The organism is Streptomyces sp. NPDC015242 (assembly GCF_043079125.1).
GTDB lineage: Bacteria > Actinomycetota > Actinomycetes > Streptomycetales > Streptomycetaceae > Streptomyces.
The window spans coordinates 1238976-1334507 of record NZ_JBIBUF010000002.1 but is presented as its reverse complement, the minus strand read 5'-3'; the positions used below and the strand labels follow the sequence as shown (position 1 = coordinate 1334507).

The following is a 95532-nucleotide window of genomic DNA, read 5'->3' as shown; positions in this document are numbered from 1 at the left end:
AAACGCCCGGTTACATTCCGAACCCGGAAGCTAAGCCTTACAGCGCCGATGGTACTGCAGGGGGGACCCTGTGGGAGAGTAGGACGCCGCCGAACAATCATTGGGAAAACCCCCGTATCGAAAGATACGGGGGTTTTCTGCGTTTAGGGTCGACGTATGCGCTATGACCTCGTGATCTTCGACAACGACGGTGTGCTCGTCGACAGCGAGCCCATCTCCAACGGGCTCCTGGCCGCCTATCTGACCGAGCTCGGGCACCCGACCACCTACGAGGACTCCCTGCGCGACTACATGGGCGCCGCCATGCACCGCGTGCACGACCTGGTGGCCGAACGGACCGGGCAGCGGCTGCCGGCCGACTTCGACGACGTCTTCCACGCCCGGGTCTTCGCGGCCTTCGAGCAGGAGCTCAAGCCGGTTCCCGGTGTCGAGGAGGTGCTGCAGAAGCTGGTCGCCGACTCCGTGCCGTACTGCGTGGCGTCGTCCGGGAGCCATGAGCGGATCCGGGTGGGGCACCGGACGACGGGGCTCGACCGGTGGTTCGACGAGGGGCGGATCTTCAGCTCGCAGGACGTGGGCCGGGGGAAGCCGGCGCCGGATCTGTTCCTGTACGCGGCCGAGCGGATGGGGGTCGCTCCGGAGCGGTGTGCCGTCGTCGAGGACAGCCCACTGGGGGTGCAGGCGGCGATGGCGGCCGGGATGGACGTGTACGGGTTCACCGCCATGACGCCGGCGGAGCGGCTGGCCGGGGCCGAGCGGCTCTTCTCCGACATGGGAGAGCTGCCCGGCCTGCTCACGTGACACCGGCGGAAGCTGAACCGAATTCATCTTTGACCGGATCTACCCACCGGTAGGCCGGGGCCCTACGCTCGCCGCCATGACTGATGTGCTGCGGCGCGGCAGGGGCTCGCTGGCGTTCGGCTTCCTCGTGCAGGGAGTCGCCTTCGCTCTGCTCGTGACGCGGATTCCGGCCATCCAGGACCGGTACGGCGTCTCCGACGCGCTGCTGCCGGCGTTCCTGGCCGCCGTGCCCGTCCTCGCCGGGGTCGGCAGTGTGAGCACCGAGCGGCTGGTGAAGCGCGTCCCGCCGAGCCGGCTGCTGCGGTGGTCGCAGCCCGTCGTGCTGCTGGCGCTGCTCGGGGTCGGCGCCGGCGAGCGGCTGGGGGAGCTGGCGGTGGCGCTCGCCGCGTTCGGGCTCGCCGTCGGGATGCTCGACGCGTCGATGAACATGCTCGGCGTGAGCCTGCAGCGGTCGTACGGGCGCAGCATCATGCTCAGTTTCCACGCGGCCTACAGCCTCGGCGGGATCGTCGGGGCCTCGCTGGCGTGGGCCGGGGCGCACTGGGGGCTGGCGCTGTGGGTGTCGTATCTGCCGGTCGTGGCCGTGCTGCTGCCCGCGGTGCTGCTGGGGAGCCGCTGGTACGTCGACGACCGGAGCCCGGCGCCCGTGGAGGGGGACAAGGGCGGCGAGGGGCAGGTCGTCGTCTTCAGGTGGCTGCTGCCGCTGTGTCTGGTGATGACCGTCGCCTACATCGGGGACTCCACCGTTTCCAACTGGAGTGCCAAGTATCTGCAGGACGTGCTGGGCAGTTCGGAGCAGATGGCGACCGTGCCGTACAACGTGTACATGGTCACCACGCTGCTGGGGCGGGCGATCGGGGACTTCGGGGTGCGGCGGTTCGGGGCGGTGGCGGTGGTGCGGGGCGGGGCGCTGGTGGCCGCGGTGGGGTTCGCCGTGGTGGCCGGGGCGCCGGGGGCGTGGGTGGGGATGCTGGGGTTCACGCTGCTGGGCCTGGGGCTGTGCGTGCTGGTGCCGCAGACCTTCGCCGCGGCCGGGAGGCTGTTCCCGGGGGCTTCGGACGCGGCGGTGGCGCGGCTGAACATCTTCAACTACGTGGGGTTCCTGGTCGGTTCGCCGTTGGTGGGTGCGCTGGGCGATCTGTGGAGCTACCGCGGGGCCATGCTCGTGCCGATGGTGTTGGTGCTGGTGACGCTGGTGTACGCCCGGTCGTTCGCGCCTCGGCCGGACCGATACGGTGGCGGGCATGAGCGGCCGCGCACAGCTGATGTGGGACGAGGCAGTAACGGGCTATGACTTCGGCTCGGGGCATCCGATGGACCCGGTCCGGCTCGCCCTGACCCGGAGGCTGGTCGACGCCTTCGGGCTGGACCGGGAGGTGGAGGTGGTCGCCGCGAAGGCGGCCGGGGAGTCGACGCTGCGGCTCGTCCACCGGGAGGACTACATCGCGGCGGTGCGGGCGGCGTCGGCGGATCCGGGTGCGGCGGACCAGTCGTACGGGCTGGGGACGATGGACGATCCGGCGTTCGCGGGGATGCACGAGGTGTCGTCGCTGATCGCCGGGCAGTCGGTGGGGGCGGCGGAGGCCGTGTGGCGGGGTGAGGCGCTGCACGCGGTGAACTTCGCGGGCGGACTGCACCACGCGATGCCGGGCGGCGCGTCCGGGTTCTGCATCTACAACGACGCCTCGCTGGCCATCGCCCGGCTGCTGGAGCTGGGGGCGGAGCGGGTCGCGTACGTCGACGTCGACGTGCACCACGGGGACGGGGTGCAGGCGGCGTTCTGGGACGATCCGCGGGTGCTGACGATCTCGCTGCACGAGCACCCCCGGACGCTGTTCCCGCAGACCGGGTGGCCGGAGGAGACCGGCGCGGAGTCGGCTGAGGGCTCGGCGGTGAACGTGGCGCTGCCGGCCGGGACCGGGGACGCCGGGTGGCTGCGGGCGTTCCACGCGGTGGTGCCGGAGCTGATCGCCGACTTCCGGCCGCAGGTGCTCGTGACGCAGCACGGGGCGGACACGCACTTCGAGGACCCGCTGGCCCACCTGGCGGTGTCGCTGGACGCGCAGCGGGCGGTGCAGGTGGCCTGTCACGACCTGGCGCACGAGCACGCCGGCGGGCGCTGGGTGGCCCTGGGCGGGGGCGGCTACGCGGTGGTGGACGTCGTGCCGAGGTCGTGGACGCATCTGGTCGCGATCGCGGCGGGCAGGGACGTGGCGCCCGAGACGGTGATCCCCGAGAGCTGGCGGCAGGAAGTGTTCGCCCGGACGCGGCAGTTGGCGCCCGCGCGGATGACGGACGGCCGCTGGCCCGTGCGGTGGGCCGGCTGGGAGGAGGGCTACGACCCGGCCGACCGGCTGGACCAGGCGGTGCTGGCGACCCGGCGGGCGGTGTTCCCGCTGCGCGGCCTGCTGGCGTGAGCGGCCCGGTGCGGGACGGGCCTCGGGAGGGCTACGCCGACCGTGCGGTGTTCCGGCGTTCCGGGGACATGTGAGGGCCCGGTCGCGCACGATCGCCGTGTGCTGACCCCCGAAGCCCTTCGTGCACATCTGGTCGGCGCGCGCCTGGCCGGGGTCGTGGCGACCACGCGGGAGGCGAGTCTGCGCCGCTACCGTCTCTTCGCCGCCCGGGACCCGCGCGTGCTGCTCGGGATCGATCCGGAAGGCGCCTGGGACCAGCGGGACGTGGTCGCGTTGATGGCCGACCGGTGTGGCGTGCCGGCCGATCTCCGCCGGACGTCCGGCCAGGACGTGATCGACCCGGGCCGGACGGTGGCCGCGCTGGACGCCTTCGCGGACCGTCTCGCCGAGGCGGCCCGGCGGGGCACGCCCGTGCTGCTCGGTACCGGTCACCCGCACCGGCTGCTCGGTTTCTACGCCGCTCTGGCAGACGCGCTGTCGGCGGCGGGATGTGCCGTCCTCACCCCCGCGCAGGGTCGCTGTGTCGACATAACGACCCGGTTCGGTCTACGCACGTACAACCTCGCCTACGTACGAGGAGTCGCGCTGGTGCGGGCCCCCGGCGGGGAACGCCCCGGTTGTGAGCCCGGCGCACATACGCACTCACCCCTCCCGGTTCGTACCGTCCTGGCCGCCGCCGCAGAGGCGGGAGGGCCTCTGCCCGGGTTGGTCATCGGGGACCACGGCTGGGTCTGCGGGGCAGGTCAGCTGGGGTTCGAGGCCATCGGGCCGGCCGATGCGGACGACCCCGCGCCGTTCGTGGGGGAGGCCGAGGGGTCCGTGTCCGTCGCCGTTCCACTTGATGACGGCGTGCGGTCCGATTACTACCTGCCGCTTACCCGCTACGTACTCAATCGGGCGTGTCTGTCACAGTAGGCCGCCGATGGGTGCACCTCTTCCCCACTCGCATCACCCGCCCCTACATTGGGGAGTGAGCACGCAGCGACGAAGAGTCACCGGAAGGGGAAGCCGGTGGCCGTCGAGTGCGGAAGGTTCAGGTGTGTCATGGCTGCAGCTGGCGAGAGGCCTCTGAACGAGGTTCAGTTCCTTACCGTGGCGGAAGTCGCCTCGGTGATGCGAGTGTCGAAGATGACCGTGTACCGGCTGGTGCACAGCGGTCATCTGCCCGCGATCCGTGTGGGGCGGTCCTTCCGCGTCCCGGAGCAAGCGGTTCACGAGTACCTCCGCGAGAGTTACGTGGGGGTGGACACCGCCTGACGGCTGGGGCGGGGTGGTCCCTCACAGGGCACTCGGGATCACTCCGGCCCCCTCGATTACGACCTCAGCGCTCGGGCGGGTAGGCTAGCCCCTCGTAGGTCGTGTGGGCCCATGGCGCCCAAACAACCGAGTGATGAGAAGTGAGCGAGGGTAGTCGTGGGCTCTGTTATCAAGAAGCGGCGCAAGCGGATGGCTAAGAAGAAGCACCGCAAGCTGCTCAAGCGCACGCGCGTTCAGCGTCGCAACAAGAAGTAAGTTCGCGACGCGGACGCCGCGACAGCGTTGCTGTGGCCCCCCACCACCGGTGGGGGGCCACACGCATGTCCGCCCGGCGCCCTCGTACGTCCGGCTGGCTTCCGTCACTTCGCGCCTCGTGCGGTCCTCACAGGGCGGCACCGACCCGCTAAGTTGGCTGCACGGGGGAACGCGGCGGGACAAGAGGTTTTCTGGAAGGAAGGCGCTGATCTTGGGCAAGGTCGTGCTCGTCACCGGAGTGGCCCGCCAGCTGGGGGGCCGGTTCGTCCGGCGGATCCAGCGTGACCCCGAGGTGGACCGGGTCGTCGCCGTGGACGCGGTGCCGCCGGAGCACCACCTGGGGGGCGCGGACTTCGTCCAGGCCGACATCCGGCAGCCCGGCATCGCCCGGGTGCTCGCCGAGACCGGCGCCGACACGATCGTCCACCTCGACGTGACGGGCACGCCGCTGGGCAGCGGCAACCGGGCCTCCCTGAAGGAGACCAACGTCATCGGCACCATGCAGCTGCTCGGTGCCTGCCAGAAGTCCCCGGCCGTGCAGCGGCTGGTCGTGAAGTCCAGTACGAACGTCTACGGTTCGGCACCGCGGGATCCGGCCGTGTTCACCGAGACGACCCCGCCCAAGTCCCTGCCCAGCGGCGGCTTCGCCAAGGACACCGTCGAGGTGGAGGGCTATGTGCGGGGCTTCGCGCGCCGCCGGCCCGACGTGGCGGTCTGCGTGCTGCGGTTCGCCAACATCCTCGGCCCGGCCGCGGACACCCCGCTCGCCTCGTACTTCGGGCTGCCGGTGCTGCCGACGGTGTTCGGCTACGACCCGCGGCTGCAGTTCGTGCACGAGGACGACGTGATCGAGGTACTGCGTCTGGCCTCGCACGAGCCGCGGCGGGGCACCCTCAACAGCGGCACCTTCAACATCGCCGGCGACGGCGTGCTGCTGCTGTCCCAGTGCTCCCGGCGCCTCGGGCGTCCCACCGCGCCCCTGCCCCTCCCGGCGGTCACCTGGGCGGGCACGCTGGTGCGTACGCTGGGCATGTCGGACTTCTCGCCCGAGCAGATCCGGCTGCTCACCCACGGCAGGGTCGTGTCGACGGTCCAGATGCGCGAGACGCTGGGATTCCAGCCCAAGTACACCACCGCGGAGACATTCTCGGACTTCGCCCGCAGCCAGGGCCCCGGACTGCTTCCGCCGGAGGCCGTGGCGGCGGCCGTCGACCGGATCGCCGCCCTGCCCCTCGCGGGCGGTGGCCGGCCCCCGACGCAGAGCGCCAACTGAGGAGCGCATCAACGATGGCGGACGCCAAGGTCATTCCGTTCGACGACGACCGGTCCCGGGGGAGCGCCGCGCAGCGCCCCCAGCGGCGCCGGAGCGGGGGGAACCGCCGCGCGGGCGCGGAGTCCGCGCCGGTCCGGGAGGTGCAGCCCCTGCCCACCAGGGCCGCTGAGCAGGATGATGTTCCGGTGACGGCAGAGGAACAGCGGTCGCCGGGGCGGGTCCCGGACGGCGAGGACGGCCTGGAGAGGCGGATCGCGGGCGGCCTGTCCTTCCTGCGCCGCCGCCTCACCGGTGACTACGAGGTCGACGACTTCGGCTACGACGAGGAACTCACCGACCAGGTCCTGATGTCCCTGCTGCGCCCGGTGTACGAGAAGTACTTCCGGGTCGAGGTGAAGGGCGTCGAGAACATCCCCTCGGAGGGCGGCGCCCTGATCGTCGCCAACCACTCGGGGACGCTGCCGATGGACGGCCTGATGATGCAGGTCGCCGTGCACGACAACCACCCGGCGGGCCGGCACCTGCGGCTGCTCGCCGCGGACCTGGTGTTCATGCTGCCGGTGGTCAACGAGCTGGCCCGCAAGCTCGGTCACACCCTGGCGTGCGCCGAGGACGCCTCCCGGCTGCTGGAGCAGGGCGAGCTGGTCGGGGTGATGCCGGAGGGCTTCAAGGGCCTCGGCAAGCCGTTCTCGGACCGCTACAAGCTGCAGCGCTTCGGCCGCGGCGGTTTCGTCTCCACGGCCCTGCGCGCCGGGACGCCGATCATCCCCTGCTCGATCGTCGGGGCCGAGGAGATCTACCCGATGATCGGCAACGCCAAGACGGTGGCCCGGCTGCTGGGCTTCCCGTACTTCCCCCTCACGCCGACCTTCCCGTGGCTGGGCCCGCTCGGGGCGATCCCGCTGCCGACCAAGTGGACGATCCAGTTCGGCGAGCCGATCCCGACGGACGGCTATCCGCCGGAGGCGGCCGAGGACCCGATGCTGATGTTCAACCTGACCGACCAGGTCCGGGAGCAGATCCAGCACACGCTGTACAAGCTGCTGGTGCAGCGGCGTTCGGTGTTCTTCTGATCCCGCGCTCTTCCGATCCCGCGCGTACGACGACGAGGGCGCCCCTTGCCGGAAGGGGCGCCCTCGCTGTCATGCCGCCGTCAGTCGGCGTCCTCGCTGTCGATGCCCAGACCGGGCAGCAGGCCCGGCAGGAGCGGCGGGAGCGTCACATCCGGCTCGGGGGCGGGAGTGGTGCCGTCCGCTGACGGTGAGGTGCTGGACTCGGTGTCCTTCGGCGGGTCGAGCAGGCCGCCGGTGCTGCCGCCGAGCAGGCCGTCGTCGTCCTTGCCGGAGCCGGCCGAGCGGCTGGGGCTGCCGCTGCCGGTACGGCCTTCCTCGCTGTGGCGGCCGCCGCCGTCGCTGGGGCGCGTCGAGCGGTCGCTGCCGGAGGAACCGCTTGGCGCCGACTCGGAGGCGCCCTGCCGGCTGCCGTCGCCGCCGCCGGTGACCGGGGGCTCGGGCAGCAGGGACCGCAGCGGGGCGACGTCCTCCTCTATGGCGTCGAACACCGACGACACCTGGTCGCTGACGTCCCCGAGCTGGACGGGGAGTCTCTCGCGCAGTTCGCCCCAGGCCGCGCGGTGGGAGCGGGAGAACGCCGACAGGGCCTGGATGGGGCCGAGCGAGTCCGGGTCGCGCTGGTACGCCTCGCTCAGCAGCCGGTGGCCCTCGGAGGCGTCGTGCCGCATCCCGGACAGGGCGCGGCGGATCTCGCCGAGGGACTCGTGGTCCAGGGGGCCGCTGCGGCCGCGCTCCATCAGCCGGCGGGCTTCGCTGAGGCGCGTGGAGGCGTGGTCGAGGTAGACCCGGCCGCGCTCGTCCGCCCCGTCGGCGAGGCCGAGCTTGACGTCCTCGATGCCGCGCTTGAGGCCGTAGAGCGAGTCGCCGGGCAGGGCGTCCGAGCTGGCGGCGGAGACACCGCCGAAGGCGCTCGCGGCCACGCCGACGCTCAGTCCGCCCGCGGTGAGGCCCTTGGCGAGCCGGGACCGCGGCCGGAACTTCTTCAGGGAACTCGCGCGGTGGGCGCCGCGGGCGCGGGTGGAGCGCTGCTCGGGGACCGCGCGGTCCGTCGCCCCGCCTCCCGCGGTGCCCTCCTGGAGCATGGCCTCGAACGCGGCCACCAGCTGGGCCCGCTGGACGACCTTGATCTCAGGATCCAGCTCCGGCTTGGGCAGCGCGCCGAGACCGGAGGCGAGCGCCAGCAGGCGTGCCCCTTCGGTCGCTTCCGCGGCTGCCGGGGCCGGTGCCGAACCCTCGGACTGCTCGGCCGCCGTGCCCGGCTCGGACTGCTCCTCCAGGGCCTGGGCGAAGGCGTTCGCCCGCCGGTGCGCCGATACGTTCGCGATCACTGGCGGCACCTCCTCTCGTCATCACGGTCGACTCCCCAGGGGGTCCTGAGGGTTGCACGCCCTGACCACGACCACACGATCGGGTGATCGAACTCGGCCAGGGGGTGACCACAGGGAGCCTGCATCCCGCACAACGAGCGGCACGGCACTTGGGTTACGGACGCCGGAGGATCGGATGTCGAAGTCAACCGGCTTTTACGGAGGGTGAGTTGACGGTCGCCGTGCGTGCGGGGCGGTCAGCGGGCGTCTTCCGGGAGGAGCCGGGCGAGGGTACGGACGGCCCGGTACTGGAGGGTCTTGATGGCGCCCTCGTTCTTGCCCATCACGCGGGCGGTCTCCGCGACGGAGAGGCCCTGAAGGAAGCGGAGCGTCACGCACTCCTGCTGCTGTGGGTTGAGCCGGCGCACCGCGTCGAGCAGGGCGGCGTTGGACAGGGACTCCAGGACGGAGTCCTCGGGGGAGCGCTCGACCTCGTTGGCGTCGAGCATCTCGCCGGTGGTGACCTCCAGCCGGAAGCGGCTGGACTTGAAGTGGTCCGCGACGAGGTTGCGGGCGATGGTCACGAGCCAGGCGCCGAAGTCGCGGCCCTGCCAGGTGAACGTGCCGATGCGGCGCAGGGCGCGCAGAAAGGTCTCACTGGTGAGGTCCTCGGCGGTCGCCTTTCCTCCGACCCGGTAGTAGATGTACCGGTACACGGTGTCGCTGTACTGGTCGTAGAGGCGGCCGAAGGCGTCGGCCTCGCCGGCCTGGGCGCGCTCGACGAGGTCCATCATCCGGGCGCTGTCGCTGTCCGCCGCCGGGCGGCGGGCGGTGGCCGCCCCGGACGGGCGGCCTCGTCTGCCGACCGCGGCGCTGCCGTCGGCCAGTGCGTAGCACGGGCCGACGGGCGCGGCGGTGGCGAATGCGGGGACGGCGTACGCGGTGGGGACGAAGCCGCGCAACAGGTCGAGGACCGTTGCGCGCAGCGTAGCCAGGCCCGAGGCGTCAACCCCGACGTGTGGGTACACGGGACTCCCAGAGGCAGAGCTTCCATCACGTGCAGTGCGGGACCTTTCACCCGTCGTAGCGACGGAGGGGTACCGGTTTGCGTCTGAGGAGAATAACGCTTCGTGCAGGCCCTGCTACACCGAGTTGCTCAAATCATCGATTGCGTCGCTTCCCTAACCGAATGACGCCCGATCAAGTACCGGGGTATGAGCGATTGTTGATCGGAACGGTTCGGATCGGGGCGGAGTCCAGGGCGTGTTGTGGCCGTGTCCAGCCAAGAGGACTGGACACGGGGTTGTGGGGGTACGCCAGTTGGATTTACGGGGTTTGTCATCCCGTAAACGAAGGTGTCCCGCTTTGATCGGCCGTCAGCGGCGGCGGCGGTGCAGGGCGATGGCGGCGGCCGTGCCGCCCGCCACCGCGCCGACCCCCGCGGCGGCGGGGATGCCGACCTTCGCGGCCTTGCGGCCGGTGCGGTAGTCGCGCAGGCGCCAGTCCAGCTCGCGGGCGTGCTTGCGCAGCTTGGAGTCGGGGTTGATGGCGTAGGGGTGGCCGACCAGGGAGAGCATCGGGATGTCGTTGTGCGAGTCGCTGTAGGCGGCGCAGCGGCGCAGGTCGAGGCCCTCCGCGAGGGCGAGGGCGCGGACGGCCTCGGCCTTGGCGGGGCCGTGCAGCGGCTCGCCGACGAGTTTGCCGGTGTAGACGCCGTCGACGGACTCGGCGACGGTGCCCAGGGCGCCGGTCAGGCCGAGGCGGCGGGCGATGACCGTGGCGATCTCTACCGGGGCGGCCGTGACCAGCCACACCTTCTGCCCGGCGTCCAGGTGGGCCTGGGCGAGGGCGCGGGTGCCGGGCCAGATGCGCTCGGCCATGTACTCGTCGTAGATCTCCTCGCCGATCGACTGGAGTTCGGCGACGCGGTGGCCCTTGACGATGGACAGGGCCGACTCGCGGGCCTCCTGCATGTGCTCGGGGTCCTCGACGCCGGCCAGCCGGAACCACGCCTGCTGCCAGGCGAAGCGGGCGAGCTCGCGGGTCTCGAAGAACTTCCGTTTGTACAGGCCCCGGCCGAAGTGGAACAGGGCGGCGCCCTGCATGACGGTGTTGTCCAGGTCGAAGAAGGCGGCGGCCCGGTCGTCGCCGTGCACCGGGAACTGCGGTTCCTCGGTCGTGCCTGCGACTTCCTGGGAGGACTTGCGTGCTGCCTCCGCCGAGGCCTCGCCTGCCAAAACGCTCCGCGCCGTGGCGGAGCGCCTACGGGGGGTGAGCCATCCGAGAGCGGCCATGGCGTGAGCATAGCCAGTTTGTTCGGGGGTTCCGGAGTCGAGAGGTTTGGACCCTGTGAACTCTCGGCGAGCGTGCCGTTAAAGATGCCGTGCGGGACGGGCGCGTCCGGCGTGTCCGCTGGTCCCGCGAGGGTCTTCCCCTCGTTCGCGGGCGCGCGACAATGGCGGAATGAGCCCTCTCTTCCGTCGCAAGCCCCCTCGGGACCGGCTCGTCACGCTGATCCGCAAGCCCGGGTGTCATCTGTGTGATGACGCACAGGTCGTCGTGGAGAAGGTGTGCGGTGACCTCGGCGTCCCGTGGGAGCAGAAGGACATCACCGAGGACCCGGAACTGCACGACCGGTACTGGGAACAGATCCCCGTCGTGCTGGTGGACGGCGACCAGCACACGTTCTGGCGCGTGAACGAGGAGCGCCTGCGCAGGGCGCTGACCGACTGAGCCGGCCGGTGCACCGACTGACCGAGCAGTACAAAGTGGCCGGAACGTCGCTTAGGATCGATGGCGACTTGGTCTCGGGGGCGGGATTCACTGAGGAAGTGTGTGGTTTTGCCCCCAGAAGACAAGGAACGGTGGTGCCTGTGCGCCGGTTCCCCACACGTGCGCCGGGGGCGCGTGAGCCCGGTCACGTTGGGCGGGCAAATCGGACACCATCTTTGTGCACGCGTTCACAAAGACATAGCCTGCATTCGACGGGGCGGTCATGTAGGGACGTATGACCGCCTACAGCCCCGCTCTACCCGCAGGAGCACCGTGGCAACTGGCCGAACTCACCGACCGGCGACCCGCAGCCGAGGGATTCCCGAGGCCACCGTCGCCCGGCTTCCGCTGTACCTCCGCGCGCTGACCGCACTGTCGGAGCGCTCGGTGCCCACGGTCTCCTCCGAGGAGCTCGCGGCCGCGGCGGGGGTCAACTCCGCGAAGCTGCGCAAGGACTTCTCGTACCTCGGCTCGTACGGCACCAGGGGTGTCGGCTACGACGTCGAGTACCTCGTCTACCAGATCTCCCGCGAGCTGGGGCTCACCCAGGACTGGCCGGTCGTGATCGTCGGTATCGGCAACCTGGGCGCCGCCCTCGCCAACTACGGCGGGTTCGCCTCCCGCGGATTCCGGGTCGCCGCGCTGATCGACGCCGACCCGGCCATGGCCGGCAAGCCCGTCGCCGGGATCCCGGTGCAGCACTCCGACGACCTGGAGAAGATCATCCAGGACAACGGCGTGTCGATCGGTGTCATCGCCACCCCCGCCGGCGCCGCCCAGGCCGTCTGCGACCGGCTCGTGGCCGCCGGTGTCACCTCCATCCTGAACTTCGCGCCGACCGTGCTGTCCGTGCCCGACGGCGTCGACGTGCGCAAGGTCGACCTCTCCATCGAGCTGCAGATCCTCGCCTTCCACGAGCAGCGCAAGGCCGGCGAGGAGGCCGCCGCCTCCGACGGCGGTGTCCCGGCCGCCGCCGCTCGCAGCGAGTCCGCCGACCAGGGACCCGACGGGGACATGCCCGCCGTGATGCCGGCATGAGCCTCCTCGTCGTCGGACTCAGCCACCGCAGCGCCCCGGTCAGCGTCCTCGAGCGGGCCTCGCTCAGCGCGGACGCCCAGGTCAAGCTGCTCCAGGACACCGTCGCCGCCGAACCGGCGAGCGAGGCCGCGGTGCTCGCCACCTGCAACCGCATCGAGCTCTACGCCGACGTGGACAAGTTCCACGCCGGGGTCGCCGAGCTGTCCACGCTGCTCGCCCAGCACAGCGGGGTCGGCCTGGAGGAACTCACTCCCTATCTCTACGTGCACTACGAGGACCGGGCCGTCCACCACCTGTTCGCGGTGGCCTGCGGCCTGGACTCGATGGTCGTCGGCGAGGGGCAGATCCTCGGCCAGATCAAGGACTCCCTGGCCCGGGCGCAGGAGCTGCACTCCGCCGGCCGGCTGCTGAACGACCTGTTCCAGCAGGCCCTGCGCGTCGGCAAGCGCGCCCACTCCGAGACCGGCATCGACCGCGCCGGCCAGTCCCTGGTCACCTTCGGCCTGGAGCAGCTGGCCCGCGGCGGCGACGTCCAGGAGTGGGCCAAGGGCAAGAAGGCCCTGGTCATCGGGGCCGGGTCGATGTCCTCGCTGGCCGCGGCCACGCTCGCGCGGGCCGGGGTCGCCGAACTCGTCGTCGCCAACCGCACCTTCGACCGCGCCGAGCGGCTCGCGCAGATCCTGAGCGAGGGCGACGACACGGACGTGCTGGCCCGCGCGGTCCCGATGGAATCGGTGCCGGTCGAGCTGACACGTGCCGACGTCGCCGTCTCCTGCACCGGCGCGACGGGCCTGGTCCTCACCGCCGAGGCGGTCGCCCGGGCCGTCGAGGGCCGTGCGCCCGTACCGCCGGCCGGCGGCGACGGACCGGAGGCGCCGGGCGGAACCGGAGGCGCGGCCGGGCCGGGCACGCGTCCGGGCGCGCAGCCCGCGACCGGCCCCGGCGGCGACGAGGGCTGCCCGCTGGACCTCTCCGCGGTGCAGGGCACCGCCGGGTTCTCCGTGCTGGGCGAGGCCGCCGTGGCCGGGATGGCCGCCGCCGACCTGGAGCAGCACGCGGCGTGGGTCGACAACGGCACGGCCGGCGGCGGCCAGCGGGCCGCGGCCCCGGCGCGCCCCGGCACGCTCGACCCGGCCGCCGACACCGAGGCCATCGCCGCGCTCGCCGCGACCGTCGCCACCGTCGGGCGCATCCCCGAGCGGCGCCGGCCCGAGCCGGCCGAGGAGCCGCAGCGGCCCGAACCCGTGCTGTTCCTGCTGGACCTCGCCATGCCGCGCGACATCGACGCGGCCGCGCACCGGCTGGCCGGGGTGCGGCTGGTGGACATCGAGTCGCTCGCGGAGGCCTCCGCCGACGCTCCGATGGCTGCCGATGTGGACCAGGTCCGGCGTATCGTCTCCGACGAGGTCGCGGCCTTCGGGGCGGCCCTGCGGGCCGCGCACATCACGCCGACCGTGGTCGCCCTGCGCACCATGGCCGCCGATGTCGTGGCCAGCGAGATCGCCCGCCTGGACGGACGGCTGCCCGGCCTCGACGACAAGCACCGGGCGGAGATCACCCAGACCGTGCGGCGCGTGGTCGACAAGCTGCTGCACGCGCCGACCGTGCGGGTCAAGCAGCTCGCGGCCGAGCCCGGCGGCGCCGGGTACGCGGACGCGCTGCGCACCCTGTTCGACCTCGACCCCGAGACGGTGGCCGCCGTCTCCCGGGCCGAGGACAGCACCACCCAGAGAGACCGAGGCCCGGCATGACTGACAAGGCGCTGAGGCTCGGCACCCGGCGGAGCAAACTCGCCATGGCCCAGTCCGGGCAGGTGGCCGAGGCCGTGACCCGGGTGACCGGGCGGCCCGTGGAACTCGTCGAGATCACCACGTACGGCGACGTCTCGCGTGAGGCGCTCGCCCAGATCGGCGGCACCGGCGTGTTCGTCACCGCCCTGCGCGACGCGCTGCTCAGGGGCGAGGTCGACTTCGCCGTGCACTCGCTGAAGGACCTGCCGACCACGCAGCCCGACGAACTCGTCGTGGCCGCCGTGCCCGAGCGCGAGGACCCGCGCGACGTGATCGTCGCCCGGGACGCGCTGAAGCTCACCGACCTGCCCTCCGGGGCCCGCATCGGCACCGGTTCGCCGCGCCGCGCGGCCCAGCTCAACGCGTACGCGCGCAGCCACGGCCTGGACATAGCGACGGTCCCGATCCGCGGCAACGTCGACACCCGCATCGGGTTCGTGCGCAAGGGCGAGCTCGACGCCGTCGTGCTGGCCGCCGCCGGGCTGAACCGGATCGGCCGCGGCGACGAGGTGACCGACTTCCTGTCGGTCGACACGGTTTTGCCCGCCCCCGGCCAGGGGGCCCTGGCGATCGAGTGCACCGCGGCCGACGCGGACCTCGTCGCCGCGCTCGCCGAACTCGACGACCCGTTCACGCGGATCGCCGTGACGGCCGAGCGGTCACTGCTCGCCGCCCTGGAGGCCGGCTGCAGCGCCCCCGTGGGCGCGCTGGCCGACCTGCCCCCGCTCTCGGCTCCGCTGGAGCGCGGGGACCCCCAGGCCGACCTGCAGACTTTCAAGGAAATGCGCCTGCGCGGCGTCGTCGGGACCACCGACGGCACGCGCATGGTGCAGCTGTCCACCACCGGTCCCGTGCCCGAGACGCACGACGGGGCAACGGCGCTCGGTCGCGAACTCGCGGCCGAGATGCTCGCCCAGGGCGCGGCCGGTCTGATGGGGGAGCGAGCACAGTGAGCCCCACCGCCCTTTCCGCCGGTCCTGAACACGGGCACGTCACCTTCCTGGGTGCCGGACCCGGAGATCCGGGACTGCTGACTCTGCGCGCCGTCGAGGCACTGGCCAACGCGGACGTTCTCGTCGCCGAGCACGAAGTGCTCGACGTCGTACGTCAGCACGCCAGGCAGGGCGTCTCCGAGGTGCACACGGACGCGGATCCTTCCCAGGAACCGGCTCCGGGCACAGGAACGCCCCAGCTGACGGTAGTTGACGGCACGTCAACCACCGCGCCCGTCCCCGTGGTGCGGGATGCCGCACATCTTGTCATGGAGGCCGCGCGGGGCGGCAGGCGGGTCGTGCGTGCGGTGTCCGGTGACCCGGGCCTCGACACGTACGCGGCCGAGGAGATGCTGGCCTGCGCCGCCGCCGGGGTGCCCTTCGAGGTGGTCCCCGGGGTCGCGAGCGTCGTCGGCGTGCCCGCGTACGCCGGTGTGCCGCTGCGCGACGCGCAGGGCGCGGACGTGCGGTTCGTCGACGCGCGGACGGCCTCGGACCGGTGCTGGACGGAGGTGGGCGCCTCGGACGGCACGGTCGTCGTCTCCACGACGCTGGACTCCGTCGCGGCGGCGGCCGGCGAGCTCGTCTCCGCCGGGCGCAAGCCGGACACCCCGATGACGGTCACCGTCGCCGGGACGACCACCCGGCAGCGCACCTGGACCGCCACGCTCGGCACGATCGCGCAGACGCTGAAGCAGGCCAAGGTGCTGCCCTCGCCCGAGGGCGGCCGGCCGGTGATAGCCGTGGTCGGGGAGCGTTCCGCCGCCGCCCAGCGCGACCAGCTCGCGTGGTTCGAGTCCAAGCCGCTGTTCGGCTGGAAGGTGCTCGTGCCGCGGACCAAGGAGCAGGCGGTGTCGCTCTCCGACCAGCTGCGGTCGTACGGGGCCGTGCCGCACGAGGTGCCGACGATCGCCGTCGAGCCGCCGCGCACGCCCCAGCAGATGGAGCGCGCGGTCAAGGGCCTGGTCACCGGCCGCTACGAGTGGATCGCCTTCACCTCGGTGAACGCGGTCAAGGCCGTGCGGGAGAAGTTCGAGGAGTACGGGCTCGACGCACGCGCCTTCGCGGGCATCAAGGTCGCGGCCGTGGGCGAGCAGACCGCCAAGGCGCTGATCGCCTTCGGCGTGAAGCCGGACCTGGTGCCGAGCGGCGAGCAGTCGGCCGCCGGGCTGCTGGAGGACTGGCCGCCCTACGACCCGGTGTTCGACCCGATCGACCGGGTCTTCCTGCCGCGCGCCGACATCGCCACGGAGACGCTGGTCGCCGGGCTGATCGAGCTCGGCTGGGAGGTCGACGACGTCACGGCCTACCGGACCGTGCGGGCCTCGCCGCCGCCGGCGGAGACCCGCGAGGCGATCAAGGGCGGTGGCTTCGACGCCGTGCTGTTCACGTCGTCCTCCACCGTGCGGAACCTGGTCGGCATCGCCGGCAAGCCGCACAACGTCACGGTGATCGCCTGTATCGGCCCGGCCACGGCGAAGACCGCCGAGGAGCACGGGCTGCGGGTGGACGTCATGGCTCCGGAGCCGTCCGTGCTCAAGCTGGCCGAGGCGCTGGCCGACTTCGGCGCGAAGCGGCGGGCCGCGGCGCTGGAGGCCGGCGACCCGGTCACCCGGCCGAGCGAGCGGCGGCCGGGGGCGCGGCGGCGTCGGTCGACGACCTAGGCGCCTGCCCGGCCGGTGGCGGCCGGTGGTGTGGGCGGGCTGCTCGGTTGGTGGAGGCCGGTGGCCCGGGCCTATCCGCCCGGCTGGTGGCGGCCGGTGACCCGGCCGGACTGCCCGGCTGGTGGCTCGGTGACCCGGGTGGACCATCCGGCCGGTGGCTCGGTGCCCCGGGTGGACCATCCGGCCGGTGGCTCGGTGGCTCGGTGGCTCGGGCGGATCCGCCCGGGCGGGCTGCGGCTACGCGGGGGTCACCGCGTGGCCGTAGCGCAGCAGGTTGTCCGGGTCGTAGGTGGCCTTGTCGTGGCGCAGGCGTGTGTAGACCTCCGGGGTCCAGGCGCGGGCGATGTCCTGTTCGTCGCCGGGCGTGCCGTGGATGTTGACCATGGTGCGGCCGGTGCCGTACGGGGCCATCGCCGTGTAGAGGCGGCGCGTGGCCTGTTCGACGGCCTCGGCCACGGGCGGCGCCGGGATGATGCCGACCGACTCCATGAAGTACCGGGCGTCGCGGGCGCAGACGGCGTCCTCCACGGGGGCCGGGCGGGCGAGCGCGCCGCCCATGTGGCGCAGCGAGGCGACCAGCAGGGGATGGCCGGCGCCCGCCGAGGGGCCGATCTGCTCCAGGAACGCGGCCATGGCCTCGGGGGGCAGGTCGCGCAGGAGCATGCAGCACTCCCGGGCCGGCAGCGGGTCCTGCGGTTCCATGTGGATGCGGTCCAGGGCCGCGTAGTCCATCTCCTCCACCAGGTCGACGGCCACGGGGGCCGCTCGGCGCAGCGGGGCGATCAGTGCCTCGCCCTCGGCCGTGTCGCCCGGCCAGGCGATCGCCACCCGGGCCCAGAAACCGCCGCGCAGGGGCTCCGGGATCTGGGGGATGGGCGGCAGGCGGAGCACCGAGAACATGCTGCCCATCGCGTCCGGGACCGTGCGGGTCCAGTCCGACCAGGCGTGCAGCACGGCCTCCGCGTGTGCGGCGTCGTAGTGCAGGCCGCCGCCGTAGAGGCGGGCGAGCGGGAGCAGTTCGGTGACCAGTGAGGTGACCACCCCGACGTTGCCCTTGCCGCCGCGCAGCGCCCAGAACAGTTCCGGTTCGTGGTGGGCGTCCGCCTCGCGCAGGCGGCCGTCCGGGGTGACGACCTGGAACGAGCGGACCAGGTCGGCGGCGTAGCCGTAGGCCCGGCCGAGGACGGGCAGTCCGCCGCCGAGGGTGTAGCCGATCACGCCCGCGTCGGTGGAGGTGCCGCAGAGTCCGGCCAGGCCGTGCGGCGCGCAGGCCGCCATCACGTGGCTCCACTTGGCGCCCGCGGCGATCCTGGCGGTGCGGGTGGCCGGGTCGACCTGGACGTCCGTCATACGGGACGTGGTGATCAGCAGGCCCTGTGCGATGGGGAAGTTGGCGCCGTGGCCGGTGGCCTGGACGGCGACGGGGGTGTGGGTGGCGTGGGCCCAGCGCATCGCGGCGACGACGTCGTCGGTGCCGGTGGCTCCCACGACGACGTCCGGGGTGTGCAGGGAGGCCAGGTTGAAGCCGGTGACCTCGTCGGCGTAGGCGTCGTCGCCGGGGCGCAGGACGGGGCCGGAGATCTCCGAGAGGGCGAAGAGGTCGGGGGTGCGGTGGGGGGCGGTCATCGCGTCCTCCGTGGGGGCGGGTACGGAGGGACGGCGGCGGCGAGGGGGTGGCGGGCCGTCGGGGTCCTGTCCTTGTCTCCTTGCTGATTTCAGGATGGACCCCGGGGGTTGCGGGCGCATGGCGGGGCCGTGCGGGCCCGGCCGCCCCGCCGACAGTGCGTCGGCATCGGGGCTCCGGGGGCGGGCGTAGCGTAGAGGGCATGACGACGTACGGATCATTTCCCGGTGCGCGGCCGCGGCGGCTGCGGAGCAACCCCGTGATGCGTCGGATGGTCGCCGAGACCCGGCTGCACCCGGCCGATCTCATCCTTCCGGCCTTCGTGCGCGAGGGCGTCAGCGAACCGGTGCCGATCGGGGCCATGCCCGGGGTCGTGCAGCACACCCGGGACAGTCTGAAGAAGGCCGCCGCCGAGGCCGTCGCCGCGGGGATCTCCGGGATCATGCTCTTCGGTGTGCCGGAGGAGTCGAAGAAGGACGCGCTCGGGACGCCGGGTACCGACCCGGACGGCATCCTCCAGGTCGCCCTGCGGGACGTGCGCGCCGAGGTCGGCGACGACCTGCTCGTCATGTCCGACCTGTGCCTCGACGAGACGACCGACCACGGCCACTGCGGGGTGCTGGACGCGCAGGGGCGGGTCGACAACGACGCGACCCTGGAGCGGTACGCCGAGATGGCCCAGGTGCAGGCCGACGCCGGGGCCCATGTGGTCGGCCCCAGCGGCATGATGGACGGCCAGATCGGCGTCGTCCGGGACGCCCTGGACCAGATCGGGCGGGAGGACGTCGCCGTCCTCGCCTACACCGCGAAGTACGCCTCCGCCTTCTACGGGCCCTTCCGCGAGGCCGTCGGCTCCTCGCTCCAGGGGGACCGCAAGACCTACCAGCAGGACCCGGCCAACGCGCGCGAGTCCCTGCGCGAGCTCGCCCTCGACCTGGAGGAGGGCGCCGACATGGTGATGGTCAAGCCGGCCGGGCCCTACCTGGACATCCTCGCCCGGGTCGCGGACGCCGTGGACGTGCCCGTCGCCGCCTACCAGATCTCCGGCGAGTACTCGATGATCGAGGCCGCCGCCGAGAAGGGCTGGATCGACCGCGACCGGGCGATCCTGGAGACCCTGACCGGGATCCGGCGGGCCGGGGCGCGGAACATCCTCACCTACTGGGCCACCGAGGTGGCCCAGAAGCTGAGGGATCAGTAGGACGGCGGGCCGGGCTCAGTACGACAGGGCCTGGTCCATGTCGCGCAGCCAGTACGTGACCGTGAGCGTGCTGTCGTAGTACACGCCCTTGGCCGGCAGGGACGGGATGGCCGAGGGGCCGCCGCTGCTGTTGGGCGTGCCGCCCTGGAAGCCGACCGTGAGCTTGCGGCCGGTGGTGCCGGCCTCGCCGCTGCCGTCGGCCGCCGACAGCAGGACACCCGCGTAGCCGGACTCACCGGGGGCCAGGGTCGTCACCGCCTGCGGCTGGGAGTCCTCGATCGGGCTCGGGGCCCACTGCATCTCGTCGAAGCGCAGCACCGGGTAGTAGGTGAGGTCGCAGGTCTTCGAGCCGGTGTTCTTGACCGTGATCAGCATGTGGTTGAGCGGGCGGGGCACCTCCTGGGCCGTGACGGTGGTGTTGGAGCCGTTGCAGATGACGCGCGTCTCGCCGGCGGGCTTGCCGGCCGTCCCGGTGGCCTTCGCGGCCGGCGTGCCGGTGGTGCCCTTCGCGCCCTTCGCGCCCTGGGAGGTCTGCTGTGCGTTCCCGGTGACGGATGCGTTCGCGGTGTCCTTCGCGGTGCCCTTCGTGGGCTCCGCCGCGGGGCGGTCCCCGGCGGTGCTCGCACCGGGCGCGACCGACGCGCTCGCCGCGGCGCCCTCGTTCTGCGTGCCCGTGCCGTCCTCGCACGCCGTGAGGGCGAGGGCGGCCAGGAGGGCGACGGGGAGGGCGTGGTACTTGCGCATGGCTGGGTTCCTTTCGGACAAAGGCAGGTGGGATGTGGGCCCAGGCGGGTCGCTCGACCGGCGGGCCGGGAGCGGCGTGCTTGGATGACCAGAGCTTGTGGGGTGTTCCGTCCCGGCCGCCACATCCGGCGGGCGATCCGGGATGCTGGAACGCCCGCACAGCCTTTGACCAGGGGAAACGGCCGTTCCCTGGAACGGCGGAACGGGACACGGGGGCGGGAGGACAGGTGTCGGAGAGCACGGCTGCGGCCGATTTCGCGGCGCTGCTGGGGGAGTTGAAGGAGCGTTCCGGGCTGAGCTACGGGGTGCTCGCCAAGCGGCTGCACATGAGTACGTCGACGCTGCACCGGTACTGCAACGGGGACGCCGTACCGGCCGACTACGCGCCCGTGGAGCGGCTCGCCCGGCTGTGCAAGGCGTCGCCCCAGGAACTGGTGGAGCTGCACCGGCGGTGGGTGCTGGCGGATGCGGGGCGGGGGCGGAAGGCGGCGGCGGCTGCCGGCGTGCCCGGGTCCGGGACGGCTGCGGCGGCCGGGGCCGGAGTGCTTGAGGGCGCTGGGGCCGGGGCGGCCGAGGGCGCCGGGGGCGATGTGGTCGGGGGCGCGGGGCGAGCGGATGAGGGCGCCGGGCGGGCCGACGAGGCGTCCGGGGAGCGGCGTTCGGTGCCGGGGGTGTCCGCGGAGGGGGCTCCGGGACCGGCAGCGGGAGATGCTCCGCAGGGGGCGCAGGAAGATGAAGGGGACCGGAGGGCTCAGGGCGATCAGGAGGCTCAGGAGGATCCGGGAGCCGGGCCGAAGCCCGCGGAGGTGAGGGCCGGCAGGGTCGCCGCCGGGCGGCGTGCGCGCCGTCCGCGTCCCGCCGTCCTGGCCGGCGTCGCCGCGGCCGTCGTCCTGGGCGGGGTCGGTCTCGCCGTGGCCGTGCCGTCCGGGGGGACCGACGGCGACGGGCGGCGCGGACCGGCGGCCGTGTCGGAAGGGAGCGCGCGGCCGGACGGTTCCGCGGTGGGCTCCGTGCCGCCCTCGGGCCGTGTCTCCGCCCGTCCCGGCCCCGATGAGGGGAAGGGAACGCAAGGGAAGGGCGAAGGCCCGGGGAAGGGAACCGTCGCCGGGTCCTCCGGGTCCGCCGGTGCCACCGCCTCGGCCACCGGCGCCGCTCGCCCGGGCCGCGACACCGCACCCGCCACCGGACCGGCCCCGCTCACCGTGAACACCGAGCCGCACGCCTGGCTGGACCCCTGCTCGCAGCACTACCTGGTGAATCAGCCGCCGGACCGCGTGGTCCCGCCGCCGCTGGAGCAGGACGCGCCGGGCTGGGTGGCGGCGATGGACGCCGTGCCGTCCGGGCAGCAGATGCTGAAGGTCACCGTGCAGGGGACCGGTGACGAGACCGTGGTCCTCAAGGGGCTGACGGTCCGGATGGCGGGCAAGCGCGCGCCGCTCGCCTGGAACGACTACGCCATGGGCTATCCGGGCGTGGGCTGCGGCGGCGGAGTGCCGGAGCGGTTCTTCACCGTCGCCCTGGACGCGGTGCGGCCCGCCCTCGTGCCGGAGGCGGGCCAGGACGACTTCCCGTTCAAGGTGAGCGAGTCGGACCCGGAGGTCTACTACGTCCAGGCCGACGCCTCCGCCTACGACGTCAGCTGGTACCTGGAGCTGCGGTGGTCCAGCGGCAGCAGGCAGGGCACGCTGACCGTGGACGACAAGGGCCGGCCCTTCCGCACGAGCGGCAACAACGGGCGCCCGGCCTACGAGTTCCCGCTCGGCGGCCAGAAGTGGGTGAAGGCGGGGACGTCAGAGGCGTCCTGACGGCCCGTCGGATCCGGGTGGGCGGGCACCAACGCGTCGCCCGGGTCGTTGGGTTGTCGACCGATGAAGTGGTCGTCGAGGCGACCACCTAGTACCCAGGAGACGTCCATGTCCGGTGACGCCCTCAGCCAGGACCCCGCCGAGCTGCGGAGGAGGATCGACAGCAGCAAGGCACACCCCGCGCGGGTCTACGACGTCTTCCTCGGCGGCAAGGACCACTACCCGGCGGACCGGGACGCGGCCGCCGCGGCGCTGGCCGCCAACCCGCGCGGGTACCTCGACGTGCGGCACAACAGGGACTTCCTGCGCCGCGCGGTGACCTCGCTGGTGGAGCGGGACGGTGTCCGGCAGTTCCTCGACATCGGGACCGGGCTGCCGACCGCCGAGAACGTGCACCAGATCGCGCAGCGCGTCGCACCCGACTCGCGTGTCGTGTACGTCGACAACGACCCCGTCGTGCTCGCCCACGCGCGCGCCCTGCTGACCAGCGGGCCCGAGGGGCGCACGGACTACATCGACGCCGACCTGCGCGACCCGGGCCGCATCCTCGAACAGGCCGCGAAGACGCTGGACTTCGACCGGCCCGTCGCGCTCTGCCTGGTGGCCGTCCTGCACTTCGTGGCGGACGACGAGGCGTATCCGCTGGTGCGGGAGCTGCTCGACGCGCTGCCCGCCGGCAGCCGGCTGGTGCTCAGCCACCTCACGGAGGATCTCAACCCCGAGAACATCCGCGCCGTCCAGCGGACCTACACCGAGCGGGGGTTCACCTTCGTGCTGCGCTCCCGGGCCGAGGTCGAGCGGTTCTTCACGGACAACGGGCTGGAGATCGCCGACCCGGGCGTCGTCCCCGCCCACCGCTGGCGCCCCGACCACGCGGCCCCGGTCCCGGACCAGCCGGGGGAGTCCTTCCTCGCCGGGCTCGACGACATCGAGAAGGTGCGGTACCGCGACATCAACGACGTCACGGACGCGGACATCAACGTCTACGCGGCGCTGGGGAACAAGGGCTGAGGCCGTGCCCCGGTCGTCCCGCCGGTCGCTGTCCGGATCGCGGAAAAGTTCTTGTAGGGCGCAGGTATGTCTCTAGGCTGCGGGCACGTCGTCGCCGTAGTCGAAGGAGCCGTGTCATGACCGTCGCCGAGCCCGTTGCCGTCCGCAGCCCCGTGCCGTCGCTCGCCGCGCGGGCTCGGGCTGTCGGGGGTTCGCCCGTGCGGGACATCCTCGCTGTCACCGCGCGCCCCGAGGTGATCAACTTCGCGGGTGGGCTGCCGGCGCCCGAGCTGTTCGACGCCGAGGGCATCGCGGAGTCCTTCCGGGCGGTGCTGGCCGAACAGCCCGCGCGGGCGCTGCAGTACTCCACCACCGAGGGCGAGCCCACGCTGCGGGCCGCCCTCGCCGCCCGGGCCACCGCCCGCGGCCTGCCCACCGGGCCCGACGACCTGCTCGTCACCACCGGCTCCCAGCAGGCCCTGTCCCTGCTGGCCACGGCGCTGCTCGAACCCGGGGACACCGTCCTGGTCGAGGACCCCTGCTACCTGGCCGCGCTCCAGGCCTTCGGCTTCGCCGGGGCCCGCGTCGTGCCCGTGCCCGGCGACGAGCACGGCCTCGACCCGCGGGCGCTGGAGGAGCTGGTCGGGCGCGAGCGGCCGAAACTGCTCTACACCGTGCCCACCTTCCAGAACCCCACCGGCCGCACCCTGCCCGCCGAGCGGCGCGAGGCCGTGGCCGCCGTCGCCGCCCGGCACGGGCTGTGGATCGTCGAGGACGACCCCTACGGCGAGCTGCGCTACGAGGGCGCCCGCGTGCCCTGGATCGCCTCCCTGCCGGGTGCCGAGGACCGCACGGTGCTGCTCGGCAGCTTCTCCAAGGTCATGGCCCCCGGACTGCGGCTGGGCTGGCTGCGCGCGCCCGGGGAGCTGCGGCGTGCCTGCGCCGTCGCCAAGCAGGCCGCCGACCTGCACACCCCGACCGTCAACCAGCTCGCCGCCGCCCGGTACCTCGCCGACCACGACCTCGACGCGCACGTCGCACGCGTCGCCGGCGTCTACCGCGCCCGCCGCGACGCCATGCTCGCCGGGCTGGCCGGGGCGCTGCCCGAGGGCTCGGTCTGGAACCGGCCCGAGGGCGGCATGTTCCTGTGGGCGCGGCTGCCACAGCCGTACGACACCACGGAGCTGCTGGCCCGGGTGGTGCGCCACGACGTGGCGTACGTCCCCGGCGCCCCCTTCTACGCGGGCCCGCCCGACCGGACGACCCTGCGGCTGTGCTTCGTGACGCAGACCCCGCAGGAGATCGGCGAAGGGCTGCGCCGGCTGCGGTCGGGGCTGGCCGGGGGACCGGCGGACGGGCTCGGGGAGGGAGGGCCGCAGGGCTGAACCGCCCGGGTCAGTCCCACCAGAAGTGCCACGTCCGCCGGCCGAGGACCTGCTGCTCGGCGTAGGCCCGCAGCGTCGGGTCGGCGCCGTGCCGGACGTTGCCCGGACAGAAGGCGAAGTGCTCGGCGGCGACGGCCCGCGCGTCGGCCAGCGTGGTGGGCGGGGCGGCGACCGAGACCAGCAGCTGGTCGAAGCCGAGCCCCGTGACGCGTATGCCGAACCGGTCCTCCCAGTCGCGCAGGACCGCGCCGAGCCGCGCCGGGTCGGCCTCGTGGTGCACCGCGCCCGTCCAGCCGATCGCCGCGGGGACGTCGGCGCTGCGGCGGGCCGGGACGAGGGCGAGGCGCGGGTCCTTCAGCGGGCCGCCGTCGTCCACGAGCGTGTCCGTCACCTCGGCGGCCACCTCGTCCGGATCCCGGTGCGCGGGCGGCGCCGTGTCCGCGCCGGGCCAGGGATCGCCGTCCGCGGCATGGCGCGCCCAGTGCTCCGCCAGGACCTCCTCGGCGTCGTGGTCCCCCGGGTACGACACGCCCGCGGGCGCCAGCTCCCAGCGGTCCGGGCCGCCGTGGCCACCCCCCACGTCGAGCACGACCGGCAGCAGGCCGCTGCGCCGGGCCGGCTCCAGCAGCTCCCGGTCTCCCGGCCGGGACCGCTCCCGCGCACACCACAGCAACGGCTCGTGCCAGGACCCCGCGTCGGTGGTGTCGACGAGCACGCCCGCGGGCAGCCGCAGGCCGAGCGCGCGGCCACCGGGGTCGGCCGCCAGCGTGGGAAGAGGGTTCGGGAGAGTCGCCATGGGGGTGACTGTAGGGCCGGGCACCGACAACCCGGCCGGCCGCGTCACACGCCCGCCTCGAAGCACTCGCCACCGGCGCCCGTCACCGGGCGGAAGCACGCGCGGAGCTTCGTGCCGGGGCGTGCCGCGGTCATGGGCGTGTAGACGTACGACTGCGCCGCCAGGCCGTCCCGGATCTCGGCGGAGTGCGGACGGCCGCCCCCGGGCCCGTCCAGTTCCAGACGGTCGCCGATGCGGGTGCTCCACATGCGCGCCCAGCCGGCCCCGCACGCGGCGCTGTAGCGCAGTTCGAGGTGGGCCCCCGTGGACGTGCGGTGCGAGGCGAGGGTGCGCGGGGCCGTGCCGCACTTCATGAGCATCGGGCTGCTGCCCTCGCAGGCGGCCCCCCGGCAGCGGGGTGCCGGGACCGACGGCGAGGCCGGGACCGGGCGGGGCTCCGTGGACTGGCCGGCGAGCAGCACCAGCGCGACCGAGAGGCCGCCGGCCGCCAGCGCGCAGAGCGCGGCCAGCACCGCCATGAAACGGCCCCGGCCGCCCGCCCGCCGGCCCCGGACCAGGAACGCGGGACGAACTCCGGGCTCCCGCGTGGACGGTGGGGGCGTGGACGGTAAGGGCGAGGGCGGCGAGGGCGGGGGCGGTTGCGGTGACGGTGACCGTGGTGACGGTGCTGGTGGTGACGGCGACCGTGGTGACCGTGCTCGTGGTGGCGATGGGGACTCCGGTGGGCGTGCGGCCCGCGGGGCCTCGGTGCCGGGCGGCCGGGCGGCGGCGCGCCCGCTCCACTCCGACTCCGCCAGCTCCCACAGCGCCAGGCACCGGCCCTCCGGCTCGCCCGCCAGGCGGCACAGTTCCCGCACCGCCTGGCCCGGCGGCAGCGTCTTGCCGTTGAGGTACCGCTCCCAGGACGACTTGCTGAAGGCCGTCTTCGCGGCCAGGGCCGCCAGGCTCAGGCCCGTGCCGTCCCTCAACTCCCGCATGCGGCACACCAGCCGGGCGCGTTCCGGGGGCAGCCCGGCCGGCGGGGTCGGTGTCATTCCCGCAGCGCCTTCCAGGTGTGGGGGCCGATGATGCCGTCCACCACCAGCCCGGACCGCTTCTGCAGGCCGCGGACCGCGCGTTCCGTGTGCGGGCCGAAGATGCCGTCCACGACACCGGGCGCGAGACCCGCCTCCCGCAGCAGGCACTGGGCCTCGGCGACCTCGGGTCCCGCGTGGCCCTTCGCCAGGATGGCCTTCATGGTGCGGCTGTTGCCCGCGTACCAGCGGCCGTCGATCCGCTCCGAGCGGCAGGTGTACACCGGGCGGTCCGGCTCCCCGGCCGTTCCCGGGGCCGTCACCGCGGCCGAGGTGCCGGTGAGCGGCGGGGCGGCCGCCGTCTCCTCGCCGTCCGAGAGCCGCGCCGCCAGCAGGACCGCGGCGGCGACGGCCGCCACCAGCGCCACCGCGCCGGCGACCAGGGTGGCGCGCGGCACCCGCCCGCGCGAGCGGGACGGATCCGCCCGCGGCACCTCCCCCGCCCCCGATGGCGTCCCCGGATCCTCTCCCTCCGGCACCGCCTCTCCCGCCACGGCCGGTGGACGCGGCGCCGGGGCCCCGTCCGGGGATCTGCCCCACACCTCCGCCGCCACCTCGTGCAGCGCCAGCAGCCGGGCCGGGTCGTCGTCCCCGAGCCGGGCGATCGCCTCCACGGCCTCCCGGGGCGGCAGTGCCCTGCCCGACAGGTACCGCTCCCAGGACGAGGTGCTGTAGCCCGTCCTGGCGGCCAGCCGGCGCAGGCTCAGTCCGCTGCGGTCCTTGACCCGGCGCAGCGCCACCACCAACTGGCGGACCCTCGGGTCGAGTTCTCCGGGCAGCCCTTTCCAACGCGACATGTTTCCCCCACTCGCGTCCGCAGGACCGTGGTCAGCGTCCCGTCCCGCCGCATTCTGCATCAGCGTCCACGCGGAGCCCCACCCATCGGTTCCGTTGCCCCCTCCGGCCCCTCCCTATTCGGCCACCCCTCACCGCGGGCGTCCCGCCGTACCGTCCCGGCGGGCGGTGTCCGCGCAGGTCAGCGGCTGGGACGTCCCGCGCGGACGTCACTTGCGCGGCGGCGGTGGCGTCCCGGGCCCCGAGCGCCGCACTCTCGATACCGAGCCGGCCGGTCCGGTCGGCCGACCACGAAGGGGGACACACCATGCGCATGTCCGACAAGCTCGCCGTCATGGCCGGGGGGATCGCGCTGACCGGCGGTCTGCTGGCCGGCACCGCGGGCACGGCCGGTGCGGCGGAGACAGCGCCGCAGGCCGCCTCGGACTGTCCGTCCGGCTGGTTCTGCGTCTGGGCCGGGCAGAACTACACCGGCCGCATGCAGAAGGTCGCCGGCACCAACAGGGACCTGACGCAGTACGCCGTGTTCCAGAGCTTCAAGTCCTGGTACAACCACGGCGCGTCCTGCGACTTCAAGTGGTTCTCGGAGAAGAACCACGGCGGGTCCAGCGGCGTCGTCCCGCGGGGCTACAAGGAGACCGGCAGCGTCAGCCGCTACATGAAGTCCAACACGTGGGTCAACTGCAGCTGATCCACGGCTCCTGAGAAACGCCGAGGGCGGCACTCACGGGGGAGTGCCGCCCTCGGTCCGTGCGTGACGGGCCGGACTCAGAGCCGCTCGGGCGTCCGGATGCCCAGCAGGGACATGCCCCGGTGCAGGGTGCGGGCCGTGATGTCGCACAGGAACAGACGGTTCTCCACCTGCTGCGGCGTCTCGGCCTTCAGCACCGGGCACTTGTCGTAGAACGTCGTGTACAGCGACGCCAGCTGGTACAGGTACGCCGTCATCTTGTGCGGGGCGTACTCCCTCGCCGCCTCCGTCACCGTCTCCGCGAACGCGTCCAGGTGCAGGCCCAGGGCGCGCTCGGCCGCGTGCAGCTCCAGCTCCGGGTGCGCGGCGGGCCGCACCTCGCCGGCCTTGCGCAGGATCGACTGGATCCGGGCGTAGGCGTACTGCAGGTAGACCGACGTGTCGCCGTTGAGCGAGACCATCTGGTCCAGGTCGAACTTGTAGTCCCGGTTGGCCGACGTCGACAGGTCCGCGTACTTCACCGCGCCGACCCCCACCTGGGCGCCCCGCTCGGCGATCTCCTCCTCGGAGAGGTCCTGGGCCTTCTCCCGGACCACCGCCGAGGCGCGGTCGATCGCCTCGTCCAGCAGGTCGACCAGACGGACCGTCTCGCCCTCACGGGTCTTGAACGGCTTGCCGTCCTTGCCGAGGACCGTGCCGAAGGCCAGCTGGTACGCCTTCACGTCGTCGTTGAGCCAGCCGGCCTTGCGGGCCGTCTCGAAGACCATCTTGAAGTGCAGGGACTGGCGGGCGTCCACCACGTAGATCAGCGAGTCGGCCTTCAGGTGGAAGACGCGGTCCCGGATCGCCGACAGGTCCGTCGCCGCGTAGCCGTAGCCGCCGTCCGACTTCTGCACGATCAGCGGGACCGGCTTGCCGTCTGGGCCCTTGATGTCGTCGAAGAACACGCACAGCGCGCCCTCCGAGCGGACCGCCACACCGGACTCCTCCAGCAGGCGGCAGGTCTCGGCGAGCATGTCGTTGTAGCCGGACTCGCCGACGATGTCCGCGTCACGGATCTCCATGTCCAGCTTCTCGAAGACGGAGAAGAAGTAGATCTTCGACTCGTCGACGAACTTCTGCCACATGGCGAGGGTCTTCTCGTCGCCCGCCTGGAGGTCCACCACCCGGCGCCGGGCGCGCGTCTTGAACTCCTCGTCCGAGTCGAACAGCTTGCGCGAGGCCTTGTAGAGGCGGTCGAGGTTCGACATCGCCTCCTCGCCGGACACCTCGGCCGAGTCGTGGTCCAGCTCGTGCGGGTGCTCGTCCAGGTACTGGATGAGCATGCCGAACTGGGTGCCCCAGTCGCCGATGTGGTGACGGCGGACCACGTTCTCGCCGGTGAACTCCAGCAGTTGCACCACCGCGTCGCCGATCACCGCGGACCGCAGGTGACCGACGTGCATCTCCTTCGCCACGTTCGGCTGCGCGTAGTCGATCACCGTGGTGCCCGGGTGCTCGGCGAGAGGCACGCCGAGGCGGCCCGTGTCGTCCGCGTACCGCGCGGACAAATTCTCGGTGATCGCCTTGTCGGAGACGGTGATGTTGAGGAAGCCGGGGCCGGACACCTCGATGTCCCGCAGCAGCTCGCCCGACTCCACCCGGGCGACGACCTGCGTCGCCAGCTCCCGCGGGTTCGCCTTCGCCTTCTTGGCGAGGGCGAGGATCCCGTTGGCCTGGAAGTCCGCCCGGTCGCTTCGTCGCAGCAGCGGGTCCGCGGAGCCGGCCTGCGGCAGAGCTGCCGACAGGGCCGCCGCGAGGCGCTGGTGGACGGAGTCGCTGAGGGACGTGACCGAGGCCATGGGCGAGGGTGCCGTTCTCCTGGGGGATTCGATGGACCCGGCCAGTATCCCATGGGGGTAAAGCCGTTTTTCCGGGCGCGCGGCGGTCTGGGACAATGAGGCGGTCAGCCGTGCGACCGTACCGGCTGCCCGATGCAGAAAGAAGGACGTGCCGATCGTGGCTCAGAGCACCGAGACCACCGACTGGGTCTCCCGTTTCGCGGATGAGGTCATCGAGGAGTCGGAGCGCCGGGCCCCGGGCAAACCCGTCGTCGTCGCGTCCGGCCTCTCCCCGTCGGGCCCCATCCACCTCGGCAACCTCCGCGAGGTCATGACCCCGCACCTCGTCGCCGACGAGATCCGCCGCCGGGGCCACCAGGTGCGCCACCTGATCTCCTGGGACGACTACGACCGCTACCGCAAGGTGCCCAAGGGCATCGCCGGAGTGGACGAGGAGGAGTGGCAGGCGCACATCGGCAAGCCGCTGACGTCCGTGCCCGCGCCGAAGGGCTCCGCGCACCCGAACTGGGCCGAGCACTTCAAGGCCGCGATGATCGAGTCGCTGGCCGAGCTCGGCGTGGAGTTCGACGGGATCAGCCAGACCGAGCAGTACACCTCCGGCGCCTACCGCGAGCAGATCCTGCACGCCATGAAGCACCGCGGCGACATCGACGCCGTGCTGGACCAGTACCGCACCAAGAAGGCCCCCGCCAAGAAGCAGCAGAAGCCCTTGGACGAGGCCGAGCTGGAGGCCGCCGAGGGCTCCGGCGCGGCTGCCGAGGACGACGGCAGCTCCGGCTCCGCCGGCTACTTCCCGTACAAGCCGTACTGCGGCAACTGCGAGAAGGACCTCACCACCGTCACGTCCTACGACGACGACTCCACCGAGCTGACCTACGCCTGCACCGCGTGCGGCTTCTCGGAGACGGTCCGGCTGAACGAGTTCAACCGGGGCAAGCTGGTCTGGAAGGTCGACTGGCCCATGCGGTGGGCCTACGAGGGCGTGATCTTCGAGCCCTCCGGCGTCGACCACTCCTCGCCGGGCTCGTCGTTCCAGGTCGGCGGGCAGATCGTCGGGATCTTCGGCGGCAAGCAGCCCATCGGCCCGATGTACGCCTTCGTCGGCATCTCCGGCATGGCGAAGATGTCCTCCTCCAAGGGCGGTGTGCCCACCCCGGCCGACGCCCTGCAGATCATGGAGCCGCAGCTGCTGCGCTGGCTGTACGCCCGCCGCCGCCCCAACCAGTCCTTCAAGGTCGCCTTCGACCAGGAGATCCAGCGGCTCTACGACGAGTGGGACCGGCTCGACGCCAAGGTCGCCGACGGCAGCGCCCTGCCGGCCGACGTGGCCGCGCACTCCCGCGCGGTGCGCACGGCCGCCGGTGAGCTGCCGCGCACGCCCCGCCCGCTGCCGTACCGGACGCTCGCGTCCGTCGCGGACATCACCGCTGGGCACGAGGACCAGGCGCTGCGCATCCTCAGCGAACTCGACCCGGAGCAGCCGCTGACCTCGCTCGACGAGGCCCGCCCGCGCTACGACAAGGCCGAGGCGTGGATCAACACGCACGTCCCGGCCGACCAGCGCACCATCGTGCGCGACGAGCCCGACACCGAGCTGCTGAAGTCGCTCGACGAGCAGGGCCGCGAGTCGCTGCGGCTGCTGCTCGACGGACTGGCCGACCACTGGTCGCTCGACGGGCTGACCCACCTCGTCTACGGCGTGCCCAAGGTGCAGGCCGGGTTCTCCGCCGACGCCACGCCGAAGGAACTGCCGCCGGAGATCAAGACCGCCCAGCGGTCCTTCTTCGCGCTGCTGTACCACCTGCTCGTCGGGCGGGACACCGGGCCGCGGCTGCCCACGCTGCTGCTCGCGGTCGGGCAGGACCGGGTGCGGGCCCTGCTGGGCCAGTAGGCACAGGGACGGCGAAGAGAAGAGGGGCCCTCGTCCGAGGGCCCCTCTTCTCCGTTCCTGTCCTCGCCGTCAGGCGATGTGGTCCTCCTCCAGCTCCGCCGAGTGCCGCTTCTGGAAGCGCTCCACGAGGGACTTCAGCTCCCCGGGGCTCAGCGTCGTGCCGTAGGTGGCCTGGATGTTGTCGCCCAGGGCGCGCGGCGTCGGGTAGCTGCCGTCGATCGACTGGCGGAACACCTGGTAGTACGCCTCCTCGTCCGGCTCCGGGGCCGGAGGCGTGCCGCCGCCCTCGCCCAGCTCCCGCGTACGGTTCGGGCCCACCGGGATCGGGAAGCTGCCCGTGTCCTCCGGGGACGGGGGCTCACGGTCGTACTCGGGCTGGTACTGCTCCGCCTCCTGCTGCTCCGCGATCCACTGCGCGTAGTGCTCGGCCGGGTCGTAGTCCGGGTCGTAGCCGCCCTGGTACTCGACCTCGCGCGGGGTGTTGAACCACGGGCTCTGGTCCGGCTCGGGCTCCGGGTCCCGGTACTCCGGGTCGTACTCCGGGTCCGGGTACTGCGCGCCCCGGTGCTCCGCGCCCCGGTGCTCCGCGCCCCGGTGCTCCGGGTCGCGGTACTGCGGATCCGGTCCGCCGCCGAGTTCCAGGCGCTGCTCGCCGGCGGGCGCCTGGGGCCGCGGCCCGGGCGCTGTCCGGACGCCACGGTGGCCGGCCGTCACCTCCGCCTGCGGCGGGGGCGGGGGGATCAGCGCCGGCTCGATGCCCGCCGCCGCCAGACCCGCCGGGGCCGTCTCCGCCAGCGGCACGCCGTACCGCGCCAGGCGCAGCGGCATCAGCGACTCCACCGGCGCCTTGCGGCGCCAGGCCCGGCCGAAACGGGAACGCAGCCGCGCCTGGTACACCAGGCGCTCCTGCTCCAGCTTGATCACCTGCTCGTAGGAGCGCAGCTCCCACAGCTTCATCCGGCGCCACAGCAGGAACGTCGGGACCGGCGACAGCATCCAGCGGGTGAGCCGGACGCCCTCCATGTGCTTGTCGGCCGTGATGTCGGCGATGCGGCCGATCGCGTGCCGGGCCGCCTCGACCGAGACGACGAAGAGGATCGGGATCACACCGTGCATGCCCACGCCGAGCGGATCCGGCCAGGCCGCCGCGCCGTTGAAGGCGATCGTGGCCGCCGTCAGTAGCCAGGCCGTCTGGCGCAGCAGGGGGAACGGGATCCTGATCCACGTCAGGAGCAGGTCCAGGGCCAGCAGGACGCAGATACCCGCGTCGATGCCGATCGGGAAGACGTAGGAGAAGTCCCCGAAGCCCTTCTTGAGGGCCAACTCGCGGACCGCCGCGTACGAACCGGCGAAGCCGATGCCGGCGATGATCACGGCACCGGCCACGACCACGCCGATGAGAACGCGGTGCATCCGAGTCAGCTGCAGTGGCGCGGCCACCCGTACTCCCCTCCCCTTGCGTGTTGTTGCGCGCAACAGGGTGGCACATGTGTACGGGGAACGGGTGGCCGGATCCCGCCGGGCTTGTCCGGCAGAGCTACGCGGACTTCCGGGACGGCGACTTCGACGCGGCCTTCGACGGCTCGTCCGAGGCCTCCCCGGACGCCGGCTTCGAGGCCGACTCCGACGGGACCTTCGACGCCGACTTCGACGGGGAGCCGCTCGCCTTGCCGCCGCCCGGCCCGTTGGCCTCGGACACCGCCTCGACGGCCTCCTTGGCGGCCTTCTTCGCGTCCTTCAGCAGCTCGGAGGCGCTCGGCGTCTTGTCGCCCGCCAGGCCCGCACCGTTGTAGTCGACGGTGACGACGACGTTCTCGACGCGCGCCACGATCGTCTGCTGCTTGAAGGTGCCTTCCTTCTTCTTCAGGTCGTACTGGACGGCCGTCGCCTGGTCGCCCGTCCCGGACACCGGCTCGGACTTCACGCCCTTGGCGTCCTCCGCGGCCTGCGCGTCCTGGACCTGCTTCTCGTAGTACTCCTGCGCCAGCTTGTCGGCCGGGCCCCGGGTCACGTCCGACTCGAACCGCAGCATCGACACGTTCAGCCAGCGGAACTGCGAACCCTTGACGCCGTTGTTGTCGAGGCTGTTCCAGGAGCAGCCGGCGCGCGTCGAGATGTCGTCCGACTTGCCCTCCTTGCCCGACTTGCTCTCCGGGACGAGGTCCTCCAGCGTCTTCTTCGACAACGCCTTGCACGGCTCCGGCAGCTTGCCGTACGCCGCCGCCTCCACGGTCGGCGACGGGCTCGCGGACGCCGACGCGGCGGCCTTCTCGGCCTTGTCCGAGCTCTCCCCGGAGCCGGAGTCCGAGGAGCAGCCGGCGGCGACCAGCATCACGGGGACGGCGGCCGCGCAGACAAGGACGCGACCCAGGCGCTTCGCTCGCTGCTCTCGCTTCTCTCGCTGTGCTCGTCGCTGCATGGTTCCTTCACTCATGACGCTCGTGGTTCCCTGCGGTCGGAACGGGGTCCGAGTGGTCACCGTACGCGGTGAGGCGGCGGTGTGGTCGTCCTTCGCGCTCTTCGCGGCGGACCGTGAAGGGCCCGTGAAAGGGCCTCAGTCGCTCAGCGAGTCCGCCAGCCGCGAAGCCAGTTTCTGGGCCCTGTCCTGCATTTCCTTGCTGTCCGGGACCACGCCCACGGTCGCCGGCTGCTCCGCGTACTCGATGGTCACGATGACGTTGGACGTGCGGAACGCCACAGTCACCGTCCGCTGCTTGGCGGTCGAACCGGAACTGCTCAGCTCGTCGTCGAGGAACGCCTCGTCGCCGAGTTCCTCCAGCACGCGCGGCCGCAGCTCCGTCGGGGCGGCGGACGCCGACGGCGAGGACGATCCGGACGCCGAGGAGGAACCGGACGGCGACGGGGAGCCGCTCGGAGCCGCTGAGGCGCCGCCCGCCGGGGTGCTGCCCGCGTCCGCCGTCTGCGTGGTGGTCGGCTCGGGCAGATGGGCCGCCGCCTCCCGCTCCGCGAACAGCTGCTCCGCCTGAGTGTCGTCACTGACGGCGTTGTCGTAGGAGACGACCCGCTCGAAGTCGACGAGCAGGTGGTCGGTGGCCTCCCGGGAGTCGACCTTCCAGCGGCAGCCGACCTTGCGGTCCGTGTCGAAGGTGCTCGTCGGCACGCCCTCGTAGGCCTTCTCGCGCTGCTCGGCGTCGCCGATCTGCCGGATCCCGGGCAGGAGTTCGTCGAGGGTGCCCTCGCCGACCGCGGTGCAGGGCTCGGGCAGTGTGCGGTAGCGGCCCGGCTCGGCGGCGGGCGACGCCGTGCCGGTGTCGCCCGGATTGGAGTCGTCCGTGGTGCCGCCGTCGCCCGAACCGCCGGTGCAGCCGGCCAGCAGCGCCGCGAGGAGTGCGGCGATACCGGACGCGTACGCCTTCCGTTGCACGTGGTGGCTCCTCTCGACGCGGAAATCGGCTTGCCGCCCGGGGGCGGCCGATGGACACAATGTGTATCGCACGCACTGCCGTGGACGCCGGTCCGGAATCCCTTTCGTCGACCTTGGCACCGGTATTTGCTGTTGAGGACTTCTGTTGGTTTACGGGGGATTGAGGGCGCTATGTCGTATGTAGAGATACCTGGTGCGAAAGTACCGATCCGGATGTGGGCCGACCCGGCCACGGTCGAGAACTCGGCGCTCCAGCAGCTGCGGAACGTCGCGACCCTGCCGTGGATCAAGGGCCTGGCCGTCATGCCGGACGTGCACTACGGCAAGGGCGCGACGGTCGGCTCGGTCATCGCCATGAAGGACGCGGTGTGCCCGGCCGCGGTCGGCGTCGACATCGGCTGCGGAATGTCGGCGGTGAAGACGTCCCTGACGGCCAACGACCTGCCCGGGGACCTGTCCCGGCTGCGGTCGAGGATCGAGCAGGCGATCCCGGTGGGCCGCGGCATGCACGACGATCCGGTCGACCCGGGACGGCTGCACGGCTTCGGCACGGCGGGGTGGGACGACTTCTGGGGGCGGTTCGACGGGGTGGCGGAAGCGGTCAAGTTCCGTGAGGAGCGGGCTGCCAAGCAGATGGGAACGCTCGGATCCGGGAATCACTTTGTCGAGGTTTGCACCGATACGACCGGTTCCGTCTGGCTGATGCTCCACTCCGGTTCCCGCAACATCGGCAAGGAACTGGCCGAGCACCACATCGGCGTGGCCCAGCGGCTCCCGCACAACCAGGGTCTGGTCGACCGCGACCTCGCCGTCTTCGTCGCGGACACCCCGCAGATGGCGGCCTACCGCAACGACCTGTTCTGGGCGCAGGAGTACGCCAAGTACAACCGCTCGATCATGATGGCGCTGCTGAAGGACGTCATCCGCAAGGAGTTCAAGAAGGCCAGGCCGGTCTTCGAGCCGGAGATCTCCTGCCACCACAACTACGTGGCGGAGGAACGATACGAGGGCATGGACCTGCTGGTGACCCGCAAGGGCGCGATCCGGGCGGGCTCCGGCGAGTACGGGATCATCCCGGGCTCCATGGGCACGGGTTCGTACATCGTGAAGGGCCTCGGGAACGACAAGTCCTTCAACTCCGCGTCGCACGGCGCGGGCCGGCGCATGAGCCGCAACGCGGCCAAGCGCCGGTTCACCACGAAGGACCTGGAGGAGCAGACCCGGGGCGTGGAGTGCCGGAAGGACTCCGGCGTCGTGGACGAGATCCCGGGCGCCTACAAGCCGATCGAGCAGGTCATCGACCAGCAGCGCGATCTGGTGCAGGTCGTGGCGCAGATCAAGCAGGTCGTCTGCGTCAAGGGCTGACGGGCCGCCCTACGCCTCCCGGTGCACCTTCGTGTTCGATGCCTGGGCGCGGGGGCGGACCACCAGGAGGTCGATGTTGACGTGGGCGGGGCGGGTGACCGCCCACGTGATCGTGTCGGCCACGTCGTCGGCGGTGAGGGGCTCGGCCACGCCCTCGTAGACCTTTGCCGCCTTCTCCTCGTCGCCGCCGAAGCGGGTCAGGGCGAACTCGTCCGTCCTGACCATGCCGGGGGCGATCTCGATGACGCGGACCGGCTGTCCGACGATCTCCAGGCGGAGGGTCTCGGCCAGGACGTGGGCGCCGTGCTTGGCGGCGACGTAGCCGGCGCCGCCCTCGTAGGTGGCGTGGCCCGCGGTGGAGGAGACGACCACGACCGTGCCGTCGCCGCTCGCGATCAGCTTGGGCAGCAGGGCCTGGGTGAGGTTGAGCGTGCCGATGACGTTCGTCTCGTACATCTGCCGCCAGTCGGCCGGGTCGCCGGTGGCGACCGGGTCGGCGCCGAGCGCGCCGCCCGCGTTGTTGACCAGGACGCCGATCGTCTTGAAGGCCGTGGCGAACTCGTCGACGGCCGCGCGGTCGGTGACGTCCAGCGGGTAGGCCGTGGCCTGGTGGCCGGCCCGGTCGATCTCCTCGGCCAGGGCCTCGATGCGGTCCTTGCGGCGCGCGGTGAGGACCACCCGGTAGCCGGCGGCGGCCAGTTGGCGTGCCGTGGCGGCGCCGATGCCGCTGCTCGCACCGGTGACGACGGCGATGCGGGAGGCTGCGGGCGGGGTGGCGGTGGCCATGGGAGCTCCTCGGGTGGGCGGGGCGGGCCGGCCTGTGCGGCAGGGCGTGCGGCCAGGATAGAAGGGGCCCGTGGTGGGAGAATGGGGGGTGGGTGATCCCCCTGTTCCCTGGAGGTGGATCATGGGCGAGGCACGTGAGGTCATGGACCGGCTCACGGACGCGGTCACCACGCACACCGATCTGCAGGCCGTCGCCGAGCTGTACGCCGAGGACGCGGTCGCCTTCACCCCGGACGAGGGCGAGCTGCGCGGGCGGGACGCGATCGTGGCGTACTGGCGGGCGATGACGCGGGCGGTGCCCGGCGCGACGTTCCGCACGCTGCACGCGTACGAGGCCGGTGACACGGCGATCGACGAGGGGATCTACAGCGGGCGGCACACGGGGCCGCTGGAACTGCCGAACGGGGAGACGCTGCCGCCGACGCAGAAGGAGGTGCGGATCCGCGGGGTGGACATCGCGACCGTGCGGGACGGGCGGATCGTGGACTACCGGCTGTACTTCGACGAGATGGACTTCCTGGGGCAGCTGGGGCTGCTGCCGGACGAGCCGTCCTGACCGGCGGCGGTCAGTTCCCTCGCGGTGCGTACATGATGACCGCCATGCCCGCGAGGCAGATCAGCGCGCCCGCGATGTCCCAGCGGTCCGGGCGGTAGCCGTCCGCGACGACGCCCCACAGGAGCGAGCCGGCGACGAAGACGCCGCCGTACGCGGCGAGGACCCGGCCGAAGTGCGCGTCGGGCTGGAACGTCGCGACGAAGCCGTACGCGCCGAGCGCGAGGACGCCGCCGGCCGCCCAGAGCAGGCCCTTGTGCTCGCGCACGCCCTGCCAGACCAGCCAGGCGCCGCCGATCTCCAGCAGCGCGGCGAGGACGAAGAGGGCGGCGGAGCGGAGCACGGACATGGCGGTCAGCTTCCCATGCCGGGCGGGCCCTCCGCCCGGCGGAGCCCTCTCGGGCGCAGTCGCTGCCGGGCCGCCGAGGGAACAGGTCCGGGTGCGCCGGCGTTGCCTCCAGGTATGGTTGAACAGTAAACAACCTGAAGGGTGAGCGACCATGCAGTTCGGGATCTTCAGCGTCGGGGACGTCACGCCCGACCCGACGACGGGCCGTACGCCGACGGAGCGTGAGCGGATCAAGGCCATGGTCGCGATCGCGCTGAAGGCCGAGGAGGTGGGCCTGGACGTGTTCGCGACCGGCGAGCACCACAACCCGCCGTTCGTGCCGTCCTCGCCGACGACGATGCTCGGCTACATCGCCGCCCGCACCGAGCGGCTGATCCTCTCCACCGCCACGACGCTGATCACCACCAACGACCCGGTGAAGATCGCCGAGGACTACGCGATGCTCCAGCACCTGGCCGACGGCCGGGTCGATCTGATGATGGGCCGCGGCAACACCGGACCGGTCTACCCCTGGTTCGGGCAGGACATCCGCCAGGGCATCAACCTGGCGATCGAGAACTACGCCCTGCTGCGCCGGCTGTGGCGCGAGGACGTCGTGGACTGGGAGGGGAAGTTCCGCACCCCGCTGCAGGGCTTCACCTCCACCCCCCGCCCGCTGGACGGGGTCCCGCCGTTCGTCTGGCACGGCTCGATCCGCTCCCCGGAGATCGCCGAGCAGGCCGCCTTCTACGGCGACGGCTTCTTCCACAACAACATCTTCTGGCCGGCCGACCACACCAAGCGCATGGTCGAGCTGTACCGGGAGCGCTACGCCCACTACGGCCACGGCACCCCCGAGCAGGCGATCGTCGGGCTCGGCGGGCACGTGTTCATGCGGAAGAACAGCCAGGACGCGGTGCGCGAGTTCCGCCCCTACTTCGACGTCGCTCCCGTCTACGGGCACGGGCCGTCGCTGGAGGACTTCATGGACCAGACGCCGCTGACCGTCGGCTCCCCGCAGCAGGTCATCGAGAAGACCCTGGCCTTCCGCGAGTACGCCGGCGACTACCAGCGCCAGCTGTTCCTGATCGACCACGCCGGGCTGCCGCTGAAGACCGTGCTGGAGCAGATCGACCTGCTCGGCGAAGAGGTCGTCCCGGTGCTGCGCGAGGAGTTCGCCAGGAGCCGCCCGGCCGGCGTGCCCGACGCCCCGACGCACGCCGCCCGCCTCGCCGGGACACCGAAGTAACCCGGGCGCGGGTCGCCCGCCCCGGTGAGAGGGCAGTAAGAAGGACGCTCCTGCGCAGCTCCTCCGGGCCCGGTGGCGCGGTGGCGGGGCACACTGGACGGGTGCCCCACACCGTGCTGCTCGCCGAAGACGACCGCGCCATCCGCAACGCCCTGGAGCGTGCCCTCACCCTGGAGGGCTACCAGGTCCTGGCGGTCGCCGACGGGGTCGAGGCGCTGGCGCAGGCCCACCGCAACCGCCCGGACATCCTCGTCCTGGACGTGATGATGCCCGGCATCGACGGGCTCCAGGTGTGCCGGGTGCTGCGCGCCGAGGGCGACCGGACCCCGATCCTGATGCTGACGGCACTCGTGGAGACCGCCGACCGGATCGCCGGCCTGGACGCGGGCGCCGACGACTACGTGGTGAAGCCCTTCGACGTGGAGGAGGTCTTCGCCCGGCTGCGCGCCCTGCTGCGCCGCACCAGCCCGGTCGGTGCCGCGAGCGCGCCCGCGCCCGCCGAGGAACCCCGGCCGGTGCCGGAGCGGTTCGTCGGCGCGGCGGGCCTGCGCATGGACCCGCAGGCCCGCCGCGCCTGGCGGGGCCCGCGCGAGCTGGAGCTGACCCGCACCGAGTTCGAGCTGCTGGAACTGCTGGTCCGCAACGCGGGCATCGTCCTGGACCACTCCACGATCTACGACCGCATCTGGGGCTACGACTTCGGCCCCGGCTCCAAGAACCTCGCCGTCTACGTCGGCTACCTGCGCCGCAAGCTCGACGAGCCGGGCGCGCCGCAGCTGATCCACACGGTGCGCGGGGTGGGTTACGTGCTGCGGGAGGACTGAGTGGGCCGCCTGCGCCGGCTGCTGCTCGGGCCGCGGCCGAAGCTGGTCTCGCTGCGCACCACCTTCGCGGTGTCGTTCGCGGCGGTGACGGCGGCCGTGACGATCCTGGTCGGCATCCTGTCCTACAGCGCGGCCGCGCGGCTGGTGCGGGTGGACCAGCAGACCGTGTTCGACGAGGTCGTGCAGGACCTGCGGGACGAGGTCAGCCAGAACCGCATGACGCCCGGCGACTTCTCCTCCGCCTCGCCGGGCCACGACCTGGTGCGGCCCGCCCGCACGGACGTGCAGGTCCTGGGCCCGGACGGGCGGATCGTCGACCGGGGCAGCCCGGGGCTGCCGGTCGTCGCGGCCGACGTGCGGATCGCCGCCGCGGCCCGTTCGGGCCGGGCCGTGCAGCACAAGGACGTCGACGTCGGCGACGACGTGTACCGGGTGGCGACCGTGTCCCTCGGCGGCGGCCGCGGGGCGGTGCAGGTCGCGCAGGAGTTCAGCGACGTCGAGGACCTGCTGCGGGCACTCCAGCGGCGCACGCTCGTGCTGGTGGCCGCGGTGGTGCTCGGCGCCGGGCTGTTCGGCTGGTGGCTGGCCCGGCGGATCACCCGCCGGCTGGTCGTGCTCACCGACGCCGCCGAGGACGTCGCCCGCACCCGCCGCCTCGGCATCCAGGTGCCCGTCGCCGGGCACGACGAGGTGGGGCGGCTGGGCCGGGCCTTCGACCGCATGCTGGGCCGGCTCGCCCAGTCCGAGGAGGACCAGCGCCGCCTGGTCCAGGATGCCGGGCACGAACTGCGTACGCCGCTGACCTCGCTGCGCACCAACATCTCCCTGCTGCGCCGCATCGACGAACTCCCGCCCGCCACCCGCGAGGAACTGGTCGCCGACCTGGGGCAGGAGGCCCGGGAGCTGACCGATCTGGTCAACGAGCTCGTCGACCTCGCCGCCGGACAGTCCGACACGGAACCGCCGCGGCGGGTGGACCTCGCCGGCCTGGCGGAGGAGGTGGCGGCCCTTGCCCGGCGCCGCAGCGGCCGCCGGATCCTGCTGCGCGCCGTCGGTGACACCACGACCGACGGGCGGTCCGGGATGCTGACCCGGGCGCTGTCCAACCTCGTGGAGAACGCCGTGAAGTTCGACCAGGGCGGCACCGACCCCATCGAGATCGTCGTCGCGGGGCCCGCCCGGCCCGGCACGATCCGCGTCGAGGTCCTCGACCGCGGCCCCGGCATCGCCGCGTGCGACCGGGACCGGGTCTTCGACCGCTTCTACCGCGCCGCCGACGCCCGTTCCCTGCCGGGATCCGGCCTGGGCCTGTCCATCGTGCGGGAGGTGGCCCTCGCGCACGGGGGCGCGCCGTTCGCGCTGCCCAGGGAAGGGGGCGGAGCGGTGATCGGGTTCACGGTCGGCGGAGGGTTCGCGGGGCCCTGACGGCCGCCCGCCGCACCACGGGCCCCGCCGCCCGAAGTCCCGGACCCGTCCCGCGTGTTCACGCGCGCCCCCGAGTGAGCAGATATCCGGGAAGGCGGGCGGGGGCGCGAGCGTCGCACCCCCGGGGTGAGGGGAGGACCGGCAGCGTGCTGAGTGACGAGGAGGCCGCCGCCCTGGCGGAGATCGACGAGACGGCCCTGGCGCGGACCCTGCAGGAGCTCATCGCCGTGCCCAGCGTGACCGGCAGCGCCGCCGAGTCGGAGCTGCAGCACCAGCTGGCGGGCCGGCTGGAGTGGCTGGGCCTGGAGACCGACCTGTGGTCCATGGACCTGCCCGCCCTGCGGGCCGACCCGGACTTCCCGGGCACGGAGGCGCCCCGCGACGAGGCGTGGGGCCTGGTCGGCACGACCCCCGACGGCGGCGACGGGCCCACCCTGATCCTCCAGGGCCACGTCGACGTCGTACCGCCCGGCGACCTCGCCGCCTGGGACGGCGACCCGTTCACGCCCCGGGTGAGCGGGGACCACGTGCACGGGCGCGGCGCCTGCGACATGAAGGCCGGCCTCGCCGCGCACCTCGCCGCGCTGGCCGCGATCCGCGCGGCCGGGATCCGCCTGCGCGGCCGGGTCGCCGCGCACTTCGTCGTCGGCGAGGAGGACGGCGGTCTCGGTGCCTTCGGCACGCTGCGGCGCGGCCACCGGGGCGACGCCTGCGTCATCGCCGAGCCCACCGCCGGCACCCTGATCACCGCCAACGCGGGCGCCCTGACGTTCCGGGTCACCGTGCCCGGCCGGGCCGCCCACGCCAGTTCACGGGAGCGCGGGGTGAGCGCGATCGACGCCTACCTGCCGCTGCACCGGGCCCTGGCCCGCCTGGAGACCGCGCGCAACGCCGACCCCGACCCGCTGCTGGCCGAACACCCCATCCCCTACGCCCTGTCCGTCGGCACGGTGCGCTCCGGCGACTGGGCGAGCAGCGTGCCCGACCTGCTGGTCGCCGAGGGCCGGCTCGGCGTGCGCCTCGGCGAGGACCCGGCCGACGCCCGCCGGGCATTGGAGGAGTGCGTGGCCGAGGCCTGCGCGGCCGATCCGTGGCTGCGCGAGCACCCCGCGGCCGTGACCTGGCCCGGCGGGCAGTTCGCCCCCGGCCGCCTGCCCGACGGCCACCCGCTGCCCGGCGTCCTGCGCGGCGCCTGGTCCGACACGGCCGGCGGCCCGGCCCTGCGCGAACGCGGCGCGACGTACGGCAGCGACCTGCGCCTGTACACCGCCGCCGGCATCCCCACGCTGCAGTTCGGCCCGGGGGACATCCGGGTGGCGCACAGCGCGCAGGAGCGCGTCTCGGTACGGGAGACGGTGGCGGTGGCCCGGGCGCTGGTGGTGGGGGTGCTGCGGACGGTGGGGACGAAGTGAGGGGCGCGGTGGATCCGGGCCGGGCGGGCTACCCCTGAAGCCCGTAGAAGCGGATCGGTGAGTTCGGCTCGAAGCCGATCCTCGGGTACACCGGCGCTCCCGCCGCCGTCGCGTGCAGCGTCGCCCGGGTCAGGCCCGTGGCCCGGGCCCCCTCGTACAGCGCCTTGCGCGTCACCGCTTCCCCGTAGCCCCGCCGCTCCCGGTCCGGGTCGGTGGCCACGAGGATGACGAAAAGGCGACCCTGGGCCGCCACGGTGGCGGCGCAGGTGACGGGGACGCCGTCGCGCAGGCCGAGGTAGGCGTGCACCTCCCGCTTCCAGAGCGTGGAGCCGGCGAGGCCGTCGCGGGCGTCCTCCGGCGGGAAGCCGTAGGCCCGCGCGTTGAGGTCGGCGTAGGCGCGCAGCAGCTCGTCGTCGGTGACGCGCGTGAACGTCAGCTCGGGGTGGGCCGGTTCGGGCAGCGACGGCAGGTCGGCGGCCATGCCGGTGCCGGGGAAGGCGTAGGCGAGCCCGGCCGCGCCGGCGGCCTCGTCGAGCCCGGCACGGGCCTGTTCGTCGAGGAGGTCCTCGAAGACCCACAGGAACCCGGGCCGTTCCTTCGCGCGCATCACCTCCGCCGCCTCCCGCAGCCGCCGGCCCATCAGCCCGGCGTCCGCTCCGACGTCCGTCAGCGTGAGGCAGTTCCAGAACGCGAACCGGCAGTCGGCCCACCGCACGGCGATGCCCGGCAGGTCGCGGACGTCCGAGCGCGGGTCCCGGTCGAGCACCATGGCCCGCCAGACCAGGGCGAGTTGCTCCATCGACTCGATCGAGTCCGCGTGCCGGTGCATGAAACCCCCAGAAGCGTCGGAAGGGCGTGAGCCGCACGGACGGTACACGCTCGCCGCCGCCCGGGGACGCGTACCGGCCAGGGCGCCGACCAGGGGCGGCGGGGCGTCTCGGATCGCCGTTCGAGATGCCATCCGTTTCCCTGAAATACGGCGGCAGGCCGTGTGTCCGGCAGCCGCCGCGCCATTGTGCTGGTCGGGGTTTGTCCCAACTGCGAACGGAGACGCCCTGTGCGAATGTCTGACATCCAGCGCTGCGAGGTCCGGCCTGGACGACTCGTCGAATGGACCCTCAGTCCGGCGACCGTCGCGACGGCGAAGGCCCTGCCGGAGGACTCCCGGCCACCCGCCTACATCCAGGAGTCCCACCTGAGAACGGCGCGCTCGGTGCGGGAGGACGGCCTGTTCGTGCCGACCTGGCTCGGCGCGGCCTTCGACCTGCCCGGCCGGGCCGACCTCGACGCGCTGGGCGCCGCGCTGCGCGACTGGACGCTCCGGCACGAGACGCTGCGCAGCGGCTTCCGCTGGGCGGGCGGGCCGGGCGACTCCATCCGCCGCTTCACGCTCGACGCGGACTCGGTCTCCCTGCACCGCGAGGACGCCGGCGACTTCACCGACGCCGCGGCCCTCGCCCAGCACCTCCAGGATCGCTTCGACACCACGGCGGACGCCCTGCGCTGGCCCAACCTCATCTACACCGCGGTCGTCCGGGACGACAGCACCAGCGTCTACATGGCCTTCGACCACAGCAACGTCGACGCCTTCTCGATCTACCGCATCCCGGCCGAGATCCACGAGCTGTACGCCGCCCACCGCAGCGGCCGCACCCCCGACCACGCCCCGGTGAGCAGCTACGTCGACTTCTGCGAGGCCGAGCGGGCGGACGCGGACCGGCTCGACGCCGACCACGAGATCGTCGCCCGCTGGCGGGAGTTCATCCAGCGCTGCGACGGGCGGCTGCCGAGCTTCCCCGTCGACCTCGGCCTGGAGCCCGGCGGCGCGCTGCCCACGCAGAAGCTGATGCGCGAGATGCTCGTGGACGCGGACGCCGCCGCCGCGTTCGAGGCGTACTGCCGCCCCTGCGGCGGCACCCTGGTCGGCCTGCTCGCGGCGACCGCGCTGATCGTCCAGGAGATCGGCGGCGCGTCCGTCTACCGCACCGTGGTGCCGTTCCACACCCGGGCCAGGTCGGCGTACTCGGACTCGGTGGGCTGGTACGTCGGCGGCGCGCCGATCGAGGTGCCCGTGGCCCGCACGCCCGACTTCCCGGCCGCGCTGACGACCGTGCGCAACGCGCTGCACGCCGCCCGGCCGCTGGCCCGCATGCCGCTGGCCCGGGTGCTGCGGCTGCTCGGGGCGGACTTCCGGCCGACCTCGCCGGACATGTACTCGATCGTGTCGTACGTCGACACCCGCTCGATCCCGGACTCCCCGCACTGGACCGAGCGCAACGCCTACGGGCTGATCCGGGTCTCGTACGGCGACCAGGTCTGCGCCTGGGTCACCCGGCTGCACGAGGGGCTGTGGTTCGCGGCCCGCCACCCGGACACCGACGTCGCCCACAAGAACCTGCGGCTGTACGCCGACCGGCTGCGCGACATCGTCCTGTCGGTCGCGGACCGCGCCCCCCACACCAGGCGGTGAGTCGCCCGGGCCCTACACGCCCGCGTACGAGTGCAGGCCGGAGACGAACATGTTGACGCCGTAGTAGTTGAACAGCCAGCAGGCGAAGGCGAGCAGGGCCAGGTAGGCGGCCTTGCGGCCCTTCCAGCCGGCGGTGGCGCGGGCGTGCAGGTAACCGGCGTAGGCGACCCAGGTGATGAAGGACCAGGTCTCCTTGGGGTCCCAGCCCCAGTAGCGGCCCCAGGCGTCGCCCGCCCAGATCGCGCCCGCGATGATCGTGAACGTCCACAGCGGGAAGACGGCGGCGTTGACGCGGTAGGAGAACTTGTCGAGGGACGCGGCGGAGGGCAGTCGCTCCAGGACCGAGGTCGCGAAGGTGCCGGGACGGCCGCCGCTCGCGAGCTTGTTCTCGTAGGAGTCCTTGAACAGGTACAGGATCGTGCCGACCGCGCCCACGTAGAACACCGCGCCGCAGAAGATCGCGGTGGAGACGTGGATGTAGAGCCAGTACGAGTGCAGCGCCGGGACCAGCTGGTCGCTCTCGGTGTACAGCACCGTGACGGCGAGGCCCAGGTCGAGCAGGACGGTCGTGGTCAGGAACAGGCCGAGCCAGCGGACGTTCTTCTTCAGCGCCAGCAGCCCGAGGTACACGCCGACGGCGACCGTGGAGAACGTGATGTTGAACTCGTACATGTTGCCCCACGGGGCCCGCTCCACCGAGGCCGCGCGGGCGATGACGCCGCCCAGCTCCAGCAGGAACGCGAGCACGGTGAGGGAGATGGCGATCCGGCCGTACAGGTCGCCCTGCTCGTCCCCGCCGTGCGCCCCGGGGCCGTCCGGCACGTCCCGCCGGCCGGCCGCGGCCCGCACGGTGACCTTGGGCCGCTCCAGCACGGCGGTGCCGCCGGCCTGGTTGACCGTGACGGCGGGTGCCTTCTTCGCCTCGGGCTTCGCCGTGAGCGCGGCCGCGGTGCGGGCGACCTTGCTGCGGCTGCCGAAGAGCCATTCGGCGATGTACGCGAAGAAGGCCAGGGTGTAGACGGCCATCGCGGAGTAGATCAGCGTATTGCTGAGGTTGGCCAGGTTCTCGTTGGTCGCGGCGGCGAGCGTCACTGCTTCTCAGCCCCTTCGGCGGGTACGGGGGTCGTGGTGCCCGGCTCCTGGGCGGGGTCGGGGGAATCGGCGGGGTCGGGCGCGGCGGGCGCCTGGTCGTACAGGATTCCGGCGAGGTTCCCCAGCTCCTCGGGGACCTTCGCGGACTCGCTGCGGCCGAGGCCGGCCATCTCGACGACGGTGACGCCGTCGGCGCCCCGGACCGCCCGGACCCAGACGCGGCGGCGCTGGATGAACAGCGAGCCGGCCAGGCCGAGGATCGCGGCGACGGCACCGCCCAGGGCCCAGCCGCTGGCGGGCTGCTGGGTGATCTGGAACTGCGCCCACTCCTTGATGTCCTTCTCGAAGGTGATCGAGCCGGCGCCGTCGGGCAGCTGCATGGTCTGGCCGGGCTTGAGCAGCTTCTTCAGCAGCTTGCCCTCGGAGTTCTTGAACTCCTTCATGTTCTTCTTGTCGAGCTGGTACACGCTCTGCGGCAGGCCCGAGTCGACGCCCAGGTCGCCGTGGTAGGCGTTCAGCGCGAGCACCGGGCTCATCAGCGCCGGGAACTGGGAGACCATCGCGCCGCCGTTGTAGGTGGGCACGAAGAAGGCCTGGAAGCCGAGCTGTTCCTTCTCGCCCTTGGCGTTGCGGTAGCCGTCCATGACCTTGACGGCGCCGGAGGAGGTGGCGAAGCCGTCCAGCGGCAGCAGCGGCACGGCGTCACGGTAGACGGCGTCCCCCTTGCCGTCGCGGACGGTGACGACCGGGGCGTAGCCGTGGGCGGCGAGGTAGACCTTGGTGTCGCCGAGGGTGAGCGGCTCGTTGACCTTGATGGTCCGGTGCCGGTCCTTGCCGTAGGCGCCTTCGCTGTAGTCGACGGTCGCCTGGTAGGTGCGCGGGGTGCCCCGGTTGGGGCCGCTCATCTCGTAGGTGCCCGTGAAGTCCTTCAGGCGGAAGCTGAAGGGGTTCAGGTCGTCCTGCGTGAAGAGGTTGCCCGACTTGAAGTCGTCGTACTGGGTGAGGGTGTTGGAGAAGCCGTCGCCCTCGACGACCAGCTTGAAGCCCTCCGCCTTGAACAGCTGGCCCCAGGCGAAGGCGATCAGCATCACGATCAGGGCCAGGTGGAAGACGAGGTTGCCGACCTCGCGCAGATAGCCCTTCTCGGCGGCGACCGCGTCACCGGCGAGGTGCGCGCGGAAGCGGCGCTTCTTCAGCAGGGCCAGCGCGGCCTCACGGACCTGCTCCGGCTCGGCCGTCGTACGCCACGTGGTGTGGGCGGGCAGCCGGGTCAGCCGCCTGGGCGCGCCCGGCGGGCGGCCGCGCAGCTGGCCCACGAACTGCCAGGTGCGGGGCACGATGCAGCCGATGAGCGAGACGAACAGCAGGATGTAGATCGCGGAGAACCACACCGAGCTGTAGACGTGGAAGAGCCCGAGCTTGTCGTAGACGTCACCGAGCGTGGGGTTGTTCTTGCGGAACTCGGCGACCTTGGTGGCGTCGATGCCGGTCTGCGGGATCAGCGAGCCGGGGATCGCGCCCAGGGAGAGCAGCAACAGCAGCAGCAGCGCCACCCGCATGGAGGTCAGCTGCCGCCAGAACCAGCGGGCCCAGCCGATGACGCCCAGGGAGGGCAGGGTGGGTGCGTCCTCCTTGGGGGCGGTGGACAGCTGGGCTCCGGCGTCGCCGAGGTCGGTGTCCTCGGGGCCGCCGGCGGGGGCCCGGTCGGTGGTGCCGGTCTCGCTCATCGATCAGATCCCCACAGTGAAGCCGTTGGACCAGGACTGCATGTCCTGCACGAGGACGTCCCAGGCACCGGTCAGCAGCAGCAGACCGGTGACGATCATCATGCTGCCGCCGATGCGCATCACCCAGACGTAGTGGCGCTTGACCCAGCCGAAGGCGCCCAGCGCCTTGCGGAAGGCGACCGCGGCGAGCACGAAGGGCACCCCGAGGCCGAGGCAGTACGCCACCGTCAGTATGGCGCCGCGGCCCGCGCTGCCCTGGTTGGAGGAGAGCGCCAGCACGGAGGCGAGGGTGGGGCCGATGCAGGGCGTCCAGCCGATGCCGAACAGCGCGCCCAGCAGCGGTGCCCCCACCAGGCCGGTCACCGGCCGCTTGTGGAAGCGGAACTCGCGCTGGGTCATCCAGGGCATCAGCCCCATGAAGAACACACCCATGAGGATCATGAGGCCGCCGAGGACCTTGGAGAGCACGCCCCGGTTGGCCTGGAGCGTGTCGCCGAAGTAGCCGAACAGCGCCCCGGAGGAGACGAAGACGGCGGTGAAGCCGAGCACGAACAGGGAGGCGCCGGCGACCATCCGGCCGCGCCGGGCCTCGGCCAGATCGGTGCCGGTGACGCCGGTCACGTAGGAGAGGTAGCCGGGGACGAGCGGCAGGACGCAGGGGGAGAAGAAGGAGACGAGACCGCCGAGCAGCGCGATGGGCAGGGCCGCCAGCAGGGCGCCGTTGAGCACCGTGCCGTTGTAGCCCGTCGCCGCGAGCGTGGTGACTGCGGAGGTCACGTCACTTCTCCGCGAGGACCGGGGCGATCATCTTGCGCAGCTTCTCCTCGCTCAGTGCCTGGAGCGAGCGGGCGGCGATCTTCCCGTCCCGGTCGAAGACGAGCGTGGAGGGGATGGCCTGCGGGTTGAGCGTGCCGCGCTCGAAGCGGAGCATGAGCTTGCCGGTCGGGTCGTACAGGCTCGGGTACGTCACCCCGTAGGTCTTCTCGAAGGCGAGGGCCGGGCCGGTGCTGGTGTCGCGGGTGTTGATGCCGACGAACTGGACGCCCTCGTCCTTCAGGTCCTCGGAGACCTTCTGGAAGCCCGGGGCCTCGGCGCGGCAGGGCGGGCACCAGGAGCCCCAGACGTTGACGACGACGACCTTGCCCTTGTAGTCGTCGACGTCCAGCTGCTTGCCGTCGACGGTCTTGCCGGACAGGTCCGGGGCGTCGGCGCGCTCGCCCTTGTCGGCGGTGGCGATGCCGTCCTTGCCCAGGACGAAGTTGGTGTCACCGCCCCCGCCCGACGTCCCGCCGGAGCTGCACGCGGACAGGGTCAGGACCGCGGCCGCGGCACCGGCGGTGAGCAGGGCGGCGCGGCTGCGGGTGCGGTTCGAGCGCAGGGAGGCATGGCTGGCGGCACTCATGTGAAAAGTTTCGCATGCCCCTTCCGGGGATCTCGCCCGCCCCCCTTGCGGGCGGAAAACCGCATTTCAGGCGGCGTCGGAGGAGAGCGAACCCGAGGGGGAGGGGCTGCCCTTCAGGAACTCCCGCCAGCCGCCCGCCGGCTGCTGCCCCACGTCGAGGGTGCGCAGCTTCGCCAGCACCTCGGGCTTCTGCGCGTCCATCCAGTCGACGTACTGCCGGAAAGAGACGAGACGCACATCGCCGCCCTTGTCCTTCTCACGCGCGATGTGCGTGAAGGCCTTCTCGACGGCGTCCATGTAGATGCCGCCGTTCCACTGCTCGAAGTGGTTGCCGATGAAGAGAGGCGCCCGGTTTGTCTCGTATGCCCGCTTGAATCCCTGGATGTAGGCCTGGGCCGCCTGCTCGCGCCAGCCCGGGTAGTTGTGCGCGGGTGCCTTCGTGGAGTTCAGGGACTGGTTGGCCAGCATGTTGTAGTCCATCGAGAGGACCTCGAAGCGGCGGCCGGGGAAAGGTATCTGCTGCAGCGGCAGGTCCCATATCCCCCGGCGCTTCACGGGCCACACCTGGCGGCCGCCCGGGGAGGAGGCGTCGTAGCGCCAGCCCAGTTCGCGGGCGGTGGGCAGCAGGTTGTCTTGGCCGAGCAGGCAGGGGGTGCGGCCGCCGACCAGTTCCTTGTCGTAGTCGAACGGCAGGGCCGGCAGGTCCGTCCAGCCGGTGTTGGTGCGCCACTCCTTGACGAAGGACTTCGCCTGGTCGATCTCGCTGCGCCACTGGCGGGGCGTCCAGTGCTTGACCGAGCCGTGGGACTCGCCGCAGAAGTGCCCGTTGAAGTGGGTGCCGATCTCGTGGCCCTCCAGCCAGGCGCGGCGGACGTTCTTCAGGGTGTCCTTGATGTGCGCGTCGGTGAGATAGCCGATGTCGGAGGCGCCGCGCGGATTGTTCGGCGGGTCGTACAGGCGCTTCTTCGACTCGGGCAGCAGGTACAGCCCGGACAGGAAGAAGGTCATGCTCGCGCCGTGCTCCGCGGCCAGGTCCAGGAAGCGCGGGAAGAGGCCGTTGCCGACCTCGCCGGCGCCGTCCCAGGAGAACACGACGAACTGCGGGGGCGCCTGACCCGGCTCAAGCGGCTCGGGCTTCGCGGGCTGGTGGGGCTGCTTGCCGGTGTAGGCGGTGGAGCCGTCGCCGATGGGGCGGGCGGTGGGCCCGGGCTTCGGCCGGCCCTGCGCGCTGTCGCCGCCGGAACCGTCGGCGTGGCGGGAATCGTCCGACCCCGTGAGGCCGGCGCATCCGGCGAGCGAGGCAGCGGCGGCGGCTCCCGCGCCGATTGAGAGCAGTCCCCTGCGGGAGTAAGGGCGCATGACTTCCCCGATCCGTCACGTTCTCTGGTGGTCACCCAGTCAGAGGACGTGGCGGTCGGGGAGGTTCCGCCGAAATCTGCAGATTCCGTAACGAAGAAGTCGAAAGCGATCGGAAAGGGTCAGGGGTCGTCGCGGATGGCCCTCAGGCGCCGAACGCCTTGCCCTTGCCCTTCACCGGCTTCGCGCCCGCCAGGAGGTGCGCCGGGACGAGATCGCGGGCCGGCTCGCTGTAGCCGACGGAGACGATCCGGTCGCCCTGGTACGTGAAGGTCGTCAGTGAGGCGAGCGTGCACTGCCGCTTGCGCGGGTCGTGCCACAGCCGCCGCCGCTCGACGTAGGACCGCACGATCCAGATGGGCAGCTGGTGGCTGACCACGACCGCCTCGTGCCCGCGGGCCCGGTCCTTCGCCGCGCCCAGCGCGCTCATCATGCGCACGACCTGGTCCACGTACGGCTCGCCCCACGACGGCCGGAACGGGTTGACCAGGTGCCGCCAGTTGCCCGGCTTGCGCAGCGCCCCGTCGCCGACGCCGAACGTCTTGCCCTGGAAGATGTTCTCGGCCTCGATCAGCCGCTCGTCCGTGTCGAGGTCGAGCCCGTGTGCCTTGGCGATCGGCTCGGCCGTCTCCTGCGCGCGCTCCAGCGGCGAGGCGACGACGTACGTCACGTCCCGTGTGGCCAGGTGCTCGGCCACCCGGTCGGCCATGCGGCGGCCCAGCTCGGACAGGTGGTAGCCGGGCAGCCGGCCGTAGAGGATGCCGTCCGGGTTGGCGACCTCGCCGTGCCGCATGAGATGGACGACGGTGATGTCCTGGCCGCTCTTGCCGCCGTCGGGGTTCGTCACGTCGCTCATGCCGTGGCCTCCGCCGCCGCGCGGGCCGCCGCCGGGAGGGCGTCGGCGATCTTCTGCAGGGCCCGCTCGTCGTGCGCGGTGGACACGAACCAGGACTCGAAGGAGGACGGCGGCAGGTAGACGCCGTTCGCGAGCAGGGAGTGGAAGAACGCGGTGAAGCGGAAGGACTCCTGCGCCTTGGCGTCCTCGTAGTTGCGCACGGGCCGGTCGGTGAAGAACACGGAGAACATGTTGGACGCGGTCTGCAGCCGGTGCGCGACGCCCTCCTTGGTCAGGGCCTCGGTGACCAGCCCCTGGATCTCCTTCGACACGGCGTCGACCTTCGCGTACGCGGCGTCGTCGAGCAGCCGCAGCTGGGCGAGGCCGGCGGCGGTGGCGACGGGGTTCCCGGAGAGGGTGCCGGCCTGGTAGACCGGCCCGGCCGGGGCCAGGTGCGCCATCACGTCCGCGCGTCCGCCGAAGGCCGCGGCGGGGAAGCCGCCGCCCATCACCTTGCCGAAGGTCATCAGGTCCGGGACCACGCCGTCGACGCCGAACCACCCGGCGCGGCTGGTCCGGAAGCCCGTCATGACCTCGTCGGAGATGTAGAGGGCGCCGTTCTCGGAGCAGATGTCCTTCAGGCCCTGGTTGAACCCCTCGGCGGGCGGGACGACGCCCATGTTGCCCGGGGAGGCCTCGGTGATCACGCAGGCGATCTCGCCCGGGTGGGCGCGGAAGGCCTCGCGGACGGCGTCGAGGTCGTTGTAGGGCAGGACGATGGTGTCGCCGGCCTGGGCGCCGGTGACGCCCGGGGTGTCGGGCAGCGCGAAGGTGGCGACGCCGCTGCCGGCCGCGGCGAGCAGCGAGTCGACGTGCCCGTGGTAGCAGCCGGCGAACTTGACCACCTTCGTCCGCTGCGTGAAGCCGCGCGCGAGCCGGATCGCGGACATGGTCGCCTCGGTGCCGCTGGACACCAGCCGGACCTGCTCCAGCGGCGCGACCCGGGCCACCATCTCCTCGGCGAGCGCGACCTCGCCCTCACCGGGCGTGCCGAAGGAGGTGCCGCGGGCGACGGCGTCCCGCACGGCGGCGATCACCTCGGGGTGCGCGTGCCCGAGGATCATGGGACCCCAGGAACACACCAGGTCCACGTACTCGCGGCCGTCCGCGTCCGTCAGGTACGGGCCGGTCCCGGACACCATGAACCGGGGGGTGCCGCCGACGGCCCGGAAGGCCCGGACCGGGGAGTTCACGCCACCGGGCGTGACGGCCGCCGCGCGGTCGAACAGAGCCTGCGAGGCCGGTGCTTCATACGGATATGCCAGTTCGCTCATGACCTGCGACTTCTCCGACCTTCTCCGACGTAGTCGGGCTCCGGGTGCCAGTGACCTGTTCAGGGTAGGCCAGGGGGGCCGCGGGCGAGGGCGTGGGACAACCGGACCCCGGGCCCCCGTCGTCTGCGAGACTGGGACCTGATACACACAGCTCGAGCGGCCCAGCGCCGGTCGGAGGCTGCGAAGATCCTGCGGGCAGATGTTTCAGCGCACGTTTCGGCGGGCGGCCGTGGGGGAGGTCACTGACACGATGATCGGGTTGCGCGGCGGGGGCGACGCGTTCTGGAAAAGCAGTCGGGTGGAGATATGCATCGCGGTGGCGGACTGGGCGAGGGGACCGATGACCTGGGTCCTCGACGTGCCCGGCGGGGAAGGCACCGGCGCGAAGCGGAGGACACGCAGGAGACACGGCAGGCATCGGGTCGGCCGGGTGAACCGGAGCGCCTCGACGGACGTACTGAACGGCGAGTGGACGATCTTCGGGCCGGGAGCGGGAATGGTGGTCGGGTGGGGGTGACGTACAAGTACTTCGGCGCGCCCGACGGCGCCACGGCGGCCCGTGTCCCGATCTCGATGCGTCCCGAGGAACTCGGCGGCGACGAGCTCGGCATGAACGGCATGTTCACGAAGATCAAGCCGGAGACGATGGCGGCGATGGTCCTCACGGGCATCGAGGGCGTCCCCCTGCACAAGGTCCCGCCCTTGGAACTGGTCGTCCTGCACCCCGACTACGCGGTCGTCAAGCTCCCCATGACGGTCGTCGACCCGCTGCGCGGCATCGGCGAGGAGGCGGTCGGAGCGGCGGCCTTCATCTGGTCGACTGTCCCGGACCGGGGCGGCCCGCGGGACGCGTTCAACGTGTACCAACTGCTGCACGAGTGGCAGGACTTCAGCCACCGGCTGCATGAGGCGGGGCATCAGGCTTACTGCCTGGTTTGGCCCTGAGCAGGATTCAGTGGGGTTCGGTGGAGTGCGGTGGGGTTTTCGGGCCTCGCCCCTTCGGGTGCCCGAGAGGGGGCGTCGGGCGGCCAGGGCACATTGAGGGCGCATGGTTTTGCTGGGCGTGCCTGACGTGCCCTACCCCTCACCCTCGCTGCGTTCAGCGCCCGTGTTGAAGGCCCGGCCCTTCTCGTCGACGAGGAGCAGTCGGAGGGTCTCGGGCTTGCCATCGGGCTTCAGCGGGGCGAGCAGTTCCAGCACTTCGTCCCAGCGGTGACGGTGGGTCCTGCCGTCTGCCTTCGGCCGTTGAGGCCGCACGAACCGATCAGGACGCCCGTCCGGCGCAGCCAGTCCAGACCCTGCCGGTAGGCAGGGGGGCGGCCAGACCCTTGTTCTTCGGTACGGGAGGCAGACCTCCCGCATCACGATCTGGAGCTGTGCAAGGCGCGGCTGGTCGTGTGTGCGATGCCGCTGCGACCGCGGCGTCAGGAAGATGGCCGCGGTCGCAGCGGCCTGTACGAGAATATCGGCCAGTATCAGCCGCTGACGCCACCACGTTCGGCGACGTAGCGCGCCCCACAAGCCTCGGAATTATCCGTGAAGACACCGGTGGGTAATTTCAAGTACACATGCGAATCAAAACCCTCTTGGCGTGTTCGAGCCATATTTGACAGAGGTGTATTGCCGAAGGTCACTCGACCAGGGACTCCTGCAATCGACCAGACCCGGTCGGGTCCCAGATTCAGCCGTAGATGTATGGCGCAGGTTATCCCGCGCGTGTCCTGATCAAGGATCCCCTGCACTCCGTTCACAGCCGTCACGCAAGGGATGCACATGCGGAAGAGATCGAGATCAGTCATAGCCCTGCTGGTTCTGGCCTTGATGGCCAGCTCTGGCGTCGTACCCGCTTGGGCCTTAACCGAGCAACTTGGCTCTACTTCGGCCGCCGTTCAGCAGCACAAGGCCCGGGCGGCGGCTGACCTGCCGAAGCCGCCCAAGGCCATGACGTTGGCGGAGCGGCGCAAGCAGGTGAAGCAGTCCCGGGACGATCTGTCGCCCATGCAGGGCTTTAGGGATGCGCCCGCCAGGAAGCCGGTGGCCAAGCCCCATCCTCGGCCCGAGAAGAGCGCCGTCGAGCGCCGCTTCCTCGCTGAGAGGAGCCCGACGCGCCAACCCTTCGCGGCGGCGGCAACGGCTGATCCGGCGTGGGTGTCCGGTTCGTCAGGAGTGTGGCCGGCGACCCTCTCGATCGGCGGGCACGTGAAGTTCTCCTCCGGTACCGGGTCGTCCTATTCGAGGCTGTTGTTGCTCATCCGGAACGAGGCGGGAACGGTCGTCAAGGCCGAGGAGATCGACAAGACCACCTACGATCCGGAGGGTAAGGGGCACCTGGACAGCGGAGCTTGGTGCTACGGCTGGTGGTCTCCCAACCCATACCCGGACCGTGCCGACGAATGCTTCTGGTGGAGTTCGAGCGCGCTGGGCGGACACCTCGAGGACGGAAAGAAGTACTACGCCCACGTCTACCTCATGGGTTCGGACGGTACTTACAGTCCGAACGGCACCACCTCTCCGCTGATCGAGGCGTTCTACACCCCGGACATCCCGGGCGCACAGGCCGGTATCTGCTCCTGCTACGCGCAGGCTCACCGCGCCGACCCGGTCAACACGGCCACCGGCATGTTCTTCGAGCAGCTCACCGACGCCCAACTGGTGGGTGTCGGTGAGCAGGTGACCCTGGAGCGCACGTATCGCTCCGACTCCACGGCGATCGGTCTGCTGGGTCGCGGCTGGGCCACGCCCTTCGATGTGAAACTGACGGTCGCATCCGGCAAGGTCACTTACCAGGCCGACGACGGGGCGAAGTTCGTCTTCACGCAGAAGAGCGACGGCACGTACACCGCGCCGGCGGGTTCGGCCGCGAAGCTGGTCAAGGGCAGCAGCACCTACAGCGTCACCACCCCTGATCACACCAAGCGCACCTTCAGCAGCACCGGTCAGCTGACGTCGGTCGTCGACCGTAGCGGCCAGGGCCTGACGCTGACGTACACGTCCGGCAAGCTGTCCTCCGTCAAGGACGCCGCCGGCCGCACCACCGGCTTCACCACGAACGCCGACGGTCAGGTCACCAAGGTCAGCCTCCCCGATGCCACGTCGGTCTCCTACGCCTACACGGATGGCCTGCTGACGTCCGTCACCGACCCGGCGGGCAAGGTCTCCACCTACGGCTACAGCACCGACAAGCGGCTCTCCTCCCTCACCGACCCGGCGGGCGGCAAGGTCTCCAACGCCTACGAGACCAACGGCAGGATCAAGTCCCAGACGGACCAAAAGGGCAAGACCACGTCCTTCACCTGGGACAGCGGCGGCGAAGAGTCCCACATGACAGCCCCGGACGGCGGAGTGTGGACCGACATCTATGCCGGCAACGTGCTGATGGAGAGCATCGACCCGTACGGCAAGAAGGTCTCCTACACCTACGACCGCTACCTGCGCCCGGTCGAGATCACCGACCAGCGTGGCAACACCACGTCGATGACGTACGACAGCGCCGGACGCATGCTCACCCGCAGCGCGCCCGCGTCCTTGGGCTACAAGGAGAGCTGGACCTATGACAGCGCCGGCAACGTCCTCAGCCACACGGACGGCCGCGGCAACAAGACGACGTACACCTACAACGCGTCCAACGAGCTGACCTCCAGTACCGATCCGCTCGGCGGCAAGACGACGTACACGTACACCGCACTCGGGGCCCTGGCGACCGTGACCACCCCACGCGGCAAGACCACGACGTACGGGTACGACGCGAAGGGCAACCGCACCTCTGTCACCACCCCGCTCGGTGAGAAGACCACCTTCACCTACGACGACGCCGGCCGCATCACCTCCAAGACCGACCCCCGCGGCAACACCTCCGGAGCCGACCCGACCGCCTACACCACGAAGTACACCTACGACGGCCGTGGCCTGCTCAGCACCGCCACCGACCCGCTGGGCCGCACCACCAGCTACGGCTACAACGGCGCCGAACAGCTGACCTCGGCCAAGGACCCGGCCGGCAACACCACCCGCTACGAGTACGACGACGCCGGGAACCTGACCAAGACCACCGACGCGGCGGGCAAGTCCGTCACCCGTGGCTACGACGCCGGCGGCCGCCTCACCTCCGAGACCGACCCGCTGGGCAACAAGACGACCCACACCTACGACAAGCTCGGCCGACTGCTGAGCACAGTCTCCGCCCGCGGAAACGTCACCGGCGCCGATCCGGCCGCCTACACCACCAGCTACACCTACGACGCCGCAGGAAACCGCACCAAGGTCACCGACTCCAGCGGCGCGGCGGTCAGCACCGAATACGACGCCGTCAACCGGCCCGTCAAGGTCACCGACCCGCTGGGCAAAACGACCGCCTACACCTACGACGCGGTCGACAACGTCACCAAGGTCACCGACGCCCTCAGCAAGAGCGTCTCCTCGGTGTACGACAAGAACAACCGGCTGACCAGCACCACCAACGCGCTGGGCAAGACCACCACCCACGCATACGACGCCGACGGCAACCTACTCAGCCGCACCTCCCCGCTGGGCAACAAGGAGACCTGGACCTACGACGGCGACGGCCGCCAGGCCACCACCGTCGACCCCCGCGGCAACGTCACCGGCGCAGACCCGGCCGAGTACACCACTACCAACAGCTACGACGCGGCCGGCAACCTCATCACCGTCACCGACCCGCTCGGCGGGGTGATCAGGACCGAGTACGACGCGGCGGGCAACGTCACCAAGCGCACCGACGCCGACGAGCGCGTCACCACCTACGGTTACGACAAGCTCGACCAGCTCACCACGGTCACCGCCCCTGACGGCGCAAAGACGGCCTACGAATACGACGCGGCCGGTAACGTCACCAAGCGCACCGACGCCAACAACCACGCGACCGCCTACGGCTACGACGCGTCCCGTCGCCTGACGACGGTCACCGACCCGCTGGACCGCGTGACCTCCTACGCGTACGACGCCGAGGGCAACCTCACCAAGAAGACCACCCCGCGCGGCTCGACCAGCTACGTCTTCGACGCCCGCGGGCTGCTCACCAAGGTCGACTACTCGGACTCGACGCCGGACGTGAGCTTCGGCTACAACAGCGCCGGGCGCATGACCGCGCGCGCCAACGCGAAGATCTCCGAGGACTTTGACTACGACGCGGTGGGCAACCTCACCAAGACCCGCGGCTTCGCCTACACCTACGACGCCGCCGGGCAGATGCTCACCCGCAAGTACTCCGACGGCAACACCATCACCTACTCCTACGACAACGACGGCCGCACGTCGTCCATGACCGCCGACGGAGTCACCACCAACTACACCTGGGACGCCGCCGGCCGCCTGACCCGGTCCGCACTGCCCAACACCGAGACCGAGGACCGCGCCTACGACCGCGCGGGCCGGCTCACCGCGGTCACGTCGTCCAAGGCCGGGACCACGGTCACCAAGACGGCGCTCACCCTGTCCGCCGCCGGGCTGCCCACCCACGTCGACGTCACCCGGGCCAGTGTCGGCACCGGAGGCTGGGACCTCACCTACGACGCCGCAGGCCGCCTCACCTCCGGCTGTGCCCCGCAGCCCTGGGTCACCGGCTGCGCGTCCAGCCGCACCACGGCCTACACCTACGACAAGGTCGGCAACCGCCTGACCTCCACCCTCGGCACCACCGACACCAACTACACCTACGACGCGGCCGACCAGCTCACGTCCACTACCACCGGCACAACATCCACCACCTACGACTACGACAGCGAGGGCAACCAGACCAAGGCAGAGGCCGACACCTACACCTACGACCTGACCGGACAGATATCCGCCGCAACCGTCGCCGGCAGCAGCTACACCTACGACCACGACGCCAGCGGCAACCAGGTCACCACCAGCAAGGACGGCACGGTCACCAGCCGCACACAGTGGGACCCCAACGGCCCGCTCCCGATCCTCGCCACCGAGTACGACAGCGCCTGGGCGATCAAGCAGTCCTACCGCTACGACCCGCTCGGCCAACCCACCGCCACCAAGACCGGCTCCGGCGCCCTCTTCTACTACCACCACGACACTCAAGGCTCCCCGGCCGATGTCACCGGCAGCACCGGCACCCTCCACCAGCGCTGGGCCTACGACCCGTACGGCGCCCGCACCCTGAACACGGTCGCCAGCGGCGCCCCAGCAAGCACCCCGGCCTACACGGGCGCCCGCTACGAGACCACGACAGGCAACCTGGACCTGCACGCCCGCCAGTACAACACCACTACCGGCCGCTTCAACCGACCCGACCCGGCTGCTCCCGACCGCAACAGCCCCTATGTCTCGGCGTATGCCTACGCTAACAACACACCCACTCTTTACACCGATCCGAGCGGCTTGACTCCTGTGCCGGGCGACGCCAACGGCAACGGGAAGGTAGACAGCCTCGGCGAAGGTCTCAAAATTTTCGGCGATGGCTTCCTCCAGGGCCTCAAGGCGCCCTTCGAGTTCCTCGGCGACGCCCAAGACGCCGTAACAGGACACAACGGCGGAGCCGGAGCGTTCGTCGACAAGTACCTCCCCGTCCGCCCCGCCTATCGGCTCTACCGAGCCGAGTACATGCTGCGGCAGCAGGGCTGCGACGCTCTCGCGGACTCGTACGCCGAGGCCGCCGACGAACTGACGAAGCAGATCGCCCTTGTGGGGGTCGGAGGCCTCACAGGGTGGCGGCGTGCTGCTGTCAATCCGAGCGGCGTCGCGGCGGAGGGCGGAGCCGGCGTTGTGACTCGACTGCTGTACGGCGCCCGCAAGGGTCAGGGCCTGCCCGGCACGGCTGGCGTCGCGATCAGCAAGCGCCCGTCCGTGACCCAATTGGAGAACCTTACCGTCAAGCACGGCGTAGAGTTCGCTGTGATCTACAAGCTGGGCCCTGGCCCCAAGGGGACGGGTGGGCAGTATTTCCTCTACTCTGGTGTGTCCAACCGAGTACAGGTTCCCGTACAGGCTGACGCCATCCTCGTCTACCACACGCACCCCAAGGGTTACGCTTACCCTAGCCCTGCAGACAGAAGACTCCTCGACGCATTCGAAAAGGCAGGCTCTCCGATGCGTTCGTCCCAAATCATTCCCGTCGGCAGTGGTGGCATGGTCGTGACCTTCACGAAGCATGGGGTAACCCCGTGACAAACGAATGCGAGAGCCTGAACTACCTGTGGGACGGCAGCGAGGACGGCTGGGTCGTCATCACATCAGACCTCGGGCTCGGGACGATCTACAACACCAAGACACGTATGGCTCTCCTCCTTGAAGATGAGGGGGAATATGAGCACGCTATCCAGGCGATGCGCGAACATGGTCGACCTTTCCTGGACTCCGTTCCGTAGTGAGTATGTTGGCCTAGCGGCCAACGGACACAGGCCGTTCTGCACCCAATCCATGCGGAGATAGGTAACGGAAGTGGCGTCGAACAGGGGCGGGTTCTGTGCTTGTGTTTGAAGGCACCGATCTGGTTCCGGCCCTGTGGCAAGGTGTTAGGTCTTACGTCGTGTGCGGTACGTGAGTGGACTGCCCGACAAAGAACGTCCCAAGCAGAAGCGAACGCGAAGCCGTGTGGTGCCGATCAGACAGAAAAGCACCACACGGCAGTGTCGAGCACCAGCTGGCAAGGATTCGATCCCACTCCTCAAGCGGATGTCAAAGGTCGAATGCCGCCAGAACACAAAGAGACACCCGGTTAGGGAAGATACGCCCCATTGGGTGGACAGGCCGAGTTCCATCCGGCGGTCGAAAACCGCCTGCCCGAAATCGCTGGCCAGTCGTGCGTCGACGTATTCCTGGTCGTACTCCACCGCCTCACCCGCGAGCTGCCGGGCCCGGCGCGTCCGCCATGCGCTGTAATTCATCAACTCTCCTTGCGCCGCTCGTACGTGTGCTGAGCATGACCGTGTTCGGCCTCGCAGACCTTCTGGGCATGGTGTGCGCGCTCGACTTCCGCCGCTTCACGCATCCTCGTCTTGCGGAAGACCGTCAGCAGCACGATCCGTTGCCCCGGCGCGAGCCAGTACGGGATGCGCACGGCTTCGCCGTCCAACTCGAAGCGAAGGTCACGCAGCTTGCTCGTCCAGCAGCCGGTCCGTCTCGTCCTCGACTCGGCGATAGGGGCGGAACGGAAGCAGGGAGCGCAGCGTGCAGCATCAGCCGCCGGTGATGCCGTCTACGATCAGCCGCCATGGACTGGCTGGAGCGAATAGCGACGTTGAGGCAGTGGGCGAGGAACGGGACCCGGGCTCCGCACAAGCCGCTGCTGCTCCTGTACGCCCTCGGCCGGTTTCAGGAGGACGCCGATGGCGGGCTGCGGTACACCGCGGTGGAGCAGGACCTGCAGCGTCTGCTCACCGAGTACGGTCCGCCCCACAAGACGACTCCCGCATACCCGTTCCACCACCTCACCAGCGACGGTGTCTGGGAAGTGCGCACCGACCGCGGACCCGGCAGCCCCGGCAGCGGGATACGTGACCTTCGCGAGACGGGTGCCACCGGGCGGCTCACCCCGGATCTGCGAGCGGCGCTGCGGCGCGACCCGGACCTGCTCGGCAGGATCGCGCGCCTGCTGCTCGACCTGCACTTCCCGCCCTCGCTGCACGGGGAACTGTGCGACGCCGTGGGCCTGGACCTGGAGCCGGCGGAGGCCGAGCTGGTCGCGGCGGCCCGCAGGCGGCGGGACCCGCGGATGAGGGACCTGGTCCTGACCGCCTACGAGTACCGATGCGCCTTCTGCGGGTACGACGGCAGGATCGGCGCGGTACCGGTCGGCCTGGAGGCCGCCCACGTGCGGTGGTGGGCGTTCGGCGGACCCGACGAGATCGAGAACGGGCTGTGCCTGTGCTCGCTGCACCACAAGCTCTTCGACAAGGGCGTCCTCGGTGTCGGGGACGATCACCGCATCCTGGTCTCGCAGCGCTTCGTCGGTCACAGCCCCGCCGCCCGCGAGCACGTCACCGCCCTCGCGGGCCGTCCACTCGTCGGTCCGCAGCCGGGCGCGAGCCCTGTCGCTGCCGAGCACCGCGACTGGCATGCCCGGCAGGTCTTCCACGGTGAGCCGCGTCCTGCCACGACCGCCTGACCCCGGCAGCGCGCCCTGAGGTGGGACACCCCAGTTGGGGCTCATCCGCTGTGCTTCGCCGGCTTGGTCGCGGCGCTCCGACCCCAGGACCCCTGCGCACAGCCGGCGTCCCGTGGAGTTCCGGGCGGGGTCTTCGGGCCGTACAACCTTGGCCAGGCCCCGCGCGTCATGAGGACGCCTGTTGAGCCCAGTCAAGGAGTCCCGTTGCGCAGAGCAGTCACGGCGGTCGCCGTGCTCACCGCCTCCGCCGCCGTCACCCTCACGCCGGTGACGAGCCCTCACTGGACGGGCTGACGGCGCCGCAGCCGGGGGAGCCGTCGAGGTAGGCGTGCAGCGCCCCCGCCCCCTCGATCATCCCCCGGCTCCGGGCCGTCAGGGCCGCGCCGCGGCTGGTGATCGCCGCCCGCAGGGCCTCGCTGCTGCCCTCCCGGCGCAGGCCCTCCAGGACCGGTCTGATCTGGTCGAACAGGTAGTGGCTGCGGCGCAGGGTGTGCACCAGGCGGGCGTCGCGGACGTCGGCGGGCTCGTAGAGCCGGTAGCCCGTGGCGCGCTCGCGGGACGGGGTGAGCAGCCCGGCCGCCTCCCACACCCGCAGTGCGGAGGTCCGTACGCCCAGCAGCGCGGCCACCTCGCCGATGCGCAGGCCGCCGGAGCGGGGCAGGGGGGCCGGGGGCTGGAGGGCCAGCAGCTCCAGGGCCTCGCTCGCGGCCCGCAGGGACACCCGCTCCTCGTGCAGCGCGGCGTGCGCGGCGTCGACCAGGGCGAGCGCGCCCGCGGTGTCCCCGGCGTGGATCCTCCGCATGATCGCCGTCGCCGTCACCGGGCCGTAGCCGCGGAGCATGGTCCGGTACGCCAGCAGCGCCCGGCGGTGCGTCTCCCCGAAGACCCGGTAGCCGGACGCGGTCCGCGCCGCCGGCGGGAGCACCCCGGCCTCCTCGTAGTTGCGGATCTGCTGCGTCGAGACACCGGCCAGGCGGGCCAGGTCGACGGGACGGAGGCGGCGGTCTTTCGTCATCGATTTGAAGGTTACGGCAGGCGGTGTGGGGCTGGAGGAGCATAAGTCTCAAGAACGGAGTTCAATGGAAGACTTGAAGGAATGGACTCCTGCATTCATGTCACCGGTGCGCGTCTGAACAACCTCAGGAACGTCTCCCTCTCCGTGCCGAAGAACAAGCTGGTCGTCATGACCGGTCTGTCCGGCTCCGGCAAGTCCACCCTCGCCTTCGACACCCTCCACCGGGAGGGCCAGCGGCAGTACCTGGAGTCGCTGGGCATGGTCACCGGCTTCGTCAGCAAGCCCGCCGTGGACTCGATCACCGGCCTGTCCCCGTCGATCAGCGTCGACCAGCACCACACCAACCGCAGCCCGCGCTCGACGGTCGGCACGGTCACCGAGGTGTTCACCTACCTGCGTCTGCTCTGGTCGCGCGTCGGGGTGCGGCCGTGCCCGGGCTGCGGGCAGGACATCCCGCCCTCGTACGCCGACGGCACCGAACCCGACGAGGACGCCGAGCCCGAGCAGCGGCCCTGCCCGCACTGCGGCACCCTCGTGCCCGAACTCGTCATGGGCTCCTTCTCCTTCAACAAGCCCGCCGGTGCCTGCCCCGCCTGCACCGGCCTGGGCGAGGTGATCCGGCCCGACACGCAGCGCCTGGTCGACGGCGCGAAGTCGGTCGCCGGGGGCGCGGTGCGCGGCTGGAACGCGAAGTTCACCGAGTGGAGCCTGCCGCAGCTGCGGGCCGCCGCGGCGCACTACGGCTTCACCTTCGACACCGCCCGGCCCGTCGGCGAACTGACCGCACGGGAGCGGGACCTGCTGCTCCACGGCGTCGAAAGCCCCGAGTTCCGGCGGCACTTCCCGGACACCGAGCCGCCGAAGACGGTGTCGGCGGGCCGCTTCGAAGGAGTCGCGACGGCACTGCTGCGCCGCTACGACGAGCGCGCCGACGACCCCGAGTACCGCGAACGCGCCGAGCAGCAGGGCCTGATGCGGCAGCCGTGCGAGGAGTGCGGCGGAACGCGGCTGAGGCCGGAGAGCCGGGCGGTGACCGTGCACGGCCTCACCGTCGTGGAGGCCGCGCGGCTGCCGCTGACCGGCCTCGGCACCTGGCTGGCCGGCCTGCGGGAGCGGGCCGCCGGAGACGAGTGGCTGCTCGTCGAACCGGTCGTGGCCGACCTGGAGGAGCGGGTGCGGCGCCTGGTGGACGTCGGCGTCGGCTACCTCACCCTCGGGCAGGCCACGCCCAGCCTCTCCGCCGGCGAGACCCAGCGGCTGCGGCTGGCCGCCCTGCTCGGCTCCGGCCTGACCGGCGTGCTCTACGTGCTCGACGAGCCGACCATCGGCCTGCACCCCGCCGACACCGCCCGCCTCGTCGGCGTCCTGCGCCGCCTGCGCGACCTCGGCAACACCGTGCTGGTCATCGAGCACGACCTGGAGGTGCTGCGCGCGGCGGACCACGTGATCGACGTCGGGCCGGGCGCGGGCCGCGACGGCGGCCGGATCGTCGCGGCGGGCACGCCGGAGGAGGTCGCCCGCACCGAGGGCTCGGTGACCGGCGCGTACCTCTCCGGGAGCCTGTCCGTGCCGGGTTCGCGCCGGCGCGGCGACAGCGACACGGCCCTCGTGATCCGCGGAGCACGCGCCCACAACCTCAAGGACCTCACCGTACGGATCCCGCTGCGCCGCCTGGTGACGCTCACCGGGCCGTCCGGCTCCGGCAAGTCCACGCTGCTGCTGGACATCCTCGGCCGGGCCGCCCGCCGCCACTTCCACCGGGCCGGGGACCCGCCCGCCGAGCACGACGGCATCGACGGCTTCGAGCACCTGTCCAAGGCCGTCGTCATCGACCAGGAACCCGTCAGCCGCCTCCCGCGCTCCAACGCGGCGACCTACTCGGACGTGTTCACGCCGATCCGCGAGCTCTTCGCGGCCCGCAGCGGCGGCGCCCTCACCGCCGGTCACTTCTCCTTCAACGTCCCCGGGGGCCGCTGCGAACGCTGCGAGGGCGCGGGCGTCCTCACCGTGCGCATGCACTTCCTCCCGGCGGTGGAGGTACGCTGCCCCACCTGCCGGGGCCGCCGCTTCCGGCCGGAGGTGCTGGCGGTCCGCCACGAGGGCCACGACATCGCCGAGGTGCTCCAGGCGACGGTGGACGAGACCCTGACCGTGTTCCGGGACGTGCCGCCGATCGCCGCCCGGCTGCGCCGCATGGCGGACGTGGGCCTCGGCTACCTCCCGCTCGGCCAGCCCGCCACCACCCTCTCGGGCGGTGAGGCCCAGCGCCTGAAACTCGCGAAGGAACTGGGCCGGCGCACGACGGGCCGCGCCCTGTACCTCCTCGACGAGCCGACGACCGGCCTGCACTCCGCCGACACCGCCCGCCTCCTCGACGTCCTCCAGCGCCTGGTCGACGCCGGGCACTCGGTCGTCACCATCGAGCACAACACCGACGTCGCCCGCGCCTCCGACTGGCTGATCGACCTCGGCCCGCGGGGCGGCGCGGGCGGCGGGCAGCTCATGACGCAGGGCGCACCCGGCACCTGAACGCCCCCGGCACCTGAACGTTTCCGGCTCCTCGCGCGTCTTCGTCGCGTAACCGTCGTGACGGAGCGCGGGCTCCAGGAGGAGGCGTACCGATGAAGGCGTCCTGGCTGACATGGTCGCTGCCGGTGGTGGCCGCCGTCGCCCCGCTGAGCGCGGGCTGCGCGCCCGCGTCCCCGGCCGGCGGCGCGCGGCCGGAGGCCTCCTGCGCCTACGTCGTCGAGTACGACGGCCGTACCTACCTCGGCCGGGAGGAGACCGACGTGCCGCTCGGCCGGTCGCTCGGCCCCGCCACCCGCCCGGCCTGCGACGACACACCCGGCGACGGCGACGACGGGGGGAGCCCGGCCCCGACGGCCGCGTTCGCCGTGCGGGGCGTGGACCCCGCCGTCGCGGTCGCGGTCGCCGAGGGCACCGGCGCGTACCGCCTCGTCGTCGCCGAGTCCGCCGGTCAGCTCCCGCCCGCGCTGCGGAAGCTGACCGGCGGCTCCTGAGCCCGGCCCGGGTCTCAGCCGCCCTGCCGTTCCAGCACCGCGTAGTCGGCGAAGCTGCGGCGGTAGCGCAGGTGCCGGGTCTCCTGGGTGTGCCTGCGCTGCCACTCCTCCACCTCGCCGGGCTCCCGGCACGGCCCCGAACTCGCCCCGCAGTCCGCGTCCTCGCCCGAGACGCAGTACGCCTGGTACTCGGGCAGGGCCGACGGGTCCTGCACGATCGAGTACGGCACGTACCGGAAGATCCGGCGCCCCGCCGGCTCCCCGCCGTGCTCCTCACGGTGGTGCTTGCGCAGCAGCACGTTCGCGTCCGTCACGGCACTCGCGTCGAACGCCGCCCGGGCCCGGTCCCGCCGGACCGACAGCTCCTCGCACGCCGCGCACCCGCGCACCGGCAGCGGAGGACGGTTCGGGTCGGCCGGCAGCCCTTCCCGGGAACGGTCGTTGGCCGCGCGCACGCCCGCGCTGAGCCGTTCGTCCGGGGTCGCCTCCCGGATCCGCGCCGGGTCCGCCTGCCACTCCCGGCCGCCGCCGACCGGGCGCAGCATCGCGTACGGGCCGGTTCTGTCCCGATACTCGCCGACCCTGTTCGTCCGCGGGTCGTAGACGAGCGTTCCCGGTTCCATTTCGCGCACCTCCGTAACTCTGTGTGTACCGAGCGTTGCGTACGGGAACGACCCGGTTCAATGCTTTGTGTGTGACACCGGTGCACTGTCACGGAGGGGGATGCCGTGAGCCGACGGAACGGCGGGGCGGAGTCGGGAGCGAGCACGGCGGCCGTGTTCGGCGAGGTGCTGCGGCACTTCAGGGAGGCGGCGCTGCTCACGCAGGAGGGGTTGGCCCGGCAGATCCCGTGCGACCGCTCGCACGTGGCGCGCGTGGAGGCCGGTACGCGGGTGCCGCAGGACTCCTTCGCGAAGACGTGCGACGAACTCCTGGCGACGGGTGGGGTGTTGGCGCGGCTGTGGGCCAGGATCGACTGGTACCCGCGGGTGGAGCATCCCGACTGGTTCCGGCGGCGCGCCGAGATGGATGAGGAGGCGGTCGCTCTTCGGGAGTACCAGGAGCGTGTCATGCCGGGGCTGTTGCAGACGGCGGACTACGCCCGCGCGTTGTTCTCCTTGCTCGTCAGCGGGGAGGAGGTGGAGGAGCGGGTGCGAGCCCGACTCAGTCGCCAGCAGCGTTTCCTGGCGGATGGAGGCCCGCTCTACATCGTTGTGCTGGACGAGAGTTGCCTGCGCAACATGATCGGCAGCGCGGCCGTGATGCGGGACCAGTGTGCGCACTTGCTCGACGTGGGAAAGCGACCCAATATCCGCGTCCAGGTCGCACCGGCGGGCTGCCTCGGCCTGTTTCGCCCCAGCGGATCCATGTCCCTCATCAGGCTTCCCGACGGGCACGAGTGGGTCTACTCGGAATCGCTGGATCAGGGCCATTTCAACGACAATCCAGCCCTCATCGCGAGGCACAGCCACACCTATGATGTGCTCAGGGCGGACGCCCTGTCGGCTTCCCAGTCCGCCGCTCTGATCCGCGAGACGATGGAGAGGTACGAGCAGCATGGACCGGAACCAGCTCACCTGGGTCAAGAGCAGCTACAGCGACGCCAACGGCGGCAACTGCATAGAAATAGCCCCCGGTTTCCCCGAAACCGTCCCCGTGCGCGACAGCAAGAACCCTGACGGGCCGGTCCTGGTCGTCAGCCGGTCCGCCTGGTCGGCGTTCACAGCCGCTCTCTGAGCGCTACGGCTCGTCCCGCTTGGGGTCCTCGTCCCGCTTCTCCTCGTCGAGGGACTTGAGGAAGTCGGGATTGTCGTCCGGCGCCACCCACTGCCGTGGACGGCTCGCCGCCGGCGTCCGCTTCTTGCCGGCGATCAGCCAGGAGATCGACCCGACGAGCGGGAACAGCAGCACGAGGATCGCCCACAGCGGCTTGGGCATGTGACGGATGTCGTCGTCCTTCGTGCTGATGCAGTCGATGAACGCGTACACGCTCAGCGCCAGCGGCACGAGGAACATCAGTACCCGGAGCATGCGCGGCCTCTCAGCAAAGCGGTGGGTGGTTCCAGGCCAGCGTAGCCGCTCGGGGATACTGGACCCCATGGCTTACGACGATCTTCGCTCCCTGCTCAGGGCGCTGGAGCGCGAGGGCGACCTCAAGCGCATCAAGGCCGAGGTGGACCCGTACCTGGAGGTCGGGGAGATCGTCGACCGGGTGCAGAAGTCCGGCGGCCCGGCGCTGCTCTTCGAGAACGTGCGCGGCTCGCGCATGCCGCTCGCGATGAACGTGTACGGCACGGACCGGCGGCTGCTGAAGGCCCTGGGCCTGAAGTCGTACGCGGAGATCTCCGAGCGGATCGGCGGGCTGCTGAAGCCCGAGCTGCCGCACGGGTTCGTCGGCGTGCGGGAGGCCTTCGGCAAGCTCGGCGCGATGACGCACGTGCCGCCGAAGAAGGTGAAGGACGGCCCGGTGCAGGAGGTCGTGCTCACCGGGGACGACGTCGACCTCGACCAGCTGCCGGCCCTCTTCACCTGGCCGAAGGACGGCGGCTCGTTCTTCAACCTGGGGCTGACCCACACCAAGGACCCCGAGACGGGTGTCCGCAACCTCGGGCTGTACCGGCTCCAGCGCCACGACAAGCGCACCATCGGCATGCACTGGCAGATCCACAAGGACAGCCGGAACCACTACCAGGTGGCCGCGCGCCGGGGCGAGCGGCTGCCGGTCGCGATCGCCTTCGGCTGCCCGCCCGCCGTGACGTACGCCTCGACCGCGCCGCTGCCCGGGGACATCGACGAGTACCTGTTCGCCGGGTTCCTCGCGGGCAAGCGGATCGAGATGGTCGACTGCAAGACCGTTCCGCTCCAGGTGCCCGCGCAGGCGGAGGTCGTGATCGAGGGCTGGCTGGAGCCGGGCGAGATGCTGCCCGAGGGGCCGTTCGGCGACCACACCGGCTTCTACACGCCGCAGGAGCCGTTCCCGGCGCTGAAGATCGACTGCGTGACGATGCGGAAGCGGCCGCTGCTCCAGTCGATCGTCGTGGGCCGCCCGCCGACGGAGGACGGGCCGCTGGGCCGGGCGACGGAACGCTTCTTCCTGCCGCTGCTGAAGATCATCGTGCCGGACGTCGTGGACTACCACCTGCCGGAGGCGGGCGGCTTCCACAACTGCGCGATCGTCTCGATCGACAAGAAGTACCCGAAGCACGCGCAGAAGGTCATGCACGCCATCTGGGGCGCGCACATGATGTCGCTGACCAAGCTGATCGTGGTCGTCGACTCCGACTGCGACGTGCACGACCTGCACGAGGTGGCCTGGCGGGCGCTGGGCAACACGGACTACGCCCGGGACCTGAGCATCGTCGAAGGGCCCGTCGACCATCTGGACCACGCCTCCTACCAGCAGTTCTGGGGTGGCAAGGCCGGGATCGACGCGACGAAGAAGTGGCCCGAGGAGGGCTACACGCGCGACGGCGGCTGGCCGGACATGGTCGAGTCGGACCCGGAGACGGCGGCGAAGGTGGACCGCCGCTGGAAGGAGTACGGGCTGTGACCTCCGCTTCCGCCGCGATCCCGCAGCCGGGACGCACCAAGGCGTTCCTGCGTCTGGTGATGATCGAGCACTCGGTCTTCGCGCTGCCCTTCGCCTACATCGCCGCGCTCACGGCGATGTACGAGTGGGACAGGAACATCCACTGGGGGCGGCTGCTGCTGGTCACCGTCTGCATGGTGGGCCTGCGCACGTTCGCGATGGCGGTCAACCGGATCATCGACCGGGAGATCGACGCGCGGAACCCGCGCACGGCGCAGCGCGAGCTGGTGACCGGCGCGATGTCGGTGAAGCACGCCTGGACGGGCGCGCTGATCGCCCTCGCGGTGTTCCTGGGCGCGGCGGCCCTGCTGAACCCGCTGTGCCTGGCCCTGGCCCCCATCGCGGTGATCCCGATGGTGGTCTACCCCTACGGCAAGCGGTTCACGAACTTCCCGCAGGCCATCCTCGGCCTGGCCCAGGCGATGGGCCCGATCGGCGGCTGGCTGGCGATCACCGGCTCCTGGTCGTGGGACGCGGTGATACTGGGCCTCGCCGTCGGCGTCTGGATCGGCGGCTTCGACCTGATCTACGCCTGCCAGGACGTGGAGACCGACCGCGAGATCGGCGTGATGTCCGTCCCGGCGCGCTTCGGGATCCCGGCGGCGATCTGGGGCGCGCGGGTCTGCCACACCGTGACGACGGCCCTGTTCGTCTGGTACGCCCTCGCGACGGGCGCGGGCGCCTTCTTCTGGCTGGGCCTGCTGATCGTCGCCGCCGCGTTCCTCTACGAGCACTCCATCGTCCGCCCCCACGACCTCTCCCGCGTGAACAGGGCGTTCTTCAGCGTCAACGGCTTCATCGGCATCGCCCTGTTCGTGTGCGCGCTGCTGGATCTGCTCGTGCGGGGTCTGACCGTGTGATTACGGTGCGGCCTACCATCGGGTGCAGGATCCCAAGGAGGCCGCCATGACCGTCTCGGACATCGACCGCCTGCACTCGCAGCTCAGCAAGCTGGAGGACTCCAAGGGCACCTCGTGACCATGTGGAACCCCGGCCCCGACGGCTACCGCGGGCGTGACACCCTTCCGTACGGTCACGAACTCACCCTCGACTCCCCGCTCGGCAAGCTGATCATCCCCACCACCCACCTGCCGGTCGACCGCAAGGCGCGCGACCGCGACTAAGGGCGGTCCTCCCTGGTGAGGGCTCGGTTCGCGGGGCGGCGGCGCAGCGCGAACGCCGCCCCCACCCCCGCCAGCAACCCCAGCAGGTGGCCCTGCCAGCTGATGCCCGTCCGGGTGGGGGCCAGGCCCGACAGGATCGAGCCGCCCCAGACCGCGGCGACCAAAACGCCCGCGAGGATGCCCCAGGGGCGGCGCTCCACGAAGCCGGTGACCAGGAGGAAGCCGAACAGGCCGAAGACCAGGCCGGACGCGCCCGCCGTGTTCGTGTGCGCCGGGGATGTCAGCCACACGCCCAGGCCGTCCACGAGGACGATCAGCGCGCAGACGAGCAGGAAGCGCCGCAGACCCGACAGGGCCGCCAGGAAGCCGAGGACCAGCAGCGGCGGCGTGTTCGACAGCAGATGCGCGAAGCCGAAGTGGACGAAGGCCGACGGAACGACGTCGGCCAGCTCGGACGCGTCGCGCGGGGTGACGCCGAAGCCGTCCAGCGCGTGACCCGTCGCCGCGTCGACCACTTCCAGCAGCCACAGCAGCGCCACCCAGGCCAGATCAGCTTGCCCGCGGCCGGCGCGCGGTCCCCCGCCGACCAGCCTTGTCGCGGAACCGGCATGGCGACCCCCAGTGCTCGCTCGTCCCCTCCGGGCAACGGCCCGCACCCCTGGGCCGGTTCCCACCCCGCTGCGCCGGATAGGCTCGGAGTCGTGAACCCAGTCAAGCCAGGCGAGACGCCGCGTACGCCTTGGATCGTAGGGGTGTCCGGTGCCTCCGGCACCCCGTATGCCGCGGCCGTGCTGCGGGCCCTGCTCGCCGCCGGCGAGAGCGTCGACCTCGTGGTGTCCCGGGCCTCCCGGCTCACCCTGCTCGACGAGACCGGCATCTCGTTCCGGGACGCCCACTGGCGCGACGACCTGCGCGCATGGCTCGCCCGGGGCGCCGACGGCAAGCCGGACACCTTCTCCGTCGAGCTCGACGCCGTACGGCACTGGAGCGCCGGCGACCTGGCCGCCGGGCCCTCCTCGGGGTCGTACCCCACCAAGGGCATGCTCATCGTGCCCGCCTCGACGGCGAGCGTGGCCGGGGTCGCGCTCGGGCTGTCGAAGGACCTGTTGCAGCGGGCGGCGAGCGTGACCCTCAAGGAGGGCCGCAAGCTGGTCGTGGCCGTACGGGAGACCCCGCTGAACGGCCAGACCCTGCGGCACCTGGTCACCCTCGACGACGCGGGCGCGACGGTCGTGCCCGCCTCACCCGCCTTCTACGCGGGCGCGACGCACATCCAGGACCTGGTGGACTTCGTCGCCGGACGCGTACTCGACGCGGCGGGCGTGCCGCACACGCTCTACCGCCGTTGGCAAGGTGAGCTCGGCGGCGGGGCACACCGCTCCGGCTGAGCGGGCACACCGGAACTCATCGGACCCACAGACAACTTCAGCGGAAGGCTTCGATCGCAATGGACGCGGTGGACAGGCAGCTCATCCAGGCCCTGAGAGAGAACGGCCGGGCCTCCTACGCGGAGCTGGGACGCCTCGTCGGCCTGTCGGGACCCAGCGTCACCGACCGCATCAACCGGCTGGAGGCGGCCGGCGTCATCACCGGCTACCGGGCCACCGTCGACGCGGCCTCGCTCGGCCTCGGCGTCACCGCCCTCATCGGCATCTCGCTCTCCGACGCCACGGACCACGAGGACGTGGCGCAGCGGCTGCGGGACCTCTCGGAGATCGAGGACTGCTGGTTCATCGCGGGTGACGACTCGTACATGCTCAAGGTGCGGGCGGCGGACGTGGACGGCCTGGAGAAGATCATCCGGCGGCTCAGCGGCACCAAGGGCGTCTCCCGGACCCGTACCACCATCGTGCTCTCCACGAAGTGGGAGAACCGGGTCGGGGAACTGCCCGAAGAGGTCTAGTCGTACGGTGGGGGACGTCTCCGTAGAAAGGTGTGGGCATGGATCTCGGGCTCAAGCGCGAGCTGGAGGAGAAGGTCAGGGCCGGTGAGCGCCTGACCCGTGAGGACGGCATCGCGCTGTACGAGTCGGACGACCTGGCCTGGCTCGGCGGCCTCGCGCACGAGGTGCGCACGCGCAAGAACGGCGACGTGGTGCACTTCAACGTCAACCGTCACCTCAACATGACGAACGTGTGCACGGCCTCCTGCGCGTACTGCTCCTTCCAGCGCAAGCCGGGGGAGAAGGACGCGTACACGATGCGCATCGAGGAGGCCGTCAAGCTCGCCAAGGCGATGGAGTCGGAGAACCTCACCGAGCTGCACATCGTCAACGGCCTGCACCCGAACCTGCCGTGGCGGTACTACCCGCGGTCGCTGCGCGAGCTGAAGGCGGCGCTGCCGAACGTGTCGCTGAAGGCCTTCACGGCCACGGAGATCCACCACTTCGAGACGATCTCCGGGATGAGCGCGTCCGAGATCCTGGACGAGCTGATCGACGCGGGTCTGGAGTCGCTGACCGGCGGCGGCGCGGAGATCTTCGACTGGGAGGTCCGGCAGCACATCGTCGACCACCGCACGCACTGGGAGGACTGGTCCCGGATCCACCGGCTGGCGCACGAGAAGGGGCTGAAGACCCCGTGCACCATGCTGTACGGGCACATCGAGGAGCCCCGCCACCGCGTGGACCACGTGCTGCGGCTGCGCGAGCTCCAGGACGAGACCGGCGGCTTCCAGGTCTTCATCCCGCTGCGCTACCAGCACGACTTCGTCGACATGAAGGACGGCAAGGTCCGCAACCGGCTCCAGGCCCGGACGCAGATGGCGACCGGGGCGGAGGCGCTGAAGACCTTCGCGGTGTCGCGGCTGCTGTTCGACAACGTGCCGCACGTGAAGGTCTTCTGGGTGATGCACGGCGTGCAGACGGCTCAGCTGGCGCTGCAGCACGGGGCGGACGACATGGACGGGTCGGTCGTCGAGTACAAGATCACGCACGACGCGGACAACTACGGGACGCCGAACAAGCTGACGCGTGAGGACTTGCTCGACCTCATTCGTGACGCCGGGTTCCGGCCCGTGGAGCGGAATACGCGGTACGAGATCATCCGGGAGTACGAGGGGCCCGACCCTTCGATTCGCGACGCCCCGCAGGCCATGCGGGTGTGAGTGCGGCTTTCCGCGCGTGGGGGTTGCTCGCGCAGTTCCCCGCGCCCCCGAGGTGGGTACCCGGCCGGCATGGTTGCCACCGGGGCGCCGGAAGACGCCTATACCGCTGAGCCCTTCGTTCCCGGCCGGGGCGGGCTTTCCGCCCTGCGCCGGGCCGCCGCCGGCTGCCGTGGCTGCCCGTTGCACCGGGACGCCACCCAGGTCGTCTTCGGTGACGGGGACACGGACGCCCGGGTGATGCTCGTGGGGGAGCAGCCCGGGGACCAGGAGGACCGGCAGGGGAAGCCGTTCGTGGGGCCGGCGGGCAAGCTGCTCGACCGGGCCCTGGCCGAAGCCGGCATCGACCCCGGCGAGGCCTACGTCACCAATGCGGTGAAGCACTTCAAGTTCACACAGGCCGAGCCGCGCAAGCGGCGGATCCACAAGGCGCCGACCCTGCGCGAGACGACCGCCTGCGGGCCCTGGCTCGCCGCGGAGCTGGCCGTCGTGGAGCCGGAGCTGATCGTCGTGCTGGGGGCCACCGCCGGGAAGGCGCTGCTCGGGTCCTCGTTCCGGGTGACGCAGGTGCGCGGGACCGTGCTGGAGGAGGAGATCCACGGGCGGCCGGAGCGGCTCGTGCCCACCGTCCATCCCTCGGCGGTGCTGCGGGCCGACGACCGGGAGGCGGCCTACCAGGGCCTGGTGTCGGATCTGAAGGTGGCGGCGCGAACCCTGTCGTAATAGCTACAATCCCTGCATGCCCCTTACTTTCACGCTGGATCCGGCCGTCACCCCGGAGCTCCGCGACGGCATCCTCGAGCTGTGGACCGACGTCTCCAACGCCGGCGGGGCCGTCGGCTTCGTGCCCCCGGTGACGCGGGAGGACATCCGGCCGCAGCTGGTCGCGCACTTCGCGTCCATGGCCGAGGGGCGGGTCCGGCTGCTCGCCGGGCACGACGAGGACGGGCGGGTCGCCGCGACCGCGTTCCTCACCCTCAACACGCATCACCTGATGAAGCACTGGCTGTGGCTGTACACGGTGATGGTGCACCCGCGGCACCAGGGCAAGGGCCACGGCAGGGACCTGCTCGCCGCCGCCGCCGAGGCCGCCCGCGGGATCGACGGGATCGAGGCGATCCGGCTGACCTGCCGGGGCGGGCTCGGCCTGGAGCGGTTCTACGCCTCGTGCGGCTACAAGGAGGTCGGCCGGATCCCGGGCGCCATCCGGGTCGCGCCGGGGGACGACCGCGACGACGTGATCATGCTCCTCCCGCTGCACTGACCCCCCTGCAAGATCGGCCGTCCGGCGTGCTTCACTGGACGGTGCCCCTTTGGGTGTGTTCCGGCCGTTCGAAACGGAAGAGTGGATTGAGATGCTCCGCTACACGCTGATGCGCCTGGGTGTCTTCGTGGGCTGCCTCGTGGTCGTCTGGGGCGCCGTCTACTCGGGCCTCGCCCCGCGCGGTCTCGGCGACAGCAACGGCCTGTGGGTCGTGCTGCTCGCCCTGCTGATCTCCGCGCCGATCAGCTTCGTCGTGCTGCGCAAGGAGCGCGACCGGGCGTCCATCCAGGTCGCCCAGCGGGTCGACCGGATGAAGGCCAGCCTGGACGCCAACCGCAACCAGGAGGACGTCGCCGACGACACCGCCCGGGCCCAGGGGCAGACCTCGTAAGGTCCCTCCACAGGCGAACAGCGCCCCCTTTCCGCACATGCGCGGACACGGGGCGCTTTGCCTTTGTATGGGTGTGTGTGTCCCGTCACCTGTCAAAGCCAGGCTTTGGGGTCCTCAAAGCTCAGGTGTTAAGGTCTGTGTATGAAGTCAGCAGTCGTGCCTCATTCGCCCCTGAGCGCTCCGCTCGTGGCGCGGCTGCACGTGGATCTCTGTCGGTGCGCGTCCGCTTTCTGTCGTCCCTGACGTAACGCAACCCCCGTCGTCTCCCACGTCAGTTCCCCCGCCGTTACGCGTCCCCCCAACGGAGTCAGTCGCGTGTCCTCACACACCAAGTCCTTCAAGGTGCCCTTCTGGGCCCAGATACTCGCCGGTCTCGTCCTGGGTGTGCTGCTCGGCTGGCTCGCCCGCAGCCAGGACCTCTCCTGGCTGGTCACCACCCTGGAGAAGGTCGGTGACACCTTCATCGGCCTGCTGAAGCTGGCCGTCGCCCCGCTCGTCTTCTTCGCGATCCTGGTGTCGATCACCAACCTGCGGAAGGTCAACAACGCGGCCCGCCTGGCCTCGCGCACCCTCCTCTGGTTCATGATCACCTCGTTGATCGCGGTGAGCATCGGCCTCGTCATCGGCCTGGTGACCAACCCCGGCTCCGGTACCGGCCTCACGCCCAAGGACGGCGCGAAGCCCGAGACCACCGGCTCCTGGATCGACTTCCTCACCGGCATCGTGCCCACGGACGTCATCACGCCGTTCACCGAGCTGAACGTCCTGCAGATCGTCTTCATGGCCGCCGTCGCCGGTATCGCCGCCCTGAAGCTCGGCGAGAAGGCCCAGCCGATCCTCACCCTGAGCGAGTCCGTCCTCAGCCTGCTGCAGAAGGCCCTGTGGTGGGTCATCCGGCTCGCCCCGCTCGGCACCATCGGCCTGATCGGCTACGCCATCGCCACCTACGGCTGGGACCTGATCGGCAAGTACGCGACCTTCACCGCCGACATCTACGTCGGCTGCCTCATCGTGATGTTCGGCGTCTACCCGACGCTCCTCGCGGTCGTCGCCAAGGTCAACCCGGTCCAGTTCTTCAAGGGCGCCTGGCCCGCGATCCAGCTGGCCTTCGTCTCCCGCTCGTCCGTGGGCACCATGCCGCTGACGCAGAAGGTCACCGAGCGGCTCGGCGTGCCGAAGGAGTACGCCTCCTTCGCGGTGCCGTTCGGCGCCACGACCAAGATGGACGGCTGCGCCGCGATCTACCCGGCCATCGCCGCGATCTTCGTCGCCCAGATCTTCGACATCCAGCTGGGCGTCGGCGACTACCTGCTGATCGCGTTCGTCTCGGTGGTCGGCTCCGCCGCCACGGCCGGTCTGACCGGCGCCACGGTCATGCTGACCCTGACCCTGTCCACCCTCGGCCTGCCGATGGAGGGCGTGGGCCTGCTCCTCGCGATCGACCCGATCCTGGACATGATCCGCACCGCGACCAACGTCGCCGGGCAGGCGCTGATCCCCGTCCTGGTCTCGGCCCGCGAGAACCTGCTCGACCGTGACGCCTACGCCACGGCCCACGGATCCGCCCTCGCGGTGGAGGACGAGCCGCGCGACGCGCAGCCCGAGCGGGTGCCCGCCGCGGCCTGACCCGCCGGACGCACTGACGTGACGGGCCCCCGGCCGCCCCTCCTCCGGTTCTTCCGGCGGAGGGGCGGCCGGGGGCCCGTACGCTAAGCGGTATGGGTGCCGTGAAGACGAAGCGGATGCCGCGTGCGGTCCGTGAACAGCAGATGCTGGACGCCGCCGTGCGCATCTTCGGCCAACGCGGCTACATGGCCGCCTCGATGGACGAGATCGCCGAACTGGCGGGCGTGTCCAAGCCGTTGGTCTACCTGTACCTGAACTCCAAGGAAGACCTCTTCACCGCCTGCATCCGCCGGGAGGCCAAGGCCCTCGTCGAGGCGGTGCGCGCCGGTGTCCGGCGGGATCTGCCCGCCGACCGGCAACTCTGGGAGGGCCTCGGCGCGTTCTTCGCGCACACCGCCCAGAACCCCGACGCCTGGTCGATCCTGCACCTCCAGGCCCGTACGCACGGCGAGCCCTTCGCCGCCGAAATCGCCGCGATGCGCGAGGAGATCGTCGCGTTCGTGACGCAGCTCATCCTGGCCGGCGCCCGCGAGGCGCACCGCGACCCCGACCTGCCCGAGCGCGAGGTCGCCGGGCTCGCCGAGGCCCTGGTCGGCGCCGCCGAGTCCCTCGCGGCCTGGGCCAACGCCGGCGACGGCGTCACGGCCCGGCAGGCCGCCGCGACCCTGATGAACTTCGCCTGGGCCGGTCTCGGCGACCTCATGGAGGGCCGGCCCTGGTCGCCTCCGGAGGACGGGGCGGACACCGCCACCGGGTAGGCGGGCGGCGGGTCCTTCCTCAGCCGGGCAGGACCTCCCCGCTCACGTGCACCCGGTCGTCCCCGCCCCGCAGTTCGAAGCGGGTGTCCTCCGCCGCGTAGGTCACCGTCCCCGGCAGCAGCACCGGTGCCCTGAAGTCCGCACGGACGTGGCAGGAGTCCGGCGTGCCGTGGGCGGCGAGGCAGCGGGCCGCCGTCCACATGCCGTGCGCGATGGCCCGGGGGAAGCCGAACAGCCGGGCGGTGAGCGGGTGGAGGTGGATCGGGTTGCGGTCCCCGGACGCGGCCCCGTAGCGGCGCCCGACGTCCCCGGCGAGCCGCCACTCGGCGACGGCGGAGAGCGGCCTGTGTGCCTCCTCCGCCGCACGGGTCCCGGCGGGGCGCCCGGTGCCGTGGCGGGCGAGGTACGTGCTGCTCGACTCCCACACCGGGTCACCGCCGGCGCGCACCTCGGTGACGACCGTCGCCTGCGTGCCGCGCCGGTGCGCGGCCAGCCCCGCGACGCGCACGGCCAGTTCGTACGCGCCGGTGGCGGGCATCCGCGCGTGCCGCGTGATCGTGATCGACGTGTGGACGAGTCCCAGCAGCGGCAGCGGGAAGTCCCGCCCGCTCATCAGCCGCATGGCCAGCGGGAAGCCCAGCACGTGCGGATAGGTCACGGGCAGCGCGTCCTCCCCGGTGGGGAAGCCGCACACCCGCTCGTACGCCGCCAGCCGCGCGAGGTCGACGCGCAGGCCGGGCAGCACGAGCCGGGCGCGCGGGAACCCCGCCTCCGGTGAGGGCCGTTTGAAGGGGGACAGCAGGGCACCGCGGGCCAGCAGCGGGGCGAGGGAGGGGGCTTCGGTGAGGACGAGCGCGGTGGCGGTCATCAGGCCCCCAGCAGGCTCTGGCCGCAGACCCGCACGACCTGCCCGTTGACCGCGGCCGAGGCGGGGTGGGCGAGCCAGGCGGTCGTCTCGGCGACGTCGGCCGGGAGGCCGCCCTGTGCGAGGGAGTTCATCCGGCGGCCCGCCTCGCGGATGAACAGCGGGATCGCGGCCGTCATCGTCGTCTCGATGAAACCGGGCGCCACCGCGTTCACCGTCACACCGTGCTCGGCGAGCGCGCGCGGGGCGAGGGAGCGGACGAGACCGACGACGCCCGCCTTGCTCGCCCCGTAGTTCGTCTGGCCCGCGTTCCCGGCGAGACCGGCGATCGAGGCCGTCGCGACGACGGAGCCGCCGCGCCGGAGCGTCCCCGCCTTCAGCAGGGCGTCCGTGGTGCGCAGCACGCTCGCCAGGTTCACCTCCAGCACGGCGGTCCAGCGCTCGGCCGGCATGTTCACCAGGCGCCGGTCACGGGTGATGCCCGCGTTGTGGATCAGCAGGTCCAGGCCGTCCGGGAGGGCCTCGGCGATGCGCGCGCCCGCGTCGGCGGCGGTGATGTCGAGCGGCAGCGCGGTACCGCCGATCCGGTCGGCCACGCGCCGGGCGTCCTGCTCGGCCTGCGGCACGTCGAGGACGACGACCCGGGCCCCGTCCCGCGCGAGCGTCCCGGCCACGGCCTCGCCGATGCCCCGGGCGCCTCCGGTGACCAGGGCGGTGCGGCCGGCCAGCGGACGGTCCCAGTCCAGGCCGGCGGGGGGCGCGTGCACCGGTCCCACCTCGATCACCTGGCCGCTGACGTACGCCGACTTCGGCGACAGCAGGAAACGCAGCGTGGACTCCGCTGCGGCCGCGTCCGTCAGCCGGACCAGGTTCACCGTCCTGCCCCGGCCGATCTCCTTGCCGAGCGAGCGTGTGAAGCCCTCCAGGGCCTGCTGGGCCGCGGCCTGGTGGTGGTCGGCCGGGTCGAGGGGGGCGCCGAGCACGAGCACCCGGCCGCTCGGGGCGATCGACCGCACGACCGGGTGCAGCGCCGCGTGCACCTCGGCCAGGTCCTCGACGTCCCGCACCCCGGTCGCGTCCAGGACGACGGCGGCCGCCCGGTCCTGCCCGGCCGGGCCCAGTCCCGTGCGGGCGAGGACCGGTGCCGGGTCCAGGCCGGACGTCCCGGCCGTCAGCAGGCGCAGGCCGCCGTCCAGGGCGGGGTGCTCGGGGGACCAGCGGGCCAGCGCCGCGGGCTGTGGCAGCCCGAGCCGGCGGGTGAGGAAGCGGCCGGGCGCGGTACCCGTGAGGCGTAGATAGCGGTCGGCCATGCCAACTCCTGGTTCCGGACGAAGCAGTGGTGGGGGCAAACATGCTTACTCTGGAGTAAGGTTACCGGAGGTAAGGCTATGGCACGGACGAGGAGCAGGTCGAGATGAGCCCCCAGCAGCTGTCGCCGTCGGTCCGGCGCGTGGCGATCGTCGGCGGAGCCCGCATCCCCTTCGCCCGCTCCGACGGCCCGTACGCCACCGCCTCCAACCAGCAGATGCTCACCGCCGCCCTGGACGGCCTCGTCCAGCGGTACGGCCTCGACGGGCCCGGCGCGGTCGGCGAGTTCGTCGCCGGCGCGGTCCTCAAGCACAGCCGCGACTTCAACCTGGCCCGCGAGACCGTCCTCGGCTCGAAGCTCCACCCGAGCACCCCCGCCTACGACATCCAGCAGGCCTGCGGCACCGGCCTCCAGGCGGTCGTCGCCGCCGCCAACAAGATCGCCCTCGGCCAGACCGGCTCGGCGATCGCGGGCGGCGCCGACACCGCCAGCGACGCGCCCCTCGGCGTCAACGACTCCCTGCGCCGCGTCCTGCTGGAGGCCCGCCGGGCGAAGACCCTCGGCGGGCGGATGAAGGCCCTGGCGAAGGTCCGCCCGGGTCACCTCGTCCCCGACATCCCGCGCAACGCCGAGCCGCGCACCGGCCTGTCCATGGGCGAGCACGCCGCCGTCACCGCCCGCGCCTGGGGCATCGGCCGCGCGGCGCAGGACGAACTCGCCGCGACCAGCCACCAGCGGCTGGCGGCGGCCTACGAACGCGGCTTCTTCCAGGACCTCGTGGTGCCCTTCCGCGGGCTGGCCCGCGACCAGAACCTGCGCCCCGGCTCGACGGTGGAGAAACTCGCCACGCTCAAGCCGGTGTTCGGCCTCGACCACCCCGAACCGACCATGACCGCGGGGAACTCGACCCCGCTGACCGACGGCGCGGCGACCGTGCTGCTGGCGAGCGAGGACTGGGCCCGCGAGCGCGGCCTGGAGCCGCTGGCCTACCTCACGGCGTACGAGACGGCGGCCGTCGACTTCGTGGGCGGCGACGTGGCGGCCGGCGAGGACGGGCTGCTCATGGCGCCGGCGTACGCGGTCCCGCGCATGCTGGAACGGGCCGGACTCGGCCTGGACGACTTCGACCTCGTCGAGATCCACGAGGCGTTCGCCTCCCAGGTGCTGGCGACGCTCGCGGCCTGGGAGAAGCGCGGCCTCGGCACGGTCGACCGGGCCCGGCTGAACGTCGCGGGCTCCTCCCTCGCCACCGGGCACCCCTTCGCCGCCACCGGGGCCCGGATCGTGGCCACGCTGGCCAAGCTGCTCGCCGAACGCGACGCGCCCGCACGGGGGTTGATCTCCATCTGCGCGGCGGGCGGGCAGGGCGTGACGGCGATCCTGGAGCGGGCCTGACGGCGATCCCGGTACGGGCCGACGGCGATCCCGGTACGGGCCTGACGCGGGGCGTACCGAACCTGAAGGACCCTCACGTAACCTCCGGGATTGCACAGGCCTGGCTCCGGACCATCCCCGAACCCGCACAAGGTCACCACGTGAGCACCGTACGATCCCCTTCCTACCGGCAGTAACCCCTTTCCGGTGGTTCGCCGGTTGAGCGCCTCGGCGTGCGAGGCACGTACGTCATGCAGCAAGCAGTCCTTCGCTGCACGCCCCAGGAGCCGCCCGTGTCCACTGCGTATTCCTCCTCCGCCCACGGCGACGTGTACGGCGGACCGGTCCTGGTCGAGCCCGAGGTCAAGCGGCTCGACGGAGCGGTACGGGAGGCCTCCGTGCCGCCGTTGGCACCGCCGTGGACGCACGGATCGCTCGCCGACCTGCCGTTCGACAACGCCACCGCGGCCCCGCACGCCGTGGCGCTCAGCCGCAAGGACGCCGGCGGGCGCTGGAACGACGTCACCGCCGCGGAGTTCGCCGCTCAGGTCATGGCCGTGGCGAAGGGGATGATCGCCGAAGGGCTGTCCCCGGGCGACCGGGTCGCCGTGATGGCCCGCACGATCTACGAGTGGACCGTCCTGGACTTCGCGGCCTGGGCCGCCGGACTGGTCACCGTGCCCGTCTACCCGACCTCCTCCGTCTTCCAGGCCCGCTGGATCCTCCAGGACTCCGGCGCCGTCGCGCTCGTCACGGAGACGACCGCGCAGGCCGCCGCCCTCGGCCCCGAGCGCGAACGCCTGCCCGACCTGAAGCACGTGTGGGTCGTGGAGAAGGGCCACGTCGACCGGCTCGCGGAGGCCGGGGCGCACCTGGCCGACGCGGAGGTCGAGGTGCGGCGCGGCATGCTCGGCCCCGACACCCTCGCCACCCTCATCTACACCTCGGGCACCACCGGCCGCCCCAAGGGCTGCGCGCTCACCCACGGCAACTTCTTCGCCGAGGTCGACAACGCCATCGAACTGCTCTACCCCGTCTTCAAGGCCAGGACCAGCGAGGAGGCCTCGGTCCTGCTGTTCCTGCCCATGTCCCACGTCTTCGGGCGCATGGTCGCCATCGCCTGCGTCCGGGCCCGCGTCCGGCTCGGGCACGCGCCCAGCATCAAGTCGGAGGACCTGCTTCCCGACCTGGCCGGCTTCCGGCCGACCTGCCTACTGGCCATCCCGTACATGCTGGAGAAGGTCTTCAACGCGGCCCGCGCCAAGGCCGAGGCGGGCGGCCGGGCGGCCTCCTTCGACCGTGCCGTGTCGGTGGCGCAGCGCTACGGCGAGGCGATGGAGGCGCGGCAGACGGGCACCGGCCCCGGCCCCACCCGTGCCCTGAAGACCGCCCGGGCCTTCTACGACCCGCTGGTCTACCGCCGGATCCGCAGCGCCATGGGCGGCCGCGTCCGCTACGCCATCTGCGGCGGATCCCCGCTCGGCCGCCGCCTCGCCGCGTTCTACGCCGGCGCCGGCATCGAGATCTTCGAGGGCTACGGCCTCACCGAGACCACCGGCGCGACGACCGTCACCCCGCCCCTGAAACCCCGTCTCGGCACGGTCGGCTGGCCGCTGCCCGGCACCCGCGTCCGGATCGCCGCCGACGGGGAGATCCTCGTCGCCGGCGACCACGTGCTGCGCGGCTACTGGGACCCGGCAGCCGGCGGTGTCGTCCCCGCCGCGCCCGACGGCTGGCTCGCCACCGGCGACATCGGCGAACTCGACGACGAGGGTTACCTCACCATCACCGGACGCAAGAAGGAACTCCTGATCACGGCGGGCGGCAAGTCCGTGGCCCCCGCACCCCTGGAGAACTGGCTGCGCTCCCACCCCCTGATCTCGCAGTGCATGGTCCTGGGCGACGGCCGCCCCTACATCACCGCGCTGATCACCCTCGACGAGGCCGGCATCACCCACTGGCGCCGCATGAACGGCAAACACCCCGTGCCGGCCGCCCTCCTCGTCGACGACGAGGAACTCCGCGCGGTCCTCCAGCGCGCCGTCGACGAGGCCAACAAGCTCGTCTCCCGCCCCGAGTCCATCCGCCGCTTCGCCGTCCTGCCCCAGGACTTCACGGAGGAGGCGGGCCACCTCACCCCGTCGATGAAGCTCCGCCGCGAGACCGTCCTGCGCGCGTTCGCGGCCGAGGTGGAGGACCTGTACGCGCGGTGAGGCGCCTTTGCGGAGTCTTCACACCTGGTCCTTGACGATTCACGGCGCCGCCCCGTTGGCTTTCTGGCACCTCGTCGGACGCTCCCCCATCGGAAGGCACCATCAGTGAAAGCGCGTTACACCCGCCGGGCCGCCGTGCGTCCTGTCTGCATAGGCCTGGCGGTCTCCGTGTCGGCCCTGTCCCTCGCCGCGTGCGGTGACGGCGGAAGCGACGACCCGGCCGGCGGGAAGAAGGGCAACGACATCACGGTGGGGCTGCTGCTGCCCGACCGGGACACGGCACGCTTCGAGAGGTTCGACCACCCCCTCATCAAGCAGGAGGTCGCCGCCCTCACCGAGAACAAGGGCACGGTCCGCTACGCCAACGCCGAGGCGAGCGTCTCCCGGCAGAGCGAGCAGTTCCGCGAGATGATCGCCGACAGGGTGGACGTCATCCTCGTCGACGCCCTGGACTCCAAGGCCATCGCCCCGGACGTGCGGAAGGCCAAGGAGGCGGGCATCCCCGTCGTCGCCTACGACCGGCTCGCCGAGGGCCCCATCGACGCGTACGTCTCCCATGACAACGAACTCGTCGGGCAGGTGCAGGGCCGCGCGATCCTCGGCGAACTGGGGGAGAAGGCCGAGAACAGCAAGGTCGTCATGATGAACGGCGACCCCGCCGACCCCAACACCGCACGCTTCAGGAACGGCGCGCTGGGCGAACTCCAGGGTCAGGTCGACATCGTCCAGCAGTACGACACCAAGGAGTGGAAGCCCGCGATCGCCAAGGCCAACATGCGCAAGGCCATCAAGGCGGTCGGGCTGAACGACATCGCCGCCGTCTACTCGGCCAACGACGGCATGGCCGGTGCCGTCATCGAGGCGCTCAAGGAGGCGGGCGCCACGAAGATGCCGCCGGTGACCGGGCAGGACGCGAACCTGGACGCCGTGCAGCGGGTGGTGTCGGGGGAGCAGTACATGACCGTGTACAAGTCCTTCCTGCTGGAGGCGACCAACGCCGCGAAGATCGCCGTCGCCAAGGTCCAGGACCGCTCGATCGAGTTCGCCGCGCTGACCCGCGAGACGGTCGACAGCCCGACGCACAAGAACATCCCGGCGATGCTGGTGCCGGTGGTCGCCCTCACCAAGGACAACATCAAGGAGACCGTGATCACCGACGGCGTGTACACGGTGAAGGACATCTGCACCGCCGAGTACAGGGCGGACTGCGCGGCCATCGGCCTCGAATGACCGCGGGGGCGCGGGGCCGCGGCGCCCGGCCGGGCGCCGCGGTCTGTGAGGGCTGAGCGGTCCGTGAGGGCTAAGCGGTCCGTGAGGGCCTGCGGGCCACCAGGGCCGCCTGGGGGACCGGCTCGCCGTACTCCTCGTCGGCCTCCCGCACCGTCCGCAACCGGACGGTGAAACCGGCCCCCTCCAGCAGCGCGGCCATCCGCTCGGGCCGTCGGCGGTGGAAGCTCAGGGACACCCGGTGGCCGAAGGCCTCCTCGTAGCGCCGGGGCTCCTCGCCGTACTGGAAGCCCAGGAGCAGGTGCCCGCCCGGGCGCAGGACGCGGTGGAAGCCGGCGAAGAGGGCGGGCAGGTGCTCCACGGGCGTGTGGATGGTGGAGTACCAGGCCACGATCCCGTCCAGGGAGCCGTCCGGCAGGTCCAGGTCCAGCATCGAGCCCTGCTCGAACCGCAGCGCGGGGTGCTCGCGCCGGGCGATCGCCAGCATCGACTCCGACAGGTCCAGCCCGAAGACCGACAGTCCCCTGGACGCCAGGTACGCCGTCACCCGCCCGGGCCCGCACCCCAGGTCGGCGACCTCGCCGCCCTCGCCCACGAGCTCCGCGAACCCGTACAGCAGGCCCAGGTCGAGCGGGGTGGCGGCGTCCCGGAAGCGCTCGGCGTACTCCTCGGCCACGGCGTCGTAGAAGGTGCGGGTCTCGGTCAGGAAGTCGGCTTCGGTCATGGGGCGTGACGCTACCGGGGAGCACGGACACCCGGGCCGCCCGTTCCCGGCGGTCCGGTCCCCGGGTGGTCGAGCAGAATTCGCCCGGAATTCACCGGGTGAAAGGGACCGAAAAGGGCAGGAGCCCCGTCGCCTGGCGGCGCGGGGCTCCTTGGGTACTGCTGATCAGACCGGCGTGACGTTCTCAGCCTGCGGGCCCTTCGGACCCTGCGTGACGTCGAAAGACACCTGCTGGTTCTCCTCCAGGGACCGGAATCCCTGCGCATTGATCGCGGAGTAGTGGACGAAGACGTCGGGGCCGCCGCCCTCCTGGGCGATGAAACCAAAGCCCTTTTCGGCGTTGAACCACTTCACGGTTCCGGTAGCCATAAGCCCTCCTTGGGCTCAAAAGGGTTGCCCTGCTCCAGAACCAGCAAGTGTGAAGAGTGAATTCTGCACAAGTGCGTATGTCTGAGAATGACGAGAGCCCGCGGTCACATGCTCCGCAGGCTCTGTACTGCAAGGGAAACCAAACTGCAACTTGCGACGAGCCTAGCACGCGGACCCCGGAATGCAATAGGGGTCAAGATCACGTCACCCGAATGTTTGAACATCCCCCGGCCGACTGGCGGATCGGCCGCGAGCGGCGGCCGGAGCCCCGACGGCGGGGCCGGACGCGGGGCCCGGTGCCGTGAGGGCTAGCCTCACGATGTGGACAATCCTCGCACCCGGCCGCGCGTCGGCCACATCCAGTTCCTGAACTGCCTGCCCCTGTACTGGGGGCTCGCGAGAACGGGCACGCTCCTCGACTTCGAGCTCACCAAGGACACCCCGGAGAAGCTCAGCGAGAAGCTGGTGCAGGGCGATCTCGACATCGGTCCGGTCACCCTCGTCGAGTTCCTCAAGCACGCCGACGACCTGGTCGCCTTCCCCGACATCGCCGTCGGCTGCGACGGCCCGGTCATGTCCTGCGTGATCGTCTCGCAGGTCCCGCTCGACCGGCTGGACGGCGCCCGCGTCGCCCTCGGCTCGACCTCCCGCACCTCCGTCCGCCTCGCCCAGCTGCTCCTCGCCGAGCGCTACGGCGTCCAGCCGGACTACTACACCTGCCCGCCCGACCTCGGCCTGATGATGCGGGAGGCCGACGCCGCCGTCCTCATCGGCGACGCGGCCCTGCGCGCCAACATGGTCGACGGGCCCCGCTTCGGCCTGGAGGTGCACGACCTGGGCGCCCTGTGGAAGGAATGGACCGGCCTGCCGTTCGTCTTCGCGGTCTGGGCGGCGCGCCGCGAGTACGCCGAGCGCGAGCCCGCCATCACGCGCAAGGTGCACGCCGCGTTCCTCGACTCGCGCAACCTCTCCCTGGAGGAGGTCGGCAAGGTCGCCGAGCAGGCCGCCCGCTGGGAGGCCTTCGACGAGGAGACCCTCGCCCGTTACTTCACCACCCTCGACTTCCGCTTCGGCGGGCCCCAGCTGGAGGCGGTCGCCGAGTTCGCCCGCCGGGTCGGCCCGACGACCGGCTTCCCGGCGGACGTGAAGGTGGACCTGCTCCAGCCCTGAGCCCGGCGGACGGGAGCGCGGCGCCGCGAAACGGACCTGCTCCGGCCGTGGGTGCGGCGGTGCCCCGGCACTACTCTGCTGGGAGATGCGGGCGTGCCGGACCGGGGAGTGCCCCGCGCGCCCACGGGGGAGGGGTGACGCCATGCGGCCGCTCGATGCCGACGAACCCACGGCCGTGGGTCCCTACCGGCTGCTCGGCCGGCTGGGTGCCGGTGGCATGGGCCGGGTCTACCTGGGCCGCAGCGCCGGGGGCCGCACGGTCGCGGTGAAGATCGTGCATCCGCACCTCGCGCTGGACGACGAGTTCCGGGCCCGCTTCCGCCGCGAGGTCGAGGCCGCGCGCCGGGTGGGCGGTGCCTGGACCGCGCCCGTCCTGGACGCGGACCCGGACGCGCGCGTGCCGTGGGTGGCGACGGCGTACGCCGCCGGCCCGTCACTGTCCGCGGCCGTGACCGACGGCGGGCCCCTGCCGGCCCACACCGTACGGGCGCTCGGGGCGGGGCTCGCCGAGGCGCTGGCGGCGGTGCACGAGCTGGGACTCGTCCACCGTGACGTGAAGCCGTCGAACGTCCTGCTCACCCTGGACGGCCCGCTGCTGATCGACTTCGGCATCGCCCGGGCCACCGACGGCACGGCGTCCCTGACCTCCACCGGCGTCTCCGTCGGCTCCCCCGGTTACATGTCGCCCGAGCAGATCCTGGGCAAGGGCGTCACGGGCGCGGCGGACGTCTTCTCCCTGGGGGCCGTCCTCGCGTACGCGGCGACCGGCGAACCGCCCTTCCCCGGGGACTCCTCCGCGGCCCTGCTCTACAAGGTGGTGCACGAGGAGCCGGAACTCGGTCTGCTCGACGGCGAACTGCGCTCCCTGACGGCGGCCTGCCTGGCCAAGGACCCGGCTGCGCGGCCCGCTCCCGCGGAGCTGGCCCGCCGGCTCGCCCCCGAGGGGGCGGCCCGGCTGGTGGCGGGCGGGTGGCTGCCGGGGACGCTGGTGGAACAGGTGAGCCGCGGTGCCGTGCGGCTGCTGAACCTGGAGGCCGGGGCTGCCACGGGGGCGGGAGCGCCCTCGGGGCCGGTGGGCTTCAGCAGCCCGTCGGTGGACTTCGGCAGTCCGTCGGTGGGCTTCGGCAGTCCGTCGGTGGGCTTCGGCAGTCCGTCGGTGGGGGAACCGGAGGCGGGCGGGACCGCGGGGGCTGCCGGTGGTGCGGGGGTGTTCGGGCCGCCGCCCGTGATGGGCGGTCCGCCGTCGGTGCCGCAGGGGCAGCCGCGTGTGCCGGGCGGTCCCCTGCCGGTGGCGGACGGGCCGGCCGGCTCGCCGCCCGCGCCGGCCTCAGCCGCGCCGGCCCCCACCGCCGTACCCGAACCCCGCGACGCGCACCGCGAGGACACCGGCGTCCCCTCCGGGGGACGGCGGCCCGGCAAGGTCACCCTGTCCGTCGCCGCGACCTCCGCGCCCGAGGGCGAGGGGCGGGTGCGCAGGCTGAGCTGCTCCGTCGCGCTCGCCGTCGCGGGGGCGATGGCCGCCGTCACGATCGGGTCGGTCCTCGTCCTCGACCTGCTGCCGGGCGGGAGCGGCGGGGACGACGGGGGTTCGGGCAGCGCCGACGCCTACTCGCCACCCGCGGCGACCGCGAGCTCCGCCCCGTCCGGTACGGTGCCCGCCGCCTACCTGGGCACCTGGGAGGGGCAGGGCACCGCCCTGGACGGCAGGCTGCCGCTCGGCACGTTCCGGGTCACCGTGCAGCGTGCGGAGGCCGGACAGGAGCTGGGACGCGTCCGCCAGACCGACCAGCTCGGCGGCGTCTGCGTGGACGTCCTCACCCTGAAGCAGGTGACGAAGAAGGAGCTGGTCGCGACGTCGGTCGGCGCGAAGACCAACCACAGCGGCTGCAACCCGGCCCCCACGACCGTCCGCCTCACACCGGTGGGCGACGATCTCCGCTACCGCTCGGAGAGCCAGGAGTCGGGCCGTCCTGAGGCCCGGCTGTCGAAGGTGCGGTAGGCGCGGACGACCCGCGCACGTGCCGGACGAACAGGCCGATCAGCAGCGCGACCACCGCGAGGGTGCCGGCCAGGCCCACGGCCCACAGCCACGGGTAGTGCACGTGCACCCAGCAGGGGCCGCCCTCGCGGTAGCAGTCGGCGTCCCAGTCCCGGCGCCGCTGGGGCCGTGCGGTGGCGCTGATCACCCCCGCGAGCAGGTAACCGGCGGCCAGTCCGGGCAGGGACGCGATCGCCCAGGCCAGCGAATGCGGTTTGCTCTTCTTCCACTCCATCCGGACCAGCGGCGCCACCCAGGCGAGGAAGGCCAGCGGGACCAGGGCGCCGACCGTGCCGGCGAAGACGTACGCCCCGCCGGGCCACGCCGGGGCGAAGTCGCCCCAGAGCGCGTGGCCCCAGTACGTGTCGAACAGAACCACCGGCATCATCAGGACGACGAAGCCGGGGAGTACCAGGCAGCCCCAGGCGCATCCCCAGTCCCGCTTCTTCGGCTCGTTGGCGTGCCCCCGCCCCGGCCGGTGCGCGTACTGCAGCGCGGCCCCCGCCGCCCTCCTCCGCTCCGGCTTCGCCGAACCGCCGCTCATCGCCTCACCCCGGGATGACGACCGTGCGCAGCTCCCCGTCGCCGAGGTGCAGCATGCCCTTGCCCGGGGCGACCTGCCCGCCCACCATGCTGCGGGACAGCCGCACGCCGATGAGGTCGCCGCTGGAGGACTCCTGCGGGGAGAGCAGGATGCCGCGGCGGGCCTTCTTCGCGTCGACCTGCCAGCCCGAGAAGCCGCTGCACACGTCCTCCTCGTCACCGGCGATGACGAGCGCCAGACCCCGTTCCGCGCCGCGTGAGACCAGCTTCTTCAGCTGGCTCTCGGCGTCGCAGTCCTCCAGGATCTCGCCGTCGTCGACGAGCACCGCGATCGGCTCCTCCGGGGACGCCTGGTCGATCAGCTCCTCGAAGTCGTCCTCGTCGATGTCGTCACCGGTGAAGACCTTCAGCACGCCGTCCGTGCCGTCGAGCCCGCGCAGCGGTGACTGGCGCGGCGCCGCGATCACCAGCCGCGTGCCCTGGGCCAGGAACGAGTGCGCGAAGTTCAGCAGCACCGTCGAGCGGCCCGACTTGGCCGGACCGGCGATGACGAACGCCGGTACGCCCTGCGCGAGATCGGGCCCGAAGCCGACGATCTCGTCACCGCCGATGCCGGCCAGACCGTACAGCCGGGAACGGGACGCGTCCGGGTCGCGCAGCTCCCACGCCTCGGGGAAGGAGATCCGGCTGGGCAGGCTGTCGACGCGGAACGGGCGCCGCGCGCGCGGCACTTCGGCGTCGCGTGCGCTGGCCGCCTCGCCGATGGCCGCCAGCGCCGCCGCCTGGCCCTGACCGCTGGTGTCCTCGGCGAGCAGCGCGAACTGCGTCTCCGTACCGAACTCGTTGCGGAAGGCACGGCCCGGCGGGATCTCCTCCGGCACCTTGCGCACCGGGATGCCGAGCGCCGAGAAGTCGCTGCGGTCCGCCAGCCGCAGACCGTACTTGTCCTCGGTGAGCGTGGCGATCCGGCCCACCAGCAGCGTCCGGTCACCGGTGAGGACGAGGTGGATGCCGACGCTCGCGCCCTCGCGCATCATCGTCTGCAACTCGTCCGTCAGCGAGCCGTGGTCGATCTCGCCGAGCGTGGGCACCCAGCCCTCCCAGCGGTCCAGCAGCACCACGATGTGCGGCAGCCGCTCGTCCTCGGACACCGAGGCCCGCTGTTCCCCGATGTCCGCGAAGCCCTTCTCGGACAGCAGGTCCTGGCGGCGGCCCAGCTCGCCCTTGAGCCGGTTGACCAGCCGCACCACCCGCTCCGTCTGGTTGCGCCCGACGACCGCCCCGCAGTGCGGCAGCCGCGTCAGGGCGTTGAGCGCGCCGTTGCCGCAGTCGATGCCGTACAGGTGCACGTCGGCGACGGAGTGGGTGCGCGCGATCGAACCGGCCAGGGTGCGCAGCACCTGCGAGCGGCCGCTGCGCGGGGCACCGCCGATCATCAGATGCCCGAAGGAGGAGAAGTCCACCACGACCGGGCGGCGCGACTGGCTCGCCGGCAGGTCCTCGATGCCGTACGGGGCCGGGGGCAGCTTGCCCGGGCCGCCGGCGAAGGCGGGCACCTCGATCTCGTCCAGCAGCAGCGTCTCGTCCAGGGCGGGCAGCCACGGGCTGTGCTGGGGCGGGATGCCGAGGGAGCGGTTGGCGTCCCGGATCGTGTCGACCAGGACCTTCAGGTCGGTGATCTCCTCGTCCTCCCGCGCCTGCGCCTTCGGCTTGGCCAGCGCGGCCCGGCCCAGGTCCTCCCAGGTCAGCGGGGCGACCCAGGGCATCAGCACGGCCGGGTCGGCCGCACCGGGCCGCCGCCCGCCGACCCGCCCCGACTGGAACGGGACCAGGGAGGCGTGCCCGAGGCGGGCGTAGGCGCGGCCCGGGGTGCTCTTGGAGATGTGCCCGGCCTCGGGCGAGTCGATGACGTCGGTCGACTCGCCGCCGTCCGTCACGCGCAGCGCGATCCGCAGGTTGGTGTTGGCGCGGATCTCGGGGGAGACCACGCCGGACGGCCGCTGCGTCGCCAGCAGCAGGTGGATGCCGAGGGACCGGCCGCGCTGGGCGATGTTCACGAGCCCGGTCACGAAGTCGGGCAGGTCGCGCACCATCGAGGCGAACTCGTCGATGACGATGAGCAGCCGGGGCACGGGCCGGTGCGACGGATCGCGGCGCACCAGATCCTGGTAGTCCTCGATGTCCTTGGCGTCCGCGGCGGCCAGGATGTGCTCGCGCCGGTGCAGCTCCGCCCCGAGCGACTCCAGCGCGCGCTCCACGAGATGGGCGTCGAGGTCGGTCACCATGCCGACCGTGTGCGGCAGATGCACACAGTCCTTGAAGGCCGCGCCACCCTTGTAGTCGACCAGCACGAACGTCATGTTCTCGGGCGTGTTCGCCACCGCCAGCGCCGCCACGATGGTCTGCAGCAGCTCCGACTTGCCGGAACCGGTCGTACCGGCGATCAGACCGTGCGGCCCGTCCTTGCGGATGTCGATGCCGAACGGCCCGTCGTACGACTCGCCGATCACGGCCAGCGTCGACTGCCCGCCCATCCGCCACCGGGCGACGATCGCGTCACTCGTCGGCGGCTCCAGCTGCAGCACGTCCAGCAGCCGGCTGGAGGCCGGCAGCGCCGAGTCCTCGGTCTCGCCGCTGATGTCCCGCAGCGGCGACAGCGACCGCGCCAGCCGCAGACACCAGGCCGGGGAGACGAAGTCGGGCCGTACGTCCTTCAGCCGCTCCGCACCGGCCTCCTCCACGCGCAGCCGCAACTTCTCGACACGGTCCGCCTGTTCGGGCTGCGGGGCGGTGGTGTGCCAGGCCTGGAAGGAGGGGAAACCCCCGGCCACCGGCTGCGCCTCCCGCTGTCCCCGCTGCTGCAGCTGCCCGTCGGGCCCGGACTCCTCGGCCTTCGGCTCCGCTACGACGAACGCCTGGCACTCACCGGGCAGGAACCGCTCCTCCGCGTCGAGGCAGAGGGCGAACATCGACACCGACGGTCCCTCCCGCAGCAGCCGGACCACGCCGGGCAGGGACCGCAGCCGCCGCGACCCGTCCCACACCACCACGATGTCCGGGTCGCTGAACGTCGAGCCCTGCGCCCTGTTCTGCTCGGCGGCCTTCTTGCGGGCGTCGAGGATCTGCGTCAGCTCGCCGATCCGGGCACCGACCGTCTCGGCGTCGGTCCCGATCAGCGCGTTGACGTCCTGCCCGCCGGCCGGCCGGGCGTGCGGCAGCCAGCGCACCCAGTCCCACGACTCCCGCGCGGCGTTCTCGCTCAGCACGTAGAACTGCACGTCCATCGGGCTGTGCAGCGCCGCGGCCTGGGCGACCGCCCAACGCCCCAGCGCCCGCGCCGAGTCGCCGGGCCCTGCCACGCCGATGACGCCGAGCGTGCGCAGGTGCAGCGCGACCGGCGCGTCCTCGATCTTCCAGGTCACCTGGCGGCGGTGGTCGTCCTGCTCGGGGTCGTCCAGCACGACCTCGGAGGGCAGCCGGCCGGTCCCGAACCGCAGCAGCAGATGGTCCCGGTCGGTGCGCCGCCGCTCCCACAGCCGGGTGCGGGGCCCGGTCCCGAGGGCGAGCACGGTCGCCGGGTCGGGTATGGCGTGCCGCCGGTCGTTCCGCTCCGCGACGAGCGCGTCCTGGGCGTCCTTCTCGATCCGCTCCTTCTGCTCCTCGTACTCCTGGACCTGCTTGGCGTGCGACTTACGCCCGTGCTTCTTGTCGTTGTAGTAGTTAGCGAAGAGCAGGACCGGGCTCAGCGCGGCCATGATCAGGTAGTACCAGCGCTGGAAGATCATCACCGACACGACGGCACCGACCAGCGGCGTCAGCGCCATCAGCCAGGGCAGCGGCCGGGCCTCGTACTCGCGGGGCGCGGAGGGCAGCCGGAAGGTGGTCTGCCGCTCGGGCGGGCGCAGCCGCGGGGGCCGGTTGTAGTCCAGCCCGATGCCGTCGTCGGACCACTTCAGGGCGGCGTTCGGGGGCGTGTAACGGGTCAGCTCCAGCAGGGTGTTGCCGATCCCGACCTGCGCGCCGAGGGGCCACTCGGCGGGCCCGTCGTCGGTGTTCTGTTCCTGCTCGCCCTTCTTGCTCTTCCGCTTGCGGCCCTTGTCGCCGCCGGACGCCTCCTTGTCGTCGCCGGCGAGGGGAGTGCCGTCGAGGGTGACGTGCTCCTGGTCCGTGTGGACGGCGACCCGGCAGGTGCCGTCGGTGGCGACGGAGAGGGTCAGGGCCCGGGCGTCGACCTCGGGATCGTCGATGCGGACGTAGGAGGCGGCGCCGCTGCCGATGTCGTAGCGGCCGACGCCGAGCCGGTGCACGAACCCGGCGGCCGGCCCACCGACGACCCGCAGCTCCACGAGCCCGGTGGGCTCACCCGGCAGACACCCGGACGGATCCTGAAGGCTGACGACGGCGCCCTCGCGCAGGGGTGAGCCGACGACGGTGGCGGCGGGATCGACGGCGTACCCGTCCACGTACACGAGGGGCGCGTTGTTGGCCGGCGCGTGCCGGTGCTGCCCGAGCGGGATGACCTGCGCCCCGCTGTGCCCGACCTGCCGGGCGAGTTCCTGGGCGATGTCCCCCACGGTGGACTCAGGATCGGCGTCGAGCACGACGTCGGCGGAACCACCGCCGTACGGGTCGACGACGGTCAGAGTCAGGCGCACGACTTGTCCTCCCCGTGCCACTGGGCCCGTGTGGCTTCGTGGCCGCTGTGGTGTCCGTTGCTGCGTCCGCTCCAGTCACTTCCCGTCACTGGGGTCACAGCCGTAAGGACGATATCCGTTCGGTGCGGTGGCGGGGCAATGGGGAGGCGCGGTGATGTTCCCGATGGCAATCTCATGCACGCTTTCCCGACGCCTCGTTCACAAGCCGAGGATGTGGCACCACAGGCCACACCCGTAAGCTGCATGCGCAAGAGCGGACGATCACACCGGTTGCCACGTGCGATCGGCAACTCGGCCCGGGCGCCGAGGAGTCCGCACAACAGGGAGCCACGGGGGTTGGCCCTGCGGCGTCGTGAGAGGAAGCGGCTTCATGGCCAAGGACCTTGACATCACATATCAGGACATGCGGGAAGCGGCCAAGCATGTCGTGAAGGAGAAGGAAAAGCTCCAGGAGAAGCTCGAGGGCCTCCGCAAGTACATCAACAACCTCGTGCAGTCCGGCTATGTCACGAAGAGCTCGTCGAAGGCGTTCGACGAGAACTTCGACGAGTTCGTGCAGGGCACGAAGACGACGCTGGACGGGCTCGACGGCATGGGGGACTACCTGACCATGGCGGCGGACAAGTTCGAGCAGATCGACGAGGAGCTGGCTAAGCAGGCTCGGAAGTAGGCGGCTTCGGTTGTCGCGGGGTGGTGCGGCGGGGTGCGGGGCACCTTGCCGCACCGCCGTGCGCGGAGACGGCGCTTGTCGAGAACGAGGGCGGGGGAATGGCGAAGCGAACCACGGGGGCGCCGAGCGGACGTGGGGCCGGAGCCGGCGCTCGTTTTCGGATGAGGGACGGCTTGAGCATCGCCGGCGGAGTCGCCTTCCTGGCTGCCGCTCTCGCGGTGATCCTTCTGGTGTTCGGCGTGTCCAAACGCCTTGCACGAGAGACGCTTCCCCAGCTGGTGGACTTCCTCCCCGGGGGGGGGGGGGGGGGGCGGGGCGGGGCGGGGGGGGGGGGCATGGGCGGACGCCGACGGCGGCGCGCGGGGGGGGGGGGCAGCCTATGGGTCACGGCC

Annotated in this window: 85 protein-coding genes, 1 rRNA gene and 1 pseudogene; 53 read left to right on the top strand and 34 right to left on the bottom strand. The window is 71.8% G+C overall.

The annotated features are described in order from the left end of the window. From rrf to ACF07N_RS11535, 9 genes are all read left to right on the top strand, one after another. A 5S ribosomal RNA gene (gene rrf / locus ACF07N_RS11575) occupies window positions 1-95 on the top strand; the annotation flags it as partial. 61 nt (window positions 96-156) lie between these two features. Next, on the top strand, window positions 157-801 hold the full coding sequence (locus tag ACF07N_RS11570) for an HAD family hydrolase (protein ID WP_392111028.1): 645 nt from the start codon (window positions 157-159) through the stop codon (window positions 799-801). Window positions 802-877: 76 nt separating this feature from the next. Next, a complete protein-coding gene (locus ACF07N_RS11565; protein ID WP_392111025.1) occupies window positions 878-2095 on the top strand; it encodes an MFS transporter in 1218 nt (405 codons plus the stop codon). Then, window positions 2046-3218 carry an acetoin utilization protein AcuC gene (locus tag ACF07N_RS11560; RefSeq protein ID WP_392111022.1) on the top strand — a complete coding sequence of 391 codons (1173 nt, stop codon included), beginning with the start codon at window positions 2046-2048 and terminating at the stop codon, window positions 3216-3218. The genes ACF07N_RS11565 and ACF07N_RS11560 overlap by 50 nt, the downstream gene beginning before the upstream one ends. A 99-nt stretch (window positions 3219-3317) precedes the next feature. Further along, window positions 3318-4133, top strand: coding sequence for a phosphatase (locus ACF07N_RS11555; protein WP_383336097.1), 816 nt, complete (start codon window positions 3318-3320; stop codon window positions 4131-4133). Between the two features lie 129 nt (window positions 4134-4262). Then, complete coding sequence (locus ACF07N_RS11550) at window positions 4263-4475, top strand: helix-turn-helix domain-containing protein (RefSeq protein ID WP_157842153.1); 213 nt, start codon at window positions 4263-4265, stop codon at window positions 4473-4475. 156 nt (window positions 4476-4631) lie between these two features. Next, window positions 4632-4730 carry a 30S ribosomal protein bS22 gene (locus tag ACF07N_RS11545; RefSeq protein WP_003948845.1) on the top strand — a complete coding sequence of 33 codons (99 nt, stop codon included), beginning with the start codon at window positions 4632-4634 and terminating at the stop codon, window positions 4728-4730. 211 nt (window positions 4731-4941) lie between these two features. Continuing rightward, complete coding sequence (locus tag ACF07N_RS11540) at window positions 4942-6003, top strand: NAD-dependent epimerase/dehydratase family protein (RefSeq protein ID WP_383336098.1); 1062 nt, start codon at window positions 4942-4944, stop codon at window positions 6001-6003. Window positions 6004-6017: 14 nt separating this feature from the next. Next, window positions 6018-7076: a lysophospholipid acyltransferase family protein gene (locus ACF07N_RS11535; protein WP_392111018.1), complete on the top strand. Its 1059-nt coding sequence runs from the start codon at window positions 6018-6020 to the stop codon at window positions 7074-7076. 80 nt (window positions 7077-7156) lie between these two features. On the opposite strand, the gene ACF07N_RS11530 is transcribed toward ACF07N_RS11535, so the two are convergent. From ACF07N_RS11530 to ACF07N_RS11520, 3 genes are all read right to left on the bottom strand, one after another. Next, window positions 7157-8404: a DUF5667 domain-containing protein gene (locus ACF07N_RS11530; protein ID WP_392111015.1), complete on the bottom strand. Its 1248-nt coding sequence runs from the start codon at window positions 8402-8404 to the stop codon at window positions 7157-7159. Between the two features lie 236 nt (window positions 8405-8640). Continuing rightward, the gene (locus ACF07N_RS11525) at window positions 8641-9411 is read right to left on the bottom strand and encodes an ECF subfamily RNA polymerase sigma factor, BldN family (protein WP_031117141.1); all 771 of its coding nucleotides are present in this window, start codon (window positions 9409-9411) and stop codon (window positions 8641-8643) included. A gap of 348 nt (window positions 9412-9759) precedes the next feature. Next, window positions 9760-10677: an HAD family hydrolase gene (locus ACF07N_RS11520; protein WP_383336101.1), complete on the bottom strand. Its 918-nt coding sequence runs from the start codon at window positions 10675-10677 to the stop codon at window positions 9760-9762. A gap of 169 nt (window positions 10678-10846) precedes the next feature. Here ACF07N_RS11520 and ACF07N_RS11515 point away from each other — a divergent pair, with 169 nt between their 5' ends. From ACF07N_RS11515 to ACF07N_RS11495, 5 genes are all read left to right on the top strand, one after another. Beyond that, window positions 10847-11116: a glutaredoxin family protein gene (locus ACF07N_RS11515; protein WP_383336102.1), complete on the top strand. Its 270-nt coding sequence runs from the start codon at window positions 10847-10849 to the stop codon at window positions 11114-11116. A 312-nt stretch (window positions 11117-11428) separates the two neighbouring features. After that, a complete protein-coding gene (locus ACF07N_RS11510; RefSeq protein ID WP_363122645.1) occupies window positions 11429-12193 on the top strand; it encodes a redox-sensing transcriptional repressor Rex in 765 nt (254 codons plus the stop codon). Then, window positions 12190-13944 carry a glutamyl-tRNA reductase gene (locus ACF07N_RS11505; protein ID WP_392111010.1) on the top strand — a complete coding sequence of 585 codons (1755 nt, stop codon included), beginning with the start codon at window positions 12190-12192 and terminating at the stop codon, window positions 13942-13944. Before ACF07N_RS11510 ends, ACF07N_RS11505 begins: the two co-directional genes overlap by 4 nt. Then, entirely contained in the window at window positions 13941-14936 is a 996-nt protein-coding gene (hemC, locus tag ACF07N_RS11500; protein ID WP_383336104.1) for a hydroxymethylbilane synthase, read from the top strand. Before ACF07N_RS11505 ends, hemC begins: the two co-directional genes overlap by 4 nt. Next, the gene (locus ACF07N_RS11495; RefSeq protein ID WP_383336656.1) at window positions 14933-16639 is read left to right on the top strand and encodes a uroporphyrinogen-III synthase; all 1707 of its coding nucleotides are present in this window, start codon (window positions 14933-14935) and stop codon (window positions 16637-16639) included. Before hemC ends, ACF07N_RS11495 begins: the two co-directional genes overlap by 4 nt. A gap of 237 nt (window positions 16640-16876) precedes the next feature. On the opposite strand, the gene ACF07N_RS11490 is transcribed toward ACF07N_RS11495, so the two are convergent. Continuing rightward, a complete protein-coding gene (locus ACF07N_RS11490; protein WP_392111006.1) occupies window positions 16877-18265 on the bottom strand; it encodes an FAD-binding oxidoreductase in 1389 nt (462 codons plus the stop codon). A gap of 200 nt (window positions 18266-18465) precedes the next feature. Here ACF07N_RS11490 and hemB point away from each other — a divergent pair, with 200 nt between their 5' ends. Next, the gene (hemB, locus tag ACF07N_RS11485) at window positions 18466-19464 is read left to right on the top strand and encodes a porphobilinogen synthase (RefSeq protein WP_383336660.1); all 999 of its coding nucleotides are present in this window, start codon (window positions 18466-18468) and stop codon (window positions 19462-19464) included. Between the two features lie 15 nt (window positions 19465-19479). Here the strand turns inward: hemB and ACF07N_RS11480 are convergent, their stop codons facing one another. After that, complete coding sequence (locus ACF07N_RS11480; protein WP_392111003.1) at window positions 19480-20208, bottom strand: DUF4232 domain-containing protein; 729 nt, start codon at window positions 20206-20208, stop codon at window positions 19480-19482. Window positions 20209-20435: 227 nt separating this feature from the next. Between ACF07N_RS11480 and ACF07N_RS11475 the strand changes: the two genes are divergently transcribed. From ACF07N_RS11475 to ACF07N_RS11465, 3 genes are all read left to right on the top strand, one after another. Next, a complete protein-coding gene (locus ACF07N_RS11475) occupies window positions 20436-22013 on the top strand; it encodes a helix-turn-helix domain-containing protein (protein ID WP_392111000.1) in 1578 nt (525 codons plus the stop codon). A gap of 108 nt (window positions 22014-22121) precedes the next feature. After that, window positions 22122-23024: an SAM-dependent methyltransferase gene (locus ACF07N_RS11470; protein ID WP_392110997.1), complete on the top strand. Its 903-nt coding sequence runs from the start codon at window positions 22122-22124 to the stop codon at window positions 23022-23024. Between the two features lie 116 nt (window positions 23025-23140). After that, window positions 23141-24388: a PLP-dependent aminotransferase family protein gene (locus ACF07N_RS11465; protein WP_392110994.1), complete on the top strand. Its 1248-nt coding sequence runs from the start codon at window positions 23141-23143 to the stop codon at window positions 24386-24388. 10 nt (window positions 24389-24398) lie between these two features. Here ACF07N_RS11465 and ACF07N_RS11460 read toward each other — a convergent pair whose 3' ends face one another. The 3 genes from ACF07N_RS11460 to ACF07N_RS11450 are packed head-to-tail and all read right to left on the bottom strand — an operon-like array spanning window position 24399 to window position 27054. Then, window positions 24399-25184: a DUF4253 domain-containing protein gene (locus tag ACF07N_RS11460; RefSeq protein WP_392110991.1), complete on the bottom strand. Its 786-nt coding sequence runs from the start codon at window positions 25182-25184 to the stop codon at window positions 24399-24401. A 44-nt stretch (window positions 25185-25228) separates the two neighbouring features. Further along, a complete protein-coding gene (locus ACF07N_RS11455) occupies window positions 25229-26218 on the bottom strand; it encodes a DUF2690 domain-containing protein (RefSeq protein ID WP_392110988.1) in 990 nt (329 codons plus the stop codon). After that, on the bottom strand, window positions 26215-27054 hold the full coding sequence (locus ACF07N_RS11450; RefSeq protein WP_392110985.1) for a peptidoglycan-binding protein: 840 nt from the start codon (window positions 27052-27054) through the stop codon (window positions 26215-26217). Before ACF07N_RS11450 ends, ACF07N_RS11455 begins: the two co-directional genes overlap by 4 nt. Before the next feature lie 305 nt (window positions 27055-27359). On the opposite strand from ACF07N_RS11450, the gene ACF07N_RS11445 reads away from it, so the two are divergent. Continuing rightward, window positions 27360-27743 (top strand): peptidase inhibitor family I36 protein, encoded by a 384-nt coding sequence (locus ACF07N_RS11445; protein WP_392110982.1) that lies wholly within the window; start codon window positions 27360-27362, stop codon window positions 27741-27743. A 77-nt stretch (window positions 27744-27820) separates the two neighbouring features. Here the strand turns inward: ACF07N_RS11445 and argS are convergent, their stop codons facing one another. Beyond that, window positions 27821-29584: an arginine--tRNA ligase gene (gene argS / locus ACF07N_RS11440; protein ID WP_392110979.1), complete on the bottom strand. Its 1764-nt coding sequence runs from the start codon at window positions 29582-29584 to the stop codon at window positions 27821-27823. Window positions 29585-29732: 148 nt separating this feature from the next. On the opposite strand from argS, the gene lysS reads away from it, so the two are divergent. Then, window positions 29733-31475 carry a lysine--tRNA ligase gene (gene lysS, locus ACF07N_RS11435; RefSeq protein ID WP_392110976.1) on the top strand — a complete coding sequence of 581 codons (1743 nt, stop codon included), beginning with the start codon at window positions 29733-29735 and terminating at the stop codon, window positions 31473-31475. A gap of 69 nt (window positions 31476-31544) precedes the next feature. On the opposite strand, the gene ACF07N_RS11430 is transcribed toward lysS, so the two are convergent. The 3 genes from ACF07N_RS11430 to ACF07N_RS11420 form a co-directional block, all read right to left on the bottom strand. Beyond that, window positions 31545-32888 carry a DUF2637 domain-containing protein gene (locus ACF07N_RS11430; protein ID WP_392110973.1) on the bottom strand — a complete coding sequence of 448 codons (1344 nt, stop codon included), beginning with the start codon at window positions 32886-32888 and terminating at the stop codon, window positions 31545-31547. A gap of 124 nt (window positions 32889-33012) precedes the next feature. Next, window positions 33013-33894: a DUF3558 family protein gene (locus tag ACF07N_RS11425; protein WP_392110970.1), complete on the bottom strand. Its 882-nt coding sequence runs from the start codon at window positions 33892-33894 to the stop codon at window positions 33013-33015. A gap of 135 nt (window positions 33895-34029) precedes the next feature. Next, window positions 34030-34860: a DUF3558 domain-containing protein gene (locus tag ACF07N_RS11420; RefSeq protein WP_392110967.1), complete on the bottom strand. Its 831-nt coding sequence runs from the start codon at window positions 34858-34860 to the stop codon at window positions 34030-34032. Between the two features lie 171 nt (window positions 34861-35031). Here ACF07N_RS11420 and ACF07N_RS11415 point away from each other — a divergent pair, with 171 nt between their 5' ends. Beyond that, window positions 35032-36225 (top strand): RtcB family protein, encoded by a 1194-nt coding sequence (locus ACF07N_RS11415; protein WP_392110964.1) that lies wholly within the window; start codon window positions 35032-35034, stop codon window positions 36223-36225. 9 nt (window positions 36226-36234) lie between these two features. On the opposite strand, the gene ACF07N_RS11410 is transcribed toward ACF07N_RS11415, so the two are convergent. Continuing rightward, window positions 36235-37011 carry an SDR family NAD(P)-dependent oxidoreductase gene (locus tag ACF07N_RS11410; protein ID WP_392110961.1) on the bottom strand — a complete coding sequence of 259 codons (777 nt, stop codon included), beginning with the start codon at window positions 37009-37011 and terminating at the stop codon, window positions 36235-36237. A 121-nt stretch (window positions 37012-37132) separates the two neighbouring features. Between ACF07N_RS11410 and ACF07N_RS11405 the strand changes: the two genes are divergently transcribed. Continuing rightward, complete coding sequence (locus tag ACF07N_RS11405; RefSeq protein ID WP_392110958.1) at window positions 37133-37567, top strand: ester cyclase; 435 nt, start codon at window positions 37133-37135, stop codon at window positions 37565-37567. Window positions 37568-37577: 10 nt separating this feature from the next. On the opposite strand, the gene ACF07N_RS11400 is transcribed toward ACF07N_RS11405, so the two are convergent. Then, window positions 37578-37913: a YnfA family protein gene (locus tag ACF07N_RS11400; RefSeq protein ID WP_392110955.1), complete on the bottom strand. Its 336-nt coding sequence runs from the start codon at window positions 37911-37913 to the stop codon at window positions 37578-37580. Between the two features lie 151 nt (window positions 37914-38064). Here ACF07N_RS11400 and ACF07N_RS11395 point away from each other — a divergent pair, with 151 nt between their 5' ends. The 4 genes from ACF07N_RS11395 (at window position 38065) to ACF07N_RS11380 (ending at window position 42802) form a co-directional block, all read left to right on the top strand. Beyond that, complete coding sequence (locus ACF07N_RS11395; RefSeq protein ID WP_392110952.1) at window positions 38065-39141, top strand: LLM class flavin-dependent oxidoreductase; 1077 nt, start codon at window positions 38065-38067, stop codon at window positions 39139-39141. Window positions 39142-39242: 101 nt separating this feature from the next. Then, on the top strand, window positions 39243-39965 hold the full coding sequence (locus ACF07N_RS11390; RefSeq protein WP_392110950.1) for a response regulator transcription factor: 723 nt from the start codon (window positions 39243-39245) through the stop codon (window positions 39963-39965). Beyond that, a complete protein-coding gene (locus tag ACF07N_RS11385) occupies window positions 39966-41390 on the top strand; it encodes an ATP-binding protein (RefSeq protein ID WP_392110947.1) in 1425 nt (474 codons plus the stop codon). A gap of 146 nt (window positions 41391-41536) precedes the next feature. Continuing rightward, complete coding sequence (locus ACF07N_RS11380; RefSeq protein WP_383336699.1) at window positions 41537-42802, top strand: ArgE/DapE family deacylase; 1266 nt, start codon at window positions 41537-41539, stop codon at window positions 42800-42802. 28 nt (window positions 42803-42830) lie between these two features. Here the strand turns inward: ACF07N_RS11380 and ACF07N_RS11375 are convergent, their stop codons facing one another. Next, complete coding sequence (locus ACF07N_RS11375; protein WP_392110943.1) at window positions 42831-43631, bottom strand: GNAT family N-acetyltransferase; 801 nt, start codon at window positions 43629-43631, stop codon at window positions 42831-42833. Between the two features lie 228 nt (window positions 43632-43859). On the opposite strand from ACF07N_RS11375, the gene ACF07N_RS11370 reads away from it, so the two are divergent. Further along, window positions 43860-45272, top strand: coding sequence for a condensation domain-containing protein (locus ACF07N_RS11370; protein WP_392110940.1), 1413 nt, complete (start codon window positions 43860-43862; stop codon window positions 45270-45272). A 12-nt stretch (window positions 45273-45284) separates the two neighbouring features. Here ACF07N_RS11370 and ccsB read toward each other — a convergent pair whose 3' ends face one another. The 7 genes from ccsB to hemL all read right to left on the bottom strand — a co-directional run bounded on the left by ccsB (window position 45285) and on the right by hemL (window position 53018). Continuing rightward, on the bottom strand, window positions 45285-46364 hold the full coding sequence (ccsB, locus tag ACF07N_RS11365) for a c-type cytochrome biogenesis protein CcsB (RefSeq protein WP_383336133.1): 1080 nt from the start codon (window positions 46362-46364) through the stop codon (window positions 45285-45287). Next, the gene (locus ACF07N_RS11360) at window positions 46361-48091 is read right to left on the bottom strand and encodes a cytochrome c biogenesis protein ResB (protein ID WP_392110937.1); all 1731 of its coding nucleotides are present in this window, start codon (window positions 48089-48091) and stop codon (window positions 46361-46363) included. The genes ccsB and ACF07N_RS11360 overlap by 4 nt, the downstream gene beginning before the upstream one ends. A 3-nt stretch (window positions 48092-48094) precedes the next feature. Continuing rightward, complete coding sequence (locus tag ACF07N_RS11355; protein ID WP_383336716.1) at window positions 48095-48868, bottom strand: cytochrome c biogenesis CcdA family protein; 774 nt, start codon at window positions 48866-48868, stop codon at window positions 48095-48097. Window position 48869: 1 nt separating this feature from the next. Continuing rightward, window positions 48870-49493, bottom strand: a complete 624-nt coding sequence (locus tag ACF07N_RS11350; RefSeq protein WP_383336136.1) for a TlpA family protein disulfide reductase — start codon at window positions 49491-49493, stop codon at window positions 48870-48872. Between the two features lie 66 nt (window positions 49494-49559). Beyond that, a complete protein-coding gene (locus tag ACF07N_RS11345) occupies window positions 49560-50852 on the bottom strand; it encodes a hypothetical protein (protein ID WP_392110933.1) in 1293 nt (430 codons plus the stop codon). A gap of 142 nt (window positions 50853-50994) precedes the next feature. After that, window positions 50995-51705, bottom strand: coding sequence for a histidine phosphatase family protein (locus ACF07N_RS11340; RefSeq protein ID WP_383336138.1), 711 nt, complete (start codon window positions 51703-51705; stop codon window positions 50995-50997). Next, a complete protein-coding gene (hemL, locus tag ACF07N_RS11335) occupies window positions 51702-53018 on the bottom strand; it encodes a glutamate-1-semialdehyde 2,1-aminomutase (RefSeq protein WP_383336722.1) in 1317 nt (438 codons plus the stop codon). Before hemL ends, ACF07N_RS11340 begins: the two co-directional genes overlap by 4 nt. Window positions 53019-53525: 507 nt before the next feature. Between hemL and ACF07N_RS11330 the strand changes: the two genes are divergently transcribed. Then, entirely contained in the window at window positions 53526-53963 is a 438-nt protein-coding gene (locus ACF07N_RS11330) for a hypothetical protein (RefSeq protein WP_003992141.1), read from the top strand. 132 nt (window positions 53964-54095) lie between these two features. Here the strand turns inward: ACF07N_RS11330 and ACF07N_RS11325 are convergent, their stop codons facing one another. Further along, window positions 54096-54275, bottom strand: coding sequence for a hypothetical protein (locus ACF07N_RS11325; RefSeq protein ID WP_392110929.1), 180 nt, complete (start codon window positions 54273-54275; stop codon window positions 54096-54098). Between the two features lie 684 nt (window positions 54276-54959). On the opposite strand from ACF07N_RS11325, the gene ACF07N_RS11320 reads away from it, so the two are divergent. After that, window positions 54960-60155 (top strand): DUF6531 domain-containing protein, encoded by a 5196-nt coding sequence (locus tag ACF07N_RS11320; RefSeq protein ID WP_392111139.1) that lies wholly within the window; start codon window positions 54960-54962, stop codon window positions 60153-60155. Then, complete coding sequence (locus ACF07N_RS11315) at window positions 60152-60355, top strand: hypothetical protein (protein WP_392110926.1); 204 nt, start codon at window positions 60152-60154, stop codon at window positions 60353-60355. The genes ACF07N_RS11320 and ACF07N_RS11315 overlap by 4 nt, the downstream gene beginning before the upstream one ends. A gap of 518 nt (window positions 60356-60873) precedes the next feature. On the opposite strand, the gene ACF07N_RS11310 is transcribed toward ACF07N_RS11315, so the two are convergent. Continuing rightward, entirely contained in the window at window positions 60874-61062 is a 189-nt protein-coding gene (locus ACF07N_RS11310; RefSeq protein ID WP_392110923.1) for a DNA-binding protein, read from the bottom strand. 138 nt (window positions 61063-61200) lie between these two features. On the opposite strand from ACF07N_RS11310, the gene ACF07N_RS11305 reads away from it, so the two are divergent. Then, window positions 61201-62094 carry a phosphorothioated DNA-binding restriction endonuclease gene (locus ACF07N_RS11305; RefSeq protein ID WP_392110920.1) on the top strand — a complete coding sequence of 298 codons (894 nt, stop codon included), beginning with the start codon at window positions 61201-61203 and terminating at the stop codon, window positions 62092-62094. A gap of 259 nt (window positions 62095-62353) precedes the next feature. On the opposite strand, the gene ACF07N_RS11300 is transcribed toward ACF07N_RS11305, so the two are convergent. Then, window positions 62354-63109 (bottom strand): MerR family DNA-binding transcriptional regulator, encoded by a 756-nt coding sequence (locus ACF07N_RS11300; protein WP_392110917.1) that lies wholly within the window; start codon window positions 63107-63109, stop codon window positions 62354-62356. Window positions 63110-63190: 81 nt separating this feature from the next. On the opposite strand from ACF07N_RS11300, the gene uvrA reads away from it, so the two are divergent. Together uvrA and ACF07N_RS11290 are read left to right on the top strand one after the other, a co-directional pair. Then, window positions 63191-65638, top strand: coding sequence for an excinuclease ABC subunit UvrA (uvrA, locus tag ACF07N_RS11295; protein ID WP_392110914.1), 2448 nt, complete (start codon window positions 63191-63193; stop codon window positions 65636-65638). Window positions 65639-65730: 92 nt separating this feature from the next. Continuing rightward, window positions 65731-66129 carry a DUF6281 family protein gene (locus tag ACF07N_RS11290; protein ID WP_392110911.1) on the top strand — a complete coding sequence of 133 codons (399 nt, stop codon included), beginning with the start codon at window positions 65731-65733 and terminating at the stop codon, window positions 66127-66129. A gap of 14 nt (window positions 66130-66143) precedes the next feature. Here the strand turns inward: ACF07N_RS11290 and ACF07N_RS11285 are convergent, their stop codons facing one another. Then, window positions 66144-66752, bottom strand: coding sequence for a hypothetical protein (locus ACF07N_RS11285; protein WP_392110908.1), 609 nt, complete (start codon window positions 66750-66752; stop codon window positions 66144-66146). Between the two features lie 105 nt (window positions 66753-66857). Here ACF07N_RS11285 and ACF07N_RS11280 point away from each other — a divergent pair, with 105 nt between their 5' ends. Together ACF07N_RS11280 and ACF07N_RS11275 are read left to right on the top strand one after the other, a co-directional pair. After that, window positions 66858-67808, top strand: coding sequence for a Scr1 family TA system antitoxin-like transcriptional regulator (locus ACF07N_RS11280; protein ID WP_392110905.1), 951 nt, complete (start codon window positions 66858-66860; stop codon window positions 67806-67808). Beyond that, window positions 67756-67866 (top strand): DUF397 domain-containing protein, encoded by a 111-nt coding sequence (locus ACF07N_RS11275; protein ID WP_383337855.1) that lies wholly within the window; start codon window positions 67756-67758, stop codon window positions 67864-67866. The genes ACF07N_RS11280 and ACF07N_RS11275 overlap by 53 nt, the downstream gene beginning before the upstream one ends. Before the next feature lie 3 nt (window positions 67867-67869). Here the strand turns inward: ACF07N_RS11275 and ACF07N_RS11270 are convergent, their stop codons facing one another. Beyond that, on the bottom strand, window positions 67870-68160 hold the full coding sequence (locus ACF07N_RS11270) for a PLD nuclease N-terminal domain-containing protein (protein WP_383336147.1): 291 nt from the start codon (window positions 68158-68160) through the stop codon (window positions 67870-67872). Window positions 68161-68227: 67 nt separating this feature from the next. Between ACF07N_RS11270 and ACF07N_RS11265 the strand changes: the two genes are divergently transcribed. The 3 genes from ACF07N_RS11265 (at window position 68228) to ACF07N_RS11255 (ending at window position 70842) form a co-directional block, all read left to right on the top strand. Then, entirely contained in the window at window positions 68228-69679 is a 1452-nt protein-coding gene (locus ACF07N_RS11265; protein ID WP_392110902.1) for a menaquinone biosynthesis decarboxylase, read from the top strand. Then, entirely contained in the window at window positions 69676-70578 is a 903-nt protein-coding gene (mqnP, locus tag ACF07N_RS11260; protein ID WP_392110899.1) for a menaquinone biosynthesis prenyltransferase MqnP, read from the top strand. The genes ACF07N_RS11265 and mqnP overlap by 4 nt, the downstream gene beginning before the upstream one ends. Window positions 70579-70692: 114 nt before the next feature. After that, window positions 70693-70842, top strand: a complete 150-nt coding sequence (locus tag ACF07N_RS11255; protein WP_392110896.1) for a hypothetical protein — start codon at window positions 70693-70695, stop codon at window positions 70840-70842. On the opposite strand, the pseudogene ACF07N_RS11250 reads toward ACF07N_RS11255, so the two are convergent. Continuing rightward, window positions 70839-71452 (bottom strand): annotated as a pseudogene (locus ACF07N_RS11250) (rhomboid family intramembrane serine protease). The gene ACF07N_RS11255 and the pseudogene ACF07N_RS11250 overlap by 4 nt on opposite strands. 91 nt (window positions 71453-71543) lie before the next feature. Between ACF07N_RS11250 and ACF07N_RS11245 the strand changes: the two are divergent. From ACF07N_RS11245 to ACF07N_RS11205, 9 genes are all read left to right on the top strand, one after another. After that, complete coding sequence (locus ACF07N_RS11245) at window positions 71544-72230, top strand: UbiX family flavin prenyltransferase (RefSeq protein ID WP_383336152.1); 687 nt, start codon at window positions 71544-71546, stop codon at window positions 72228-72230. Between the two features lie 59 nt (window positions 72231-72289). After that, window positions 72290-72745, top strand: coding sequence for an Lrp/AsnC family transcriptional regulator (locus ACF07N_RS11240; RefSeq protein WP_094056892.1), 456 nt, complete (start codon window positions 72290-72292; stop codon window positions 72743-72745). Between the two features lie 38 nt (window positions 72746-72783). Continuing rightward, the gene (gene mqnE, locus ACF07N_RS11235; protein WP_383336153.1) at window positions 72784-73947 is read left to right on the top strand and encodes an aminofutalosine synthase MqnE; all 1164 of its coding nucleotides are present in this window, start codon (window positions 72784-72786) and stop codon (window positions 73945-73947) included. A 69-nt stretch (window positions 73948-74016) separates the two neighbouring features. After that, window positions 74017-74667 carry a UdgX family uracil-DNA binding protein gene (locus ACF07N_RS11230; protein WP_392110892.1) on the top strand — a complete coding sequence of 217 codons (651 nt, stop codon included), beginning with the start codon at window positions 74017-74019 and terminating at the stop codon, window positions 74665-74667. Window positions 74668-74683: 16 nt separating this feature from the next. Beyond that, a complete protein-coding gene (locus ACF07N_RS11225) occupies window positions 74684-75208 on the top strand; it encodes a GNAT family N-acetyltransferase (protein WP_392110889.1) in 525 nt (174 codons plus the stop codon). Window positions 75209-75299: 91 nt separating this feature from the next. Beyond that, window positions 75300-75599, top strand: a complete 300-nt coding sequence (locus ACF07N_RS11220; RefSeq protein ID WP_365088672.1) for a DUF4229 domain-containing protein — start codon at window positions 75300-75302, stop codon at window positions 75597-75599. A gap of 141 nt (window positions 75600-75740) precedes the next feature. Beyond that, window positions 75741-75842, top strand: coding sequence for a putative leader peptide (locus ACF07N_RS11215; protein ID WP_311241034.1), 102 nt, complete (start codon window positions 75741-75743; stop codon window positions 75840-75842). A gap of 72 nt (window positions 75843-75914) precedes the next feature. Beyond that, window positions 75915-77225 carry a dicarboxylate/amino acid:cation symporter gene (locus ACF07N_RS11210; RefSeq protein ID WP_383336739.1) on the top strand — a complete coding sequence of 437 codons (1311 nt, stop codon included), beginning with the start codon at window positions 75915-75917 and terminating at the stop codon, window positions 77223-77225. 92 nt (window positions 77226-77317) lie between these two features. After that, window positions 77318-77983 (top strand): TetR/AcrR family transcriptional regulator, encoded by a 666-nt coding sequence (locus tag ACF07N_RS11205; RefSeq protein WP_392110884.1) that lies wholly within the window; start codon window positions 77318-77320, stop codon window positions 77981-77983. A gap of 19 nt (window positions 77984-78002) precedes the next feature. On the opposite strand, the gene ACF07N_RS11200 is transcribed toward ACF07N_RS11205, so the two are convergent. Further along, window positions 78003-78851 (bottom strand): MaoC family dehydratase, encoded by an 849-nt coding sequence (locus tag ACF07N_RS11200; RefSeq protein ID WP_392110881.1) that lies wholly within the window; start codon window positions 78849-78851, stop codon window positions 78003-78005. After that, window positions 78851-80158, bottom strand: a complete 1308-nt coding sequence (locus tag ACF07N_RS11195; RefSeq protein WP_392110878.1) for a 3-oxoacyl-ACP reductase — start codon at window positions 80156-80158, stop codon at window positions 78851-78853. Before ACF07N_RS11195 ends, ACF07N_RS11200 begins: the two co-directional genes overlap by 1 nt. A 104-nt stretch (window positions 80159-80262) precedes the next feature. Here ACF07N_RS11195 and ACF07N_RS11190 point away from each other — a divergent pair, with 104 nt between their 5' ends. The 3 genes from ACF07N_RS11190 (at window position 80263) to ACF07N_RS11180 (ending at window position 84974) form a co-directional block, all read left to right on the top strand. Continuing rightward, window positions 80263-81552: an acetyl-CoA C-acetyltransferase gene (locus tag ACF07N_RS11190; protein ID WP_392110875.1), complete on the top strand. Its 1290-nt coding sequence runs from the start codon at window positions 80263-80265 to the stop codon at window positions 81550-81552. 272 nt (window positions 81553-81824) lie between these two features. Further along, entirely contained in the window at window positions 81825-83744 is a 1920-nt protein-coding gene (locus ACF07N_RS11185) for an AMP-dependent synthetase/ligase (RefSeq protein ID WP_392110872.1), read from the top strand. A 135-nt stretch (window positions 83745-83879) separates the two neighbouring features. Next, on the top strand, window positions 83880-84974 hold the full coding sequence (locus tag ACF07N_RS11180) for a sugar ABC transporter substrate-binding protein (RefSeq protein WP_392110869.1): 1095 nt from the start codon (window positions 83880-83882) through the stop codon (window positions 84972-84974). Window positions 84975-85044: 70 nt separating this feature from the next. On the opposite strand, the gene ACF07N_RS11175 is transcribed toward ACF07N_RS11180, so the two are convergent. Together ACF07N_RS11175 and ACF07N_RS11170 are read right to left on the bottom strand one after the other, a co-directional pair. Continuing rightward, on the bottom strand, window positions 85045-85695 hold the full coding sequence (locus ACF07N_RS11175) for a class I SAM-dependent methyltransferase (protein ID WP_392110866.1): 651 nt from the start codon (window positions 85693-85695) through the stop codon (window positions 85045-85047). Window positions 85696-85860: 165 nt separating this feature from the next. After that, entirely contained in the window at window positions 85861-86064 is a 204-nt protein-coding gene (locus tag ACF07N_RS11170) for a cold-shock protein (RefSeq protein WP_003974443.1), read from the bottom strand. Window positions 86065-86385: 321 nt separating this feature from the next. Here ACF07N_RS11170 and ACF07N_RS11165 point away from each other — a divergent pair, with 321 nt between their 5' ends. After that, window positions 86386-87234: a menaquinone biosynthetic enzyme MqnA/MqnD family protein gene (locus tag ACF07N_RS11165; RefSeq protein WP_383336252.1), complete on the top strand. Its 849-nt coding sequence runs from the start codon at window positions 86386-86388 to the stop codon at window positions 87232-87234. A 142-nt stretch (window positions 87235-87376) separates the two neighbouring features. Next, window positions 87377-89233: a serine/threonine-protein kinase gene (locus ACF07N_RS11160; RefSeq protein WP_392110863.1), complete on the top strand. Its 1857-nt coding sequence runs from the start codon at window positions 87377-87379 to the stop codon at window positions 89231-89233. On the opposite strand, the gene ACF07N_RS11155 is transcribed toward ACF07N_RS11160, so the two are convergent. Next, window positions 89148-89816, bottom strand: a complete 669-nt coding sequence (locus ACF07N_RS11155; protein ID WP_392110860.1) for a hypothetical protein — start codon at window positions 89814-89816, stop codon at window positions 89148-89150. The two genes, ACF07N_RS11160 and ACF07N_RS11155, sit on opposite strands and share 86 nt — an antisense overlap. Window positions 89817-89820: 4 nt before the next feature. Continuing rightward, window positions 89821-94470, bottom strand: a complete 4650-nt coding sequence (locus ACF07N_RS11150; RefSeq protein ID WP_392110857.1) for an FtsK/SpoIIIE domain-containing protein — start codon at window positions 94468-94470, stop codon at window positions 89821-89823. A 370-nt stretch (window positions 94471-94840) separates the two neighbouring features. On the opposite strand from ACF07N_RS11150, the gene ACF07N_RS11145 reads away from it, so the two are divergent. Next, the gene (locus ACF07N_RS11145) at window positions 94841-95140 is read left to right on the top strand and encodes a WXG100 family type VII secretion target (RefSeq protein ID WP_082319687.1); all 300 of its coding nucleotides are present in this window, start codon (window positions 94841-94843) and stop codon (window positions 95138-95140) included. The last annotated feature ends 392 nt before the right edge of the window (window positions 95141-95532 follow it).

Excerpts from the sequence above, each read along its gene's own strand:
- ACF07N_RS11570 (WP_392111028.1), top strand. The coding sequence starts at position 157 with ATGCGCTATGACCTCGTGATCTTCGACAACGACGGTGTGCTCGTCGAC.
- ACF07N_RS11565 (WP_392111025.1), top strand. The coding sequence starts at position 878 with ATGACTGATGTGCTGCGGCGCGGCAGGGGCTCGCTGGCGTTCGGCTTC.
- ACF07N_RS11560 (WP_392111022.1), top strand. The coding sequence starts at position 2,046 with ATGAGCGGCCGCGCACAGCTGATGTGGGACGAGGCAGTAACGGGCTAT.
- ACF07N_RS11550 (WP_157842153.1), top strand. The coding sequence starts at position 4,263 with ATGGCTGCAGCTGGCGAGAGGCCTCTGAACGAGGTTCAGTTCCTTACC.
- ACF07N_RS11535 (WP_392111018.1), top strand. The coding sequence starts at position 6,018 with ATGGCGGACGCCAAGGTCATTCCGTTCGACGACGACCGGTCCCGGGGG.
- ACF07N_RS11520 (WP_383336101.1), bottom strand. The coding sequence starts at position 10,677 with ATGGCCGCTCTCGGATGGCTCACCCCCCGTAGGCGCTCCGCCACGGCG.
- ACF07N_RS11515 (WP_383336102.1), top strand. The coding sequence starts at position 10,847 with ATGAGCCCTCTCTTCCGTCGCAAGCCCCCTCGGGACCGGCTCGTCACG.
- ACF07N_RS11505 (WP_392111010.1), top strand. The coding sequence starts at position 12,190 with ATGAGCCTCCTCGTCGTCGGACTCAGCCACCGCAGCGCCCCGGTCAGC.
- hemC (WP_383336104.1), top strand. The coding sequence starts at position 13,941 with ATGACTGACAAGGCGCTGAGGCTCGGCACCCGGCGGAGCAAACTCGCC.
- ACF07N_RS11490 (WP_392111006.1), bottom strand. The coding sequence starts at position 18,265 with ATGACCGCCCCCCACCGCACCCCCGACCTCTTCGCCCTCTCGGAGATC.
- hemB (WP_383336660.1), top strand. The coding sequence starts at position 18,466 with ATGACGACGTACGGATCATTTCCCGGTGCGCGGCCGCGGCGGCTGCGG.
- ACF07N_RS11480 (WP_392111003.1), bottom strand. The coding sequence starts at position 20,208 with ATGCGCAAGTACCACGCCCTCCCCGTCGCCCTCCTGGCCGCCCTCGCC.
- ACF07N_RS11470 (WP_392110997.1), top strand. The coding sequence starts at position 22,122 with ATGTCCGGTGACGCCCTCAGCCAGGACCCCGCCGAGCTGCGGAGGAGG.
- ACF07N_RS11465 (WP_392110994.1), top strand. The coding sequence starts at position 23,141 with ATGACCGTCGCCGAGCCCGTTGCCGTCCGCAGCCCCGTGCCGTCGCTC.
- ACF07N_RS11460 (WP_392110991.1), bottom strand. The coding sequence starts at position 25,184 with ATGGCGACTCTCCCGAACCCTCTTCCCACGCTGGCGGCCGACCCCGGT.
- ACF07N_RS11455 (WP_392110988.1), bottom strand. The coding sequence starts at position 26,218 with ATGACACCGACCCCGCCGGCCGGGCTGCCCCCGGAACGCGCCCGGCTG.
- ACF07N_RS11450 (WP_392110985.1), bottom strand. The coding sequence starts at position 27,054 with ATGTCGCGTTGGAAAGGGCTGCCCGGAGAACTCGACCCGAGGGTCCGC.
- ACF07N_RS11445 (WP_392110982.1), top strand. The coding sequence starts at position 27,360 with ATGCGCATGTCCGACAAGCTCGCCGTCATGGCCGGGGGGATCGCGCTG.
- argS (WP_392110979.1), bottom strand. The coding sequence starts at position 29,584 with ATGGCCTCGGTCACGTCCCTCAGCGACTCCGTCCACCAGCGCCTCGCG.
- ACF07N_RS11430 (WP_392110973.1), bottom strand. The coding sequence starts at position 32,888 with ATGCACCGCGTTCTCATCGGCGTGGTCGTGGCCGGTGCCGTGATCATC.
- ACF07N_RS11425 (WP_392110970.1), bottom strand. The coding sequence starts at position 33,894 with ATGCAGCGACGAGCACAGCGAGAGAAGCGAGAGCAGCGAGCGAAGCGC.
- ACF07N_RS11415 (WP_392110964.1), top strand. The coding sequence starts at position 35,032 with ATGTCGTATGTAGAGATACCTGGTGCGAAAGTACCGATCCGGATGTGG.
- ACF07N_RS11410 (WP_392110961.1), bottom strand. The coding sequence starts at position 37,011 with ATGGCCACCGCCACCCCGCCCGCAGCCTCCCGCATCGCCGTCGTCACC.
- ACF07N_RS11405 (WP_392110958.1), top strand. The coding sequence starts at position 37,133 with ATGGGCGAGGCACGTGAGGTCATGGACCGGCTCACGGACGCGGTCACC.
- ACF07N_RS11400 (WP_392110955.1), bottom strand. The coding sequence starts at position 37,913 with ATGTCCGTGCTCCGCTCCGCCGCCCTCTTCGTCCTCGCCGCGCTGCTG.
- ACF07N_RS11395 (WP_392110952.1), top strand. The coding sequence starts at position 38,065 with ATGCAGTTCGGGATCTTCAGCGTCGGGGACGTCACGCCCGACCCGACG.
- ACF07N_RS11375 (WP_392110943.1), bottom strand. The coding sequence starts at position 43,631 with ATGCACCGGCACGCGGACTCGATCGAGTCGATGGAGCAACTCGCCCTG.
- ACF07N_RS11360 (WP_392110937.1), bottom strand. The coding sequence starts at position 48,091 with ATGAGCGAGACCGGCACCACCGACCGGGCCCCCGCCGGCGGCCCCGAG.
- ACF07N_RS11350 (WP_383336136.1), bottom strand. The coding sequence starts at position 49,493 with ATGAGTGCCGCCAGCCATGCCTCCCTGCGCTCGAACCGCACCCGCAGC.
- ACF07N_RS11345 (WP_392110933.1), bottom strand. The coding sequence starts at position 50,852 with ATGCGCCCTTACTCCCGCAGGGGACTGCTCTCAATCGGCGCGGGAGCC.
- ACF07N_RS11340 (WP_383336138.1), bottom strand. The coding sequence starts at position 51,705 with ATGAGCGACGTGACGAACCCCGACGGCGGCAAGAGCGGCCAGGACATC.
- hemL (WP_383336722.1), bottom strand. The coding sequence starts at position 53,018 with ATGAGCGAACTGGCATATCCGTATGAAGCACCGGCCTCGCAGGCTCTG.
- ACF07N_RS11320 (WP_392111139.1), top strand. The coding sequence starts at position 54,960 with ATGACGTTGGCGGAGCGGCGCAAGCAGGTGAAGCAGTCCCGGGACGAT.
- ACF07N_RS11305 (WP_392110920.1), top strand. The coding sequence starts at position 61,201 with ATGGACTGGCTGGAGCGAATAGCGACGTTGAGGCAGTGGGCGAGGAAC.
- ACF07N_RS11300 (WP_392110917.1), bottom strand. The coding sequence starts at position 63,109 with ATGACGAAAGACCGCCGCCTCCGTCCCGTCGACCTGGCCCGCCTGGCC.
- uvrA (WP_392110914.1), top strand. The coding sequence starts at position 63,191 with ATGGACTCCTGCATTCATGTCACCGGTGCGCGTCTGAACAACCTCAGG.
- ACF07N_RS11290 (WP_392110911.1), top strand. The coding sequence starts at position 65,731 with ATGAAGGCGTCCTGGCTGACATGGTCGCTGCCGGTGGTGGCCGCCGTC.
- ACF07N_RS11285 (WP_392110908.1), bottom strand. The coding sequence starts at position 66,752 with ATGGAACCGGGAACGCTCGTCTACGACCCGCGGACGAACAGGGTCGGC.
- ACF07N_RS11270 (WP_383336147.1), bottom strand. The coding sequence starts at position 68,160 with ATGCTCCGGGTACTGATGTTCCTCGTGCCGCTGGCGCTGAGCGTGTAC.
- ACF07N_RS11265 (WP_392110902.1), top strand. The coding sequence starts at position 68,228 with ATGGCTTACGACGATCTTCGCTCCCTGCTCAGGGCGCTGGAGCGCGAG.
- ACF07N_RS11240 (WP_094056892.1), top strand. The coding sequence starts at position 72,290 with ATGGACGCGGTGGACAGGCAGCTCATCCAGGCCCTGAGAGAGAACGGC.
- mqnE (WP_383336153.1), top strand. The coding sequence starts at position 72,784 with ATGGATCTCGGGCTCAAGCGCGAGCTGGAGGAGAAGGTCAGGGCCGGT.
- ACF07N_RS11230 (WP_392110892.1), top strand. The coding sequence starts at position 74,017 with ATGGTTGCCACCGGGGCGCCGGAAGACGCCTATACCGCTGAGCCCTTC.
- ACF07N_RS11225 (WP_392110889.1), top strand. The coding sequence starts at position 74,684 with ATGCCCCTTACTTTCACGCTGGATCCGGCCGTCACCCCGGAGCTCCGC.
- ACF07N_RS11220 (WP_365088672.1), top strand. The coding sequence starts at position 75,300 with ATGCTCCGCTACACGCTGATGCGCCTGGGTGTCTTCGTGGGCTGCCTC.
- ACF07N_RS11215 (WP_311241034.1), top strand. The coding sequence starts at position 75,741 with ATGAAGTCAGCAGTCGTGCCTCATTCGCCCCTGAGCGCTCCGCTCGTG.
- ACF07N_RS11205 (WP_392110884.1), top strand. The coding sequence starts at position 77,318 with ATGGGTGCCGTGAAGACGAAGCGGATGCCGCGTGCGGTCCGTGAACAG.
- ACF07N_RS11200 (WP_392110881.1), bottom strand. The coding sequence starts at position 78,851 with ATGACCGCCACCGCGCTCGTCCTCACCGAAGCCCCCTCCCTCGCCCCG.
- ACF07N_RS11195 (WP_392110878.1), bottom strand. The coding sequence starts at position 80,158 with ATGGCCGACCGCTATCTACGCCTCACGGGTACCGCGCCCGGCCGCTTC.
- ACF07N_RS11190 (WP_392110875.1), top strand. The coding sequence starts at position 80,263 with ATGAGCCCCCAGCAGCTGTCGCCGTCGGTCCGGCGCGTGGCGATCGTC.
- ACF07N_RS11175 (WP_392110866.1), bottom strand. The coding sequence starts at position 85,695 with ATGACCGAAGCCGACTTCCTGACCGAGACCCGCACCTTCTACGACGCC.
- ACF07N_RS11170 (WP_003974443.1), bottom strand. The coding sequence starts at position 86,064 with ATGGCTACCGGAACCGTGAAGTGGTTCAACGCCGAAAAGGGCTTTGGT.
- ACF07N_RS11160 (WP_392110863.1), top strand. The coding sequence starts at position 87,377 with ATGCGGCCGCTCGATGCCGACGAACCCACGGCCGTGGGTCCCTACCGG.
- ACF07N_RS11155 (WP_392110860.1), bottom strand. The coding sequence starts at position 89,816 with ATGAGCGGCGGTTCGGCGAAGCCGGAGCGGAGGAGGGCGGCGGGGGCC.
- ACF07N_RS11145 (WP_082319687.1), top strand. The coding sequence starts at position 94,841 with ATGGCCAAGGACCTTGACATCACATATCAGGACATGCGGGAAGCGGCC.